Source organism: Citrobacter sp. Cf136, assembly GCF_030333815.1.
Lineage (GTDB): Bacteria > Pseudomonadota > Gammaproteobacteria > Enterobacterales > Enterobacteriaceae > Citrobacter > Citrobacter freundii.
Genome location: NZ_JAOWFE010000032.1, coordinates 860507 through 975849, shown reverse-complemented (window position 1 = coordinate 975849; position 115343 = coordinate 860507). Strand labels below are relative to the sequence as shown.

The following is a 115343-nucleotide window of genomic DNA, read 5'->3' as shown; positions in this document are numbered from 1 at the left end:
GCATTACCAGCAATGCCACAACGTTGGTGACCGGCACATCCCGTGGACGGCCCAATTGATTGAGCAGCCACAGAGGAAGTGTTCTTTCATGTCCGGCGGTGAACGTTGTCACGATGATTTCATCAAACGACAAGGCAAACGCCAGCATCCCGCCCGCCAGTAGTGCCGATGCCAGATTGGGCAGCACGACGTAACGAAAGGTTTGCCAGCCGTTGGCGCCAAGATCCATAGACGCTTCAACCAGACTCCATGAGGTACGGCGAAAACGCGCCACAACGTTGTTAAACACCACCACCACGCAAAACGTCGCATGGCCCACTACGATCGTGAGAAAACCCGGTTCCAGGTTGATGGTTTTAAACGCCGTCAACAGTGCAAGGCCGGTAATAATGCCCGGCAGCGCGATCGGCAACAGTAGCAACAGCGATATTGCACTTTTGCCAAAAAAGTCCCTACGCCACAGCGCGGCCGCGGCCAGCGTCCCCAGAACAAGGGCAATAGCGGTCGACAACGCAGCGATTTTAAGTGACAACGTCACAGACTCCAGGATATCGCTACGCTGCGCCGCAACGCTAAACCACTTCAGCGTTAATCCCTGCGGTGGAAAACTAAAAGCAGCCTCCTCAGTATTAAAAGCATAGGTGGCGATGATGAGGATGGGAAAGTGCAGGAAAATAACCCCGCCCCATGCCGCCAGTTTGAGTAACCAGGGCGCGCGTTCAGAGTGCATCGAAAGCTCCCAGACGCTTCACGAACGCCAGATACAGTGCGATTAACACAATCGGCACCAGAGTAAATGCCGCCGCCATCGGCATATTGCCGATCGCCCCTTGTTGCGAATACACCATGTTGCCGATGAAATAGCCTGGTGGTCCCACCAACTGTGGCACGATAAAGTCGCCCAACGTCAGAGAGAAGGTAAAGATAGATCCCGCAGCGATACCGGGTATTGCCAGCGGAAGGACCACATAGCGGAAGGTTTGACGCGGACGCGCGCCCAAATCAGCGGAGGCCTGTAACAGTGACGGCGGAAGTCTCTCCAGCGCGGCCTGTACCGGCAGGATCATAAACGGCAGCCAGATGTAGACGAACACAAGAAAGCGCCCTAAACCTGAAGTCGACAACGTATTGCCGCCTACCGCAGGCAGCGTCAGGAACGAAAGCAGTAACGGCTCCAGCCCAAGATGGGTTAAAAACCACTGCGCCACACCGTCTTTAGCTAACAGCAGCGTCCACGCATAGGCTTTAACGATGTAGCTGGCCCACATTGGCAACATTACGGCAATGTAAAAAAAGGCTTTCATTTTGCCGCTGGTATAGCGCGCCATATACCACGCCATCGGAAACGCCAGAATCGCGCTGGCAATGGTGACCGCCACCGCCATCGTCAGGGTACGCAAAATGATGTCGTAGTTAGCAGGATTAAACAGCGCCTGCAAATTCGCCAGCGTCAGGTCCGGCGTGACCGACATAGTGAAATCGTCGAAGGTATAAAAACCTTGCCACAACAGCGTCAGTAATGAGCCGAAGTAGACAATGCCAAACCACATCAGTGGTCCAAGGAGCAGCAAAAACAGCCCCATCCCCGGATTACGCCAGAAGTAACCTGAGATCCGGTTCAGGCTTGTCGACTGAGGAGGCGAATGTAAGACGTTCATAGCCATTCACCTCTCCTCAACCAGCGGTACCATCACGTCGCGGGACCATGATGCCATCACCTGCTGACCCGGCGACAACGTTGACGGTAGCATTTCTCCCGTCAGGTTCGCCTGGCTAACCAGCAGTTTTTCCCCTCCGGCCAGTTTCAGCTCAAACCGCGTCGCCGCCCCCTGATACTGCACCGCCTGAATAACACCCCGGGCCTGGACTTCTCCTCCGGCATCATTCAAGCGAATGTGTTCGGGACGTAGGGAGAACATACCCTGTAGCCCACAAACGTTCGCCGACATCGTCGCATCAAAGACATTTGACGTTCCGACGAAACTTGCCACAAACGGCGTCCGCGGACGCATGTACAGTTCACGCGGAGAATCCACCTGTTCGATGCGACCGTTATTAAACACCGCCACCCGATCGGACATCGACAGGGCTTCACCCTGATCGTGGGTGACAAAGATGAAGGTGATGCCAAGGGATTGCTGTAATTTTTTCAGCTCCAGCTGCATCTGCTCACGCAGTTTGAGATCCAATGCCCCGAGCGGTTCATCCAACAGCAGGACGCGCGGTTCATTGACCAGCGCCCGGGCAATAGCCACACGCTGACGTTGCCCACCGGAAAGCTGCGACGGTTTACGTTCATAAACAAAACCGAGTGCGACCTTATCCAGTGCTTCACGTGCTTTCGCGTGGCGTTGTTTTTTATCAATGCCTTTAACCATCAGCCCATAGGCGACGTTGTCGAGGATCGACATGTGCGGGAATAACGCGTAATCCTGAAATACCGTATTGACGTCCCGTTCCCAGGGCGGCAATTCACTGGCCTGTTTACCAAAAATAGTGATTGCACCGCCTGACAGTTGCTCAAACCCGGCAATCAGGCGCAGACAGGTGGTCTTGCCGGAGCCGGATGGCCCCAGCATAGAGAAAAACTCACCGTCGTTAATCGCAATACTCACCCCATCCACTGCACGAACATCCCCATACAAACGCGAGACGTTATGAAACTCCACTGCGTACGTCATAAAACCCCCAGCGGAATTAACGACCACCCATAATGGCGATGTAATCCTGCGTCCAGCGACTGTAAGGAACGAATTTTCCACCTTCGGCAATTGGCGTTTTCCAGAAGGCAATTTTGTCGAAATAGCTATAGCCGTTGGTTTCACAGCCTTTTTCACCCAGTAACGGGCTGGCTTTACAACCTTCAGGTACCACTGGCAGAGAACCAAACCAGGCCGCTACGTCGCCCTGTACTTTCGGGGTTAATGACCAGTTCATCCATTTGTAAGCGCAAACCGGGTGTTTCGCTTCACTGTGCAGCATGGTGGTATCAGCCCATCCGGTAACCCCCTCTTTTGGGAAGACCGTGGCAATTGGCTGACCTTCGCCTTTCAAGGCGTTAGCCTGATAAGGCCAGGCGCTTGACGCCACTACGCCTTCGTTTTTGAAATCGCTCATTTGCACGGTGGTATCGTGCCAATAGCGATGGATCAACGCGTGCTGATCGCTCAGGACTTTGATCACCGCCTGATACTGTTTTTCAGTGAGCTGATAGGGGTCGGTAATACCCAACTGCGGCTGGGTGGCTTTAACGAATAATGCGGCGTCGGCAATATAGATCGGGCCATCGTAAGCCTGAACGCGACCTTTATTGCTTTTCCCGTCAGGCAGATTTTGTTCAACGAATACCACGTTCCAGCTGTCCGGCGGCGTTGGGAAGGTTTTGGTGTTATACATCAGCAGGTTTGGTCCCCACTGGTATGGCGTACCGTAAACTTTACCGCCAACGTTAAACCACTCCCCTTTTACCACTCGCGGATCAAGGGTTTTCCAGTTAGGGATCAGCGCAGTATTAATCGGCTGAACGCGTTTTCCCATTATCAGGCGCAGTGAGGCATCACCAGAAGCGGTTACCAGGTCGTAACCGCCTTTAGCCATCAGGCTGACCATCTCATCAGAGGTGGCCGCCGTTTTTACATTGACCGCACAGCCGGTATCTTTCTCAAACTGCGAGACCCAGTCATATTGTTTATCGGTTTGCCCACGTTCGATATAACCCGGCCAGGCAATAATATCCAGGCGGCCTTCCGGTTTATCTAATGATGTGGGGGGTTCGGCTGCCTGCGCAGTCATCAGCGTCATGCTGAAGGCACACAGGCTACTGAGGGCAAGTTGCTTGCTCATAACGTCTTACTCCTGTCGAAAAAATATTGAGCGGCAGCCTTGCCGTAAATATATGTCCTTTTCTAAAAATAGTCGGGGTGTTGTAAGCGTTCCTGCTGGTGCAAGGAAATTTAATCAGGTTGTGAGCTAACGCTCATTACGCTACAGACTCTGACCTGGGGGGTAATCTTCTGGAGTATAGACAAGGAGTTAGACGCAGAGGTGGCAATAGTATTAACTATTGATATTTTGTATGGCCGCACCCGATATAAATAATACCGTGGTTCAGCATTCACTATTTCGAAAATAAGAATGCGCTATTCATTTATATTGAATAGCGCGTTATGGTTTATTTCATCATTTCACGAATTAATTTGCCAAGCTGTTTTACGGCCAGCTCTTCGCGCTCTCCCCAGTGCCACGCAGTATTAAAACGAAAAAAACGTGTCCAGCTTCCCGAGGTTGAGAACATTTTCCCCGGCGCAATGCTGATGTGGTGTGCCAGCGCATGGGTACTGAGCACACCAGCATCAAGCGGTTCCGGCAGCTCCAGCCACAGAAAATAACCGCTGTCGTTGTGGTGAATTTTGACTTCCGCCGGAAGATGACGCAGCAGCGTTTGCCAGGCCTGTTGTTTACGTTCCGCCAACTGCCGACGCAAGCGTCGCAAATGCGCGTCATAGCGCCGGGTTGAAAGATAATCAACAAGTGCAAGCTGCATGGGCGAACTGGTAGATAAAGTACTCATTAGCTGGAGTCGCTGAATACGCCGGGCATGTTTCCCTGCTGCCACCCAGCCAATACGAAATCCTGGCACCAGACACTTCGAGAAAGACGAACAATGCAGAACGCTGTCGGCGCGATCCCAGGCTTTGGCAGGTAGCGGTTTTTCGCGGCCAAAGTACAGCTCGCTGTAAACATCATCTTCAATCAGCATTACGTGGTATTTTTCCAACAAGGCAACCAGATGCGCCTTTTTCTCTGCGCTGAGCGTAAAACCCAGCGGATTTTGGCTGTTGGTCATTAGCCAGCAGGCTTTTACCGGATATTCCTGCAACGCCTGCTCCAACGCGGCAAGATCGATCCCCTCGTTAACGTCGGTGGCTACCGACAGCGCCTTCAGACGTAATCGCTCCAGGGCCTGCAACGCCCCGTAAAAACAGGGGTTTTCGACAATCACCCAGTCACCCGGTTCAGTGACAGCTTGCAGGCTCAGGTTGAGGGCTTCCAGCGCGCCGGTGGTGATGACGATTTCGTCCGGTGAAATGGTCATCCCCTGTTGAGCATAGCGACGGGCAATGGCATGACGCAACTCAGCATTCCCCGGCGGCAGGTTTTCAATCACACTCATGGCGGTGGCGGTTTTACTCACCTGCGCCAACGAGCGGTTCAACTGTTGAAGTGGAAACAGACGCGGGTCGGGGAATGCTGAGGCAAAGGGCATCACTGACGCATCCCGGCTGGCCTGCAACATATCAAAAATATAGGTATTGATATCCACCGCTTCGTCGCGCATGACCTGCACCTGCGGCGCTGCCAGTTCACGTTCGGGGCGCGCGGCGACATAATAACCAGACTGCGGCCGGGCGATAATCCGCCCCTGGCTTTCCAGCAACTGGTATGCGTGTCCGACGGTCATAAAACTCATTCCGCTGCTGACCACTTGCTCACGCAAGGAAGGCAAGCGATCGCCTGGCTGCCATACGCCAGACGCAATTTGATCGCGAATTTGCTCTGCCAGTCGCTGGTACTTTTTCATTTTTGATCCTGATTACCGGTGTCGGTGACAATCACTGTGTATATCAGTTTACATAATCAGGGTGTTTTTTATAACTGTTATAGTTAACAGTTTTACAACATCGTTAACGCCAGCTCTTTGCCTAAGGCGCGCGCAGCAATCTGCACGGCATCAATTTTTGTCGTGTGCTTTAAATCAAATAAACGGGTGATCTCCTGCTTAGGTCTGCCGATCCTGTTCGCCAGCTCCTGCTGGGTGATTTTTAATTCAAGGAAGGCATTCAGCAGAAGAACCTTTATACACACAAAGTAAACATTTATGATTACCTTTTAATTACCTTGCTATTAATATCGCAAAATCACTAACGTGGGGAGGACGCTATTTAATAACAGGAATCCAGCTTCCAGATTTCATATCAGCGTGTACAACCTATAACAGCACTGCAACTGTTATGGTTAAAAAGAACTGTTCTGTTTCTGCCCCGCATTGCTTCTCAGGCTTAGAATTGCGCCAAATCAATTTTGCCTGCGGAGTTAAGCATGTTCGGTCTTGACGCGTTTCACCTGGCGAGGATCCAGTTCGCGTTTACGGTATCCTTTCACATCATCTTTCCGGCCATTACCATCGGCCTCGCCAGTTATCTGGCAGTACTTGAGGGGTTATGGCTAAAGACGAAAAATCCCACCTGGCGTTCGCTATACCATTTCTGGTCGAAAATATTCGCCGTAAACTTTGGTATGGGTGTAGTTTCCGGGCTGGTGATGGCTTATCAGTTCGGTACCAACTGGAGTGGTTTTTCCGAGTTCGCCGGTAGCATCACCGGACCGCTGCTGACCTATGAGGTGTTAACCGCCTTCTTCCTTGAAGCTGGTTTTCTCGGGGTAATGCTGTTTGGCTGGAACCGGGTTGGCCCAGGGCTTCACTTCTTTGCCACCTGCATGGTCGCACTGGGTACCATTATTTCAACCTTCTGGATCCTCGCCTCTAACAGCTGGATGCAGACACCGCAAGGCTATGAAATAGTTAACGGCCAGGTCGTTCCCGTTGACTGGTTCGCCGTTATTTTCAATCCTTCATTCCCTTATCGTTTACTGCATATGTCCGTTGCCGCTTTCCTCAGCAGCGCGTTGTTTGTTGCAGCGTCAGGTGCATGGCATTTATTGCGCGGGAATAACACCCCGGCTATTCGCGCAATGTTCTCAATGGCGCTATGGATGACGTTAATCGTCGCCCCGCTGCAGGCTTTGATTGGCGATATGCACGGTTTGAATACGCTGAAGCATCAGCCGGCAAAAATTGCGGCGATTGAAGGGCACTGGGAAAATCCGCCCGGCGAACCAACCCCGCTACTACTTTTCGGCTGGCCGGATATGGAGCAGGAACGCACCCGCTATGGGCTGGAAATTCCTGCCCTGGGTAGTCTGATCCTGACCCATAGCCTGGACAAACAGGTCCCGGCACTAAAAGAGTTTCCTAAAGAAGACAGGCCTAACTCAACTATGGTGTTCTGGTCGTTTCGCATAATGGCCGGGCTAGGCATGCTGATGATCCTGCTGGGCGCTTTTGCCCTGTGGCTGCGCTATAAGCAGCGTTTATACACCTCGCGCCCTTTCCTGCGCTTTGCCTTGTGGATGGGCCCCTCAGGTCTGATTGCCATCCTTGCCGGTTGGGTGACCACTGAAGTTGGCCGTCAACCGTGGGTGGTTTACGGTCTGCAACGTACGGCGGATGCGGTTTCCGCACATGGTGATTTACATATGAGCATCAGCCTGCTGTCCTTCTTTGTGGTGTACAGCTCAGTGTTTGGTGTGGGTTACAGCTACATGATACGCCTGATCCGCAAGGGGCCACATGAAGATGACCCAACAATTCCGCCAACCGGCACGCCTGCCCGGCCGCTTTCGGCTGCCGTCCTTGATTCTCAACCGGAGGCTCATCGCTAATGGGTATCGATTTATCAGTTATCTGGTTTGTGATTATCGTGTTCGCCACGCTGATGTATATCGTGATGGACGGTTTTGATCTCGGGATTGGCATTTTATTCCCCGCGATTCAGGACGCTGATGACCGCGATGTGATGGTTAACAGCGTCGCTCCCGTATGGGATGGGAATGAAACCTGGCTGGTGTTGGGCGGGGCCGGGTTATTTGGCGCGTTCCCGCTGGCCTATGCGGTGATTGTCGATGCGCTGACGATCCCGTTGACCCTGATGCTAATCGGCCTGATTTTTCGCGGCGTCGCGTTTGAGTTTCGCTTCAAGGCCACGCCGGCGCATCGACCATTCTGGGATAAAGCCTTTCTCAGCGGTTCAATCCTGGCGACATTCACCCAGGGCGTGGTGGTGGGTGCCGTACTCAACGGATTTTCCGTTACCGGCCGCAGCTACAGCGGCGGTCCTTTCGACTGGTTGACCCCGTTCACGTTGTTCTGCGGCGTTGGCCTGGTTGTAGCCTATGCCCTGCTGGGGGCGACATGGCTGGTGATGAAAAGTGAAAATCCGTTGCAGGATAAAATGCGTCGCGTGGCCAAAAAACTGCTGCTGGCAATGTTGATTGTGATTGCCATTATCAGCCTGTGGACACCACTGGCGCATAGCGCGATTGCCGAGCGTTGGTTTAGTCTGCCCAACCTGTGGTTCCTGATGCCGGTTCCGCTGCTGGTTGCGCTTATCAGCATCTGGCTGTGGCGTTCGCTGGGGCAACATAACTGCCATACGCTGCCTTTTGTATTGACACTGGGGCTGATTTTCCTCGGGTTTAGCGGGCTGGGGATCAGTATCTGGCCACACATCATTCCGCCGTCCATTACGCTCTGGCAAGCGGCGGCTCCGGCGCAAAGTCAGGGCTTTATGTTGGTTGGCGCACTGCTGATTATCCCGATAATCCTGGTGTACACCTTCTGGAGCTACTACGTTTTCCGCGGCAAAGTTCAACATGGTGAGGGGTATCATTGATGCAACAAACAATCTGGAAACGCCTGATGTGGCTGGTGATCCTCTGGGGCGGCAGCGTGCTGGTCCTCGCCGCTGTTGGCATGTTCTTTCGTCTCCTGATGACGGCCGCCGGATTTAAGTCCTGAATCTCTCCCTGATAACACCCGGGCAGCGCTGCACTGCCCGGGTGTTACAAATCCCAACATCGACTAAACAAAAATGTAAAAAACATCAAAATGACAAAACAGAGATTGTCATTATCCCGATTAAAATATTGAATAGTCACAAGGCGAAATTATCGCCAATTCCGCAGCTAACGTACCAGAGGGTGCATGATGTTTAAGAAAGGGTTAACAGTGTTATTGCTGGCCAGCGCGCTTTTTTCCGGTCAACTTTTCGCTACTAATCAGGGACATGAATATCTTCAGGTGCAGGATGCCGATCATTTACTACGACACACGGCCGACAGCGATGAGCTGCGAGTGACGGCGGAAGAATCCGCCGCCGATCTTCGTGAACACCATCACTGGCAAAAATCACGCAAACCCGATACGCATCTGAGCTAACGATTAACCTTTACGCTTCGGCAGTGTCTTCATCAGTTCTTCCGGCCTGACCGAAGCCACAACGCTACCCGGCAACGGCATCTTCAGAATGTGATGTTTCATCTTGCCGATCACGTGCATTTCGCACGGTCGGCAATCAAATTTCAGCGTCAGGACTTCATCGCCGTTAACCAGTTGCATCGGTGTCGCTTTCCAGCTCTTGATGTTCCCTTTCGCCTGTTTCGGACACAGGTTAAAGGCGAAACGCAGGCAATGTTTGGTGATCATCACCGGTACTTCGCCCTTTTCTTCATGCGCTTCATAGGCTGCATCAATCAACTGAACGCCATAACGGTGATAAAACTCACGCGCTTTTTGGTTGTAGACGTTAGCCAGGAAACTCAAGTGCGTTTGCGGATAAACCGGCGCTGGCTGGGATACTGGTTTGCGGCTACCGCGCTTATAGCTTTGCAGGCGCGCTGCATCCAGCATATCAACGGCTTCACGTCTTAACTGATTTAGTTGACCGTTTGGCACGAACAGCGCGCCCGGCAGATTCACCTGAATATTGCGGGCGTAGTACATCGTCTGCCCAAGTTTTGCCAGTCCGTCCTGCAGGTTACTCAACGCTTTTTCCGCATTGTTCGCTTCCTCAAACTGGCCATCCAGCGTATGGGTGATGCTCACGCCCTCTTCACTGGTGAGCGTCAGAATCAACTGCTCCTGCCAGCCGCCGAGCTCAATATCAATCGCAACACGGCGTTCGCTGGAGGTTTTGGTTAACGCTTGCTGCCAGTTATGATCGAGGTTGCGATTCAGCGGATGATGCGGACGCACTTTGTGCAGATCGGCAGGCATTTCATTCGGCCATACCCGATAACGATTGTTCCCCGTTTTTTCCACGGTGTTGGCGCGGAATCCAACAACCTCACGTTTGATTAACACGTTCAGGCCATCCCCGTTAGCCAGCGGTTCTGTCACCTCAACATCGAGATGATCTTTCGCCACCTTCAGGACTTCGCCGACCGGCAAACCGATAAACTTTGGTGAGTCGAATGCGCCGATATCCCCTTTACGGGCATTCACAAAATAATCGGTGCTGCCGCGATGGAAGGTTTTCTCCGTGGATGGGGTAAAGAAATGTTCGGTGCGTCCCGCTGATGAACGGGCCAGGTCGCCGCGCTCTTCAATGATGGCATCGAGCATCTGGCGATAATGCGCGGTAATATTCTTGACATAACTCATGTCCTTATAGCGCCCTTCAATTTTGAAGGAACGCACACCTGCGTCAATCAATGCGCCGAGGTTGGCGGTCTGATCGTTGTCTTTCATCGACAGCAGGTGTTTTTCATAGGACACCACGCGTCCCTGATCGTCTTTCAGGGTATACGGCAGACGGCAAGCCTGGGAACAGTCGCCACGGTTAGCACTGCGTCCGGTTTGCGCATGTGAAATATAACACTGACCTGAATAGGCAACGCACAGCGCGCCGTGAATGAAAAACTCAATGGTCGCATCGGTAGCCTGATGGATGGCGTTAATTTGCTCAAGGCTCAGTTCGCGCGCAAGGACAATCTGGGTGAATCCGACATCAGCAAGAAATTTCGCCTTCTCAACGCTGCGAATATCACATTGGGTGCTGGCATGCAGTTCAATCGGGGGAATATCCAGTTCCAGGATCCCCATATCCTGTACGATCAGAGCATCAACACCGGTCTGATACAAATCGGTAATTAACCGCTGCGCGGGTTCCAGTTCATCATCGTGCAAGATAGTATTTAGCGTCACAAAGATTTTCGCCCCATAGCGATGGGCGAAAGGCACCAGTTCGGCGATATCTTTCAGGCTATTACTGGCGTTATGACGCGCGCCAAAACCCGGTCCACCAATGTAAACGGCGTCTGCGCCGTGCAAAATGGCTTCGCGCGCAATGGCGGTATCCCGAGCCGGGCTTAACAATTCAAGGTGATGAGGCTGCTGGCGCATACAGTTGTTACCATCCACAAGCGGTAAAAATGGCGGCTATTGTAGTCACAAGCGCAGCTTTTCGGAATAGTTTTCCCGATTAACTGCGCGGGTAATGGATCAGCGAATGAAAGTGCACCGTTTGTTCGCTGCTGTTACGGTAACTGTGTGCCATATCTCCGGCGAAACGGACACCCTCACCAGATTTAAGGGTGCGCCACTGCCCCTCAATACACATATCCAGCAGACCATTAATCACCACCACGTGCTCTATTACGCCGGTCTCATGCGGAGTAGATTCACTGAGCGCGCCGGGCGCCAATAGTATCGAAAAATGATCGAAGCACAGTTGGGGATCCCACGGGAACAACGGCGTGACGACCATTGCCTGCTGCTGGGGATCGAATGTTAGCGTGCCGTCTGACTCTGGTGGTGAAATAAACGTTGAAAACGGGACGTTCAGCCCAGTGGCAATTTTCCACAATATCGCCACCGTTGGACTGGATTCATTACGTTCAATCTGCCCCAGCATCGCTTTTGAGACGCCAGTTTCCTCCGCCAGACGCGAAAGACTCCATTCCCGCTGGTGACGTAATGTCCTGAGCGTTGTGGCCAGATAGTGGGTTAAGTTGTCCATTTTCTCCTTCGTCGCTCTCCTTACTCGGGGCTACAGTTTAGCACTTGTACGCTATAACGCACAGTGCTACAGTGATTGACCGTTATAACGCACACGGAGTGAATATGCGTGCATTCTCCATCCCCCTGCCCACTGTATTATCGGGTTTTGTGGCGGTCCTGGTTGGCTATGCCAGTTCGGCGGCCATTATCTGGCAAGCGGCACTCGCCGCAGGTGCGACTACCGGGCAAATTGCAGGCTGGATGACCGCACTGGGGTTAGCAATGGGGGTCAGTACGCTGGTGCTGACATTGTGGTATCGCGCTCCTGTACTTACCGCATGGTCAACGCCCGGTGCCGCGCTGCTGGTGACGGGCCTGCACGGTGTATCTATTCAGGATGCCATCGGCGTTTTTATCGTGGCTAACGCGCTGATTGTGCTGTGCGGCGTAACCGGACTGTTTGCCCGCCTGATGAAAATCATTCCCCATTCGCTGGCATCAGCCATGTTGGCTGGGATCTTACTGCGTTTTGGTTTGCAGGCATTTAATAGCCTGAACAGTGAGCTTATTTTGTGCGGTAGTATGCTGGTGGCATGGCTGGTGCTAAAAGTTATTGCCCCAAGATATGCCGTTATCGCTGCGATGTTAGTGGGTATTGCCATCGCCTTGATGAAAGGTGACATTGTCACTAATGATGTTAATCTGTCACCGGTTATCCCAGCGTTTATTACCCCGCACTTTTCATTAGCCCACAGTATCAGCATTGCACTACCGTTATTTCTGGTCACTATGGCTTCGCAAAATGCCCCCGGTATTGCGACCATGAAAGCATCAGGATATTCGTTACCCGTTTCCCCTCTGATTGTTTTTACGGGTCTACTGGCGCTGCTATTTTCACCTTTTGGCGTCTATTCCATCTGCATCGCCGCCATAACCGCCGCAATTTGCCAAAGTCCTGAAGCGCATCCGGATGCAAATCGGCGCTGGCTCGCCGCAGCGGCAGCAGGCGTCTTCTATCTTCTGGCTGGGGTGTTTGGCGGTTCGGTTACAGGACTGATGGCAGCCCTGCCCGTAAGCTGGATCCAGATGCTTGCTGGTCTTGCATTACTCGGCACGATTAGCGGTAGTTTATATCAAGCCTTACATAATGAAGCTGAACGCGATGCCGCCATCGTGACTTTTCTGGTTACGGCCAGTGGTCTGACGGTATTTGGCATTGGGTCTGCATTCTGGGGGCTGGTTGTCGGCGGTATTTGCTACGCAGTGTTGACGTTATTTCGCCGCGCGTAGCTGCGTTGGTGTTTTACCTGTCACTTGTTTAAACCGGTTACTGAAATGACTCGCCGAGCTAAATCCGCAGGCCATTGCAATATCCGACAGGCTGCGTGATGAATAACAGACCAGTTGCTGCGCCAGCGCCATACGGCGTTGCATGACGTACTGATGCGGCGCCATATTCATCGACTGGCGAAACATTCTGGCAAAATGGAATTCGCTTAGCGCTGCCTCACCAGCCAGATCGCTCAACGTTATGGGATACGCCAGATGTGCTTCAATATAGGCCAGCACGTTGCGCAAGGTGGCAGGCGCAAGTCCTCCGGTGACAACGGGAAGTCGCCATTGAACGTTGCTGTAATGCTGGATCAGATGCGTTAACAGTAGTGAAGATGCCGCGCTAAGTGTGAGGTGATTAGCGGGTTGCAGCCAGTCGTTACCAAGCAAAAACTGACGGTAAACCGCCGTGATCCCCGGGTCGCTGCCAAAAGTATGCTCGTCCAGCGTGAAGCTATAAGGGCTTTTGTCCCAGACTTTTTCACCCACTTCGCGCAGGTGAGCGTCGGTACAATAGAGATGAACAAAGGAAAGATCGTCGCGAATATCCCAACTGGATTCACTCTCTTTTGGCATCAGGCAAAAACGATCCGGTCCGCCGCCATTCTTCCAGCCTCCCGCCGTTTTGTGATAACTCTCGTAGCCATCCGCGATGTATAAACTGAGCGTGTGGTGATCGCAATACTGGGTAATGGTGTCGCGCTTGTTTGACCAGGCAGCCAGTTGGATCCCCGAATGTAACGCAACTGATTCATGCAGCACGGCATTGTGTTTGCGTAAGTTTTCAAAGGCACCGTAGGGCTGAGACATACCATCACATTCAAAATAAGTTAGCAGGCTTTCAGTCTATATCAGCTACATATCGTTAACAGCTTCCTTTTCACCTTTACACTAAAAAAAGCGCAAGATTTTGCAAGTCCACCGCAAGCCGATGAAAGCCCCCTGCTACCCGACGTGGCACAGTGTGCGCCTGAAGACCAAAAAGAGAGAGTTGTATGAACGGACTGTTGTACTGCCTGGTGGTGGTGATTTGGGGAACGACATGGATTGCGATTTACCTGCAACAAGGCCCGGTTGCGGCGCCAGTTTCCATCTTCTGGCGCTTTGCCATCGCCAGCACCGTGATGATAGCCATCCTGCTGATCAGCGGGAAATTGCGTAAGCTTTCCGGACGCGACCATCTGTTTTGTCTGTTACAAGGTGGATGCGTTTTTTGCTTTAACTTCTGGTGTTTTTACACTGCCGCTGCGTGGATCAATACCGGTCTTGAATCCGTCATTTTCTCGATGGCGGTCCTGTTCAATGCGGTTAATAGCTACCTGTTTTTTGGTCAAAAACCACCAGGACGCTTTTATGTTGCCGCCGGGCTGGGGCTGACAGGTATCGTCACCTTGTTCTGGCAGGATTTGGTCAACAGCGGGTTGAATCACTCGCTGCTGCTGGGGATTGGTTTAAGCGCCCTCGGCACTTTTGGTTTCTCACTGGGCAATATGATAAGTCTGCGTCATCAGAAAAAAGGTCTCGAGGTGATGACCACCAACAGTTGGGCGATGCTGTACGGCACCGTGTTGATTGCTACCATTGCGCTGGTGCGCGGCGACAGCTTCACGCCACATTGGACCTTCAGTTATCTCAGTGCGCTGTTGTATCTGGCTATTTTTGGTTCGGTAATCGCCTTCGGCGCCTATTTCACGCTGGTCGGACGCATTGGTCCCAGTAAAGCGGCATACAGTACACTGCTTTTTCCACTGGTGGCGCTAACGCTGTCTACGTTGTATGAAGGGTATGTCTGGCAGGTTAATGCGATTGTGGGATTAGTATTGATTTTGCTGGGGAATCTGGTGATGTTTGCCCGACCAGAAACGCTGATGGGTAAACTCGTATATCGTCGCCGGGCGGCATAAAAAAACGCACCATCCAGGGATGGTGCGTTCTTCGTTATTATTGTTTTTTATTTACGTCAAACATGGAAGCATCAGTCGCCATGTCATCAACAACTTTCTTCAACGTTTCGAACGCCATCGGCGTACTTTCGTTGTTCAGGTCTTTGCCTTCACCCTGACGTACAACTTTAATGACAGGTTTATTGGTTGCCGCATCAATCAACTCACCTTCGAAAAAGAGGTGCGTGTCCATGGTACGGTGCCCCGTCGCCATTTGCGTACCCGCAACGAGCAGTGCAACCGGGACCACTTCATAGAACTGCAGCCCTTCTTTGCTGGTAGCAACACCGGTGATTGCCCCGCGGAAAATCAGACTGCGCGAGCCTGGCGTCGTAACCAGCGGTTTACGTTTTGCCAGGGCAGTTTTCATTTGGGTATTGGTATAGCTCAACAGCTTATCAAGAACCTGCTGACCGACCTGGGTGGTTGGTTTAGGAACCGGATAATACGTGATCGGGTTATAAACGATGTTATCGTATTTAGACTCATTAAAGTTGGGATCAACCCAACGCAGCACCGGCTGTCCGGTTGCAGATTTTGTTTCCTTCAGGCCGGAGTAATCTTTTAAAAAACCTGAATATTTATCAGGCTGCGTTATTTTTGAAGCACAGCCTGATAACGCCAGTAAACCCGTAAGCACTGCAACTTTAAATAAAGTTTGAGCACGCATGGAACGATCCCTTAGTATTTGCAGATATGCATCTGAAATAATAGCAAAAGGAAATCATTTTGGATGAACTAAAAATGGTAAGGCCCGCACAATTTTATCTTAACGTTTTCTTAATATTCAGCACGAAAAAAATGCTGAACGTAGAAAGAGTTATCACAAATGGGCAGGTCAGACCGTTTTACGCGCCAGCATTGTTGCAAAGCGTAGTTTAATTCGGTTGCCGTGCTCATCCGTACGATGAAGCTCACCTACGTCTTCGTTATATTTCAGCAGATCCCAACCTGTGTAGTAACGGCGTAACTCCCCTGTTTTAAACGCAAACGGGAACCCAACGGTGCACGGAAAATCATCGGTATCCATTGCCGCGACGATCAGGTTATACCCACCTGGGTTGGTGCAGCGCTGCATATTTTCAATCAGGCCCGGGATGGTTTTCGCGTCCAGGAACATCATCACCACGGTAGAAAGAATAAAATCGTATTCACCGTCAAAGTTTAGCGCATTGAGATCCGCCACCTCAGCGTGCAGATTAGTCAGCCCTTCCGCGTTTTTAATGCGTTCCAGATTGGCGATGCTCATCGGATTCTTGTCCCATGCGGTAACGTCATAACCGTTGGCCGCCAGGTACAGACTGTTACGGCCATTCCCGCAGCCCAGATCTAACGTTTTGCCTGGGGCAACAATTTTTGCCGCGTCGACAACATCGGAATGCGTGCGGGTCAAATCATATTTCTCAGTAAAGTAGTTTTCGTCACAACGGATCATTATTTATCCTCAGATTTCAGTAATGCAGCACGTTCGGTGCGAATAAGCAGTTTTCCCTGCATCAGCAATGCAAACGTACGTATCAGTAATAGCGCAATGATAAAATTGGTAAAAATAAACAGCGGGATCGCCAGCGTATGAAAAAAACCTGACTCGCTGCCGTGCCCTAAATGCAGCCCCGTAGTCGCCAGTGCCGACACGCCGAACGAGAAGCTCCAGAAAGACGCATTAAACGGCTGTGACAAATACCACGGCATCAGGCGTAGCATAAACAGAAGTTGCAGCAGACCATAGCCGAACAGCATTTTGGCTAACGTATCTCCCTCGCCACCGTTCACACTAAGCCACGCGCTACAGGCGACCAGCGCGGGTGCCAACTGTATACCAAGTGAAGTCCGTAAAACCGTCGGCAACTCGCCGCAGCTTCGTAAACGCTGCAGAATAACCGGCTCGAGGCTGAGCCAGGAAAATACCCCTGCGCCCAAAAACACCAACCCGGCATCGTTGAAGCCAAGCGCACCACAGGCCATGGCGCTGATAAAGTTATTGGCAACGGTTGGCAGATACAGACCCGGTGTGGTGGCCTCTTCCGGGTGCTCGCCACGCCATAATCCAGCCGTTTGCCAGGCTGCGTACGCCAGCTGTATCACCACGCCGATGGTGAACAACACAATCGCCAGCGGTCGATACCACGGGACAAAACCAATCGCGACCAGCATCGTTGTAGCCGGAAACAGACTGACAAAACTGCTCATCACCGGATGACGAATTTCCGCCAGTACGCTATGAGGAAAACGCAGTAAACGACTAATAAAGGCCAGCGTCAACAATCCCCAGATGACCATCGCAAGGATCACTAAACCGTCGCCAATCCAGTGGCTTACAGGCCATACCTGGCTGGCATATCGCCACGCGAACCCCATCCCGATGATGCCCAGTACCATGCCAAAATAACCGGCCGGAAGATTGAGGACTCGCTCACTTTGCTTGCTCTTGCTCATTTTGTTTATTTTTTAAAGTATATTTGAAATGCATTTTATGGAATTTCCACGAATTTAGCCAGTACGGAAAACTTTGCTACGTTTAACTAAGGTGCGCAACATGGAAATGAGCTATGACCAAATATCGTCTGGGCGATGAACCTCGCGCCTTTAGTTACCAGGATAATGGCAATAAAAAGAGCGTATTACTACGCCAGATAATTGCGCTCATTGATTTTAATGATGTCAAAGCCGGTACGCCCGGTGGCTGGATTGATGATGAAAGCGTGCTATCGCAAAGTGGCGATTGCTGGATTTACGATGAGAATGCGCTCGCGTTTTCCGGCGCGACGATATCCGGAAATGCCCGTATTACACAGGCAAGCGTGGTCAGAGATGGCGCGCAGATTGGCGATGCCGCCTGGATTGACCGAGCAGAAATCAGCCAAAACGCGCAAATACGTGACAACGTCACCATTCAGGATTCAGTTGTTCGCGGTGAGTGCCTTCTCTGCGGTGATGCGCGCATTGTGTGTGACTCTGAAATTATCGCCGCCAAAGGACTTACTCGTGAAAACGACCAGCTCCTGCAAATTTACGATCGAGCGATAGTCAGCAATTCACGCGTGGTGCATCAGGTGCAGATCTATGGTGATGCGATTATCAACTATGCCTTTATAGAACATCGGGCTGAAGTTTTTGATTTTGCACGGGTAGAAGGTAACGAAGAGAATAATGTCTGGATCTGCGATTGCGCTAAAGTCTATGGACATGCGCGTGTCATCGCCGGAACTGATGAAGACGCCATTCCTACCCTGCGCTATAGCTCGCAGGTGGCGGAACACGCGGAGGTTGAAGGTAATTGTGTGCTGAAGCACCATGTGCTGGTCGGTGGGCATGCAAAATTACGCGGCGGCCCAATTCTGCTGGATGGGCACATCCTGATTGAAGGCCACGCCTGTATTCTGGGTGAAGTGCTGATCGAGCATCATATTGAGATAACCGGTCAGGCCCAAGTTGAAGCCTTTGATGGCGATGCGATCCATCTGCGCGGGCCAAAAGTGATCAACGGCGAACAACGTATTACGCGCACCCCTATCGCCGGTTTATTCTGAGGAGTCATCAATGATGCGGGCATAGAGATTCACATCATAGTAATCGCCATTGAGGAACTCCGCTTGTCGTAAGCATCCTTCCAGTTGGAAGCCATTGCGCAACGCCACCTGGTTGCTCTTGACGTTATCTACACGACATTTAATCACGAAGCGGCGAATCTCCTGGCGCTGCGCATAATGCTGAATCAATGCCTGTAACGCCTGAGACAGAATACCTTTGCCCTGGTGATCTTCGTCCAGCCAATAACCTATATAAGCGGCTCTGTTCAGAGGCTCTATCTGGTTAAACGAGATAACGCCAGCCACCTCCCCTTGTTCGAAAATAAGGAACATTTTGGCGTAGCCGCGCTGATGCAACATCATATTGCCCTGCACATTCTTGCGGGTGTCCTCCACAGAAGTCACAAACTGCGGCCAGTTCAGCGACTGCTGGAGCCAGACTTTATTTTTAAGCACCAACTGATGCAGAGGGGTGACGTGTTGTTCTTCGACGGCACGCAGTTCCAGCGCGTCACTAACGATAATTATTTCTGACATGTTTATCTCCTTTACAATCGTAAACGGGGCATTTCTGACTGGCAGTAGCCGATATTACTCTGTTTAGAGTCGGGGAGGTCTTATTTTTATGCTGTAACAGCAATCACTTAGAAAGAATCTCTGGCGTGGAACCCGTTACTCTGGTGATCCGGGTATCCCCTCATGGATAGACCGTAATGATGACAATAACACTTTCACTTTATTGCTAAGGAGCAAGCATGGCAGCACCTTTGGGTCGTTTAGCACTTATTCCGCTTTTACTGATTACCGCCTGTCACCAACCCGTTTCCTCCACTCAAGCAGGCCCCGTTCCCTTTGCAGTCAATCAGCAACAGGTCGTGGATAATACCACGCTGGAAATTTCCCGTAGCGCACTGGAATATAACATTCATAAAGTTCAGCAACTGCTGGCAGATAAAACCCGGATGTGCGCCATTCTTAAAGGAGACGCGTATGGCCACGATCTCTCACTGGTAACACCGGTGATGATGCAAAACGGCGTGCAATGTATTGGCATCGCCAGCAATGAGGAGATTAGAACCGTTCGCCAGTCAGGCTATACATCACAGCTCATGCGCGTTCGCAACGCGACGGAAAAAGAGATGCGCCAGGCAGCGGACTTCGATACCGAAGAGCTGATCGGTAATCTGGATATGGCTAAGCGTCTGAGTGCCATTGCTCAGGAGAAAGGTAAAATCATTCGTATTCATCTGGCACTGAACTCTGGCGGTATGTCGCGTAACGGTCTGGAAGTCAGTACCGCTGCAGGTCTGGAAGAAGCCCGCGCCATTTCCGCATTACCCGGCCTGAAAATTGTTGGCATCATGTCGCATTTCCCGGAAGAAGATGCTGCGGTGGTTAGACGCGATCTGGCCCGTTTCAACACGCAATCGGCCCAGGTACTGAAAATTACCGGGCTTAAGCGCGAAGATGTCACCCTGCATGTCGCGAATACGTTCGCCACCCTGACCGTTCCAGAATCCTGGCTCGACATGGTTCGTGTTGGCGGTATTTTTTATGGCGATACCATCGCCAGCACCGAATACAAACGCGTCATGACATTTAAATCCGCCATCGCGTCGGTAAACCATTACCCCAAAGGAAACACCGTCGGATATGACAGAACCTATACCCTTAAACGTGATTCCGTTCTGGCCAATATCCCGACAGGTTATGCCGATGGTTATCGCCGTGTATTCAGTAACGCGGGACACGTGCTGATCCGCGGCCAGCGGGTTCCGGTACTGGGTAAAACATCCATGAATACCGTGATCGTCGATGTGACCGATTTACCGCAGGTTGCATCTGGCGATGAAGTGGTGCTGTTCGGTAAACAGGGAAATGCGCAGGTTAGCGCAGAAGAAGTCGAAGAAATTAGCGGCGCGCTGTTCACTGAAATGTCGATCCTCTGGGGGGCGACGAACAAACGCGTGATGGTCGATTAACACCTAAAACAGGAAGGGCTTCCTTTTCTCGCTGGAAGCCCTTTTACACAGCAAGCGCCATTCTACTTAGCTCTCACTGACACTCTCTCTTTGCAAAATTTTGAGCAAATCTTCCTTCAGGTGGAGTTTCTGTTTCTTAAGACGAACAATGTCCAAGCTATACCCCCGACCATCCGAACCTTCCAGTCTGGAGATCTCATGATCAAGGCTGTTGTGTTTTTCGAATAAGGACAGAAAGCGAGGGTTCTCGGATTTCAGTCGGGAAATAAGGTCTCTGTATTCTGGAAACATACTTTCTCCCTGTTAGTGGACAAGAACGTGTATAAGAAATACACACTCACAGAGTACCCATTTGCCATACAGAAAAATGCGAACAGGATCGAGTAAATTGTGTACAGAGTCGTTATGAGGATGAATGCAGATACGGCTCCCCATCAGGAGAGCCGTAAAGAGAGTGATTAACGCATCTCGCGGTCGTCAACGTACTGACGTTTATCCGGCGCTGGTGGGAAGTACTGATACAGCCAGGTTTCGCTGATGGCGTCACCCTGACAACGCAGGAACATACGCATATCTACCGGATCGGTTGAGTCAGAGGTCGGATACCAGTCAAACTGTATGCGATAACCGTCGATTGGTTCCACGTAGAGGATCTCAATCTGTTTCGCTTCACCGCTTGAGAGCGTAATCACCGGTTCAATGCCTTTCGGCGCAGCAGCTTTTAGATCGCCACCAACAAAATCAACGGCAAAACGGCGCGCCCATTTTTCCGGGTAGTGCTCGCCCGGTGCCCATCCTTCCGGAAAACCGCCCATGCCTGTCCGGGTCGCCATCACACGAGCCAGCGGTGAACGCACCGGTGGCTGAGCGCTCCAGTACAGGCGATATTTGAATTCCAGCTCATCGCCGGCTTTGATCTTCTTCTCAGGCTGCCAGAAGCAGACAACGTTATCCAGCGTTTCGCCGGTCGTCGGGATCTCCATCAGGCCGATGGTCCCCTTGCCCCACTGGTTGCGCGGTTCGACCCACAGGCTTGGACGCTTGTTATACCAGCCCATGATGTCCTGGTAATGGGAGAAGTCGCGATCGAGTTGCAGCAAGCCAAACCCTTTCGGGTTGTTATCGGTATAGGCGTTGAACTGCAGCTTTTGCGGGTTATTCAGCGGGCGGCAGATCCACTCGCCATTGCCCCGCCACATCGCCAGACGATCGGAGTCATGAATTTGCGGGTGAATAGTGTCGCACATCCGACGCTCATTGTTACCGCAGCTGAACATGCTGGTCATCGGCGCAATGCCGAGCTGCTTGATGTCTTTGCGCGCATAGATGTGGTTTTGCACATCCATAATCACCTGCGTTTTCTCGCAGTGGATCACGAACTTGAATGCACCGGTTACGCTTGGGCTGTCGAGAAGTGCATACACGGTAAAGGAGGTTGCGCCCGGTTTAACCGTCTCGAACCAGAAAGAGGTGAAATCAGGAAATTCTTCTTTGCTGTCGGTGTAGGTATCTACCGCCAGACCGCGGGCCGATAAACCGTACTGATAGGTGTCATCCACGGCGCGGAAATAGCTGGCACCCAAGAAAGAAACGACATCGCGGCGGGCCAGTTCTGGCGCTTTAAAAACACGGAACCCGGCAAATCCGAGGTCAGTCTGCCCTTCCAGCTGTTTGGTATCCACGCCCGCATCGTTATATTTAAACAGTTCCGGACGGAAGTGAATTTCACGCGCCATATGCGTACTGCCATCAACCGAGAACATGCGTACACGGCGACGAAAACCCATTCCCACGTGGAAGAACTGCGCATCAAGCTGACGATTTTCAACGTTGTTCCACAGAGACTGCTCTGCGTCATATTGAATGCTGTTATAGGCCTGCGGCGTCAGTTTCGCCAGCGTGTCCGGTAACGCGCGCGGTGCGCCGCCCCAGGGTTTCTGTGCTAAGTCATGGGCCATCGATTGCAGAACGGAAAAATCAAAACGTACGGTTTTTCCGTCTGCAATGTCAGACTCTGCCGCAAAGGCGGCGCGGGAAAAGAGTGATGCAATACCACTGGTTCCGCACACGGCGGCCATTGCCATTGAACCTTTAATAAATCGTCTGCGATTCATGCCTGAAAGTGAGTCCTTCTGGTCGTGTAAATGGTCCCGCGCCGGTCAAAATCAGCGGCAAGAGAGTGCACATTTCTGACCGCTCACTCTAGACAAAATTCATTAATAATCCAATTGTTGGTCGCCGATTATCTGTACAAAATCGAAAATATTTTATGTCGATGGGAACAGACCGAATCCCATGTAAATTCCATTAAAGTAAACCACACCGACGTTTACTTCGCTCCTGCGCTTCCTGATACAGCGCAAACTCATCATAAACCGCGCAACCCAGCGCCTGTTCAAACGCGTCGCGGCTGGAATTCCCGTGGCTGCGAGCCTGCGTTTCATTCCCCAGATTGGACTGGAAAATCCCTGCGGCGCTCACCGGTAAAAAATCTTCGTAGGTGATGGGTTGCGCAACCAGCCACCCTCGCTCAATGAGCGGTTGCGGGTCGTCATCCGGACGGATTGCCTGGCGATGCGCTTCGCCTGATGGCGTCAGCCGATAACGAAACCAGGCGAGTCCCTGCTGGCGCAGCAGAAACTCACTGTCCGGGAACGCCTTGAACACCTCCTGAAGATGTAACTGGTGCGTCAGATTGTCTTTCCCCGTTCCCGCTTTATTCAGCAATTCGTCGTATAACGCTCTGCCTTTCGGCGTCAGGGCCACACCGCGCTGTTCGATTTCACCGAAACGTGCCGTGTGAGTGCCGCGCATTTCACCGGCAAACAACACCGGTTCTTCCAGCGCTTTGAAACTCGTCTGACGTAATAAAATGGGCACCTCGCGGCGTGGCGGCCCTTCAATCAGTATTTTCGGTTCAATGCCGCATTCCGGCATCATCGACTGCACCCGGTCGATATCCAGCGTACGCGGCGTCAGGTGGTTGATATGGCAACCGGGGAAACACACTACATCAGCAATCAGCCGGTGTTCGTTATGCAATGCGTGATAGGTCTCTTCATCGACCGTGGCGTGCTGATGCCAGCGGAATGTTTCCAGCGCTTCATGCACAAACTCTTGCGCCTGTTCAGATGTAAAACTGCCCTGCGCATCAAATTCATCCAGCAGCTCGTGACAACGGCGAGTGAAAATATCGCGTTTCGCGAGGATCTCAGCGGCTTTTTGCCGCAGCGCGGCGTTTTCGATTAGTTCGAGCCGTAATAACGAGGTGAATACCCGAAACGGGTTGCGCGATAGCGAGGCATCGTCGATGGGACGAAAGGCTGTGGAATGTACGGGGACGCCTGCCTGGGAGAGATCGTAATAACTCACCGGATACATGCCCATAACGGCAAACATTCGGCGCAGCGTAGAAAGCTCCTGCGCGGTCCCCACTCGAATAGCGCCATGGCGCTCAACGTTTAGCCGGGCCAGTTCATCCGCATTCGCCAGTTTTTCATGCAGCGTCGGATTATTTTCCAGTACCGCCAGATTCACATCAGCGACAAGTTCCAGCAACGTGCCGTATTGCGGGACTTCCTGCTGGTACATTGCTGACATTGCCTGCGAAAATTGTTCCCGAATCTCATCTGCCGTGATGGTGTTCGCCATAATGTCATGCCTCCAGTGAATATTACCTGGAGTGTAGAAAACACCGCTGACTCCGGTGGGAAGAATTTACAAAGTGTGACCCCGCGTAAACTTCCCACCCATATAAACGATGAACAGTACCTACTGACGGGGTTTCAAATGACTTTCCAGCCAGGGGAGCATCTGTTTTTTACGGCTAAGCATACCTTCTACCTTGCAGGGTTGCGGGATGTCTGAAAGTTCTGCTCCAGCAAACCACAGGCTGGTGTCACCCTGATTGATGTCGGTGAGCATCAGCACGACCAACGCAGCATTCTTTTCCTCTGCATAGCGCGCCATTTCCTGACGGAGATCGTCCAGCACCGCATCCACCTGTTGCAGCGCATACAGTTCAAGCTGAGCTACACAGACTGAATGTCCATGGATGGTGAAGGTTTTAATGTCTTTCTGCAAAAGTTCGCGGGCGCTCATCCCTTCCACGCTTGTTTTGGCTGACAGCAGGTCGCGACTGAAAGCGTCAAGATCCACTCCGGTTTTTTGGGCCAGCGCATCAACCGCCAGGCGATCGTCAGTGGTGGTCGTTGGTGAACGAAGCGTTACAGTGTCACTCAATACGGCGCCGAACAGTAAAATAGCCTCAGCGGAAGATAACTGGTTGCGTTCATCTTCCGTCATCAGTTGCCACAGCAGGGTTGCGCTACTGCCGACGGGCTTCACCCACACTTCCGGTGGCAGACGGGTGACTAACCCACCAAGTCGGTGATGATCGATAATTCCCACCACGTTACTTTCTGTCAACGATTCCGGCCCCTGGGCAGGCTCGGTGAAATCGACCAGCCAGACATCACGATCGGTCAGTTCAAACGTCAACCGTTCAGGCATCGTCAGCCCCGCATGCTCAAAGATAAACTGCGTTTCGCGGTTAGGCTCGCCCAAACGCCATGCCGTCGCCTGCTGGCCACGTAAGCTAAGCCAACGAGCCGTCATTGCGGCGGTGCAGATGGCATCGCTATCGGGATTAAGGTGCCCTATTACATGTATCATTCATCAGTGCCTTGTGAAGAGAAATCGTTCAAAAGTAAACAATAACCAAAGTATAACGACTGAACATACTCCCTTCCATGATCCCACCACCCAGCAACGCTGTACAAAACATAAGCAAAATAAATCAGTTGTAAGTAAAACATGATAAATGTTAATAATATTTTGCTATCAGGTTATCAAAAACAAACAACTTTACTTGTCACCGATACGGCTCTGTTTTTAACATCGCTTATGGAAAAAAATGTTCTGTTCAATCAGCGCATTCGCTTGCGCCATCTTCATACTTTTGTCGCCGTTGCACAGCAGGGAACGTTGGGGCGCGCGGCTGAGACCCTTAACCTGAGTCAACCGGCTCTCTCCAAAACGCTAAATGAACTGGAGCAACTGACCGGGACCCGGCTCTTTGAGCGTGGCCGCCTTGGCGCGCAGTTAACGCTGCCAGGAGAGCAGTTTCTTACCCACGCGGTAAGAGTGCTGGATGCGCTCAACACTGCCGGGCAAGCGTTAAATCAGCGCGAAGAATCGCAGACTGATGTCGTACGGATTGGGGCCTTACCCACCGCGGCACTGGGCATTCTGCCTGCGGTAATTGGTCCTTTCCACAAGCAGCAAATGGAGACCACGCTGCAGGTTGCCACCATGAGTAACCCAATGATCCTGGCGGGTTTAAAGTCCGGAGAAATTGATCTCGGCATTGGTCGCATGGCCGATCCGGAATTAATGGTCGGTCTGAATTATGAATTGTTGTTTCTGGAATCACTTAAACTGGTCGTGCGCCCTAACCACCCGTTGTTGCAGGAAACCATCACGTTAAGTCGGGTAATGGAGTGGCCGGTGGTGGTTTCGCCAAAAGGAACCGCGCCTCGCCAGCACGCAGAAGCATTGTTGCAAAGTCAGGGCTGTAAAATGCCGCCAGGCTGCATTGAAACACTTTCAGCATCGCTTTCCCGCCAACTGACGGTTGATTACGACTATGTATGGTTTGTCCCTTCAGGTGCGGTTAGAGAGGATTTACGCCAGGCGACGCTGGTATCGTTGCCGATACCTACCCACGGGGCGGGTGAACCCATCGGGATTCTTACTCGTGTCGATGTGCAACTCTCTCAGGCCGCGCAGATCCTTATCGCCGCAATACGCAAAACCGTACCATTTTGATGCCAAAAATAAAGGGACCAGATGGTCCCTTTATTGATGATTAAAACGTTTCCCAATTATCGCCGCTGGCCGTTGCCGCCTGCGGATGTGAATGACCCGGCGTAGTAGTTACCGGAACGCGTTTAATTGCGCTTGTCCCGGTTAAACGGAATGTGCCGACGGCTTCCGTTAAGCGTGCGGCCTGCTCTTCAAGAGAGGCCGCAGCAGCCGATGCTTCTTCAACCAATGAGGCGTTTTGCTGTGTGACCTTATCCATCTCTGAAATCGCCTGGCTTACCTGGACGATGCCCCGGCTTTGTTCATCAGAGGCCGCCGCAATTTCCAACATAATGTCGGTCACGCGTTTTACCGCATCGACAATATCTGTCATCGTATTGCCCGCAGCGACCACTTCTCCGGAACCCTGGTCAATCAGTCGGACTGATTCGCTGATCAATCCTTCTATCTCTTTTGCCGCCTGGGCGCTGCGGCTTGCCAGCGTACGCACCTCACTAGCCACCACTGCAAACCCACGCCCCTGCTCTCCTGCCCGCGCCGCCTCAACCGCCGCGTTCAGCGCCAGGATATTGGTCTGGAAGGCAATGCTGTTAATAACGGCGGTAATTTCAGAGATTTTCTTCGAGCTGGTTGAGATATTGCCCATGGTTTTCACCACACCAGAGACCATCTGACCGCCCCGGCTGGCCTTGCCGGACGCATCTTCCGCCAGCGTACTCGCATGATGCGCGTTGTCGGCGTTTTGCTTCACCGTAGCCGTCAGCTCTTCCATGCTGGCCGCCGTTTGTTCAATCGCCGCGGCCTGTTGTTCGGTACGTGAAGACAGATCGGTATTACCCGCCGAAATCTCACTGGTACCGCGGTAGATTTCTTCCGCGCCCTGACGTACCGTGCCCACTGTTTTCGCCAGCGACCGTTGCATTGTCTGCAGATGACGGCTCAGGCGCCCAATTTCGCTGCGCCCGGTTGGTTCCTCTGGCATTGTCAGGTCCCCTTCTGAAATTTGCTCAATGCGCTGGGCCGCACGTAACAGAGGATGAATAACGGTACGGCGCAGAACAATAAACGTCATCACGGTCAGTGCCAGCGCAAGAACGAATGCCCCCAGCATAAACGCCATGCCAAGCTGTGTACGTTGGTGCGCCTGTTCGCTTAAATGATTCGCCCTGGCGGTACGAATATCGATCGCCTTTAACAATACCTTGTTGTAAGCAGAGTCCAGCGGTCTGGCCTGTTCATTTTCATGGTTGATGATTGCTTCGAACATGCCGTTTTTAGCGTACTTGAGCATAGGCTGTAAGCCATCAATATAGGCTTTGAAATTGGCGCTCAGTTCAGCGTCTAACGCCTCTCCGGCAGTAGTTTTCACCGCACGAGCCATATAAGTATTGAAACCGTCCTGCGATTGCTTAATACGTTTTTCTGCCTCGGCAATATTGGCCTTCATGTCATCCATTTCAGCAATACGGCTCGCCGCACCAGCATGGATCATGTTGATGCGCGCGGTGCGTAAGTGGTTAGAGCTGTTAGATAACCCCATCCGGACCTGAATCTCATCGGTTACATCGCGCTGATCGCGATCGGCCTGCATAAGAAAATAACCTGCCAGCCCGGAACTTAAGGCGAATAGCAGAAGGATGCCACCGAGAATGGAGGAAAACAGCGGAACCAGCCGGATTTGATGCAGAAAGCCCAGTTTATGCAGGGCTTGCATCGATGTAGTGTTGTCCATGACCGTCGACTCTCTTGTAGGGTTTATGCGTGAAAACACGCCCGTTAGATAGTCATCGGCAATCCGGGAAGTTTACTTACCGTGAAAAGCGCCGGATTCGTCACACTTTCACAACATAATTCTAAAAAATTCAGGAAAGTGCCAGCGGTGAAATCCGCTGGCCAATGAATCAGTTATCACCAAAATGGATAACGGTACGGATGGATTTACCCTGATGCATTAAATCGAACGCTTCGTTAATCTGCTCCAGAGGCAGGCGATGCGTAATAAACGGATCTAACTGAATTTTTCCGCTCATTGCTTCTTCGACCATACCCGGCAACTGAGTGCGCCCTTTTACGCCGCCAAACGCGGAACCGCGCCACACGCGACCGGTTACTAACTGGAACGGACGTGTTTTGATCTCCTGACCGGCACCCGCCACCCCAATGATGATGCTTTCGCCCCACCCTTTATGGCAACACTCCAGCGCCGCACGCATCACGTTAACGTTGCCGATACACTCAAAGCTAAAGTCCACGCCACCGTCGGTGAGCTCAACAATCACGTCCTGCACCGGCTTATCGTAATCGTTCGGGTTGATGAAATCGGTCGCGCCCATTTCACCAGCCAATTTGAATTTCTCCGGATTGGTATCAACAGCCAGAATACGCCCGGCTTTTGCCTGCACCGCGCCCTGAATCACCGCCAGGCCAATACCGCCCAGACCAAATACGGCTACGGTATCGCCTTCCTTCACTTTCGCGGTGTTATGGACCGCTCCGATACCGGTGGTCACGCCACATCCCAGCAGACACACTTTATCCAGCGGAGCCTGCGCGTTAACCTTCGCCAGCGAGATCTCTGCGCAAACGGTATATTCGCTGAAGGTACTGGTGCCCATATAGTGATAAATCGGCTCGCCGTTATACGAGAAGCGCGTTGTGCCATCAGGCATCAGACCTTTGCCCTGTGTCGCCCGCACGGCCTGACACAAGTTAGTTTTACCCGATTTACAGAACTTGCACTCGCCGCACTCTGCGGTGTACAGCGGGATCACATGATCGCCCGGTTTCAGGCTGGTGACGCCTTCCCCCACTTCAACCACAATGCCGCCGCCTTCATGGCCCAGTACCGCCGGGAACACGCCTTCCGGATCGTCGCCTGAGAGGGTAAAAGCATCAGTATGGCACACGCCGGTGTGGGTAATTTTAACCAGCACTTCACCTTTCTTTGGTGGTGCGACGTCAATTTCAACAATTTTTAACGGTTGGCCGGGGCCAAATGCAACTGCTGCACGTGATTTCATTTGTCTCTTCCCATTATTGCAAGGTGATGGTGTTATTTTAGATAAGCACGCAGAAGATGGCCGATCTCAGCCATGCGCACAGCTCGCTGGTCTGGTGTTGTCTCCCCACTGACCAGTTCATCTTTCAGGTGGATCTCAACCATTTCGCCCATCAGACCATTGGATGCGCCGCGTACGGCGGCAATTTGTTGCAGGATCGACAGGCATGGTTCGCCAGATTCCAGTGCGCGCTCAAGCGCATCAACCTGACCGCGAATACGGCGTACACGAGTGAGAATGCGTTTTTTATCTTCGGGTGAATGCGGCATACGCCCTCCATATACTATAGGGGGGTATACTATCAGAATTTTTATGTAATTGTAAAAAACTAACAGCTATTTAATGAGGGGGTGACGACCAGGCCTCGTCAGATGAGCCCTGGTCGCCAGGTCACTGAATGGCTTTCTGAACTAATTTTTCCAGATTTTTTAAGGGTTGAATTGCCGCAGTATCTGGTCCATAAGTCTGTAATATCTCAACCGGATGATATCCAACGACTACACGTCCATCCGACTCTTCCCGAATCAATACTCTAAAGGGAAGATCGAGCGCCATATCAGGATATGCCTGCATTAATGATGTGCCACCTTTAGGATTGCCAAAAATAATGACGGTTGTGGGTAACATGGTTAGTCCAGCATTTTTAGCCTCTTTCGCATGATCAAATTCTCCAAAAAAAACAAGATTATTACTCTCAATGGCAGCAATGAGATGCTCTCTGGTCTGCTGGTAATTATAAGTACTATACGTTTTGATCATAGTATTCCCGGTGTTGGCAGCATGACTGGTTACCGTCATAAGCAGATACAGTGCAGCTGTAATAAATATATTTTTTAGAGACCGAAGCATCACAACATCCTTAATTTAACGATAGTCTGGAAAGCTATCTAAGACCAGCGGATACTTTGCCGGTATAATCTCTCTCGTGCTGATTCTGTGCAAGGATACATTTGGCAGAATGCACCATCGCAATAAGACCCGCAGCCATCATTATCGTGTCTTTTAAGACCAGTCGCCCGGCGCCAGAAAGATAGGGAAACCCAGTGTGAGAATCCTGGCCACTTACCCATGTTTCTGGTGTAAATATCAGGAATGTCAAAGTGACAAAAGGAGTTAAGAAGGCAAGTGTTGCCCCCCAAAAGCCGATTTTTGGTGACACATAATGAGCAAGAATTAATAATGAAAAAATGACTTCAACAATACCAAGTCCGGTAGAGTACCCATAAGTATTATTCGCATGATGCCATGCGCGGTTAGCCTCTATTAATTCGCCCTCATGGTTCATAAACTGAGTATAATTACTCGGATCGTTATAAAAGAAAGACATAAATGGGCTATTAGCTACAAAAGGAACGATGCTATCTGCTTCATAGGGAATGAACTTCAACAATCCTATCCACATAAATACAATGGCAATAGAAATGCGACAAAGATTTATTCCCACGTTTTCTTTCGTTGAAACATATTGGTATAGTTTATCCATCATATCCAGAGGTCCTGTGTTGTAGAAATCACGACCTTTATAACCTTGTTATTTATATGCCTATATGTTCAGGAATCTATAATTTTTGTTTGATCGTCTGGATAGGTCAAAATATAGACTATGGATAAGTTCGGTTGAGTGGAATGAACTCCTTGTTTTTCAGTTTGGCTATCAAACTACTTGCAGCAACTCATTGTATAACGTGGTGAAAGCATGTCTCTCTTCATCGCCCACGGTTGCTGTATCCCTTGTCCGGCAAAGTAGAGCGTTCCTTTACCCTTTTCCCAGATACCTCCATCAGTTTATCGCTGTTACGCCGCGGCGTTAGGTTGTCGTCAAAAAGATTCAGTTCACCGTACGTATCGGCAACCAACCTAACATGATCAATTTTTACCAATCCATACCCCAGGCTTACAGCATTAATATGCTCCCACGTCAATAACCACTAAAAGTTAATGGTTTATAAAACAATTTAACCTTACAATAACCATACTTTTTCATGTCTTAAGTTTAAGCTGGAGAAAAAAATGGAGCTCAGCCGGAGGCAGTTCTTTCGAATCTGCGCGGGCGGTATGGCAGGAACAACTGTTGCATCTCTCGGATTCTTATCATCTTTTTCCGTTCACGCGGAAACCCGTCAATACAAACTCTTAAAAGCAAAAGAGACACGTAATAACTGTACGTACTGCTCAGTAGGCTGCGGCATGCTGATGTACAGCCTTGGCGATACAGCCAAAAACGTCAAAGAAAGTATCTACCATATTGAGGGCGATCCGGATCATCCGGTGAGCCGTGGATCGTTGTGCCCTAAAGGCGCTGGCGTGCTGGATTATATTCATAGTGAAACCCGTCTGCAGTATCCCGAATATCGCGCACCGGGTTCGGATAAATGGCAGCGTATTAGCTGGGATGATGCGATTAATCGTATTGCCCGACTTATGAAAGATGACCGCGATGCCAACTTTATTGAGAAAAATGCCCAGGGCGTTACCGTCAACCGATGGTCCACCACGGGCATGCTATGCTCCTCAGCGGCAAGTAATGAAACCGGGATCCTCGACGGTAAATTTGCTCGCGGACTAGGTATGGTCGCTATCGACTGTCAAGCACGGTTATGTCATGGCCCCACCGTTGCTGCTCTTGCACCAACGTTTGGACGTGGTGCGATGACCAACAACTGGGTCGATATTAAAAATGCCAACGTAGTGCTTATTATGGGCGGTAATGCCGCTGAGGCACATCCGGTAGGCTTTAAATGGGTAGTCGAAGCGCAAACTAAAAACGACGCCACCGTGGTGGTAGTCGACCCGCGTTTTAACCGTAGCGCCGCCGTCGCCGATCTGTATGCGCCAATACGCGCGGGTTCCGACACCGCATTCCTGCTCGGTGTAATCCGTTATCTGCTCGAAAACAACCAGGTGCAGCACGACTATGTGCGCCATTACACCAACGCCAGCCTGATTATCCGTGATGACTATCAGTTCGACGACGGCTTGTTCAGTGGCTATGACGATAAAAAGCGCCAGTACGATAAATCGAGCTGGTTCTATCAGCTTGACGAACAGGGTAATGCCCTGCGTGATGAAACATTGTCTCATCCACGCTGCGTGTGGAATTTGCTGAAAGCCCACGTCGACCGCTATACGCCAGAAATGGTTAACCGGTTGTGTGGGACCTCAGTGGCAGATTTCAATCGTATCTGCGAAATTCTCGCCAGCGCCAGCGTGCCTGACCGCACCGCTACTATTCTGTATGCGTTGGGTTGGACACACCACTCCGCCGGGGCACAGATTATCCGCGCCGCCGCTATGCTCCAGTTGCTACTGGGCAATATAGGCATGGCGGGCGGTGGCGTTAACGCCTTACGTGGCCACTCCAATATTCAGGGCTATACCGATCTTGGCTTGTTGTCGACGAACCTGCCGGGCTATATGCCGCTGCCGTCGGAAAAACAGCCAGACTACCAGACCTATATTTCGCAAATCACGCCGCCTGCGCTAGGCGTGAATGAGGTCAATTACTGGCAAAATACGCCGAAGTTCTTTGTTAGCATGATGAAAAGTTTCTGGGGCGACAATGCAACAGTGGAAAATAACTGGGGCTACGACTGGCTACCTAAATGGGATCGCCTGTATGACGTAATGACCCAGGCTGAATTGATGCTCGAAGGGAAGATTAATGGTTACATCGTTCAGGGCTTCAATCCGCTGGCGGCGTTTCCAGATAAAAACAAATCAACTCGCGCGCTTTCAAAACTGAAATATATGGTGGTTATCGATCCGCTGGTCACTGAGTCGTCCAATTTTTGGCAAAATCATGGCGAGATGAACGATGTAAACCCGGCAGATATTCAGACCGAAGTTTTCCGTCTGCCCTCTTCCTGCTTTGCTGAAGAAAATGGTTCAATCGCTAACTCCGGGCGTTGGTTGCAGTGGCACTGGGCTGCGGCAGAACCACCAGGTGAAGCCTTACATGACGGGAAGATCCTCGGTCGCCTGTTTATGCGGCTGCGCGAGTTGTATCAACAGGAAGGTGGAGCGAATCCGCAACCCTTGTTGAATATTGCCTGGAATTATAAAGATCCCTACGACCCACACCCAGAAGAGATTGCGCGTGAAGCAAATGGCCAGGCGCTTGAAGACCTTTATGATGACAAAGGCCAGCTTATAGCCAAAAAAGGCCAGCAGCTCAGCAGCTTTGCACAGTTGCGCGATGACGGCTCGACCAGCAGTTTCTGCTGGGTCTACTGCGGAAGCTGGACAGAACAAGGCAACCAGATGGCCAATCGCGACAACAGCGATCCGTATGGTCTGGGCTGCACACCGGGCTGGGCGTGGTCATGGCCTGCCAACCGCCGTATTCTCTACAATCGCGCTTCGGCCGATCCATCAGGAAAACCGTGGGATCCCAAACGAACCCTGCTGCATTGGAATGGCAAAAAATGGGCCGGTATGGACGTAGCCGACTACGGCCAGGCCGCACCGGGCAGCAACGTTGGTCCGTTTATCATGAATCCGGAAGGCGTAGCGCGTCTGTTCTCCATCGACAAAATGAACGACGGGCCATTCCCGGAACATTACGAACCCATTGAGTCGCCTATTGGTACCAACCCGCTGCACCCGGATGTTGTATCCAGCCCAGTTGCGCGTATCTACCATGACGATATCGCCAATATGGGTAAAGCGGATGCCTTCCCGTACGTCGCCACAACTTACTCCATTACCGAACTGTTCCGCCACTGGACCAAACATGCGCTGCTCAACGCCATTGCTCAACCCGATCAATTCATCGAAATCGGTGAGGCGCTGGCGAGCAAAAAAGGCATTGCGGCAGGTGATACGGTGAAAGTGATGTCGAAACGCGGCTTTATCAAAGCGAAGGCGGTGGTCACCAAACGTCTGCAAACGCTGACGATCGATGGTAAGCAGGTCGATACTATCGGTATCCCTTGTCACTGGGGCTTTGAAGGCGCCACACGCAAAGGGTTCCTCGCCAATACGTTAACGCCATCGGTGGGTGACGCGAACTCGCAAACACCGGAGTATAAAGCGTTTCTGGTCAACATCGAGCGAGCGTAAGGAAGGGAACTCATGGCTATGCAATCACAAGATATTATTAAACGCTCGGCGACGAACAGCATCACGCCGCCGCCCCAGGCGCGGGATTACCGTGCAGAAGTGGCAAAATTAATTGATGTCACTACCTGTATTGGCTGTAAAGGCTGTCAGGTCGCCTGCTCAGAGTGGAACGATATTCGCGATGAAGTGGGCTACTGCAACGGCGTCTACGACAACCCGACCGATCTCAGCGCTAAGTCCTGGACGGTGATGCGCTTTAGCGAAACCACCCAGAACGACAAGCTGGAATGGCTGATCCGCAAAGACGGCTGCATGCACTGCGCCGATCCCGGCTGTTTGAAAGCCTGTCCATCCGCTGGAGCAATCATTCAGTATGCCAACGGGATTGTCGACTTTCAGTCCGAGCACTGTATTGGCTGTGGCTACTGCATTGCTGGCTGCCCGTTCAATATTCCGCGACTTAATCCCGAAGATAACCGGGTCTACAAATGTACGCTGTGCGTTGACCGGGTCAGCGTGGGCCAGGAACCGGCCTGCGTGAAAACTTGTCCGACCGGCGCTATCCAGTTTGGCACCAAAAAAGAGATGCTCAATGTAGCGGAAACTCGCGTGGCGCAGTTGAAAAAACGCGGCTATGCCAATGCGGGCATCTACAACCCACAAGGGGTCGGCGGCACCCACGTGATGTATGTACTTCATCACGCGGATCAACCATCGCTGTACCACAATCTGCCGGATGAGCCAAAAATCGCCGCACCAGTGAACCTCTGGAAGGGGATTTTAAAACCACTCTCCGCCGCCGGATTTATCGCCACCTTTGCCGGGCTGATTTACCACTACGTGGGAGTCGGCCCAAACAAAGAGACGGATGATGATGAAGAGGAGAACGGTCATGAGTAAAAGCAAAATGATTCTGCGCACCAAATTCATCGACCGTGCTTGTCACTGGACGGTGGTAATAAGCTTCTTCCTGGTGTCGCTTTCCGGTATTGCGCTGTTCTTCCCGACGTTGCAATGGCTCACCGAAACTTTCGGTACACCGCAAATGGGGCGAATTCTACATCCGTTTTTCGGGGTGATGATTTTCATCGTGCTGATGTTTATGTTCGTCCGTTTTGTACACCACAACATTCCCGATAAACAGGACCTTCCCTGGATTAAAGGGATCGTTGAGGTACTTAAAGGCAATGAGCATAAAGTCGCTGATGTGGGGAAATACAACGCAGGGCAGAAAATGATGTTCTGGAGCATCATGAGTCTAATTCTGGTATTACTGATTACCGGCGTTATTATCTGGAGGCCCTACTTTGCCCATTATTTCTCAATTAACATTGTTCGTTGGAGTTTGTTAATCCACGCGACAGCAGCCATTGTGCTGATCCACGCCATTCTGATCCATATGTACATGGCGTTTTGGGTAAAAGGTTCAATTAAAGGTATGATCGAAGGGAAAGTGAGTCGACGCTGGGCGAAGAAACACCATCCTCGCTGGTATCGTGAGGTTGAACTTACTGAAGAAAAAGCATCGGAATTAGAGTCTAAATAAAAGCAATAAGGCCGCTGTTATTCAGCGGTCTTATTCTCTCAATGGCCCAGTGATATGCTGCGGTGCTGCGAGACCTGATTATCAGGCGAATAAAAGGCCCTCCCAGACCCTATCCAACCCGCAGCAAATCACTGTATCTCGTGGTATAACGCGGTGAGAGCATATCTCGCTTCATCGCCCACGGTTGTTGTATACCTTGTCCGGCAAAATAGAGCGTTCCTTTACCCTTTTCAGCATTGAGCGTATCCAGAACGGCCATCAGCTTATCGCTGTTATGCCGTGGAGCGTTGTCATCAAAAAGATTCAACTGTGCAACACCTGAGCTAAAAAAATCGCCCAGCATGACCCCTGCTTTTTGATAACGTAGCCCCTCTCGCCATATTGCGTCCAGGCTACATGTGGCCGCCTTTATAATTTCCCGACTATCCTGGGTTGGTGTCAGCAGTTTTATCGATGCGCTGTTACCGTAATACGGTTCATTCAGGGAAAATGGGCTGGTTTTGATAAACGTAGAGATAAACCGGCAGAACTGGTGCTCTCTGCGCAGCTTTTCCGCAGCACGTGAAGCATAGGTACAAATTGCCTCTCGCATCGCGTTGTAATCCGTGAGTTTTTCACCAAACGATCTTGAGCAGATAATTTCCTGCTTAACTGGTGCAAACTCCTCCAGCTCCAGGCAAGGTTCACCGCGCAATTCCCGCACAGTGCGCTCAAGCACAACGTTGAAATGTTTGCGGATAAAGCGAATATCGGTATCTGCCAGGTCGCAGACCGTTTTAATGCCCATAGCGTCAAGTTTTTTACTGATACGGCGTCCAACACCCCAGACTTCATCAACCGGGAGCGCAGTCATCAGCTTACGCTGGCGCTCAATATTCGAGAGATCCACCACCCCGCCAGTCTGTTCCTGCCACTTTTTGGCCGCATGGTTAGCCAGCTTGGCCAGGGTTTTGGTCTGGGCGATACCGACCCCAACCTTGAGGCGTGTTTTTTGTAAAATGGTTGCTCTGATTTCCCGACCAAAATCCGTCAGATCCCGGCAGTTTCGCACGCCCGTTAAATCGCAAAAGGCTTCATCAATACTGTACATCTCCACGCGCGGCGACAGCTCCTCCAGAATCGACATCACCCTGCTGCTCATATCCGCATACAATTCGTAGTTCGAACTAAAACAGAACACGCCATAGCGCCTGAACAGATCTTTCTGTTTGAAATATGGTGCGCCCATATTAACGCCAAGCGCTTTTGCCTCCGCGCTACTGGCAATGACACAGCCATCGTTATTTGAAAGAACGACAACGGGTTTACCCTTCAGATCGGGCCGGAATGCCGACTCACAGCTGGCATAAAATGAATTAACATCCACCAGCGCAAACATAATCAGCCCGCAGATTTAATGATGAATGTCACTACGCCAAATATATCCAGCGTGTCCTCGCTGCCGATCATGATCGGCGCGTAGGCGCTGTTCTCTGGCTTCAACATCACCACCGGATGCAATTGCAGGCGCTTAACGGTGAATTCGCCTTCAATAGCAGCAACCACAATGTCTCCGTGGGCCGCTTTTCTGGCACTGTCGACTACCAGCAAGTCGCCAGCACCGATCCCTGCCCCCATCATGGAGTCGCCAGACGATTTAACAAAATAGGTTGCGCTGGGATGCTGCACCAACAGATCGTTGAGATCGATACGTTTCTCAACGTAATCCTGCGCAGGAGAGGGAAAACCGCAAGGCACGAGATCGCTAAATAGCGGGAAGTGTTTGATTTCGCGGTGTTCAACTGGCTGGAAAAACAACATAATAATCTGCCTCTCATATAACTGTGTTTATATACAGTAGTTTTAATGAAGACAGTGATCAAGTGACAAGTGTGGCGAATTGAGCGTTGTTTAACCATCTTGTCGATAAGCTTTTATGATGTCTGGAAAAATAATCGGCTAAAAAAATGCCCCACATTTGCGGGGCATTACCTCAGGAGCGTTTTCGCGGCATCATGCGCAACAACGTATTGTCCTTCCAGAAATAGTGATGCATCAGGGCAGCACCAGCATGCAGAGCAATAACAAAATAACCCAGATTTGCCAGCGTCACGTGCCAGGACTTCAGCATATCCACTAAATCAAAGTTCGCCTCTGGCGCATGCGGCATAACGATGCCGAATGCAATCCACGGGTTACCCCGGTTGTACATCATCACCAGCCCAATAATCGGCAGGACAATAAACAACAGATAGATAACCAGATGCCCCAGATGCGCCATTCCGGTCATCATCGGCTTCGGTTTTGGCACAATCGGCGGAGCCGGGTATTTCAGCCTGACCAGCAGACGCGCCACCATCAGCGTTAAAATAGTGATACCGCAGGAGACGTGCACCATGTTGAACAAGGGGCGATAGCTGCGCGGGAAAAATCCGCGAAACTCCATGGCGCTGTACGCCACAATAACCAACAAAAAGACCAGCCAGTGAATACCGATTTGCAGGCCAGAATACTTATTCCCCATAACACTTCCTGAATAAAAACAATAATGCGTCAACATAACGGGCTTTTGTTAAAAATTCATTAACTTTTGTTCACCCATTTTCAGTCGCTTACGCTTAACCGCAAGAACCGCTATTGCCGAGGATGCCTGTCTGGACTAAGCCTGGTAGGGAAAATATGTCGTACCGCCTCATCCTGACAGGAGAAAACCATGAGTAAAATTGGCATTAACGGTTTTGGTCGTATCGGTCGTCTGGTATTGCGTCGACTACTGGAAGTCAAAAGCAACGTGGAGGTTGTGGCCATTAATGACCTCACCTCGCCCAAAATTCTCGCCTATCTGTTAAAGCACGATTCAAACTACGGCCCGTTTCCCTGGAGCATCGACTTTACCGAAGACGCGCTGATTGTCGACGGTAAAAAAATCGCGGTTTACGCAGAAAAAGAGGCCAAAAATATTCCGTGGAAAACCACTGGCGCTGAGATAATCATCGAATGCACCGGTTTTTATACCTCGACAGAAAAAACCAACGCGCACCTGGATGCAGGGGCCAAAAAAGTGCTGATATCCGCCCCGGCTGGCGATATGAAAACCATCGTCTTTAACGTCAACGACGATACAATGGATGCGAACGATCGGATTATCTCGGTCGCATCGTGCACCACTAACTGCCTCGCACCGATGGCGAAAGCCCTGCACGACAGCTTCGGTATTCAGCTTGGCACCATGACCACCATCCACGCCTACACGGGAACGCAGTCGCTGGTTGATGGGCCTCGCGGGAAAGATCTGCGCGCCTCACGGGCAGCAGCGGAGAATATCATTCCCCATACCACCGGAGCCGCCAAAGCCATTGGTCTGGTCATTCCGGCATTGAGCGGAAAATTAAAAGGCCACGCCCAGCGTGTTCCGGTGAAAACAGGATCCGTCACGGAACTGGTATCGGTATTGGGGAAAAAAGTCACTGCTGAAGAGGTCAACAACGCGCTGAAAAAAGCCACGCAAGACAATGAGTCATTTGGTTATACCGATGAGGAAATCGTCTCGTCAGATGTCATTGGCTCGCATTTCGGTTCGGTATTTGATGCGACACAAACCGAAATTACCGAAGTGGGCGATCTGCAACTGGTAAAAACAGTCGCCTGGTACGATAACGAATACGGTTTTGTCACCCAACTTATTCGTACACTGGATAAATTTATCAAGCTCTAATGTTCTGGCGGAGGCTCGCCTCCGCCCTCTTTCATTTCCCGCGAATTCAATACGTTGTGAGTCTCTCCCCGTTTTCGATTCACTGACTGTGCTATAGCTAACCTTTGCCACTGAGGGAGCATAGTAATGGAAGCACTGAGTCGTGAAACGTTAGAAAACATAATGGAGCAAGCCGTTGCTAAGGCCACCACCGTCTCATTCTGGCCGCAGGGTGAAGCCCCCGGAGCAAAAAACAGCGATGCGGTGTTTACGCCTGAACCCCGACATACAGGAACATCTCAGTATGATCGTGCGGTCACCGGTATTCGCGCCCCGGAAATTACCGTTTATGCCCCCGCAAAACCTAACGGCATAGGGATCCTTGTCACGCCAGGCGGCTCTTATCGTCGCGTGGTGGTGGATAAAGAAGGCAGCGTACTGGCACCGTTCTTTAACGCTCGCGGTTATACCCTGTTTGTGATGACCTACCGCATGCCGGGTGATGGCCATGAGGAAGGCGCAAACGCGCCGCTGGCCGATGCCCAGCGCGCCATGCGCTACATTCGCGCCAACGCCCATGAATGGAAAATTAACCCTGATCGTATCGGTGTGTTGGGCTTCTCTTCCGGTGGTCACGTGGCCGCCAGTCTGGGAACCCGGTTTGCCGAAACGGTTTATATGCCGATAGATAACGTAGACGAGCAACCTGCGCGCCCTGCGTTTATGGCACTGGTGTACCCGGTTGTCACTCTGCGCGAAGACATCGGTCACCCGGGATCTCGTCTTGAGCTGGTTGGCGCTAAGCCCGAAAAGGAAGATCTGCGCCACTATTCTCTGGAAGAACGCGTGGATAGCACAACGCCGCCGACATTCCTGCTACACGCCATTGACGATCCGGCGGTGAAGGTAGAAAACAGCCTGGTTTTCTTTAATGCGCTACGTGAGCAGGGCGTTCCGGTCGAAATGCATCTGTTTGAACGCGGTAAGCACGGATTTGGTATTCGTGATGCGCAAGGGTTACCGCTGGCAATCTGGCCGGAAATGATGATGAACTGGGTAGCCACTAAAGTGTGAAGATTGCGCCGGGTGGCGTACAGACTCACCCGGCGAAAAACTTAGGACTGCAGATACACCACTTGCGTTTGCAGGTATTCGTTCAGACCATGTTTACCATCAGCCCCGCCAATCCCGGACTTACGCCAGCCAGCGTGGAAGCCCTGCATCGCCTCGAAGTTTTCACGGTTAATATAGGTTTCGCCAAACTTCAGCCCCTTAATCGCCTTCATTGCCGTATTCAGATTCTGCGTATAGATCGATGAGGTCAGACCGTAGTCGCTGTCATTGGCCATTGTCAACGCCTGTTCCAGCGTATCAAACGCCACCACCGGCAGCACCGGACCAAACGTCTCCTCGTGCATAATCGCCATCTCCTGGCGCACGTCTAGCAGTAACGTCGGCGGGTAGTAATAACCTTTGCCGATAACAGCCTTACCGCCCAGCACCACTCTGGCCCCTTCCTGCACCGCTCGTGCGACTTTCTGCTCCACACGATCCAGCGCAGCGGCGTTAATCAGCGGCCCCATCGCAATGTCATTGCGTTCGGCCGGATTGCCAAACTGCACGGCTTTCATCGCCTCACCCAAACGATTAACGAACTGGTCATAGATACCTTTCTGAACGTATACGCGCTCAGCACAGTTGCATACCTGTCCGGTATTGATCACCCGCGAGTCAACAATGGCCTTCACCGCCAGCTCAAGATCAGCATCGTTCATCACGATAGCCGGAGCTTTACCACCCAACTCCAGACAAACTTTAGTGATGTTTTTGGCCGCTGCGGCCATAATTTTCTCGCCCGCACCGACGCTGCCGGTCATACTCACCATCGCCACCTTGGGGTTTCCAGCCAGCTCCTGACCGACCGTTTCACCGCGTCCCAGCACCAGATTAAAGACCCCGCGCGGTAAACCAATGTCATCAACAATTTTGGCAAAGGCGATGGCGTTATTCGGTGTGAATTCACTCGGCTTAATGACAATGGTATTCCCCGTCAGCAAGGCGGGAGCCAGTTTGCGGGCAATCAGGAAAAACGGGAAGTTCCACGGCAGAATGCCCGTCGTCACGCCCAGTGCACGCTTAAACAGCAGGATATTCTCACCCGGGCGATCGCTTTGCAGGATCTCACCTTCATAGCGACGCGCCCACTCCGCCATGTAATCGATATAGTCGGCGGTAAACGCGACTTCAACGTCAGCCAGTTGTCGAATTTTTCCACCTTCCGCCACAATCAACGCGCTGATTTCATCGGCTCGCTGGCGGATACCCGCAGAAATTTTGCGTAACCAGTTTGCCCGTTCAATGGCAGGCAACGCTTCCCATTGCGGCTGAGCGCGATCCGCGGCATCGATCGCTTTACGCGCGTCTTCGGCACGCCCATCGGGAATACGCGAGATAATCTCTTCCGTGGCCGGATTGACGACATCAATCCAGGCGTCATCGTGCCAGGTCACAAACTGCCCATCGATATACATAGGATGTTGTACGGGTACTGACATGCGGCTCTCCTGTGATTGATTTGTTTTTAACAAGTAAAACTATTGTTAATTAATATCAATTTGCATGGCGCATTATCGCTGGAGTGGCGGTTCTGTGAACTGCTTCATAAAAGCGCCTGGCAAAGTGATGATTAAGAGAAAAAACGGGTGGGCTTTCTGCCCGTTTGCCGTAAAACGCCGACAAACGGGCAGAAGGGATTACAGAGAACGGCTCTCAAGTAAGTCGGTCAGCGCGGTATCATTTTTTAGCTGCTGCCAGGCTTGCTCAACGTCCTGAGGAATATCAACATGGGCGATAAAATCGCGGCCGCAAGGCCCGTAGCCGGTTGCATCATCACGCAGGCGCGGAAGCTCACCGGTAATGAGAGACAGGTAACGATCCACCGACCACAGACCTTCGGCGGTCGGGGCAAAATCCACGCCGTCGCCCTGCTCAATCAACTCGGGGACAAAACCGGGGAAACTGATCCAGCGTGGGGCCTGAGGGTCGTCACGCGTGACGCGTTCAAATGTCGCCATGGTGCGGCGCTGCATGGTAGGGTCTTGCACCACAATGACGGTCCCCATGGTTTGGGTCGCCTGACGCAGTAACGCACAGCTAAACCGGGCGTTCTCCCCACAGTTGGTGGACTGATCCTCTACCCAAATCTTCTCACCAGGAATGTGCCAGAACTGGTGCGCGATATCGGCAAGGATCGCCGCTTCCGCGCGACCAGTGGTACGAATCGTGTGGTAGCGTGGATGCTCTGCGATGGCAGCATACAGAAAGGTCGTTGAGTGACCGATACCACCGCTAATCAGTAGGGGAACCTGTTGCTCTTTCGCTATCCGACAGGCTGCATCGATGGTCGGGATCACTGCGTTCCCGGCCAGAATCACGCAATCTGTCTGCACCGTAATATTTTCAGCGAAATCATTTTGCGCCAGCCATTGCCCCACGGTGTTAATCGCCGCAAGGGTGCTAGCGGAAAGTGGCGGAAACTGTCTCATGTTCATGACTCCTGGAATTTATGCTTTACCGGATACAGATGCCGGATGGCGACTACGCCTTATCCGGCCTACGGTCCAGCACTGCGTTAACCCGTAATCTGATCCATTGCCTGCAGGATACGCTTATCCGAAATCGGATACGGCGTGCCAAGCTGCTGGGCAAAGTAGCTGACGCGTAGCTCTTCTATCATCCAGCGGATCTCTTTGACATCGTCATCTTCGCGGCGCGCAGGCGGCAGTTTATTGAACCACTGCTGCCAGGACTGCTGCACGCTGTCCACTTTCAGCATCTGCGCGCGATCGCGGTGTGGATCGATGGCCAGTTTCTCCAACCGTTTTTCAATCGCCTGCAAATAACGCAACGTATCGCCCAGACGTTTGAAACCGTTGCCGGTAACAAATCCTCGATACACCAGTCCGCCCATTTGCGCTTTGATATCCGCAAGCCCCAGCGCCATGGTCATATCTACGCGACCTTTCAGACGTTTGTTGATATTAAACACTGCGGTCAGGATCTGTTCGACCTGCTTCGCAATCTCCACCACCGTATCGTTCAGTTCAGCCCGCACTTTTTCATGCAACGCCGTAAAGCCTTCTTCGGTCCACACCGGACCACCGTTGGCGTCAATTAGCTGATCCACACCGCAGGAGATACAGTCGTCAATCAAATCCAGCACTTTACCGTACGGGTTAAAGTACAGCCCCAGCTTGGCTTTATTGGGCAGCTTCTCGTGCAAATATTTGATTGGCGAAGGAATATTCAGCAGCAACAGGCGGCGTAAACCGCACCACATCGCCTGCTGTTGTTCCAGCGGATTATCAAACAGTTTGATGGCAACGCTGTCACGCTCATCGACCAACGCCGGCCACGCTTTCACCTTATAGTTACCGCGTTTTTGTTCGTAACTTTCCGGAAGCCGGCCGAAGCTCCAGATGTGCAATCCACTCTGTTCGATACCGTCATCGGCCACCGCAGACAATGTTTCCTGAACTTTGCCCTTCAGCGCATCTTTCAAATCCTGTAGCGAACGCCCTTCCTGCAGCTTCTTGTTCTTATCATCCACCACCCGGAAGGTGATTTTTAGGTGATCGGGCACCTGATCCCAGTGCCAGTCTTCACGGTCAACGGTGACGCCGGTCATGCGGCGCAGTTCACGCTCCAGCGAGTCCAGCAGCGGCAGTTCCAGCGGCGTCACTCGGCCTAAAAACGCTTCCGCATAGTTCGGTGCGGGTACAAAGTTGCGTCGTACCGGTTTTGGTAACGACTTAATCAGGGCGATCACCAGTTCGCGGCGCAGCCCTGGAATTTGCCATTCAAAACCGCTCTCGTCGATCTGGTTGAGCAGCGGGAGTGGAATATGTACGGTCACACCGTCCGCATCGGCTCCGGGTTCGAACTGGTAGCTCAGGCGCAGCTTAAGGTTACCCTGATGCCAGAAGTTCGGATAATCCAGCTTACTGATTTTCTCCGCGCCCTCTTTGATGAGCATGCTCTTTTCAAAGTTGAGCAGATCCGGCGTCTCGCGGCTGACCTTTTTCCACCAGTTATCAAAATGGCGGGCAGAAACCACCTCATGGCTGATACGTTGGTCGTAGAACTCAAACATCGTTTCGTCATCGACGAGAATGTCACGGCGGCGTGATTTGTGCTCTAACTCTTCCACCTCCGCTCGTAGTTTCAGGTTATCGCGGAAAAACGCATGGCGCGTTTGCCAGTCACCTTCCACCAGCGCATGACGAATGAACAGTTCACGCGATAACGCAGGATCGATCTGACTGTAATTCACCTTACGGGCCGCAACAATCGGTAAGCCGTAGACAGTGACTTTTTCTGTCGCCATCACAGCACCCTGCGCGCGTTCCCAGTGCGGCTCACTGTATGAACGTTTGATCAGATGCTGGGCTACCGGCTCCACCCATTCAGGATCGATACGCGCGGCAATGCGTCCCCACAAGCGGCTGGTTTCCACCAACTCCGCTACCATCGTCCACTTCGGCGGTTTTTTGAATAAACCTGACCCCGGGAAGATCGAGAAGCGAGCGTTACGCGCCCCGGTAAACTCCTGTTTATCGGTATCTTTCATCCCGATATGAGACAGTAAACCGGTCAGCAACGCGACGTGGATCTCCCGATATTCAGCAGGTTCGCTGTTAACCGGAATACCCAACTCTTTCACCACCTGGCGCAGTTGTGTGTAGATATCCTGCCACTCTCGCACGCGCAGATAGTTCAGAAAGTCAACTTTGCACTGGCGACGAAACTGGTTTGACGACAACGCTTTTTGCTGCTCGCCGAGATAGTTCCACAGGTTCACAAACGCGAGGAAATCAGACTCTTTGTCGTGGAAACGGCGGTGCTTCTCGTCGGAAGCCTGCTGCTTGTCCATTGGACGCTCGCGCGGATCCTGAATGGACAGCGCCGAGGTAATGATCATCGCCTCACGTACGCAGCCATGTTTTTGCGCTTCCAGCACCATGCGCGCCAGACGCGGATCCACCGGCAGTTGCGACAGCTGACGGCCCAACGGCGTTAACTTGTAAGCGGTTGCCTGTTCGTCGGTGGTTATCGCCCCCAGCTCTTCGAGCAGGCGTACACCGTCCTGAATATTGCGCTTATCCGGCGCTTCAACAAACGGGAACGCCGCGATATCGCCCAGCCCCAACGCGGTCATCTGCAAAATAACGGATGCCAGGTTGGTACGCAGGATCTCCGGGTCGGTAAACTCCGGACGCGACAGGAAATCGTCTTCGGAATACAGACGAATACAGATCCCTTCCGAAACACGACCGCAGCGGCCTTTACGCTGGTTGGCAGAAGCCTGCGACACCGGTTCAATCGGCAAGCGCTGAACTTTGGTGCGGTAACTGTAGCGACTGATACGCGCGGTGCCTGGATCAATGACGTATTTGATTCCCGGAACGGTCAGCGACGTTTCTGCCACGTTGGTCGCCAGCACGATACGGCGACCACTGTGCGACTGGAATACACGGTTCTGCTCACTGTTTGAAAGACGCGCATACAGCGGCAACACTTCGGTATGGCGTAAATCCAGCTTATTCAGGGCATCGGCGGTATCACGGATTTCACGTTCGCCGCTCATGAAGATCAGAATGTCGCCCTGACTTTCACGGCCTAACTCATCTACGGCATCAAAAATCGCCTGAAGTTGGTCACGCTCGGTGTCATCTGCATCTTCAACAATCGGGCGATAGCGCACTTCCACCGGATACGTTCGGCCGGAGACTTCGATAATCGGCGCGTTATTGAAATGCTTTGAAAAACGTTCAGGATCGATGGTCGCCGAAGTGATGATAATTTTTAGATCCGGGCGACGCGGCAGAAGTTCTTTCAGATAGCCGAGCAGAAAGTCGATATTCAGACTGCGTTCATGCGCTTCATCGATGATGATGGTGTCGTACTGCATCAGCAGTCGATCCTGCTGGATTTCCGCCAGCAGGATACCGTCCGTCATCAGCTTGACCATGGTGTTATCACTGACATGATCGCTGAAACGAACTTTATAACCAATACAGCCGCCCGGCTCGGTCTGCAGCTCTTCCGCAATACGGTTCGCCACGGTGCGCGCCGCCAGACGACGCGGTTGGGTATGGCCGATCAGCCCTTTTACCCCGCGCCCCAGTTCCATACAGATTTTGGGTAACTGGGTGGTTTTCCCCGAGCCGGTCTCGCCAGCAACAATCACCACCTGATGATCGCGAATTGCGTCCAGAATATCCTGTTTTTTCTGGCTGACGGGCAGGTTTTCCGGATAGCTGATTTCCGGACGCGCCGCTTCACGCAGCACAACTTTACCGGCTGCCTGCTCAATCTCTTTCGCCATCTCCTGGTAAATGGCCTGTTGTGCATCAGGATTTTTAACCTTCTTCACGCCGTGCAGGCGGCGGGCAAAACGCTGTCTGTCACGCAGCATCAATGAATCCAGCTGTTGCTGCAACATGTTGAAGGTTAATTTTTGTTGTTCTGTCATAGCGTTAAAAGGCAGTGCTCTGCCGGGTTAAATCTCTTTTAGATGATAGGTATAGAGTACCACATCGGCGCTTTTCATGTGTTGTTCAATAATTTCGAACATAGGATTCGATATATTGCACTATCACTGCGACAGGATTGTGAATAAAGTGTCAACAAGCAACGGGGCTCACCCCCTTCAAACACATAAAAGGAAACACCCATGAGCAAGGTATTAGTTCTTAAATCCAGTATTCTGGCAGGGTACTCTCAGTCTGGTCAGTTGTCTGATTATTTTGTTGAACAGTGGCGTGAAAAGCACTCTGCTGATGAAATCACTGTCCGTGACCTGGCAGCAAATCCTGTACCGGTACTGGATGGCGAACTGGTGGGTGCGATGCGCCCGAGCGATGCACCGCTGACGCCGCGTCAGCAGGAAGCGCTGGCGCTGTCCGATGAGCTGATTGCTGAGCTGAAAGCGCATGATGTGATTGTTATCGCCGCGCCGATGTACAACTTCAACATCCCAACTCAGTTGAAAAACTACTTTGACCTGATTGCCCGCGCTGGTGTGACTTTCCGTTATACCGAGAAAGGCCCGGAAGGTCTGGTGACGGGTAAACGCGCTGTGGTGCTGACCAGCCGTGGTGGTATCCACAAAGATACACCAACCGACCTGATCACGCCGTACCTGAACGTATTCCTGGGCTTTATCGGCATCACCGACGTGAATGTCGTCTTTGCTGAAGGTATTGCTTACGGCCCGGAAGTGGCGTCTAAAGCACAATCCGACGCGAAAGCCGCTATCGACAGCGTAGTTGCTGCCTGATAATTCCCCCTCTCACCGTCCGGTGAGAGGGTTTCTCCGGCACTTACTTCTTTACCTGTACCCGTATCTGTTTGCCGTGAATGCGATTAATATCACGCCAGATGGTTGCATAATCCCTGCATTTCGCCAGATTCTCTTCCCAGCAATGAAGCAAAAATTGTTCAGGCTCCGCGACATCCCGGCTTAACAGTTTGAATACCCAACGATTCCAGACATACCACTTGAGAAGCCACATGATTTCACCCCACAACGCGACCGGTGTTGGACTATATCAGCATCCATTTTATGCCGTGTGGCAACTATTGCGATGTCGATGAGTAATTTAGATGGATGCTACACAAGCAGTACCAGCCAGACAGCCCACAGAACAATAACCAAACGAAGCGTGTACCGACACTGTTGCAATGCGCCTGACTGCCGGTCGGCCAGCGTTAACGTTTTCAGTCGCTCACGACGCCAGATAAAGCACAGAGCATCACCTGCCTGCACATTGTTATGTGCAGTGATCAGCGAAAAATAGCGCTCGTCGAGCCATAATCGCCAACAGCCAAACCAGACAATGGCGCACAGCAGCGCGATAATGGCACGCAGGATACCTGGCGGTGCGGCAAAGAGCACCCACACCATCGGAGCGAGGGAAAAAAGCAGGATGAAGCGCCAGCTTGCCAGCGTGTGCCGCAGCAAACCATGCCGAAGCATCTCATCTTCTGTTACGTTGTCACTTTCCGTTGCCATTGTTGCAGCATCTCCAGATGTTTATCAGTCAGCACCACCTGCGGTCGACACGCACGGATCTGTGCCACGGCCTGCTCTACCGTGGTTGCATGGCCATGGCGTAACAGCCACGCCGCAATCACCATCGCACTACGCGATAGTCCTAAAGCACAATGCACCAGCACCGTACCCTGCGTCTCACGCAGGGTCTCCAGACTGCTCACCGCCTGCTGAAGTTCAGCTTCATTCGGGATCACTAAATCCAGCATTGGTACGCAGTGATACGTTCGTGAGGCCGTCGCCCGTCCACGAGGAAACTCAAAGGTCACGTCCAGTACCGCATGTTGTGCTGGCTCCTGGCGCGGAAAACTACCGAGATACACTCCGGGTACCACCGAACTTACCGCAGGCAAACGGCGGGTAAACCAACGCATCGACAGCCACATTCCTGCTCGCCATGGCAATGACAGCCAGTAAACAGCAGGAGGGAGTCGGCCCTGCGAATCTTTCGCCGTCGTTGCCGCACCGAATCCAGCGTAGCCGCACCCGGCGATCAATAACGCCAGCGCAGGCCATAACAACCATGGCGTCAGCAACACTGCGGCAATGAAACATACGACCGCCCCCATCAGGTATCGCCGCAGCAACCTCACGCGCGCTGCATCCGGTTTACACCAGCGCCAGCGGCGTCGTTCCGGTACCATCCAGTCAATCAACATTCCTGCCGCCAGTCCGGTAATAATATCGATAAAATGATGTTGCCAGGTGGTAAGAACGGATATGGCGATCAGCAAAAACCAGCTATCACAGAGTCTGCGCCAACCGCCTGACAGGTAGCGACTGAAATGCCGCCACAACAGCCAGCAGAGAATAATATGCAGTGATGGCGACTGGTTATATGGCAGATCGAACTGCTCCAGTTGTGCAAACAGCCAACCCGCCGCCCCCGTCACTTCGGGACGCGTAAAGCTAAACTGCAACGGAAACAGTAAAAAACCACCGCAAGCAATCACCGATGCCAGTACCAGCCGGAGCACCAGTCGACGCTGCTCGAAACGCGTGGTGCAAATAAACAGGGATAATCCGTAAAACAGATCCAGACTCCAGTAAGGAAGAATGGTCCATGGAATAAAAGGAATGGCCGACTCCCAGTTAAAAACGATACTTCCAACGTTCTGATATTGCGCGTCTTGCCAGGCGGTAAACTGATTTACCTTGCCATACGTAAGGAAAAAAAAGGGCGCCAGCAGCAGTAACCAACCGACTGCCTGCACCATGACTTTACGCTGCTCAGGAAGCACGACGCACCGCCATGGAAACGGTGAAAATTCCCCACTCATCAATCAGTTGTGTACACTTTTCAAAACCCGCGTCACGAACCAGTGCATCCATTTCCCCCTGCGTACGCACACGCATCACCCACGCTTTACCGTCTTTATGGCTGGTCAGCGACCAGGCGATCGTTTTTAGCTGTGGATGCCAGGGCTGCCCGGTATAGATCAACACGCCCCCCGGCTCTATCGCCTCAGCCAGCCCGGCCAAAGAGTTTTTGACCAGCGTGTTTTCAGGAAACAACTCGTATAAACCGGAGACAATCCCTAATGTGGGACGAGGCTCCAGCGCTGCCAATTGTTCGCGGTTGAAGGCATCACCTTGTTCAAAGTGCGCAATGTCAGTCATGCCTCTGCTTGCGATCATTTCGCGACCTTTATTCACGTTCAGCTCACTGTAATCGCGCAATAAAATTGAACTTACCGCAGGTTCGCCTTCCAGCGCATCGAGTACATAGCGTCCATGTCCGGCAGCAATATCCACCACATGCACTGACGTGCCCTGCTCCGCCAACTGTGCGACTGCCTGGCTAATCAGCCTCTGCAAATGAACCTTACGCTGGCGGATCCCCTGCCAGCCGACATTGTTCAGGTAGTTTTTGTCAATTAAACGCCCCAACGCACTGCTGCCCTGAGGCTGGTTGCGATAGACATAATCCAGCGTACTACCGGAATCAAAACCGGTGTCAAATCCCAGACGTACGCCCGTAGATTGCGTCCCCAGAAGCTTCATGCCATAGCGCAAACCGCGGTACGCTAGATCTTCAAGAGAATACGGCTCAGGTCCGCCATTGAGCATCCGCCAGGTATCCGCTCCCGGGCTCCAGCGGTCTTCGTTACTGTAATCAAAACGCTGCGCCGGCGTAGCATAGAGCGTCGTAATAAAATCGCGCATTTTATCGAACGCCAGGTGCCGATCTTTTTCGCCCAGCGTGTCGTGGTAAAAACCCGGCAGCACGTGCAATTCTTTAAGTGGGTTTCTCAGACGCTGATAAAAATCAATCTGCGGCTGGCGATGCACAACGAAATCATCCGCGGACACCAGCAACTGTACAGGTAACGTAATGGCAGCGGCATCGCTGACAATTCGCTCTGCCGTTTTGTAGAGATCCAACAGGATGTTTACCGCAATGGCCCGGGTGATCTGAGTATCAAGGTTAAAGCTGGCCACGCGATCAACATCGTGCGTCAGGTATTTGCCTTTAACATAAGAATTAACGAAGAACAGGCCACGCAGCCGGTGCAGCAACGTTAACCCCTGGCGGGCAAACGGCACATACAATTTCACTTTGAAAGCCGGTGACGCCAGCACCAGTCCACGAATATCAGGCGCATAGTCATGTGCCCAGGTTGCAGCCAGTACCGCGCCTACGCTTTGGGCTACGACGACCACATCTTCCATTGCGGCCTGGCTGTCTGCTGCGGCGAAACGTACGAATTCTTCAACATCCTGCACCGAGCGCGCCAGCGAGGGGCTATAACCACGCTGGCCCGGCGAGTGTCCGTGACCACGTGCATCCCAGGCATAGAATACGGTGTCCGGCATCGCCAGTTCGTCCACAATATGCTGCAGCCGCCCGGAATGTTCGTGTCCACGATGGAACAGAACAATCACTTTGGGTGTCATGCCCGGCGCAGGCGCAGGCCAGTGACGATAAAACAGCACGGTGTTATCGCTGGTCAAAAAATTTCGCTCGTCTGGCACTCGTGTATTATTCATGTGGCTGCATTCCTGTGGTTTGTTGCTGTAGCAGCAACAACTGCTGCCTGAGTTCGTCCATGAAGCGGTGTTTATCATCATGAAAACGCAATGCTCTGCCAATATTGACGTCAATAAACAGCGGCAGCGGTATCCGATTCCCTTTCGCCATTACGTGTTCCGTCCCACGTAGCCAGACGGGAATAATCGGCACGTCCGACACTCGCTGGCTCAGATGCCATAACCCAGATTTAAGTGGTGACAGTTTTCCCGGCTCGCCGCGCGTGCCTTCCGGGAAGAGGATCAGGATCTTGCCGTCGCGTAATGCCTGTTCACACTGCGCCAGTAGATTGGTTTCTCCGCCCTTACGCGAAATGGGAATAATGTTGAGAATATTCAGCGCAAACCAGGCCATCACCTTATTACGCAGGAAATAATCAGCAGCAGCCACAGGATGAATAGACGCCTGGCGGCGTAGCGGAAAGAGCGAAAGGAGTGCAAACACGTCCATATGACTGTTGTGATTGGCGACAATAATCGCCGGGCCACGAGTGGGTAGACGCTCCCGATGCCTGATACGCAACCCAAGCCACAGCCATATCACTGGCCAGACAATGCAAAGCGTAAACAGCGTTCGCAGAATTGAGCTCATCATAAGTTAGTAGCAAAAGTAGCGGATGAAATGGAAAAAAACAGGAGCGGTGAAGATCAGAGAATCCAGTCGATCAAGAATGCCACCATGGCCTGGCAGCAGTGTTCCGCTATCCTTCACGCCGATATCACGTTTTATTGCCGACATCACCACATCGCCACAAAAACCGCTGAGGCCGATAATAAAACCTGCCAGCAGCGACAACGGTAAGTTTAATGGTGTCATGACTGGCCCAAGCACCGCCGCCATCAGCGTAGTCGTTGCCACGCCGCCGACCAGTCCCGCCAGCGTCTTGTTAGGGCTGACCTTAGGCATAACCTTGATACGCCCAATCGATTTGCCCCACAGGTACTGCGCAATATCGTTGAATTCCGTTAATCCCACCAGGAAGAGCACCAGTAATGCGCCAGTTTGTTTGCCATCATCAGGTAGCACCAGCAAAAATGCGACATGGCTGAACGCAAATACGGTGGTCATCAGGCTCCAGTGATGCTGCGAGACAAAACGTAAGAAGCCCTGCGTATCACCCGCAATCACCATACGAACCGGTAAGAATAAGAATGCATAGACCGGGATAAAGACGACAAACATGCCGTACCAGTTGATGCCAATCAACCAGTAGTTAATCGGAATAGCAATGAACATCCACAGCAGCGGCATGCGATCGGTTTGACGCGACGGTGCCAGCGTCAAAAACTCCTTTAGCGCCATAAAACTCACTAACGCAAAAAAGGTTAACGCTAGCCAGTGTGGACTTAAAATAGCCAAAGAAAACAAGACGATGATTACCCACCAGGTGCGAATGCGTAACGTCAGTTCCCGCCAGTCTTTGCCTGGTCGTCGCCACACCAGTAATCCATTCACCACCGTTGCAATCAACAGCAGCGCAAAAATGACCGCGAGTGACTTCTCTAACAGCATCATTTCACGACCTCGTTACGCAATGCACTTTTACAGCGATTAATTACCGTCCATAGCAGTAAGAGCGTAGCAATACCCCAAAGCACATTGTTCCACTGCACAACCTGTGGCCACAGCGCCAGTGCCAAACCCCACGCGCCAAATACCAACGCTCTGTCGCTTTTACCCAGCGGTCCGGCATAGCTGCGGACGCCATTAATCGTTTGTGCCAGGACGCCGCAAAACTCCGTCATCACCGCACAGAACAGCATCATCATAACCAGTAATACGTTACTGTCGGGGAGCAGCATAAACGGCAGGTAAAGCGCAATGTCGGAAAGAATGTCTCCGCTTTCATTGAGAATGGCCCCAAGTCGCGATTGTTGGTTGCATTCCCGCGCCAGCATGCCGTCCAGCGCATTGAGCGCCATCCGTATAAACAACACGATGGGCAGGAGAACAAAACACTCAGGTTGGGGGAAAATAACCAGCACTGCACCAGTCACAAAAGAAAGCGCCATCGCGGTAAGGGTAACGTGATTTGCCGTGACGCCTTTTTTATGTAACCAGAACATGACAGGCCGCAAAAGCGCCTGAAAGGCGGGCTTTATCTGATAAAGCGTCATCATCACTCCTTGATAATTTGTTGATTTAAATATAGTGGATTAATTAACCGTTGCCGCCTATTACTTTTTATGGGAGTAACTGAATAAATTGAGTTAATAAAAATACGCTATTGTTTTTTCAACCACTTACCATTTATACCCTGAACGTACTCACCCGGTTTAGCGCGAGCAACCAGCTTTTGCCCGGCCATTTTTGCTACTTCATCTGGCGGAATATTATTGCTCTCTGCCACTTGCTGATAGCTGGCGTTGCGCGCTTTATTAATCTCACTCACCAGTGCCTGCGTTTCGGCATCGGTTTGCAATGCAACCAGATAGCCATTGAGCGTTTCCCCTACTCGACCCTGAGTTCTGGCTTCATTCAGGGTCAATGCCCACGCATTGCTACTGAGTAAACTCAGGACGACCAGCGCCACTGCAAACTGTTTTCTCATCATGACCTCAGAACAAATCGCTGCGCGATTTCAATAAGCTTTCGACGTCTTTATCAACTTTGATATGGATCTCATGCTCGATTTTGACGTTCATATTAATAGTGATGGGCTCTTTTGGCGCAGCCACTTCGATTCTGGGAGTGCACCCTACCAGCAGAGATGAAGCCAGCAGACCCAGCATGGCAGCTATCGTTTTCATTGTTGTTCCTCACATTCCTTGCCTTCCGGGCAATGGGTTTCCGGCAGCGCTGCATTTTGTTCAAGCCATGCCTGTAAATTGTCGCCAAAACGCAAGCTGCGCCATAGCGTAAAGACGTTTTCCTCGTGGGTATAATTCAAATTAACTGTACCTACTTTGCCATCCACCCGACTATTGCCAGTCACGGTTGACTGCATGGTTAAGACACCGAGGTTATCCAGATTTATTTTCGTCCACGAATGGCTTATTTCCATATAACGCAGCCAGTTAATGGCCGCCCCCGCCGCCATGTTATCTTTGACGACCGCATCCGCGGTATCCTTATCAATACGCAACGTCATCGGCCCTGGATTAGTCAACCAGCCGTCTTTAATGATCCATTTTTCATTATCCAGCCATAATGGCAACGCGCCACTGACCGGGCCAGACATGGCGAACTGTTTGGGGTTAACCGCACTGATAAGCTCGCTGGAAGAGATATTCTGCACTCGCAATAAGGCCGGATCGTGCTGCGGCATCCGCAGTTGCTGCATGATGATTTTGCCCCCCAGCAGGTCAGCGCTGACATCGCTCAACAGTAACGGGTTGTTTTCACTCCAGGGGTACGCCCCCTGCAGATCGGCGGCGATATTTTTCACCGTCACCTGATTCACCACTTCCGCAATACGCAGTGAAATAGGCCCACGCGTACCCAGTTGCCATGCACCTTCACTAAACCGGAAAGGCAATACAAAATCGACACCGTTGATTTTGTTATCGGGCATCCAGGCGCTACCGCCTTTTAACACTCCATGACCGCCCGCTTCAAAGCCCTGCTCCGGGGCTGCCGAAAACGCGACCTGCGCATACAGCTCACCTTCTCGTAGCTTCATTTTCCAGTCAGGTGGGATCAGCGGTTGGAATACGGTGAGCGATTGTTTTGGCCACCAGGCCTGTCCGCGCAGGCGGATACCGTCCCAACGACCATTCAACTGTACGGGCCCAATCGCCCCAGCGTGAAGCTGGCCTTTGAACTGGAAGATTGTCGGATCGCTACCATCGATGCTGAACTTCAGCGTCGATGGTGGTAACACGCTTCCCCCGGTGAAGGTGGTGTTCCCTGCGTCCAGCGACAGCGCGCCGCTAAATGTCGGTTTGGTTGCATCCCGCACCCAGACTATCGGTTCGTCCATCACCAGACGTGGGTTTTCCACCTTCATCGTGCCGTATTGCAGATGATCAAATCCGGTGGAAAGATCAAATAGCTTCAGGGTGTTGTCATGCCATTCCCCCTTACCCGCTACGTCCCAACGGGCATGCATCGGCGTAAAGCTGCCTTCACCCCAATATCGCCACTGCCAACGACCAGCATCAGGAAGAAAATCATTTGCCAGGCCATCCAGATGCAGTTCAAAGCCCCCCATCTGGTTTTCATGCGCACGTAAAATAGCCTGCAGACGCCCATCCACACCGCGTTGCGTGACTTTTACCCCTGCCAGCGGCCAGCGAATCTCGTCAATATCCAGCGAATCAATCACCCGCCCACGTGAGCGCAGCAGCGCCCCTGGCTCGAAAGCCAATTGCGGATCGTTCAGACTTCCGGTGAGTCTCGCGGGTAATTTCGCGTAGAAGATCAGATCGCCCTGTTTCGCTTCACCGGTCAACTGTAGCGGCATCTCGCTACTATCCATGCCAAGCTTACCCGGCCCCAGCGTTAATACGGCATTTCCTTTACCGGCGTCGCCATGCGTCAGAACGTTCAGACGCCCACTCACCACCGCGTTTTCCAGTCCTGCCTGCCAGTTTTCAACTTTCATGCCCAGCCGGCCACTTAACGGGAATCCCTGATAAGGCCAGTTCCAGCGTCCGTCGCTGATGGTCAGTTGCTGGCGTGTTATTTCCCACGGAAGGTCAAGCAGCGGATCGGCATTATCCCGCGCCATGACGATCAGTTGTCCGCTGTTTTGTTGCCACTCCAGTTCGGCGTCCACAAGCGTAGGTTCTTGCGGCAAACTTAACGTCGCAACCGCATGACCGCTTACCGGCAGTCCATCGGGCACCAGTGGCATAGTAAATTCACCGACCAGTCTTACCGGCGGCTGGCCTTCAAATGCCGCAACATCCAGCTCAGTTACTGTGAGGTTTTGCCCGTGCAAACGCCCCTGGAATTTAACTTTTTCCCCCTGGTAACGCAGCTGTTGAGTGGAGGGAGTGAGCGAGAGTGACAGTTTTCCCTGCCATTCCTGCCATGGAGAGAGAATAAGTTTGTCGATGTTAATCCAGGTATTAGGCAGCATTGACTGCCATTCAGCCAGCGTTTTGGGCGCTACTGGCGACGGCTCTGTCTGTGGCAATTTGGCCAGGCAAGCTGAGTCCAGCTCGATGGTCCCGACATTCAGCAACCAGCGGCTGGGGTGAGACAGATCCGCCTGAGTAATACGCGCTAGCGGACAATCTTCAACCAGATAGCGGAGTTCAGGTATATGTAACCCATGCCGTGTCAGCCGCGGGCTCTCGTCCAGCGCGATGCGTGTTCCAACGGGTAACCAGATACCCACCAACGTAGGCACCCACAGGCCAAGCGTCATCACTAGCGTCAGCGGCACGAGAATCAATAATAAGAGGAGTGCCAGAACGGCTTTATATTTACCCTTCATGGGTAGTTAATATCCTGATTTAGCAAAAATTTAAGCCGGTTTAGGCCTGTATTGTGGCATGTTTAACTGGATATGCCCACATTAAGGATAGATAACCGTTTTATAGGCACGCTGTTACACGTGCCGTCGGGGATATTAAGATTCAGACTCAATGGGGCCTCAGTTGTCCATCGCTATGTTTAGGTCCTATACGACCAGCTTCTATCAGAATTTCTTCAATGAGTTCTTCGAGGCACTCCCTACCATGATGATCGCAGACCAGATGTACCTGCCGGGAAATCTCATCAGGTTTCATACCATCACATAATGCCGCCTTCAGCATTAAGGTGGCCCATCGTTTTGCTTCAGAGTGAGTTAGCATGACTCCTCCCGATATTTGCTACCTGTATAAGCGTAGCTGTCAGGATGTGATTCGGCTGGCTTTTTAACCACGTTGTCTTTACCGGCATGAGCTGGATGAAAATTCTCCAGTTGTTGAAAACGCGTAATCTGCCCACACTAACCAGATATACGTTGGAATTATTCATTACGTCTATGACTATCAATAACTTTTTATATTTTGTAAAATAATTTGAATTGGATTAATGTGACGTCAAAATCACTGGAGAAAGTCTTATGAAACTCGCCATCTATAGTACAAAACAGTACGACAAGAAGTATCTGCAGCAGGTTAACGAGGCTTTTGGTTTTGAACTTGAATTCTTTGACTTTCTGCTGACGGAAAAAACAGCCAAAACCGCCCATGGCTGCGAAGCCGTGTGCATTTTCGTCAACGACGATGGTAGCCGCCCTGTTCTGGAAGAGCTGAAAAAGCATGGCGTGAAATATATCGCGCTACGTTGCGCCGGGTTCAACAACGTCGATCTCGACGCTGCAAAAGAGCTGGGTATGCAGGTCGTACGTGTGCCAGCCTATTCACCGGAAGCCGTCGCTGAGCATGCGATTGGCATGATGATGACGCTGAATCGCCGCATTCACCGCGCTTATCAGCGTACCCGTGATGCCAACTTCTCTCTTGAAGGGCTGACCGGCTTTACCATGTATGGCAAAACAGCTGGGGTGATCGGTACCGGTAAAATCGGTATTGCGGCCCTGCGGATCCTGAAAGGTTTTGGTATGCGCCTGCTGGCGTTTGATCCCTACCCAAGCGCTGCTGCGCTGGAGTTAGGTGTTGAATATGTCGATCTTAAAACGCTATTTGCCGAGTCCGATGTCATCTCTCTGCACTGCCCGTTAACACCGGAGAATTATCATCTGCTCAATCACGAAGCCTTTGAGCAAATGAAAAACGGCGTGATGGTGATTAACACCAGCCGCGGGGCGTTGATCGATTCACAAGCCGCTATCGATGCGCTGAAAAACCAGAAAATTGGTTCTCTGGGTATGGACGTGTATGAAAACGAACGCGATCTGTTCTTTGAAGATAAATCCAATGACGTGATTCAGGATGATGTGTTCCGTCGCCTGTCGGCCTGTCATAACGTGCTGTTTACCGGGCATCAGGCGTTCCTGACCGCCGAAGCGTTAACCAGCATTTCTGAGACTACGCTACAGAATCTGGCACAAATCTCCAAAGGCGAAACCTGTCCAAACGCCCTCTTCTGATTTCCGTGCTCCCCTGGATTCAGGGGAGCATTTTCAGACAATCACCGATGATAAAACACTCAGTATCATTATTATATTGAATGTATTCCCGTCACAAACCCAGAGAAATAGAATGAAGAAAGTTGTCACGTTGATTGCGCTCAGCATGCTCATGGCTGGCTGTGTGAGCAATGGAAAAGTGTCCGTCAATCGCGAACAGTTGCAGCATCACCGCTTCGTTTTGCAGAGCGTCAATGGCAAGCCGGTAACCGTCGCCAATAACCCACCTGAATTAAGTTTCGGTGAAAATATGACGGTGTCGGGAAAAATGTGTAATCAGTTCCATGGTCAGGGCAAGCTGTCCGACGGTGAATTAAAAGTGAAAGACATGGCAATGACGCGCATGATGTGCGCCGATCCACAGCTTAACGCGCTCGACGGCATCGTCAGCGAGATGTTTAAGCAAGGCGCACAAGTTGATCTGACTGCTGACCAGTTAACACTGGCTACAGCAGAACAAACGTTGACGTTTAAACTGGCAGATTTAATGTAATAAAAGCAGTGGCTCAATAATTCCCACAGCTTCCGGCGGCAAGCGACTGCTCACTACAGCGTTTGCCGTTAGGTAATGCACACATGCCGATGGCAGAACCATCCAGTTGGCGTGCCACGGAGAGCGAACCTCCAATCATGGCGCAATTTGCCTCTCCAGAACTGGACATTGCGGCCTTCATCCCCGGTGCGACATGAGCGGCTGTTGCCTGCTGAACAGGTTCACTGCTGCACGCCGATAATAATAACGCGGCACACCCTACCCAAAACGCTGCGCGCATCTTACTCCCCTCTGAATATTAACCAAACGACACAGCCATAAATAATAGGCAGCGGAAACACTGCCGTCGAGAGGCAAAATGCGCATTTATGCGTGCTGTTTACATTTTCTGGCAATTTTTTGGCTACTCCTTTGATCAAACCATTCATTCTGATTATTCCCAGGACACAAAAGCGAAAATCTGTCTTTAGCGCTTTTGCTAAAATAGAAAGATAACTACAGGATCCGCCGCGGTTACGCGGGTCCCTCTTTTTGCGCAATGTAAGGGTGTCAGTATGATCACAATTGACGGTAATGGTGCGGTTGCTTCAGTCGCATTTCGTACCAGCGAAGTTATCGCCATCTACCCGATTACGCCCAGTTCGACGATGGCTGAACAGGCAGATGCCTGGGCCGGAAACGGGCTTAAAAACGTCTGGGGAGATACCCCTCGCGTCGTAGAAATGCAGTCAGAAGGCGGCGCAATCGCGACCGTTCACGGTGCATTGCAGACCGGTGCGCTCTCTACGTCGTTTACCTCATCGCAGGGCCTGTTGCTGATGATCCCAACGCTGTACAAACTGGCCGGTCAGTTGACGCCATTTGTGCTGCACGTTGCCGCGCGTACCATTGCTACTCATGCGCTGTCTATCTTCGGTGACCATTCCGACGTAATGGCAGTGCGCCAGACAGGGTGCGCGATGCTGTGTGCCAGCAGCGTGCAGGAAGCACAGGACTTTGCGCTCATTTCACAAATGGCCACTCTGAAAAGTCGGGTTCCGTTTATTCATTTCTTTGATGGTTTCCGCACATCGCATGAAATCAATAAAATTGTGCCGCTGGCCGATGACACGATCCTCAGCCTGATGCCGCAAGCTGAAATTGATGCGCATCGTGCCCGCGCGCTGAACCCTGAACATCCCGTTATTCGCGGGACATCTGCGAACCCGGATACCTACTTCCAGTCGCGTGAAGCGACAAACCCCTGGTACAACGCGGTTTACGAAAACGTCGAACAGGCGATGAACGACTTCGCCGCGGCGACGGGCCGCCAGTATCAACCCTTTGAGTATTACGGTCATCCACAGGCGGAACGTGTCATTATCTTGATGGGTTCTGCAATTGGTACCTGCGAAGAAGTCGTCGAAGAGTTACTTGCTCGTGGAGAGAAAGTTGGCGTCCTGAAAGTTCGGCTGTTCCGCCCATTCTCTGCCAAACATTTACTGCGCGCCCTGCCGGAAACCGTACGCAGCATCGCCGTTCTGGATCGCACTAAAGAGCCGGGTGCCCAGGCAGAACCGCTGTATCTGGATGTAATGACCGCGCTGGCGGAAGCCTTTAACTGCGGCGAGCGGGAAACCCTACCGCGCGTAATTGGCGGGCGTTATGGCCTTTCTTCCAAAGAGTTTGGCCCGGACTGCGTCATGGCGGTCTTTACTGAGCTGAGTAGCGCGAAGCCGAAACCTCGCTTTACGGTTGGTATCTATGATGATGTCACCAACCTGTCACTACCGCTACCGGAAAACACCCTGCCCGGTACCGCGAAGCTCGAAGCGCTGTTCTACGGTCTGGGCAGTGACGGCAGCGTGTCGGCCACCAAAAATAATATCAAGATTATCGGTAACTCGACGCCGTGGTATGCGCAGGGTTATTTCGTGTATGACTCGAAAAAAGCAGGCGGTCTGACGGTTTCTCACCTGCGCGTCAGCGAGCAGCCTATTCGATCAGCGTATCTGGTTTCACAAGCCGATTTTGTTGGCTGTCACCAACTGCAATTTATCGATAAGTATCAGATGGCCGAGCGCCTGAAACCAGGCGGGATCTTCCTGCTTAATACTCCTTACAACGTGGATGAAGTCTGGGCGCGTTTGCCGCAGGAAGTTCAGGCAGTACTGAATCAGAAGAAGGCCCGTTTCTACGTGATTAATGCGGCCAAAATCGCTCGCGAATGCGGTCTGGCAGCGCGTATTAACACCGTTATGCAAATGGCATTCTTCCATTTGACGCAAATCTTACCCGGCGACAGCGCGTTGGTTGAATTGCAGGGTGCTATTGCGAAAAGCTATAGCAGTAAAGGTCAGGATCTGGTTGAACGTAACTGGCAGGCGCTGGCTCTGGCGCGTGAATCCGTCGCCGAAGTGGCACTCCAGCCAGTTGACCCGCACAGCGCTAACCGCCCACCGGTGGTTTCTGATGCCGCGCCGGATTTCGTGAAAACCGTTACCGCGGCAATGCTCGCCGGTCTGGGTGATGCTCTTCCCGTATCCGCGCTGCCGCCAGACGGCACCTGGCCAATGGGCACCACGCGTTGGGAAAAACGCAATATCGCCGAAGAGATCCCCATCTGGAAGGAAGAGCTGTGTACCCAGTGTAACCACTGCGTTGCCGCTTGCCCGCACTCGGCAATCCGCGCCAAAGTGGTTTCACCAGAAGCGATGGAAAACGCCCCTGCCAGCCTGCATTCTCTGGATGTGAAATCACGCGATATGCGCGGTCAGAAATATGTCCTGCAGGTTGCGCCTGAGGATTGCACCGGTTGTAATCTGTGCGTCGAAGTGTGCCCGGCGAAAGACAGGCAGAATCCGGAGATCAAGGCCATCAATATGATGTCGCGCCTTGAGCATGTTGAAGAAGAAAAAGTTAACTACGACTTCTTCCTCAATCTGCCGGAAATAGACCGCACTAAACTGGAACGCATTGATATTCGTACCTCACAGTTGATAACGCCGCTGTTTGAATATTCCGGCGCCTGCTCGGGCTGTGGTGAAACGCCGTATATCAAACTGCTTACGCAACTGTACGGCGACCGCATGCTGATCGCCAATGCGACCGGCTGTTCATCGATTTATGGCGGTAACCTGCCCTCAACGCCGTATACCACCGACGCTAACGGTCGTGGGCCCGCGTGGGCAAACTCACTGTTTGAGGATAACGCCGAGTTCGGTCTGGGCTTCCGTCTGACGGTAGATCAGCACCGTGTGCGCGTTATGCGTTTATTGGAACAGTTTGCCGATAACATTCCGGCTGAACTGAATGACGCCCTGCACGCTGAAGCGACGCCAGAAGTACGCCGTGAACAAGTTGCCGCGCTGCGCCAGCACCTGAAAGATGTCGAAGGCGCACAGCAGCTGTTAACCGATGCCGACGCGTTGGTCGAGAAATCCATCTGGCTGATTGGCGGCGACGGCTGGGCTTACGATATTGGTTTTGGCGGTCTGGATCACGTCCTGAGTCTGACCGAGAACGTCAATATTCTGGTGCTGGATACTCAATGTTACTCCAACACGGGTGGACAAGCGTCGAAAGCCACACCGCTCGGGGCTGTCACCAAATTTGGCGAACACGGCAAGCGCAAGGCGCGTAAAGATCTTGGCGTCAGTATGATGATGTACGGGCACGTGTATGTTGCACAGATCTCTCTGGGCGCACAGTTGAACCAGACGGTGAAAGCGATTCAGGAAGCAGAAGCCTATCCGGGTCCGTCGCTGATTATCGCCTATAGCCCATGTGAGGAGCACGGTTACGATCTCGCGCTAAGCCACGATCAGATGCGCCAGCTGACGGCGACCGGATTCTGGCCGCTGTACCGCTTTGATCCGCGTCGTGCAGATGAAGGTAAATTGCCGCTGGCGCTGGACTCTCGCCCACCGTCAGACGCGCTGGCCGAAACATTGCTTAACGAGCAGCGCTTCCGCCGCCTGAATGCCCAACAGCCAGAAGTTGCTGAGCAGCTGTGGAAAGACGCCGCCGCCGATCTGCAAAAACGCTACGACTTCCTGGCCCAACTGGCAGGTAAAGCAGAAAAGAGCGGTGCCGAGTAATACATTTATCTCAATATTTGCCTGGAACCAAAAAAAAAGCCCGAACAGTTGTTCGGGCTTGTCAATTTATTCGCTGGCTAATTAATAATTACCATCAATATACCAACGAAAAATAAAACGTGACAATAAAGGCATATAACACGCGCAGAATAGCCCAACAAAATTCAATTGTATAATTTTTATTTTATATATTTTCACGCAACACATTCATCGCAATTATCATCATTTCCGTAGAATTATTTATTTAAGGTTTTACTTAAGGCGTAACAATTCATATTTATCTCTTTACGGAACTTCTCCTTTAGCATGCTTTTACTCCCTACATGGGTAGTCACAGGTTAATAAAAAAACTAAAGGATTATTTCAATGAACAGAAAAGTACTGGCTCTCGTAATTCCTGCCCTGCTGGCTGCAGGCGCTGCTCACGCGGCTGAAGTTTATAATAAAGACGGCAACAAATTAGATCTCTACGGTAAAGTAGACGGCCTGCGTTATTTCTCTGATGATGCCAACAAAGATGGCGATCAGACTTATGTTCGTGGCGGCTTCAAAGGTGAAACTCAGATCAACGATATGCTCACCGGTTACGGTCAGTGGGAATATCAGGTCAATGCCAACACCACTGAAGGCAACCGCAACAATAATTTCACTCGTCTGGCCTTTGCCGGTCTGAAATTCGGCGACTACGGCTCATTCGACTACGGCCGTAACTACGGCGTACTGTACGACGTAGAAGGCTGGACCGATATGCTGCCTGAGTTCGGCGGTGACTCCTACACCTATGCTGATAACTTTATGACCGGCCGTGCTAACGGCGTAGCAACTTACCGTAACACCGATTTCTTCGGTCTGGTAAACGGTCTGAACTTTGCACTGCAGTATCAGGGCGCAAACGAACAAGCGGGTGATGAGCAGGAAGGTACCGGTAACGGTAACGGCGGCGACCGTAACGTTCAGAACTCTAACGGCGACGGCTTCGGTATCTCCTCTACCTACGATCTGGGTATGGGCGTGAGCTTCGGTGCGGCATACTCTACTTCTGACCGTACTAACGAGCAGGTTAACGCAGGTAAAGCTGGCGGCAACGTTGCTGGCGGTGATACCGCTGACGCATGGACTACCGGCCTGAAATACGATGCCAACAACATCTATCTGGCAACCATGTACTCCGAAACCCGTAACATGACTCCGTACGGCGACAGCGGCGTAGCCAACAAAACCCAGAACTTCGAAGTCACTGCACAGTACCAGTTCGACTTCGGTCTGCGTCCGGCTGTGTCTTTCCTGATGTCTAAAGGTAAAGACCTGAACGCTACCGACGGTGACAAAGACCTGGTTAAATATGCTGATATCGGCGCTACCTACTACTTCAACAAAAACATGTCCACCTATGTTGATTACAAAATCAACCTGCTGGACGAAGACGACAGCTTCTACACTCGTAACAACATCTCTACTGATGACGTAGTTGCATTAGGTCTGGTTTACCAGTTCTAATCCGTCAGCCCGCTGGCAACAGCGGGCTCTCTTTATGTTCTAACAATTCTGTTTTATCCAGATCAAAACATTATATCTGTTGCGTTAAAACATCTCTCTGATAGATGATATCTTGCATTAAGACCTGTAGTAGAGGATACCTGCAATGAATCATCATCCTGTAAAATCATCCCGTATTGCATCCGTCGGCTATGACGAATCCTCTCACACGCTGGAAATTCGCTTTCACCAATTGGCTACCCTGCAATATCAGCCTGTCCCTGCCCGTATTTTTCGTGATTTCCTGAGCGTGGTCTCGAAAGGTCGATTTTACGACGGCGTAATAAAAGGCAAGTTTCCTGAAATCAAAATAAAGTGATGCCAAAATGTGATCTTTGTCATTGTACATAAAGTGCCATTACGCGGTAAGCTTTAGGTGGATACTTAAACAGGAGGTTTTATGAACAGAACGATTCTTGTACCCATCGATATTTCAGACTCAGAATTAACTCAACGCGTTATTGCCCATGTTGAAGCAGAGGCCAAAATTGACGATGCGCAGGTCCATTTTCTGACCGTAATTCCGTCACTGCCCTACTACGCTTCTCTGGGACTGGCCTACTCGGCAGAGTTACCGGCCATGGACGATCTGAAAGCCGAAGCAAAATCTCAACTGGAAGAGATTATCAAGAAGTTCAATATCCCAACGGACAGAGTGCACATTCATGTCGCAGAAGGTGCGCCGAAAGATAAGATTCTGGAGATCGCCAAAAAATTACCGGCTGATATGGTCATTATTGCCTCACACCGACCTGACATCACCACCTACCTGCTGGGCTCTAACGCCGCAGCAGTAGTGCGTCATGCGGAGTGTTCGGTACTGGTAGTCCGCTAAGCTTTCAGGCCCGCACATCGCTGCGGGCTTTTTGTTTCTACCACTTATACCCCACGATTCCTGTCCTAAATGTGCTGACATTTTTCCCGCTTATCCGTACCATACACGCCACAGTTTTTATATCAGACTTCTTTTGCCGGACTATCCGGCGTGATGCATACTCTTCTGATGCCACACTATGAATTGAGCCTCTATTAAATGTCGCAAAATCAAGATATTAGCAAGAAAGAACAATACAACCTGAACAAATTGCAAAAACGTCTGCGTCGTAACGTGGGCGAAGCCATTGCCGACTTCAATATGATCGAAGACGGCGATCGCATTATGGTGTGTCTTTCCGGCGGGAAAGACAGCTATACCATGCTGGAGATCCTGCGTAATTTGCAGCAAAGCGCCCCGATCAGTTTTTCCTTGGTTGCGGTTAACCTCGATCAAAAACAACCTGGCTTCCCAGAGCACATTCTGCCGGAGTATCTGGAACAGCTGGGCGTTGAGTACAAGATTGTTGAAGAAAACACTTACGGGATCGTCAAAGACAAAATCCCTGAAGGCAAAACGACCTGCTCGCTCTGCTCTCGCCTGCGTCGCGGCATTCTGTACCGTACGGCAACCGAGTTAGGTGCCACCAAGATTGCGCTCGGCCACCATCGCGACGACATCCTGCAAACGCTGTTTTTAAACATGTTCTACGGCGGAAAAATGAAAGGTATGCCGCCGAAGCTGATGAGTGATGACGGTAAGCACATCGTGATCCGCCCGCTGGCTTACTGTCGTGAGAAAGATATCGAGCGCTTCTCCGAAGCGAAAGGTTTCCCGATTATTCCGTGCAATCTGTGCGGCTCACAGCCTAACCTGCAGCGTCAGGTCATTGCTGACATGCTGCGTGACTGGGACAAACGCTATCCAGGTCGGATTGAAACCATGTTCAGTGCGATGCAGAACGTTGTGCCTTCACATCTGAGCGATATCAATCTGTTCGATTTTAAAGGCATTAAGCACGGTTCAGAGGTTGTGGACGGCGGTGATTTAGCGTTCGATCGTGAAGAGATCCCGCTGCAGCCTGCGGGCTGGCAGCCAGAAGAAGATGATGCTCAACTGGATGAGTTACGCCTGAACGTGGTGGAAGTGAAGTAAGGCGATTATGTAAACGTCTTATCAGGCCTACAACGAGCATATACCCGTTGTAGGCCTGGTAAGCGGAGCACCATCAGGCACTCCAATGGGTATTTATTTCAATAAACGAACTCGGCAAGTCTTGCCTTTAATCTTACCGTTTTGCAATTGTTTCCACGCCTTGTGCGCTATGTTCTGGCGAACGGCGACATAGACGTGTGTCGGATGAACGGCAATTTTGCCGATATCGGCGCCATCCAGGCCAATATCACCGGTCAGAGCCCCCAGAACATCACCAGGACGCATTTTAGCCTTTTTGCCACCATCAATGCATAACGTCGCCATCTCTGCTTCCAGCGGCAGGATTGACACGTTAGCTGGCGCTGGCAGCCAGTTCAGCTTCAATTGCAGCATTTCAGAAAGAATATTGGCACGCTGTGCTTCTTCCGGCGCACAGAAACTAATCGCCAGACCGCTGTTACCGGCTCGCGCGGTACGTCCGATACGATGGACATGAACCTCCGGATCCCACGCCAGCTCGAAGTTAACCACCAGTTCGAGTGATTTAATATCCAGGCCACGTGCGGCCACATCGGTGGCAACCAGAACGCGTGCGCTGCCGTTGGCAAAACGCACCAGCGTCTGGTCGCGATCGCGCTGTTCCAGATCTCCATGCAGTGAAAGTGCGCTTTGCCCCGCCTCATTCAATGCGTCACACACGGCCTGACAGTCTTTTTTGGTGTTGCAAAAAACGACGCATGAAGCAGGCTGATGCTGGCTGAGCAATTTTTGCAGCAGCGGAATTTTTCCGTGGCTGGAGGTTTCGAAAAACTGCTGTTCAATCGCCGGTAACGCATCGACCGTATCAATTTCAATGGTTAATGGATTTTGTTGCACCCGGCCACTGATGGCGGCAATGGCTTCCGGCCAGGTCGCAGAAAACAGCAAGGTCTGGCGAGAAGCTGGTGCAAAGCGAATGACATCATCAATCGCATCGCTAAAGCCCATATCCAGCATACGGTCGGCTTCATCCATAACCAGCGTATTCAGGGCTTCCAGAGAAACGGTGCCTTTTTGCAGGTGGTCGAGTAAACGCCCCGGCGTGGCGACAATAATATGAGGTGCATGCTGCAGAGAGTCACGCTGTGCACCAAAGGGCTGCCCACCGCATAGCGTTAAGATCTTGGTGTTTGGCAGAAAGCGCGCTAAACGACGCAGTTCACCCGCCACCTGGTCGGCAAGCTCTCGGGTTGGGCACAGCACCAGAGACTGCGTCTGAAACAGCGCGGCATCAATATGCTGTAATAGCCCAAGACCAAAAGCAGCCGTTTTGCCACTGCCGGTTTTAGCCTGCACGCGAACATCTTTCCCCGCCAGGATTGCCGGTAATGCAGCAGCCTGAACAGGCGTCATTTCAAGATAACCCAGCTCGTTAAGGTTCTCGAGTTGAGCAGCAGGTAAAACATTCAGGGTTGAAAAAGCGGTCACAATTTAATCTCGCGGTAAAAACTCACATTCAGCAGGCGCGTATCCTCGCAGATCTACGCCCACGATGCGACAATTTAATAGGTTCTTCATCCGGCGGCGGATCCGGCATTGGCTGCGGACGAGGAATGGGATCGGGAATGGGAACCGGGTCAGTCGGGAGCGAATCCGTGTGCGCAGTTGCAATCAGACAGGTCATATACTCCTCCAGTCATTCAGGTTGACTCTTTTAGGGTAGACGCTGATTTCCTGCAGGCAAAAAAAAGCCGACTAATCTAAGTCGGCGTCGTACGAATCAATTGTGCTATGCAGTAATTCAAAAAAGGAAGTAAGACAATATGGAGCGCAACGCCCATCGCTTGACGTTGCATTCACCTGCGAGAGAGATATTGCCCCGAATAGGTAGATGGTTTATTGACCTCGCTCAAAATTCAGGACGTTTTCATGCGCAAAAGTCACTAAAAAACGTTGTTGTTACAACCATTTACTACGATGCAACCATAAAGTAACACCACCAATCAGGACCACTAACAGAATACAAAAAAGTGAGAAACCGAACTGCCAACCACCGCCAGGGATACCGCCGAGGTTAACGCCGAAAAGCCCGGTTAAGAATGTGCTGGGAAGAAAAACCATTGCCATCAATGACATTGTATACGTTCGGCGAGCCAGAGACTCCTGCATCACCTGCGCAATTTCATCCGCCATGATACCGGTCCTGGCAATACAGGCATCGATTTCATCCAGTCCTCTCCCCAACCTGTCAGCGATATCCTGCATCCGTCGCCGATGGTCGTCAGTCATCCAGGACAACCGTTCGCTCGCCAGGCGGGCATAGACATCACGCTGTGGCGCCATATAACGGCGCATCACAATTAACTGCTTACGCAGTAATGCCAGGAAGCCACGCGGCGGGATCTGCTGATCGAGCAGGTTATCTTCCAGATCGATAATTTTGTCGTGCAACTGTTCGATAAATTCGCTGGCATGATCGGTCAGCGCATCACAAACATCCACCAGCCAACCGCCACAATCAGCTGGCCCTGTACCTTCCTGGAGGTCGCTGACCACGTCATCCAGTGCCAGCACTTTGCGCTGACGCGTTGAGACAATCAGACGCTCATCCATATATAAACGCATCGCTACCAGTTGGTCAGGCCGCTCGTCGGTGCTGCCGTTGATACAGCGCAGCGTAATTAACGTACCTTCTCCTACCCTGCTGACACGCGGGCGCGTGCTTTCACCCGCCAGCGCATCACGCACGTTATTGGGGAGTAAGGGCGTTGTCGCCAGCCATTGCGCACTTTCAGGATGAGTATAATTAAGATGCAGCCAGCAGGGATGCTGAGTGTCGATAACATCGTTATCTTCCAGTGGTTTCACCCCACCACGCCCATCCAACAGCCAGGCAAACACGGCATCCGGCACATTAACATCCGTTCCCTTAATGGCTTCCACAGCGCCTCCACAAACATTCAGCTTTTTTCGTTAGTCTAGCCGTCAGAATATGTTAAGCAATATCTCATTGTCCCATTGTGCTGAAATGACTCATAAAAGTATCTGATAACAAAAAAAGCGCCGACAAATGTGGCGCTTGTTGCGAGGCCCCCTGTTAAGCCCGCTGGCGTCTCTCAGATTCAAAAGCGTGACTTAAACGAAACTTGTGCGTTCGCGACTGGAGGTCAGTCACTTGATTTTTCAGAATATCCGAAGAGTCAGACAGTTCATCCACCATAATGGCGTTACTCTGGGTAACGTTTTCCAGTTCCGCGAGCGCATGAGTAATACTGATGATCCCTTTCTCCTGCTCCTGCGTAGTGGTTAATATCTCGCCCATCAGTTGGTTTAATTGCCCGGCGCCACCAACAATATCCTGCATATTTTTTTCAGCTTCACGCACAATAGCCGCGCCTTGTTGAACGTTTTCATGAGTTTGGGCAATCAGATGTTTAATATTCTTAGCGGCATCTGCGCTACGGTGCGCGAGCATTCGTACCTCTCCGGCCACCACGGAAAAACCTTTGCCATGTTCTCCCGCTCTCGCCGCTTCTACGGCGGCATTCAATGCCAGAATATTTGTCTGGAATGCAATACCATCTATCAGGGTAATAATTTCTGTCATCTGCTGGGCGCACTCGGTGATCGACTGCATATTGGTTGCGACCTGCACCATTAAATCACCGCCCTGCCGGGCAGATAGTGTTGCAATATTGGCCTTAGCACTCGCCATTTGCGTATTCTCTGCATTGTTACGCGTGCTGACCGCTATTTCATCCATGTTGGCAGCCGTTTGCATTAATGCTCCGGATTGCTGCTCTGTTTTTACTGATAACTCAGCGCTGCGTTCCGCGAGCTGCTCAGAGAGCGCCATCGCCGTTTGCGAAGATGTTCTGATCTCATTAACGAGTGTTGAAATATTACTTGATAAACTATTAATGCCCGGTATTAATCTCCCCGCACAGTTATTGCCAAACTCTGGAATACTAATCGCCAGATTCCCGGAGGTTACCTCCTCAATGCTTCTTTTAACCGTATTAATTGGCACGACTAAATATTTCGTCATGTACCACCACAAACATAATATAGAAGTAAAACTGACCAAATTAGTTCCAATGATAATTACCGGGGGAGCGGAAAATATTATTTCAAAAACATTGAGAGCGACCGCCGTAATGAGCAGAAATAAAATAATAAAGGTTCTGACGCTAATATCATTTAACATTTTAGTCCTGTGCGCTAAGAAATAACGTGGATATTATTTTTTATAGCATCTGCAATGCAAATTTCCATAACGCGGAGACGAAAGACGAACTTTCAATGAGAGTCTGCAATCCTTTCACTTAAGACAGGTAATCACACTATTAATTTACATTAACCAGGTGTTTTATCCTACAAAGGATGAGACTGTCGCTTGTCGTTAGATTATTGTGATGACAAGCACGTCGTGTGCATAAAATGCACAGAATTATAAATCTTATGAATATTTGTATAAGTAAAGGTCTATCATTTTCGATGTTTGCCCCTTCCCTCTAATAGTCATTGTAAAAACACAAGAACATCCCAGGTTTTATCAGGTTAACTGGACAAAACCTGCTAAATTTATCATCACGTCTTTTTTTTGATAGGTAGTAAGATGTTGCACGTGTCGTGGGACCCTGTATTGATTGGGATTTCCTTTATTGTCGCGTTTATTGCCTCCTTTATTGCCCTCGACAGTGCGGGCAAAGTGGCAATTTCCAGCAGACGTGAATCTACCTTCTGGCGACTCTCTGGCGGCGCTACGCTGGGTATGGGGATCTGGTCGATGCATTTTATCGGTATGCTGGCCATGAAAATGAGTATGCCAATAAATTACCATTTATCCCTCACCGCGTTTTCGTTCTTTATTGCGCTCATTTCTGCGACAGTCGCCATCAATATCGCCATTTCTGGTAATACGCTATCAACAAAACGCCTGCTCATTGCTACCAGCATATTAAGTGCCGGTGTTGTTACAATGCACTACGTTGGTATGTATGCCGTTATCGAACATGTGGCTATAACCTGGGATCGCTCGCTGATCCTGCTCTCCGTGATTATTGCCGTCGCTGCGTCTGGCGTGGGTTTGTGGCTGGCCTTTCACTTACGCCAAAATAGCCGTCGAGCGCTAATAAATCGGCTTATTGCTGCCTTTATTATGGCGCTGGCAATAGCCTCTATGCATTACACCGGTATGGGAGCAGCTACGTTCACCCATTTTGGACACACTGCGCACGATGGTCTCAGCACGCTGGAACTTTCTATCTGGGTCTGCGCCGTCACGCTTGTTATTTTGGGGATCATGCTGGTGGTTTCGATGGTGGATTCGCAACTCCGTACCTCCCGACTGGCTGACAATCTGCATCAGTTGAACTGCCAGCTTGAGCATCAGGTTCACTTCGACGCGCTGACCGGTCTCGCTAATCGTACGCAAATAGACACCTGCTTACTGGCCTGCCTGCGGCATTCTAAACTGCATCAGCAGCATTTCGCGTTGGTATTTATCGACCTCGATCGTTTTAAAGTCGTTAACGATACCTGGGGACATCACATTGGCGATCAGCTACTGATAGCCAGTACACAGCGAATCTTCACTTGCCTTGATGACTCAATGACGCTGGCAAGACTGGGGGGCGATGAATTTATCCTGCTGATTCCAGACTGCAACCAACAGGATATCTCCGCCCTGCTGACGCGGATTGCCGATGTGATCGGTGAACCCTTTACCTTGTTCGGACATACCATTCGGGTTTCGTTAAGTGCGGGGAGCAGTATTTACCCTGAGCATGGCTCAACGCTGCATGAGCTAAAAGTGAAGGCCGATATGGCGATGTATCATGTCAAACAGGCGGGCAGAAACGGCTGGGCTATTTATCATCCGGAAATGGAAGCTATCGCGGATACACCGCCGACATTTTTACAAGAATTGTCGCAAGCACTTGAACGCAACCAGTTTGAGCTATGGTATCAGCCTAAATATACCGCTGGAGATCATTCCCTGACCGGTTTTGAAGCATTATTACGCTGGCATCATCCGGAACGCGGCATGCTGCTGCCAGCCGAATTTCTTTCTGCGTTGGAAGGTACGGGCCTGATTATTCCCGTTGGGAAATGGGTTATCCAGCAGGCATGCCTGCAGTTGCATCAATGGAAATTACAGGGAAATACAGAATGGACGCTCGCCGTTAACCTCTCACCCGCCCAGTTTGAACAGCATGATATTATTGATGTTGTTTGTAACGCCCTGGCGCAGTATCAACTGTCACCTGCTTGCCTCACGCTGGAACTCACTGAAAGCACCGCCCTTAAAAATTTGAAACGCAGTGTGGAAGTCCTGAATGCTTTTTCTGCTTTGGGGATCACCGTATCTATTGATGATTTCGGTACAGGTTATTCAAATATATTGATGCTGAAGTCTCTTCCGGCGCGCGAATTAAAAATTGACAGGATATTTGTCAAAGATATCAGCGAGAACAGCAAAAACACAAAAATTGTGTCTACCATTATTGACATAGCTCACTCCATGAATATGCGTGTGGTGGCAGAAGGAATAGAAACCCAGGAACAGGAAATACTCCTTACTCAGATGGGGTGTAGCATGCTGCAAGGTTTCTTGTTTGCAAAACCGCTGCCAGCACATAAGATTCATGAACTGATACAACAAGAAAACAGTATCAAGCAAAAGCCAGTTGTACACCCCTTGTCTCACCGACAATCAATAACATTGTGAGACGTAATATCTAAAAATATTCGCCATTTAACAGGCAACACAGCAGATAAAGATAACGGGATTATCGATGAGCACAACCGAGCTGCATTCACTGGATTTATTAACCTTTCCGGTGTGGATTGTTTTGCCACATACCGAAGAGCTGGTGTTCGCTAATAACGTTGCACGGGAGCTAATGCAGGGTCTCTGTTTTTCCCCGCTCCGCAAGGGAACATTTTCAACGCATGCTCAAAATGACTTAACCATGTATCTCAGCGACTTGCGAAATCATCACCATGTAGTGGAAATTCTCACGGTTTACCGCGACGGTGAAGAGATTGCGATGGCAAGTCGCCTTTCCATTAAACCCCTGCCTGGCATGGGTGAAGTCATCCTTTTCGAAGGCATTGAGACGCCTGCTGCACAGGGTCTGAAAGCGAGCCGTTCAGCAACCTATCAGCGGAAAAAACAGGGATTTTATGCGCGCTTCTTCCAGACTAATTCCGCGCCAATGTTACTTATTGATCCGTCCCGCGATGGGTTGATCGTGGATGCAAACCTCAGTGCGCTCAATTTTTATGGATACACTCATGATGTGATGTGTCAGAAACATACATGGGAAATCAATATGCTGGGCCGCCATATACTTCCGGTGATGCATGAAATCGCCCATCTGCCCGGCGGCCATAAACCTTTGCATTTTGTCCATAAACTGGCTGATGGGACTTCCCGTCATGTGCAAACCTACGCCGGACCGATCGAAATTTACGGTAATAAACTGATGTTGTGCATTATTCATGACATTACCGAACAAAAGCGGCTGGAACAGGAGCTGGAGCGTGCGGCCCTGCGAGATGTTTTAACGGGATTACTTAACCGCCGACATTTTTATCAGGTAACCGAGCCGGAACAGACGCATGCGATATCATTGACGCAGGACTACAGCCTGTTGTTGATCGATACGGATCGCTTTAAAAGCATTAACGATCTGTTTGGCCATTTAAAAGGCGACGAAGTGCTTTGTGCTCTGGCACGCACCCTGGAATCCTGTGCGCGAAAAGACGATCTTATTTTTCGCTGGGGTGGTGAAGAATTTGTGCTGCTCCTGCCGCGAACGTCGCTGGATGTCGCTCTCAACCTAGCAGAAGTGATCCGTGCGACAGTGGCAAAGGTGACTCTCCCTGGCCTTCCCCGCTTTACCGTCAGCATTGGTGTAGCACGGCACGAAACAAATGAAAGTATCGATGAGTTATTCAAACGTGTTGACGACGCGTTGTACAAAGCCAAGAACGAAGGCAGGAACAGAGTGCTGGCCGCCTGATGTTTACGTCGTTCAGCGACTACGTTTAGCGTGACGCTCCCAGTTATCCTGTTTTGCCTGCGCGGTTTTACGCAATGCCACATAGCATGCCCCGCTGCCGCCGTGATGCGGCAGTGCGGCGCAGTATGCTTGCACGTCGTCAAATTCCGTCAACCAGCGCGCTACGTAGCTGCGAATAATATTGGCATGAGAATTATCGTCACGTCCCTTGCCGTGTATCACCAGCACGTTACGCAACCCTTCTTGCTGCGCCTGCAGAATAAAGCTAAAGAGCATCTGACGACATGTTTCAACAGGTTGGCGAATAAGATTAAGACTCGCCTGCTGCGGGTATTTTCCGTTTCGCAGCTTGTCTGTCACACCGTTCTGTAAACCTTCGCGACGAAACTCGAGCGGCACACTTAACGGGACAATATCGAGAAATCCCGTCGAGAGAAAATTATCCAGTTGAAGCGTATCGATACGCGCCGGAGTGCGAAGATTGCGCATGGGCTGCCAGTGTACATCGGTATGGCTTTTCAGCGGTTGAACATCCCCCATAGCGTCAAGAAACAACGATGCATCATCAAGGTTCATGTTTCATCCTCCAGCGTATTGCGATGGGCATTATCATAACCGCGCACTATTATACCGACAACTATACCGGTAACGGTTTACGGTTATTTCCAATAATTAACCGGATCCGTCGCGCTGAACCGATCTACTCACGACAAGTTGATATCCATTTTTAGAGGTATAGCTGCGACGGTCACTGGCGTGATAATGTGTAGCCTCGCCTGAATGCTGTAATGAGAGAAACGGATGCTTAACTTACTGGAAGACACCATCGACACGCCGCTGGGCCCGCTGTGGGTTATTTGTGATGAGCAATTTCGCCTGCGCGCAGTGGAATGGGATCAGCACAGCGATCGCATGGAACAATTGCTTGATATTCATTACCGCACAGAAGGTTATCAGCGCATTACCGCCAAAAACCCAGGTGGATTAAGCGACAAACTCGCTGAGTATTTTGCCGGAAACCTCAGCATCATTGACACGCTTGAAACGGCAACCGCAGGGACGCCTTTCCAGCGTGAAGTCTGGCAAGCGTTACGCACTATCCCCTGCGGGCAGGTCATGCATTATGGTCAACTGGCCGAAAAGTTGGGTCGCCCCGGTGCTGCAAGAGCCGTCGGCGCAGCTAATGGCTCCAATCCAGTAAGCATTGTGGTCCCCTGTCATCGCGTCATTGGACGTAACGGCACCATGACCGGATATGCCGGTGGCGTACAACGAAAAGAGTGGTTATTGCGCCACGAAGGTTATTTGCTACTCTAGACTCCAGGCAATTAATGCCTTATCCATCACACTTCCGCATAATGCGACCCCAAATTAATTGTGGCTAATCAAGCAGATACAAATATTCACTCCAGTTATGCCTGAATTATTCTCTCTTGGGAGTAGCTCAGGCTTACGTGCTCACCAAAAAGATGTTAAAATTGACAAATATCAATTACGGCTTGAGCAGACCTATGATCCCGGAAAAGCGAATTATACGGCGCATTCAGTCTGGCGGTTGTGCTATCCATTGCCAGGATTGCAGCATCAGCCAGCTTTGCATCCCGTTCACACTTAACGAGCATGAGCTTGACCAGCTCGATAACATCATCGAGCGCAAAAAGCCTATCCAAAAGGGGCAGACGCTCTTTAAAGCAGGTGATGAGCTTAAATCACTCTATGCTATCCGCTCCGGAACGATTAAAAGCTATACCATTACCGAACAAGGCGATGAGCAGATTACTGGCTTCCATCTGGCGGGCGATCTGGTCGGTTTTGACGCGATTGGCAGCGGACATCACCCGAGCTTTGCTCAGGCGCTGGAAACCTCGATGGTATGCGAAATTCCTTTCGAAACCCTTGATGACCTGTCCGGCAAAATGCCAAATCTGCGTCAGCAGATGATGCGTCTGATGAGTGGCGAAATCAAAGGCGACCAGGATATGATCCTGTTGTTGTCGAAGAAAAACGCTGAAGAGCGCCTGGCGGCCTTTATCTACAATTTGTCTCGTCGCTTTGCCCAGCGTGGATTCTCGCCTCGTGAATTCCGCCTGACCATGACCCGTGGCGACATCGGTAACTACCTCGGTCTGACGGTTGAAACCATCAGCCGCCTGCTGGGTCGTTTCCAGAAAAGCGGTATGCTGGCGGTGAAAGGCAAATACATCACTATTGAGAATAGCGACGCGCTGGCAGTTCTTGCTGGCCATACGCGTAACGTTGCGTAATCTTTCCGCAAGCATCTCTGTTATCCTTCTGTCAAATCGCTAAATTATCCCGATTTATTGATCTGGCAGGAGGTTATTCCCTGTTTCAAACCACATTATTGGGTTACTCTTTTAGTTACAAACTGCGATGACAGTTGTAAGGAGACCCTGTATGGCTATGTATAAAAATATGCTGGTCGTCATCGACCCGAACCAGGACGATCAACCAGCATTACGGCGAGCTGTTTATTTGCATCAACGGATTGGTGGCAAAATTAAAGCCTTTTTGCCGATCTATGACTTTTCCTATGAGATGACTACCCTGCTGTCGCCCGATGAGCGTACGGCAATGCGTCAGGGGGTTATCAGCCAGCGAACTGCATGGATACGTGAACAAGCGAAATACTATATCGAAGCAGGGATCCCTCTGGAGATTAAAGTGGTCTGGCATAACCGACCCTTTGAAGCCATTATCCAGGAAGTCATCAGCGCCAAGCATGACCTGGTCCTCAAGATGGCGCACCAACACGACCGCCTCGAAGCCGTAATATTTACGCCAACCGACTGGCATTTATTGCGTAAATGTCCAAGTCCGGTATGGATGGTGAAAGACCAGCCATGGCCTGAAGGGGGTAAAGCACTGGTTGCAGTAAACCTCGCCAGTGAAGAGGCTTATCACAACGCGCTCAATGAAAAACTGGTCAAAGAGACGCTACAGCTTGCAGAACAGGTTAACCATACCGAAGTGCATCTGGTAGGCGCCTACCCTGTTACGCCAATCAACATCGCGATTGAACTGCCTGAATTTGATCCCAGCGTTTATAACGACGCAATCCGTGGACAGCATCTGCTGGCCATGAAGGCGCTACGCCAGAAATTCAGTATTGATGAGAAAGTGACGCACGTTGAAAAAGGCTTACCTGAAGAGGTCATTCCTGATTTAGCCGAGCACCTACAGGCAGGTATTGTGGTATTGGGGACCGTCGGACGTACCGGTATTTCTGCCGCGTTCCTTGGTAATACCGCGGAACAGGTTATCGATCATCTACGCTGTGACCTGCTGGTCATCAAGCCAGATGAATATCAGACGCCAGTTGAACTGGACGACGAAGAAGACGATTAACCACATAATAAAATGCCGGATGGCGATATCATCCGGCATTTTAAACGCCTAGTGTTGCTCCTCGCCGCCGAGAAAATAGATACCAAGCGGGATAGCCAACAGAATCGTAAACACCATGCTGTAGACACAAATCATTGCAGATTGAATGGCATACATTGAAGCGGTCCAGTCGGATAGCGGAATGTCATACTGTTCAATAACGCCGCCGATCGTCGCGCGCGTCACGACCGACGCTGCGATAATAAACACTCCAAGCAGGCACAACAAAAATTTCCGTCCCTTCGCTGTTTTCAGCTTAGCCATGATCATAGTACTGTCCTTTTGCAGATGAAAACCTTGTTACTTTGCGCTAACAATACCATGACATCAACTGACTGTCTGCTACATAAACCGCATACAGGGTTGACGTCAGCACTATTTCGCTGAAAATAATGCTGATTGCATTATTTATCTCTCCTTTTGATTAATGATCTGACCGCCCTAACTGAGTAAAATATCCGGGGATTAAGATGTCAGATGATATTTAGATAACATGGAGTTGCCAGGAAGAATCATGATCGCTGAACTGTTTATGAATAATGCGTTTAATTTGACGGTAATTCTCAGCTGCTGTGCCGCGCTGGTCCTGATGAGTGTCTGGTATCATCGTGGAGAGCGTCGCTGCAAAGGATTCATATTTCATGCCGCACAATTTTTTGTCTATGCCATTATCATTGGGACGTTTGGCAGCATTGCTAATAACGTTATCGAAAGTTACAGCCTGAAATTTATCTCCCCCAACGTGGTCGACTTTATCTGCACCTCGTTGATTGCATTGATCCTGACCATCAAACTTTTTCTGGTGATTAATCAGTTTGAAAAGACGCAGATTAATAAAGGCAGAGATATCACCAGCGCGAGGATCCTGTCGCGTATCATCAAGATTACCATCGTGGTTGCCATCATTTTACTGTATGGCGAACACTTCGGTATGAGCTTATCCGGCCTGTTAACCTTTGGCGGCATTGGCGGTATCGCTGTGGGTATGGCGGGGAAAGATATTCTGAGCAACTTCTTCTCAGGCATTATGCTCTATTTCGACAGACCGTTTAGCATCGGCGACTGGATCCGCTCCCCGGACCGCAATATTGAAGGCACAGTGGCCGAAATTGGCTGGCGAATGACTAAAATAAACACCTTCGACCATCGTCCGTTGTATGTGCCAAACTCGATTTTCTCCTCCATCAGCGTAGAAAACCCAGGGCGCATGACCAACCGGCGTATTAAAACGGTGATCGGGTTACGATATGAGGATGCCGATAAAGTCGGTGCTGTTGTCGAGTCGGTCAGAGAAATGCTGCAAAACCATCCAGGAATAGACCAGAAACAAACTCTGTTGGTCTATTTTAATGAATTTGCCGATTCATCGTTGAATATCATGGTGTATTGCTTCACGAAAACCACCGTCTGGAAGGAATGGCTCGCGGTACAGCAAGACGTTTATTTAAAGATTATCACGATAGTCCAGGCAAATGGCGCCGACTTTGCGTTCCCCAGCCAGACGCTGTATATGGATAATCCTGAAGCATCGCCGTCGACACACTAACAAAAAAAGACGCGGAAATCCGCGTCTTTTTTGTACTTATTTCAATGAGGCAATATCAATTACAAAGCGGTATTTCACATCGTTTTTCAACATCCGCTGCCAGGCATGATTAATATCCTGAATATTGATCACTTCAACATCGGCGGTAATACCATGCTGACCGCAAAAATCGAGCATCTCTTGCGTTTCGGCAATACCGCCGATAACTGAACCCGCCACAGACCTACGTCCAAGGATCAGGGGAACCGTATTCAGAAACGTATCCAACGCACCGAGATAACCAACCAGCACCAGCGTACCGCTTAGTGCCAGGGTTGGGATATACGGGTTCAGGTCATGAACGTAGGGCACAGTATCGATAATCAGATCAAACTGATTCGCTGTCGCTTTCATCTGCTCACTGTCAGTGGAAAGCACAACATGACTGGCACCCAAACGTCTGGCATCAGCTTCTTTGCCCGGTGAACGCGTAAACAGCGTAACTTCCGCGCCCAGTGCATTTGCAAGTTTGATTGCCATATGCCCAAGTCCACCCAGACCGACAACCGCGACTTTACTGCCCTCGCCTACCTGCCAGTGGCGCAGAGGCGACCATGTCGTGATCCCGGCGCAGAGCAGCGGTGCCGCACCGCGTAAATCGATCCCTTCAGGGACCTTCACCACAAACTTTTCAGTAACGACAATTTTGTCAGAATAGCCGCCGAAAGTGGGCAAACCGTCATGACGGTCGATATCGTTATACGTTAGCGTGTTGCCTTCTTCGCAATATTGTTCCAGCCCTTGTTCACAGGCGCTACAGTGTTGACATGAATCAACCATGCAGCCTACCCCTGCGAGATCGCCCACGTTGAATTTCGTTACCGATTTACCAACATGCACCACGCGGCCAATGATTTCATGCCCTGGTACCATCGGATATTTAGCACCGCCCCAATCGTTGTATGCGTTGTGGATATCCGAGTGGCAAACACCGCTGTATAAAATATCGATAACCACATCATCTTCACGCGGGTCACGACGAACAAAACTATGGGGGACTAAATCTTCTTTCACAGCCAGAGCAGCATAACCCTTCACGTTCATGACCATTGAGATCTCCTCAGGGATTAGGTGTTACCAGAACCAGCATAGTTCAGGGCAGCAGGTTGTACTCAGCGTCGCTAACCGGTTCCAGCCATTCGTTCGACGCGCCAGGGGCCGGGATTTCCACGGCGATATGGGCAAACCAACTATCACGCGCAGCGCCGTGCCAATGTTTCATTCCCGCGGGAATATGCACGACATCACCGGTTTCCAGCTCGCGCGCCGGTTGATTCCATTCCTGATACCAGCCTCTACCACCGGTCACCAGCAATATTTGTCCGCCCTCATGATGAACATGCCAGAAGTTACGACAACCCGGTTCAAATGCGACATTGCCAATTACCACACCTTCCATGGAGAGCATGGTCAGATAGCTATCACCAGTGAAATACTTCGCATAAGCTTCATTTTTCTCGCCTCGCGGAAAGACGCTGTTACCATCAAATTGTTCGTTCATAGTGACTCCAGTATGAATAATGTCTGCGGTGTTCGTGCAAGACATTCATCAAAAACCGTACGGGTATAGCAGGACCGGCCGTTCAGACTGCGAGGGAAACCGCAGTATGCATAGAGCTGTGCTTCATTGAGCGTGAGTCCCGCATCCAGTTGGTATTGCATATTCGACTCTCCAGAGCGGTGGCAACATTGCACCACCGGGGGCTGAAAACAGTAAAATTATAGAGACTCGACGTGTCGGTGATTAGAGAGGAAAAGAAGGACAAACTTATGAGCTGAGCTCATCAATAATAAGCAGCAGGTACTCTTTATTTGCAGGTTACTAATTGATGACTTACGCCACAATCTCGATTAAATTGCCGTCAGGATCTTTTATCACCGCTTCGTAATAACCATCGCCCGTAGTGCGCGGACCTGAGACTAATATCCCCTGTTTCTGCGCTTGCATTGCAACGGCATCAACATTTTCATTGCCGCCAACAGAAATGGCGAGGTGTACCCATCCGCAACAATTATTGTCAGGTTGCTGCCCGACAAGACCCGGTTTGGTCATTAACTCAATTGCAATATCCTCGCCAATTTTGACAAAATAAGATTCAAACCCAGGGTTGGTTTTACTGCAGTATTTCTCGTTGATCTTACCGTCAAAAAATGAGACCCAGAAGCGAGCTTGCTGCTCGAGATTCTGTGTCCATAACGCCATATGCGCAATTTTCATAGCTTACCTCTTTCCGTTGTATCCAGAATAGTACGGTCTCTGTAAGGGATGTTGACATCGTTAATCATAATGCACGATCATGCACTTTATTGCTCGATGTTTATTTTACCTGGAGTATCTATGCTCGATTACGCCGCATTCCCGGAACAGCGCCAGGCGCTTATCTATCAGATCCTGCAAGAAAACGGCAGAGTCATTTGTTCTGAACTCGCGAACCGATTAGGCGTTTCTGAACATACAATTCGTCGTGACTTGCATGAATTGAGCAAAGATGGCGTGTGCAAGAAGGTCTATGGTGGCGCGGTAATTGCACTCCCTGAATCCGAAGACATTGCCGTGCGCAAGGGTATTAATGTGGCCAAAAAGAGCAACATCGCGCAGCGATGTGCCAGACTGGTCAAATCCGGAAGCTGTATTTTTATCGACACGGGTAGCACCAATCTGGCGATGGCAGAAGCTCTGCCCGCCGAACTGGCGTTAACCGTGGTGACAAATTCACCGGAGATTGCCGCCGTTTTGCTAAAAAAACCGCTGTTTGAGGTCATTATTCTGGGCGGCGCGGTACAGAGATCTTCTGGCGGGTGTGTGGGAGCTTCCGCCATCGCACAAGTGCAGGACATTTTATTCGATCAGGGATTTATTGGCGGCTGTGCGATGTCGCCTGAATCCGGCTTAACGGGGTTTGATTATGCGGATTGTGAGTTCAAAAAAGCGGTGATCAAACAATGTAATGAAACTATCGTCGCGCTAACCGCTGAAAAAATCCCAGCCATCGCCCGATATGTCGTTACCGAAAGCAGCAATATTGATGTAATTGTTGTAGAGGACAACATCAGCAAAGAGTACGCCACAGCATTCCAGGCGCACGACATTCGGATTTATACCGTCTAACCGTGTCAGGCTCTCTGAAAACTTACTGTGCTAAACGTCGCTCCTGGCGTCAGCGCGGTGATAGCTGACAGACAATCCAGACGGATTTTTTGCTGATTTTCAGATTGCCCCACTACCAGAAATTCTTCTTTTTCCACAGTGGTACACGTCGTCAACGCTTTAGCATCAAAACATGTGCCATCCGTTAGTTCAATGCGCAACCAATAGTGGTATATGCAGGCGATTTCCAGATAATCATGAAGATCGCAATCTATCGGGTGATACTCTTCGGTCGTTTTCATCGCGTTACATTCCCCAACGTCTTGTATATTCGGGAAATCGCCAACGCAACTTCCCGAACTATCCAGCTATTTCAACGCTTCAATGGGAGCGCCAAAATTAATATGCAGCACATTGCCGTCAATCACCAGCGCCGGAACAGATTTCACGCCAGCCACTTCAGCCTCGGTAACCCGATCAGGATGCTCTCCCAGATGAACCACATCGATTTCAACATCCGCAGACAAGTGCTGCAGAAGAGCTTGTTCTGCGGAAACACAAACCGGGCAACCTGCATGATAGAAACGAGCTTTAGTCATGATACATCTCCTATAAATTATAGTATCGATTCGATACTATAATTTATAGTACGTTGCTTTTATTCTTTGTCAATATAGTTTTCAATCGATACTATATGCCGAGGAGGATTTGTTATGCCCGACATGTCACTTTTCGACGTACTTGACCGGCTTTCCAGCCTGACACGGATGTGGTTTCGCCAGCATCCTTTACTGGTGGATCTCCAGCCAGTACAACTTAGTGCGTTAATGTATCTGGCCCGTTGTAACCGTTATTCCAATACGCCGCTTGGCGTGACAGACTACCTTGGTCTCACCAAAGGTACCGTGTCGCAATCGCTGAAGCTGTTGGAAAACAAAGGGTTGATTGTTCGCAAACCGGATGACCGTGATAAACGTAGCGTCCATCTACACTTAAGTGAGTCGGCCAATACCTTATTGGAAGCCCTGCTGCCCCCCACGTTTTTAGTGGAGGGTGAATCGGCAATGGGTGAACGGGCGAGCGTACTCAGAGAGCTGCTGTTAGAACTGTTACGCGGGATCCAGAGGACCAACAATGTGCCTGGCTTTGGTCTTTGCCATAGCTGTCGGTTCCACCAAAAAATTGATGGTCAGGGATTTTGTAATCTGACGAAAGAGAGATTAAGTGAAGAAGATTCGTTGCTGATTTGCCGTGAGCATCAACCGCCGGAAACGTAATGCGGTTAACAAAGGTTAACGAGAGGTGCTGGCGCTGAAATCCGCGCCAGCTCTGGTTTTAGATGAGGTTAACGAAGGTTATCAGGAGAGTGTATCCAACTAGTGCTTAACGATATACATTGTGCGGCTATAGGCCACATCTTCAGGGTTAGTAATCGGATACCCTTTCAGCCACGGTTTAATTAAACGCCCATTAGTGTACTGATAGATCGGCGCAATAGGCGCCTGTTCCATCAGAATTTTCTCCGCAGCGTTATAATCAGCATTCCGCGCTTTTTCTGTATTCTCCAGAGTAGCCTGGGTCAACACTTTATCGTATGCCGGATTATTAAAGCGGGAGATATTGCCCGTATGGGTCGATGTTAATAGCGACAAGAACGTAGAAGGTTCATTGTAGTCACCCACCCAGGAGGCACGGATCACATCAAAGTTGCCGGTATTACGACTATCAATATAGGTTTTCCACTCCTGGTTTTGCAATTTCACGTCAACACCAAGGTTTTTCTTCCACATAGAAGCCACTGCGATAGCAATCTTCTGATGATTTTCTGAGGTGTTGTACAGCAGCGTCAGTTTAAGCGGTTTCTGTGGACCATAGCCCGCCGCACGCAGCAGCGTTTTCGCCTGCGCATTCAATTCTTCCTGACTCATTTGCTCAAACGGTGAAGGTTCAGGCACAAATCCTGCCGTTACATCCGGCGTAAAATGCCATGCAGGCTTCTCACCGGTACCCAGCACCTTCTCCGCCATCAGGCGACGATCGATAGTCATGCTGAGCGCCAGACGCACGCGTGAATCGGCAGTCGGTCCCTTCTGGGTATTAAAGGCATAATAATAAGTACCAAGCTGCGGCGGGGTGTAAACCTGACCCGGGATATCCTTCAACAGTTTCTGGTACATATTTTTCGGGAAGGATTCCGTGATATCAATATCACCAGCAAGATAGCGCTTGGTCGCTGCCGATTCCTGGTTAATTGGCAGGAAGGTTACTTTTTGCAGCACTGTTTTGGCGTTGTCCCAATAATGCGTGTTCGGGACAACTTCCAGTTTTTCGTTCACGACGCGATTTTTTAGCACATAGGCGCCGTTACCAATCAGGTTACCCGGTTTGGTCCACTCTTTGCCGCTCTCAACGTTGGCTTTTTGTACCGGATAAAATGCAAAACTCGCCGTCAGATTGGCAAACCAGGGCAGCGGTTTATCCAGTTGAACTTTCAATGTCCGCGCATCGACAGCACTAACGCCAAGTTTATCAGGCGTGGCTTTGCCATCGATAATAGCCTGAGCATTATTAATACCCGCCAGCGCAGCAAACCAGGCAAACGGCGACAGCGTTTTTGGATCAACCAGACGCTGCCAGCTGTAGACAAAATCCTGCGCCGTTACGGGCGTACCATCCGCCCATTGCGCATTGTCGCGCAGCGTAAACGTCCAGATGCGGTTATCGTTACTCTTCCACTGGGTAGCGACGCCAGGTACGATCTCACCCTTCTCATTCTGGTTGACCAGCCCTTCAAATAAATCACGAATTACCTGAATCTCAGGGAGCCCGACGGCCTTTGCCGGATCAAGCGACGCCGGTTCGTCTTTTATATGACGCACCAGTTCTTGTTTCTCTGCCAGTACCGTTCCGCTGGGAACATCAGCAGCCCAGGATAAAGAAATGCTGCTAACCAACAACGCACAACAGGTTACTGAAACAGAATGCTGCATAAGATACCCTCGATTCCGGCTACTAAGTGAATGTGTAATTATTTGTATCGCCAGCAGGAAATGCAATTAACTTCCGACAAGAAAGTGATATTACACCTGAAAAGATAAGTGTGTGAAAACGATTTGATTATCCATACATTTTGCACAACACTGCGAGTAACAATCCAAGCATTCAGAGATGACTATGACCGTTACCCGTCCCCGTGCCGAGCGCGGCGCATTCCCACCTGGAACCGAACATTACGGACGTTCATTGTTAGGCGCACCGCTAATCTGGTTTCCTGCACTGGCAGCCGATCGTGAAAGCGGCCTGATACTGGCGGGAACGCACGGCGACGAAAACTCCTCGGTCGTTACCCTTTCCTGCGCATTGCGTACGCTTAACCCTTCCCTGCGTCGCCATCATGTGGTGCTAGCCGTAAACCCTGACGGTTGCCAGCTTGGGCTGCGCGCAAATGCGAACGGCGTCGATCTTAACCGTAACTTTCCCGCCGCAAACTGGAAAGCAGGCGAAACGGTGTATCGCTGGAACAGTAGCGCAGAAGAGCGTGATGTGGTGTTGTTGACCGGCGATCATCCGGGCTCGGAACCAGAAACCCAGGCATTGTGTCAGCTTATTCACCGAATTCATCCCGCCTGGGTAGTCTCTTTTCACGATCCACTGGCCTGTATTGAAGATCCCAGAAGCAGCGAGCTGGGCGCGTGGCTGGCACAATCGTTTGAATTGCCTCTGGTCACCAGTGTAGGTTATGAAACGCCCGGCTCTTTTGGTAGCTGGTGCGCAGACCTAAACTTACACTGTATAACCGCCGAATTTCCGCCCATTTCATCGGATGAAGCGAGCGAAAAATACCTGCTGGCCATGTCCAATCTCCTGCGCTGGCACCCTAGAGATGGAGCTGCCCGGTCGTAAAATGCAGGGCTGGCACCGCATCGGTGGCAAGCCACGTTGGGCCATCAAGATCGGCAAAGCTAACCAGTGGCGTAAGGGGTAATGCCGCGCCGATCGCCCGGGAGGTACACAGCATGCAGCCCAGCATCAGCGCAAATCCCTGCTCGCGTGCTTCGGTTGCCAGCGCGAGCGCTTCCGTCAGGCCGCCTGTTTTGTCCAGTTTGATATTGACCATTTCATAGCGTCCGTGCAGCGCTTTCAGACTGCTACGGGTGTGGCAGCTTTCATCTGCGCAGATGGGCAGCGGATGTACAAAATTCTCCAGCGCGGCATCATCCTGCGCCGGCAGCGGCTGCTCCAGCATCGCAACCCCTAAATCAGCCAGCAGCTGACAGCGTGCCGCAAGGCCTTCTGCCCGCCAGGATTCGTTGGCGTCGACAATAATCGTGGCGTCAGGAACAGCTGCACGAATGGCAACCATTCGCTCACTAATCAAGCGAGCATCCAGTTTAACTTTCAGCAATTTCGCGCCATTTTCCCACAGCGCAGCCGCGCTCGCAGCCATTTGTTCCGGCGAGCCAATCACTACGGTTTGCGCCGTAGTCACCACTTCCGCCAGTTCACTTCCCACTAATTCCGCCAGCGACTGCTGCTGTTGACGCGCGCTTAGATCCCACAACGCGCAATCCACGGCATTACGCGCTGCCCCCGCTGGCAGCTGCTTTTGCAGTTCTTCACGCGTCATTCCGTTTTCCAGTTGTGGCGCAATGCTCATAATTTGCGCCAGCACTGAGGCATCGCTTTCACCGTAGCGCGGGTACGGTGTGCACTCGCCTATACCTGTGACGCCGTTTTCTTCCACTTCGACAACCACCACATGCGCTTCGGTCCGGCTCCCACGGGCAATGACAAAGGGAGTGTGCAGCGGCCAGGCTTCCTCATATACCTTAACTGTTCTCATTTGTTTTCCTTAATGCAGTCCCTGAAGCGGATATCCGCAAATAGCGTTTGCCGTGTTAACTGCTGATGGCATAAACTAGCCTCGACGTTAACTATATGTAAACAGGAAGATAACCATGTCACAAACCGTTCATTTCCAGGGCAACCCGGTTGCAGTTGCCGGCTCTATTCCTCAGGCTGGAAGCAAAGCTCAGGCTTTTACCCTTGTGGCTAAAGACCTGTCTGACGTTACGCTGGGCCAGTTCGCAGGCAAGCGCAAAGTGCTGAATATTTTCCCAAGCATTGATACCGGCGTTTGCGCGGCATCGGTACGTAAGTTTAACCAACTGGCGACAGAAATCGACAATACCGTCGTACTGTGCATCTCAGCCGACCTGCCATTTGCCCACTCTCGTTTTTGCGGCGCGGAAGGTCTGAGCAACGTTATCACGCTGTCCACCCTGCGCAACGCTGAATTCCTGAAAAACTACGGTGTTGAAATCGCTGAAGGCCCGCTGAAAGGCCTGGCCGCACGTGCCGTGGTCGTTATTGATGAAAATGATAACGTTGTTTTCAGCCAGCTGGTCAATGAAATCACCAACGAACCAGACTACACCGCTGCGCTGGACGTACTGAAAGCGTAAGCTGCGTCTGCATACAAAAATGCCTCCGCATGGAGGCATTTTCATTTACGGCATTACTCTTCGCTTTTTTTCTGCTGGCTCAGTCCATACTCACGCAATTTGTTAGCAATCGCAGTATGCGAAACACCTAGGCGCTTGGCCAGCTTGCGCGTGCTGGGATAATTCATATACAGCTGCGTCAACACGGAGCGTTCAAAGCGGCTGGTGATTTCATCCAGCGACCCTTCCATCACCTCTTCTCCGACAGCAACCGTTGCCGCATCGTAATCCGGCAGCAAAATATCCTGTGGTCGCAGCTCATAGCCTTCTAGCTGGGTCAGAGCCCGGTAGATCGCATTTTTAAGCTGACGCACGTTGCCCGGCCAACCATAACGAGTTAGTACCGTGCTGAGATCTGCGGACAGTTTCGGACGCGGCACGCCCTGCTCGTCGGCAAAACGCGCCACAAACAGTTCGGTAAGCGGCATAATATCTTGTGGGCAATCGCGCAGCGGCGGCAGGTTTAGCGTTAGTACATTCAGACGATAATAGAGGTCTTCACGGAAAAGTCCTTTCTGCACCAGTTCCACAAGGTTCTTTTGCGTTGCGCAAATCACGCGAACATCAACATGAACTTCGTGATCTTCTCCCACACGACGGAACGTGCCGTCATTGAGAAAACGCAGCAATTTGGTCTGCATACGCGGCGACATTTCGCCAATTTCATCTAACAGAACCGAACCGCCATTCGCCTGCTCAAAGAAGCCTTTTTTACCTTCCGGCGCATGGCCAAACAGCTCGCTTTCAACCGCATCTTCAGGAATTGACGCGCAGTTCAGCGCCAGATACGGTTTTGACGCACGCGGACTTGCCAGGTGGCAGGCATGAGCAAAGAGATCTTTGCCGGTGCCGGTATTACCGGTAATCAGCAGCGGCGCGCTCAACGTCGCCAGCTTGCGCGCCTGTTCCACCACGTGTTTCATTTTGGCGCTGACGGCAATAATCTGGCTAAACGCGCTGAGATCCTGCGTAGTCATATTTTGCAGCTGGCGTCCCATTCGGATAGTGGAGCGCAACATCACCACCGCACCGGTCAGCATCTGCTCCTGATTTTCGCCCTGCAAATGGACAGGCGTAATTTCCATCAGGAAATTCTGTCCGTTAATCACGACATGTTCGCTATGGGAATCCTGCGGATTGCTTTCCAGCCAGCGCTGGAAGTTAAACCCATTGATTAACTGGGCAGCGGTATGATTGCGCATCCGTTCCTGACTGTGGGCGAAAAGCTGACAGCTCGCAGGATTCGCCATCTCGATTTTGCTTTTCATATCCAGAGAAAGGACCGGTTCTGGTAGCGCCTCAAGCAGCGCGCTCAGCGCAAGATGTTCACGCTCTGAAGGCATCCAGGGTACAGTACGCACATCCGTAACGCCTGATATACGGCGGATTTCAGCCATCAGACTGCTGAAGTTGGTGAACTCCAGCTCAGCAAAATTAAGGTAAATTCGCCCGATGGGGTCAATCTCGATACCGCGTAAATCAATGCTTCTCAGCACCAGTAAATCGAGCAGTTCGCGGGTCAGACCAAGACGGTCTTCACAAAAGACTTCCAAACGCATAGGAACCTTCACCTGGACAAGGGATTATGTGTTAAATGATAAGCCAGTATTTGGTTTGCAGGAAGAACTCTGTCAACAAATATTGACAGCGAGCTGGAAAATTGGGCGCCGGGGCGTAAAGTTAAACGATCGGCGCCTGTTTTATAGTTAACTTTCGCGCGGAGATTTATTCTTTTGTAAGGTCTCTTTCACCTGACCAATCAGTTGGCGGCGGAAATCGCCCAGCCGTGGCTTATCATCATCGATCCACGGCAATGGTCGGCAAAGTTCCATAGCTTTAATGCCCAGACGCGCCGTTAATAACCCCGCGCCAATGCCCTGAGCTGCACGCGTTGATAAGCGGGCGGCTAAATCCTGCGACATCCAGTCCATTCCTACTTCCCGCACCAGTTCACTGGCCCCGGCAAAAGCGATATTCAACAGCACCAGACGGAACAAACGCAGGCGGCTGTAATAACCCAGCTCAATGCCATACAGCGAAGCAATACGATTAATCAGCCGCAGATTGCGCCAGGCGATAAACGCCATATCCACCAGCGCCAGCGGACTGACGGCAATCATCAGTGTGGATTCTGCCGCTGAACGGCTAATCTCGCGCCGGGCTTGCGCATCCAGCACCGGCTGCACCAGATGGGCGTACAGACTAACCACTTCACGATCGTTCTGCGTTTCATGAATTGAGGCATACCAGCGCTGCAATGCCAGATGAGACTGATCGATGCCCGCCTGCTGCGCCAGCTTTTCACAAAATACACGGCCTTTTCCGGTTCCATGGCTGTGGAGCAGATCTCGCGCTTCATCGCGCTCGTGCGCGCGCTGACGCAATCGCCATAGCCGACGCCATTCTGTCGCCACCGATCCAACCCCTGCACCGATAATCAATGCGCCTGCGGCACATCCTCCCAGCGCGACCCAGTCCTGAGTCTGCCAGGCATTCATGGTCCACTGCACACCCTGAGCGACAACGCTCACGCCAAACAGCGCCAGGCCACCCATCACCATCTTACGCCACAGACTACGTTTAGGGCGAAGGGCCGCATCAATAACGGCTTCTGCCTGACCTTCGTCTTCCAGTGGTTCATCCACTGTCGCCGGAGAAAAAGTCTGCGCCTCCGTTTCGTTAAACATCTGCTGCGCTTTAAACGCCGCATTTTGTTCCTCGTCCAGCGGACCTGAGAAATCGATACGCGGTTTTAACGGCTCGCTCATCGCAATTTATCTCCTATTAAAAACTCCAGCGCGGCATCAAGACGGATATGCGGTAAGGGCTTATCGACATCCATCACCTGCGGGCGAAACGCCTCAAACTGAAAGCCCTGGTTGTCCCAAAATGCCTGTCCAGGTAAACGCGCGGGCACTTCCCCCGGATAAACGGTTAGCGGTTCGCCATCGCTCAGACGATTACCACGCAGCGCGGGGATCTTTTCACCTTTCACATCGATAAGGCCGCTGGTGGTTGCCTGCACCGATGCCAGGCCCAGACAATCCATGCTGATACCTTCGAACGCAGCGTTTTGCCAGGCATCCTGGATCAACTGCTGTAAAAGCGACACCATATTGGCGTGCTGATCGACCGTGACATGGTCAGCTTTGGTGGCGGCAAACAGCAGTTTGTCGATCACCGGAGAAAACAGCCGACGAAACAGCGTGCGCTGTCCATAATGGAAACTTTGCATCAGTTGGGTCAGCGCCAGACGCATGTCGTTAAACGCCTGTGGCCCGCTGTTGAGCGGTTGCAGGCAATCGACCAGCACAATCTGACGATCAAAGCGCAGGAAGTGATTCTTATAAAATCCCTTCACGACTTTTTCACAGTAGTAATTAAACCTGTCGCGCAGCATGCCCGCATTGGTGTGTTTATCTGCCTGCGCCAGCTTCGATTCTCCCCAGGCATCGACGTCCGGCCACGGGAAGAATTGCAACGCAGGCGCGCCCGCCATATCTCCTGGCAGAACAAAACGGCCCGGCTGAATAAAGTGCAGTCCCTGCTGCTTGCATTGATGCAGATACTCCGTCCAGGCAGCAGCAATTTCCGCCAGACGGTTTTCGTCAGCAGGTGCCAGTGGATCCAGCCCGTGGCTTAACTGCCGCCATTTTGCCGACCATTCGCCACGCTGGCCCTGTAATAATCCGGTCATTTGCCGCGACCAGCTCAAATAATCCTGGGCCAGCATCGGTAAATCGAGCAGCCACTCCCCCGGATAATCGACGATTTCCAGGTACAGCGTGGAGGTGTCTTTAAAGTGGCGCAGTAATGAGTCATTAGACTTGTAACGCAGTGCCAGACGAATTTCACTCACACCGCGCGTTGGTGTCGGCCAGGTCGGCGGAGAGCCATACAGCTGCGCCAGTCCTTCATCATAGGTAAAGCGCGGAATACCAAAATCGCGTTGTGGAACCCGTTTCACGCCAAGCAGACGCTCTTCGCGCACGCAACTGAGCAACGGCAAACGCGCACCGGCATGAATATTGAGTAACTGATTTACCATTGCGGTGATAAACGCCGTCTTACCACTCCGGCTAAGTCCGGTGACAGCCAGGCGCAAATGCCGGTCTACGCCACGATTAACCAGCGAATTGAATTCATTTTTAAGTCGCTTCATCGCCATCCCGTTTTGCTGAAGGAACCGAAGAAATTATAACAAACAGGAAGTAAAGATAGGGGGCAATTCTTACTTATCAACTACCTGAGCTGTATCAGGCGGCATTATTCTTACCGCCTGTAGCAGAATGAATGTGGGCGGTTTATTTATTCTCTACTTTAGGAAGCGCTATCTGATTGATGCCACCTTCGTTGGTCACCTGCGTGTAGCCCATTTCAGTCAGCATATCTTTCGCCTGCCCTGATTGACGCCCGGAGTTGCAATAGAGCTTCACGGTATCGTTCTTATCTGGAACTTCAGTTACGATACGCGCCTTGATCTCTTTTAACGGGATGTTGACAGCCCCCTGAATATGCTGCTGTTGGTACTGTTCAGGAACGCGAACATCAATCCAGTGCTCGGCAGCATAAACCGGCATGCCAATAACCAGTGCCAACGCTAATACGCTTTTCTTCAACATAATATCTTCCTGACTGATAGTTGGATTTAACCCTTACACTATACGCCAGTTCTTAAGAAAATATTGCGACCGCATTATCACCGTCCGCACCCGTGGACGATTGTTCCTCAGCACGCACATAGTGCGGTTAGCCTTTTGATTTTCCTACTCGCATTCCGAGATTGTTGTCATTCGCCACTTAACTCCATAATATGTCCGCCATTGACTCTCGGACGGAGCTTGGGATCTATGTCTCCTACCATTTATGATATTGCACGAGCCGCTGGTGTATCAAAATCCACGGTATCGCGCGTGCTTAACAAGCAAACCAACATCTCGCCGGAGGCGCTTGAAAAGGTGCTGCGCGCAATTGATGAGTTACAGTATCAGCCTAATAAACTAGCTCGCGCGCTTACCTCTTCCGGATTTGATGCAATAATGGTGATATCTACCCGTTCTGCAAAAACAACTGCCGGTAATCCGTTTTTCTCTGAAGTATTGCATGCAATTACTGCCAAGGCTGAAGAAGTCGGTTTTGATGTCATATTGCAGACGTCGCGAAGCACCGAAGATGATTTACAAAAATGTGAGAGCAAAATTAAGCAGAAGTTGATCAAAGGGATCATTATGCTGAGCTCTCCTGCCGATGAATCATTTTTTGCTCGGTTGGATAAATACAACGTCCCGGTTGTGGTTATCGGGAAGGTTGAAGGTGACTACACTAATGTCTATTCTGTAGACACCGATAATTATCGCGACAGTATTACGCTGACAAATGCACTGATTGAGAGTGGCCACCGTAATATAGCCTGTTTGCATGCACCGCTTGACGTTCATGTTTCTATCGATCGCGTTAACGGTTATAAAGCCAGCCTGCAGGCACATAACATTAAAATGCGCGATGAGTGGGTTATTGACGGGGGGTATACTCATGAAACCGCCCTACTTGCTTCTCGAAAATTACTGAGTCAGCAACCGTTACCCGATGCCGTATTTGCGACAGACAGCTTAAAGTTAATGAGTTTATATCGCGTAGCGGCCGAGAAAAACATTTCCATCCCAAAACAACTTGCCGTTGTAGGCTATAGTAATGAGCTACTTTCTTTTATGCTCACACCAGTTCCTGGTGGAATTGATGTACCTACTCAGCAGTTGGGTGAGCAAAGTTGTAATTTATTATTTAATCTGATTGCAGGTGAAAAAGGATTACAGAATATCACGGTGAGCACGCAAATATCGTTGGCGGACTCACTGGTGTAAAAACAGGGGCATAATAATGCCCCTGTTCATTTTTAGAATGCGTAGTTCACGCCTATGCCAGCATAATGGAACCTGTCGCTTTCACCTTCGTCATGATCTTCCCATTCATAAGCATACTCCAGAGACATTGATAAACCGTTCTGGAAATCATACGCATACAATAAACCGAGGCGATTGAAATCATGGCCTTCGCGTTCAGGATCATCCTGCCAGTCCCAGTTTGACCAGCGATCAAGCCCGATACGGGTATACGGCGTCAGGGTTGTATTGCCGAAGGACAGAGGCAGATAAGCCCGAATTTCCTGGGTTGAGAACTCACCATTATTACGCGAATCTGCCAGATTAAAGCCACGTTCAAGGTAATAGTTGACCGTTAACCCTACTGTTTCGTTAAACGTATAATTCAACCCGCTCTCACTTTCGACGCGGCTATCAGAGTAGCCAGTGGTGCTCAAATCATTAACGAATTGATACATCGCAAACCAGCCGCTAAAGCGCAGATCATCGGTAAGTTTAACATCCCAATCTGGCTGCACTTTCCAGCGCTGCATATTAGCTGTGTCTTTTCCGGGTTCATTGACATAGTGATAACCGTAATTACGGAAGCCACCGGTCAGGCCGAAATTAACATTCTCGCTTTCAAGGAATTGATAGCGGACTTCCAGTTCAGGGCGGTCAAACCACGTACCGCGCTTACCCTCGCTGTAATCAACCGGTCCTTCCTGGTAATAGGCCAGTGATATTTTCCACGGTCCATTGGACGCATTAAAATAGACGGACGGCTCAGCCAGTCCATCCATATCTTCGCCCTGACCTTCAACGTTTTCTATTTCGTACATAGCTCCGATATTAAAGTGCCAGTCATTCTTTTCAGCAGCCTGCGCGCAGGCCATTCCTGCGCTCATAATCAGCGCAGTCGCGGACAGTAGGGTTTTCATTATTATTCCTTGTTAAAATACTCGCAAAAATGCCCCAAGGCTTGGGGGGGATATCCCCCCGAAATTTTATTGAATAGCCACTTCAGTTTCAGCATCAAAGAAATGGCATTTCGCCATATCAAAATGAATAGTGATATTTTCTCCTGCGTGATAATCATTCACTGCACCGGCACGGACCACCAACTCATGCCCCCCAACAATGGTATAAAGCATAAATTCAGCGCCAGTGAGTTCTGCAACGCTAATTTTTGCCGATACACTATTTTCATTATTAAGCTGCGGATGGATATCCTCAGGGCGAATACCCAGCGTGATCGCCTGATGTTCATAACCCTGCGTTTTTAATTGTGCTAATTTATTCTCTGGAATCGTTAATTTTAGTGTTTCAGTAACAAACTTATCACCGTCAATCGCGCCACGAATAAAGTTCATGGCCGGTGAGCCAATAAATCCTGCGACAAACATATTTGCTGGGTGGTTATAAACTGTTTTCGGCGCACCGACCTGCTGAACAATACCATCCTTCATAATCACAATACGCGTCGCCATCGTCATGGCTTCTGTTTGATCGTGGGTAACATATATCATGGTGGTATTGAGTTTCTGATGCAGCTTGCTTATTTCTGCCCGCATCTGTACGCGAAGTTTGGCATCGAGATTCGATAAGGGTTCATCCATCAGGAAGACCCCTGCCTCACGAACAATCGCACGCCCAAGTGCCACACGTTGACGCTGACCACCGGATAACGCACCCGGTTTACGTTGCAGATAATCGCGCAGGCCAAGGATTTGCGCCGCCCAGTTGACACGTTCCTCAATCACTGCAGGGGCAATTTTCTGCATTTTCAGGCCAAACGCCATGTTGTCATAGACTGTCATGTGCGGGTACAACGCATAGTTCTGAAAGACCATCGCAATGTTGCGCGATTTCGCCGGCACATCGTTCATCCGTTTACCGTCAATCAGCAGATCGCCACCGCTGATCTCCTCCAGACCGGCGATCATGCGCAACGTCGTTGACTTCCCACAGCCTGAAGGGCCAACAAAAACAATAAACTCTTTATCTTCAATTTCCAGATTGAAGTCTTTAACGACGTGTACCTGGTTGTCGTAAATTTTTTGAATGTGTTGCAACGAAAGCTGTGCCATGTTGAATCCTTTACTTGTCGTGTTGCCAGAGAGCCGATAAGCACGGCCACGTCAGAAATTCGGTTGAAGGAAGTTGCAAGCTTGCTCCGTTCAGCCCCGTACCAATGCCAACAGAGAGCATGCCGCAGGCGTTGATCGCATCAATACCCGCCTGAGCATCTTCTATGCCAATGCACTGCTGCGGGTCAGCGCCAAGGCCCGCACAGGCTGCCAGAAAAATCTCCGGATCCGGTTTCGAGCGAGAAATTAACGCGGCATCCGCACAGAAATCAAAATAAGATTTAAGATCAAGCGCTTGTAAAATCGCAGGGGCATTGAGCGACACAGAGGCCAGCCCCACCGGAATCCGTTCTTCCCGCAACGTCATCAGCAGCTCACGTATTCCCGGCAATACCGAGTTCACCGTCAACTGGCGCAAAGAATGGACATATAGTCTGTTTTTTCTCTCGGCCAATTGTGCGCAAACCTCAGGTGTAAACTCCCCCGCTTTCCCGCCATATTGCAAAATACGCTGTAGCGATTCGCCGCGACTAATCCCTTTCAGGCTGTCATTAAATGCCTCGTCAATCGCAATCCCTATTTCACCGGCTACCTGCAGCCAGGCGAGAAAATGCAGATGTGCAGTGTCGGTAATCACGCCATCTAAATCAAAAATGATGGCCTGTGGTTTGAGGATCATTCATCACCCCTTTCTGTGGTAGCGGTCCCATAAGTGGGCGAAATAATGGCGTCATTGCAGATAACTATCTCCCCCTGAAAAGAGATCTTTTCCCCTTTTACCCAAAGAGTAATCTGCTCGGCGCTGTTAATGCGGATTTCAGTTGCATTGATGGTTACCTGCAAATCGATACCCTGCCAGCGCAGTGGGAAAGACAGTGTTTGCCAATGTTCCGGTAATGCAGGGGCAAGATGTAACTCCCCATGGCGAACATTCACTCCGGCAAATCCCTGGATAGCGCCCAACCAGATTGCGCCCGTTGCCGCCGCATGAATACCATCATCGCAGCTGTGCGGGTCATCCCCGAGATCGATTAGCGAACCTTCGCGCCAAAACCGATACCCCTGAGCCGAATCACCACAACGCGCAGCCACAATCCCGTGAATCGCCTTACTCAAAGAGGAGTCGTGAATCGTACGTGGCTCGTAATAACGCAGGTTAGCCAGACAGGTTTGCGGGCTAAATTGCTCCGGCAACATGTAGGTCAGCATCACGACATCAGCCTGTTTGAGAATTTGCATCTCATTGACTTCTGCACGGGAGTAATCGAGCAAAATGGTCTGCTTGCCCGCTTTGGCTTTGTACTGCGACAGATCGATAACCGGTTTGTTCAGGAAGGTATCATCCTGAGGAAGCACGCCATCGGGCTGCACTTCCGGTCGCCAGAGATACTGTAAAAAATGCTCTGCGCGATGAATAAACGTGTCATCGCCACAGCCCAACCGACGGGCAAAACCCAGCGCCTGCTCTACGTTGTACCTAGCCATGTAGTTGGTGAACGCATTGTTGTTCACATGCTCAGTGTATTCATCCGGGCCAATCACATCGTGGATCTCTAAACGATCGTTGACCATGACAGCCCTGCTAATCCAGAACTTCGCCGTTTCCAGCAGTAGCGTCATGCCCTCACGGGTCATGAAGTTTAGATCCCCTGTGGCATGCCAGTAATTGATTACCGCCCAGGCAACATCCGCCACGAGGTGATGTTCAGCCTGTGCGGAGGCCACTTTTTGCCGCAGCCCGGTACGGATGTTGATCGCCGCGAATTCAGGCGTTTCCTCATCACCGCTGCGAGCGCTTTCCCACGGGAACAACGCGCCCTGCCAACCGTTACGGCGGGCTTTCTCACGCGCGCCCGGCAAATTATGCCAGCGGTAACGCAATAGACCTCTCGCGGTTTTCGGTTCGGTAAACAAGTGAAACGGTAACAAAAAGACCTCAGTATCCCAGAAGATGTGGCCTTTATACCCTTCCCCCGTCAGACCTTTGGCCGCAATACTGCTGCGCTCATCATGGACTGGGGTCATCACACGCAGATGATAGAGCGCATAGTCCAGCGCACGCTGATCGCTAATATCAGAGCTGGTAACCTGAACGCGACGAGTTTGCCACCAGGCATGCCAGTTGGCGCTCGACTCAGCCAACAGAGCGTCATATCCCTGTTGCGCGCATGCTTCAATGTTACGCAGCGACTGGCGTCCCCAGGTCTCAAGCGACAGGTTGCGTTCGCTCGTCCAGTCAACCCAACTCATTTTCGTCAGCGTGACGCGCTGCCCGGCTTGCGCCTGCACGGTGTTGTGTTGTAACAACCGACGTTCTTTCGCGGTGAAGCAGCGCTGCGCTGCGCCGTCGACGTCACAATATGAGGTGATCGCGATATCGTTGCGATTGTCCTGGGTTGTGTAAATGCCCTGCAGAAGATGCTGACCAAATACTCTAATCTGTGTTTCATCCAGATGCTGACGACCATGATTGGTGATCGTGGCATCAATACCGGTTGAGATACCAATGCTGGCATCGGCATCCAGTGGCGTTACGACCACTTCCATAGCAAACAGCGGCAGCTTCTGTGCTGAGACAAACCGCCGACTCTCAATAGCGAAACGCGCCCCGCCAGGCGCATGCCAGATAAGCGCACGGCGCAATTCCCCGCTGGCAAAATCCAGTTCGCGATGCCAGCTTTCAATCACGCCGCTGGTTAGCGAGAAAATCTCGCCATTAAGCGTGATCTCCACTCCGACTACATCGGGTAGATTAACCAGTTCATTAATTTCGCCTTTACCCGCACGGTGATACAACCCAGCCAGATACATGCCACGAGTCTGTAAGGTGTAAGCTTCCTCGTGGCTGGCGCGAATTCCCATATACCCGTTACCGGTCGTCATGAGTGACGCATATTTATTCAGGCTGTGTGGGCAAAAAGCCGGTTCAGTTAGCATTACTGGCTTCGTCATAAGTCTACGTAGGTCCCTGTTTCAGCCGATTGGTACAGTGCGGCAACCAGTTGTTGAATAACGACGCCCTGCTCTGCGTCAGCAATAGTGACAGGCTCGCCCTGGACATGGTTAACGAAGGCTTCCATGCTGCGATAATGACGGTTGTCATCAGCCATCTCGCGCGCAAGCAGCACGTCAAGCGTACCATCACGGTCGGTGTAAACCTGGGCCGGGAATAACGTCGCCCCCGCCAAATCGCCGCAGAAATTAACGTTCATAATCGATTGTTCAGGAATATTCAGCGCGAAAGAGGTTTCCAGGCGCAGGATACCGCCGTTATGAAATTCAATCGTGCCGAACAAAGAATCCTCCACGGTATATGTAGTGGGATCCCATTTCCCAAACTGACCGCTGTTTTTAATCGTGCCAATGCGTTGATAGCTGTGCGCGTTAACACGCTTTACCGCCGGGAACCCCAGCACATACATGGCGGCGTCAAGCATATGAATACCGAGATCAATCAGCGGCCCGCCGCCCTGCAGTTCTTTGTTGGTAAACACTCCCCAGCCGGGCACGCCGCAGCGGCGCAAAGCGCGGACATTGGTGACATAGATTTCACCCAGAATACCGGCCATCACCTGCTCACGAAGTAGTTGCGTATCCAGCGCAAAACGATGATGAAAATCATAAGCCAGTACTTTTCCCACCCGACGCGCCGTTTTACACATTTCCAACGCCTCGTCTGGCGTCATTGCCGGAGGTTTCTCGCACATCACATGGCATCCAGCGTTCAATGCCAACATGGTGTGTTCATAATGAAAGCGATTGGGCGAGCAGATGCTGACGATATCTGGCTTAGCTTCGCGTAACATCGTTTGCGGATCGTCCCAAACCTGCGGATTACCGTATTTTTCTGCAAACAACCGCGCCTGTGACAGGCGGCTGTCGCAGACAGCCACCAGTTCCAGATCGTTGCGGGTGCAGTAGTACGAAGCATGAACTTTATCCGCCACCTGCCCGGCACCAATAATGGCGACACGTAACGGAGCGCTTGTCAGTGCACTTTTCACGGAAATCCTCTTAGCAAGTACGCAGCCAGGCCAGTGACTGACGATACGCTTCCGGCAGATTCTCTGCTCGTACGCGCCCTTCGTACACAACGTAGCCCTGATAATTATCTTCACGTAACTGGTCAAACAGTGCAGTGAAATCCAGCGTACCGCTTCCCGGCTGATAACGATGGTTATCCGCAATATGGACGTGACCCAGCAGATCGCGATTGTCGTGCAGCGCCTGTGCCATATCGTCTTCTTCGATATTCATATGGTAAAAATCACCAATGATTTGCACATGCTTCAGATTATTTTCCACGATATAGCGACGGGCATCCGCCAGGGTGTTGATCATATGATCCTGATAGCGGTTGAGCGGTTCCAGATACACCACCGTACCCGTACGCTGGGCAACTTTATCAAGATAAATCAATGAATCACTGATAGCTTTACGATCGCCTTCCTGGCTACGCGGAGAGGTCATCGGCGGTAGGCGGAATGTAAACATGCCCCATGCAGCAGGTACAATAATGCCTTGTCCGCCAACTTCGGCCAGCGCTTCGAGAATGCGGGTAATCTGCCGCAACCCGTTTAAACGACGCTCTTCGATAAAATCACCGATCCAACCGTCATATCCTCCACAGGCAGTGGTAACAGGCAAACCTGTTTCTTTGATCGCCGCTTTTACTTCATCAAGGTTATTGACCAGCAACTTACCGTCAATTTCAAAACCGTCGAATCCCATCTCTTTGATGTAACGGAATTTCTCGAGAATATTTTCCGGGAAAAAAGCCTGATTCTGTGTTCCAATTTTCATCTTCTGCATTCCTTAATTAAAACGTCACACCCATTTTGATGCTCTTTTCCGGATGGCGATCGACATACTGCATATAGCTTTCCGGGCTGCTGGCGAAAGTCACTACCGGGTCGATCAGTTCTTCACAGTTCAGGTAACCGTTCATCAACAGTTCCCAGCAGGTCTCCTCAATACGCTTGCGGCTCCAGCGCGGATAATCTGGATTCGGTTCACTGCAGGCGCGAGAGAAGACAATTTTGGCGTTGTTGAAGTGCGCTTCACGCCCCAGGTTGAAACCTTCAGCAAAAGGTTTCGCGAAAGCGACATAGGAAATGGTTCCACCATAGGCCAGACCGCGTAACGCCGACTGCAGCGCATCTGCATAGCCACTGGTTTCGATGATCACATCCGCACCCTGTTTGCCGGTAAGCTTTTTAATTTCCATGCCCACGTCGGTGCCAATCGGATTCAGACAAAAATCAGCGCCATGGCGACGCGCGATATCGCAGCGATGGGCAATCGGATCCACACCAATAACCACTGACGCACCCGCTTTCTTAGCAAGTTGTACGGCGATCTGGCCAATTGCCCCTAACCCGACGATGACAACAAAGTCGCCGACGCGCACATTGGCATCGCGCACACCGCTCATGGCGAACTGTGCCGGGTCATAGCACACGGCATTTTTCCACGAACTGCCTTCAGGCATTTTGCGCAGTTTGTAGTTGTTCACCGCATTAAAAATAACCGTTTCAGCCAGAGGACCGTAGCCGCAAACTGAATCGCCAACGGCGTATTCGGTCACATCGCTGCCACACTCAATAACATCGCCCACCACCATATTGCCAAGCTGGAATTTACCGAATTCGATCCCGCGCGGTGCCCCTTCCGGACGCGGCATAAACATTTGCCATTCACCGTTAAAATCTTCGTCAATAAACGGGCTGGCAGCGCGAAAATCGACCACTTCCGTGCCATGTTTCGGCGCGCCAAATTTAACGCGAACTTTAACTTCATTGGCGGATACCGCTCTGTCTTCATATTCCACCAGCGTTGCAACGCGCGGTTCTGTGGCAACTAACTTCTTCATTTACAACTCCTTAATTAAACTGGCCGCTTAGCCTTTCACGCCGCCAGCGGTCAAACCACTTTTAATAAAACGTTCGGAAAGCGCATACATAATGACCACCGGCAATGCAGTGACTAACGATGCAGCCATCATGCGTCCCCAGATATAGTCAGGTGTACTGAACAGCGCGTTCAGACCGACCGGTAAGGTAAAATTGCTGGCGCTGGAAAGGAAAATCGAAGCAAACAGATAGTCATTCCACGCCACCATAAAGCAGTACACAAAGACCGAAACCAGACCAGACATTGCCAACGGCACGGTAATACGAAAGATGATCTGCAGACGGTTCAACCCATCCATCATCGCAGCTTCTTCGATCTCATCCGGAATGGTGTCGAAATAGCTTTTCAACATGAACACTGCGGTCGGCAGCGTCTGGGTGACCATAGTGATAATCAACGCCATTTCGGTGTCGTAGATGCCGAGTGCCGTAATGATCTTGAATAACGGCACCACCAGCAGGATCCCCGAAAACATGTACACCGTGTAAAAACTGGCATTGATGGTCATTCGTCCCTTAAAACGCAGGCGGGAAAGCGCATACGCCCCGAGCACGCCCAGAAATACCGCCACCACCGAAGAAGTCACCGATACCACCAGGCTATTACGGAAGTAGTCAACAAAGGGGAAAATCATCGGGTTGAAGATGTCGATGTAATGTTCCAGCGTCCATTGCTGCGGTAACAGCGTCGGATGCAGCGAAATCGCCTCTTTTGCGCTTTTAAATGAGGTCATCAGCATCACAAAAAATGGAAATAACGTGATGCCCAGGAAGACAATTAATCCACAGTAAAAGCCAATGCGGCCAAGCGTGCGCTTATTTGTTGCCATTGAGGTTCACCCGTTTTCTGGTCAGCAGGATAACAGCGAAAATGATGACGAAGAGGACAACAGAAATCGCGGCCGCTTTACCTAAGTCATTAAATGCAAACGCTGTTTTATAGAGATAGACCCCGAGAATATCGACTTTAGTGGTCAGCAGATAAACATCGGCGAACATATAAAACATCCAGATCGTACGCAGCGTGACTACGGTCGCCAGCACCGGCATGATCGCTGGCAGCGTGACGATGCGAAACCGTTGCCAGGCGTTCGCGCCATCCATTTCTGCCGCCTCATACAACGATTTATCAATAGTCTGTAAAATCGCCAGAAACGAGATAAAGGCATACGGGAAGTAGCGCCAGATGGCGAACAACACGACCAGCGCGAAGCTGCTACCGGGATTGTCGAACCACAGCGGAGCCTGATCGTAGAGATGCAACAGATCCACGCCGAGGTAGTTCACAATGCCGTAGCCGTTGTTGAACATGTATTTCCAGGCAAACACCAGCGAAATTGATGGCGTTACGTAAGAGAGGATGACCAGTGAGCGCGCCGTTTTCCGCAGACGAAACTCACGGTTAAAAAACATCGCCACTCCCAGCCCCAGCACCGTGCTCCCTGCCACAACCAGCGCGGTATACCAGACCGTCATCCACAGCGAATGCCAGAATCCGGGATCGGATAAGATACGGATATAGTTGCTCAGCCCGACAAACGTAGACTCAATTTGCGGATTAAGCGGCAAACGCATAAAGCTGATTTCGATGTTAGATATCATTGGCCACGCCACTAAACCGCCCAATAACAGCAAGCTGGGCGCCAGCAGCAGCATGGCAAATGGCATATCAGATCGACCTGAAAAGAACTTATTCATCACGGCTTTCCATTTCCCCATTAGCGCTGTTCAACGAGGTCATCCAGTTTTGTCTGGCTTGCCTTGATGGTCGATGAAAGGTCAGCTTTTCCTACCGTGACGTTGTGCACCATGGTACTCACGATGCCGGAGCCGGTTACGTCGCCCATGCGGGTAAAGTTCTTATCACCGACGGCACCAAAGACCTGAATATTTGGCAGTTCGGCAATCAGTTGATCGGGTAATTCACCCAGCGCTTTGATAACAGCGTTATCTTTCCACGTCGAAGTATTCACCACCGCTTTGTTGACCGGCAGCGCCGCCCCTGGCGACATCATGACCCAGTCCGCAATGTTGTCTGCCTGCTCCATAAAGGTGACAAATTTCTCTGCCGCTTCTGTTTCTTCGGTTTTTTGACCTGCGGTAATGGTCAGCGACGTCAGCATGCCGTAAACAGCGGAATTTTTTTCCGTCGGCACCATAAAGCCAACATTTTTAGGATCGCCCTCTTTGATCACCGCCGGGAGGATATAGGTGGAATAAATCGCCATTGGCGCCGTGCCGTTCATGAAAGCATCTTTGACTTCCATGATGTCGTTCGAGCCAGGCATAGTGTTCATGGCAAGTTGGCGGTAATACTGCAACGCCTGCGCCATTTCAGGTGTGTCGAGCGTAATCTTTCCCTGCGCATCAAAAACGTTGGCCTGGTTAGAGAGCGCAAACTGGGAGAATGACTGTTCGGTCAAAACGCTTTCTGCCGTCGGTAGCGCAATGCCGTATTTCTTACTGCCAGGATTGTTGAGCTTCTGCGCCACGTTTAGCAATTGCTGCCAGTCTTTTGGCTCTTCCAGTCCGGCTTTTGCCAGCACATCTTTGCGGTACCAGATCCCGCCAATCCAGGCGCTGACCGGAACCCCGGTCCATGCACTACCGTCTTCAGTGCGTACAATACGCAGGACACCATCATAAAAAGTACCCTCACCTACACCGTTGATGACCTGCGCTACCGCTTTACGGTCGATGAGGGATTCTTTATCCATAACTTTCGCGTAGTCATGGCTGGTTTCAATGACTTCAGGTAGTGAACCGCTGCGCGCCAGGGTGATGACCTTGGTGTTGTAAGCATCTTCTTCCACAGGAACCTGTTTGACGCTAATGCCCGGGTTTTCTTTTTCAAAACGCTCAATCAGTTTTGCAATGACCGCCTGCCGCTCCTGCTCAACAGAAGAGTGCATAAATTCAATCGCGACAGAGGACTTTTTATCATCCTTACACCCGGAAACCAGGGCGCAGGAAACCAGTGCTGAAATCAGCACAATTTTAGCTTTAAGCATGAAATGTTCCTTTTTATTACTTAACCCACATGACCTGCCAGGCGTACAACGTTAATTCCTTACCGGAAATAGTTTTACCGCTAATCAAATCAACTCCATTTTCTATATCAATACGAATGGTTTGAGTATGACCGCTGACATTAAATAACCCGGTAATTTCCTCACCTGTTTCCGCAGTACGTTTAATTTGCATTACGGCCGGTGTAATACTGTTAATTTGAAAATCACTATCAGGATGAAATGCTTTATTATTACGACGTATTACAATTAGTCGGGATAACTCATGATAAATAGCGTGACGCAAACTGGTTTCATCTGCCAGCTCCGCTTCTATTTGTCTCACCTGATATTTTTTGCGGTTGATCGCGCGGTTATAACCGAACGTCTCAACACCTTTATAATCATTGCGTGATCCAAGTATGCTTTGAATGTAAACCGCCGGCACGCCTGGAAAACTCAGCAAAATGGCATGTGCGAGAATAAAGCGAGAAAACCGTTCGGCATCGCTACAATTACCAGAGGTTAGCGCATCCATATATGTCACGTTAATTTCATACGGGCTGCGACTGCCATCAGGGTTATTTTTCCAGTTAACCAGCGCACCTTCCTGTTGTAGTTCTGTCACCAGCCGCATGATCTCGTCTTCAGGCAACAAACCGCGTAATGGGTTGAGACCAATGCCATCATGTGATGCGAGAAAATTAAACCAGGTTGTCTCACCAGACGGCAGCTCCAGTGATTGCGCCCACTGGCACAATATCGACGTGTCCTGGCGTTGTACCGCATGCAGCACCAGCGGCGGCAGCGAGAACTGGTACACCATATGCGCTTCATCATGGCCATTACCGTAGTAGGACACGTTATCCTTATGCGGGACGTTGGTTTCGGTAATAATCGCCGTACCAGGCGCCGCACAGTCCGCAATAGCGCGGAATAGTTTGATAAGCTGATGCGTTTTTTCCAGATGAATACAGCTCGTTCCAGGCTCTTTCCACATAAAGCCAACCGCATCCAGGCGAACATAATCTGCGCCCTGCTCAAGATAGCTCAGCAGCACATCGACCATCGCCAGTAACACCACCGGGTTGGCATAATTGAGATCGATCTGGTCATCGCTGAACGTCGTCCATAAATGGCGCACGGTGTTATCTTTTAGCGTAAATGGTGTCAGTAACGGTAATGTGCGTGGACGTGTGACGTTGCTCAGGTCCGTATCAGGATCCATTGCAATAAAGAAATTTTCATAACCGTCAAGTTGTTGCAAATAATTATTAAACCACTCGCTTTTAGCTGACATATGGTTACAAACAAAATCAAACATCAGTCGACTGGACTCACCTAATTCCTTAATATCATTCCAGTCACCGGTTTCTTCGGCAACCTGATGGTAATTAATCACGGAAAAACCATCATCCGATGACCACGGATAAAATGGCAGAAGATGCACATGAGAAAATGTCGACTTAAGCCATTCATTATAAAACTGATTAAACGTCGGCAACGGTTTTTTACCAACCCCGTGGAATTGATCGGCGTAGGTAATAAGCACCACATCGCCCTCGTCCCAATGCGCTTTACGGATTTTTTTAATTAATCCCTGTGATTTCTCTAAACGTGCAAACAGCGCTTCATAGTGGCATGAAGTAAATGTATGACCATAAACTTCTGTCAGGCATTTTTGGATTTTTTGGTTCACTTTCGATTCTCGTGGTAGCGGTCCCATGAACCAAGAGACTACTCTGCGGAAAATAAGCTGTCAATTAGCAGAGGTGGTCTGGAGGGGGGTAAAAAAGAATTTTGGCAGCCAAAAAATCGTATTTGTGAGCTGCCGCAAATTAACTGAGGGAATGTTGATTAATTGTTGCTTGCTTTTACTAATTCAAATATCAGGTTCGATTACCGGAATATCGTTTCGACAATTTTGCCGCGGCCCGACTCAACACCGGTTCCAGAACCAACGCCAGCAGCATTTTTAGCGGGCGTCGGGCGACGGATTTCACCGCCCACCCTGCTACCCCCGCCGGGCCGTAGCGAAGCGCCGTTAAAAGCACCAGCTTACCTGCTATTTTAAAGCCCGGCTTAACCCTTTGCCCGGCACGTTGCCAGCGATTGTTCATTTCTAACCTCACAATTGGCGGAAACGACTACGTAAGGAAAAAGTATCGGACGTCACATAACGTTCCATTTCACGCAAACGCTTTTCACTAGCCGCCAACTCGCGATCGACGGCATCCAACAGCTCACCGCTTGATGGCTGCTGCTCGCCGGAAACCACATTGTCCGGCATCGGGTCCAACACAAATGTCAGCACGATATAGGCGACGAAGGTGAAAAAGGCCAGACCAAAAAAGACTGACAGCACCACCAGGATCCGTACCAGCTTCACAGGCACATCGAGATAATGCGCAATACCCGCACAAACCCCCTTCACCATGCCCTGCTGCGGAATACGCCACAGTTTTTTGTTCAGATTAAGGCCTCCCATTAGCGGTCCCTCCAGTTTGGATGTTCAGCATCAAGGATGTCTTCCAGCGCCTGAATGCGCTCGCGCATCCGCTGTGCGTCATCGTTGAGTTCGACCAGACGTTGCTGTTCACTTTGCGACAGTTCGCCACGACTGGAACGGTTGCTGTAATGCAGCCAGAGCCAAATCGGTAAAACAAACAACACAAAGATAGTTAACGGGATAGCCAGAAATAGCGCGCTCATGAGTACTCCTTACAGGTGATGAGCGGCGGCGCGTTCGGGCACCGCCAGATGTTATTATTGCTTGTCTTGCTGCATTTTGGCTTTAAGTTGCGCCAGCTGCTCGCTGATTTCATCATCTGCTTTCAGGTCAGCAAATTGCTGATCCAGGGACTTCTGTTTACCGAAATTATGGCTTTCAGCCTCAGCTTCCATCTGATCGATACGACGTTCGAAAGATTCAAAGCGCGCCATCGCTTCATCAAGTTTACCGCTGTCCAGTTGACGACGAACATCACGTGAAGAACTCGCTGCCTGATGACGTAACATCAGCGCCTGCTGACGAGCACGGGTTTCACTGAGTTTATTTTCCAGCTCACCAATCTCTTTTTTCATACGCGCCAGCGTATCGTCAACCAGCGTGACTTCATGCTCCAGAGAGGCAATCAGGTCAGTCAATTTCTGTTTTTCGATTAACGCAGAACGCGCCAAATCTTCTTTCTCTTTGCGCAGCGCCAGCTCAGCTTTTTCTTGCCACTCTGCCTGTTGCGCGCTGGCCTGTTCGATACGACGAGATAATTGTTTCTTTTCTGCCAGAGCGCGTGCGGAGTTTGAACGCACCTCAACCAGCGTATCTTCCATTTCCTGGATCATTAACCGCACCAGCTTCTGCGGATCTTCAGCCTTTTCCAGCAACGCATTAATGTTGGCGTTCACGATGTCGGCAAAACGAGAAAAAATACCCATAATGTAATCCTCACTTACTGTTCTGATATCGGGCTATGCCCTGCTGATTTCGTAATGCACTTGGCGTGCCAACTTTTTATCTAATTGATTTTAATAATTATATCTAATTTTACCTGGCGAGAGAATTAGGGTAAATTGGTGAATAACACTAACAAATGGTGAATTTCATCATGGCAGGATACAAAGATAATCTTCTGGGTGAAGCAAACAGCTTTATTGAAGTGCTGGAGCAGGTTTCTCATCTGGCGCCGCTGGATAAGCCTGTCCTGGTTATCGGTGAGCGAGGTACTGGGAAAGAGCTTATTGCCAACCGCCTGCACTATCTCTCCACCCGTTGGCAAGGCCCGTTTATTTCGCTTAACTGCGCAGCGCTCAACGAGAACTTGCTTGATTCCGAACTGTTTGGTCACGAAGCAGGTGCCTTTACCGGCGCTCAAAAACGCCATCCTGGACGTTTCGAACGCGCCGACGGCGGTACGCTGTTTCTCGATGAACTGGCAACCGCCCCGATGTTGGTGCAGGAAAAATTGCTGCGCGTTATTGAATATGGAGAGCTGGAACGTGTTGGCGGCAGCCAGCCGTTGCAAGTTAACGTACGACTTGTTTGTGCAACCAATGCCGACTTACCTCGTATGGTCAACGAAGGCACTTTTCGCGCGGACCTGCTGGATCGTCTGGCCTTTGACGTAGTGCAACTCCCACCGTTACGCGAACGCCAAAGCGACATAATGTTAATGGCCGAGCATTTTGCCATTCAGATGTGCCGCGAGATCGGGTTACCACTGTTTCCAGGGTTTAGTGCCGAAGCCAGAGAAACGCTCCTCCACTACCGTTGGCCGGGCAATATTCGTGAACTGAAAAACGTCGTGGAGCGATCCGTTTATCGACATGGGACCAGTGATTACCCGCTGGATGAGATAATCATTGACCCCTTCCGCCGCCATGTTGTGGAATCTCAGGTGCAGGAAGCAAAACCAGCATCTGTAGCATTACCGCTGGATCTGCGTGAATTCCAACAACAACAAGAGAAAGACTTTCTACAAACCAGCTTACTGCTGGCTAAATTTAACCAGAAAAAAGCCGCTGAATTACTGGGTCTCACTTATCATCAGCTACGAGCCTTGCTGAAGAAACACCAGATCTAGCACGCATTTGCAAGTGTCATACTGGCGGGTTTGACGCATAACCTCATCTAAGCTACGCCAATTTTTCGAAAGTCGTGTTGGAAAAGTGTGAGCTGCGGGAGAACCGCTGGATGGGGACTCAGGTACTGGGTGCGACATTCAGTGGCTCAGATCTCTCCGGCGGCAAGTTTTCTACTTTCGACTGGCAAGCAGCAAACTTCGCACATTGCGATCTGACCAATTCGGAGTTAGGTGACTTAGATATTCGGGGTGTTGATTTACAAGGCGTAAAGTTAGACAACTACCAGGCATCGTTGCTCATGGAACTGCTCGGTATCGCTGTGATTGGTTAGCCCAGCGTTTACACCGGGAGATGCGTTTGACGATTTACTTTTAACCAGTACGACTCCTGGCAAGCATTGTGAAACGTTTTCTCCAGTGGACGAATATCCTGACCTGCCGCATCAACGACATGCCATCTAATGCTGCATTCTGGACAGGCATTTGATGAATATTTAACCAATTCATTTTCGCGAGAACAACGAATAACCACTCCCGAATCATGAAGCCATGTCTTATTTATAATCTCAACTTCAGCCATGTCATCCCGTTTACTGACATCCTCAATACAAATAACATTTTTGCCTATTTTTATAGCATTGACATAATCCGCTAAGTTGCTCATTTATTAAATATTCCCGTTGATTCGTACACTAACGCATTGTAATCGCTTACGCATTTTGTCACAGCGAGGAAACCGTAACAAATTACGCCAACTGTCCACATCCTGCACCGCGTTTATAACAAGTCAGATGGGGCATGAAAATGCTAAGATAGTTAACAGAGTAGATTCAAAGTGGATAGCAGGTATGAATTTTGACCATGACGCGGTGTTGAACTCGCGCTTATCGAACCTGTTGCTCCCAAAAACAAACGGTAATGGCAAATGTCATTAAGTATTAGTAAGATAGCCTCTTTATATAATCCATTAAAATTATGCGCCTGGTTTTATCATCTCTGATCGTGATGGCTGGATTTCTGAGTGGTCAGGCTGCTGCTGCGCCTGAGCAAGCTTCGCACGCTGATATCCGTGACAGTGGGTTTGTCTATTGCGTCAGCGGGCAGGTCAATACGTTCAACCCGCAAAAAACGAGCAGTGGTCTCATCGTCGACACGTTAGCGGCCCAATTGTATGACCGACTGCTTGATGTAGATCCCTACACCTATCGACTGGTGCCTGAGCTGGCTGAAAGCTGGGAGGTGCTGGATAACGGCGCAACCTACCGCTTCCATCTGCGTCGTGACGTACAGTTTCAAAAGACCGCCTGGTTCACTCCCACCCGCAGACTGAATGCAGACGATGTGGTGTTTACCTTCGAGCGCATCTTTGATCGCCACCATCCATGGCACAATGTGAACGGCAGCAATTTCCCCTACTTCGACAGCCTGCAGTTCGCCGATAACGTCCAAAGTGTGCGCAAACTGGACAACAACACCGTTGAATTCCGCTTAACTCAACCTGATGCCTCCTTTATGTGGCATCTTGCCACACACTATGCCTCCGTAATGTCGGCGGAATATGCGGCTAACCTGGCAAAACAGGATCGTCAGGAACTGCTCGACAGACAACCTGTCGGCACAGGACCGTACCAACTTTCGGAGAATCGTGCCGGCCAATATATTCGGTTGCAGCGGCATGAAAAATTCTGGCGTGGCACTCCTCTGATGCCGCAGGTGGTAGTGGACCTCGGTTCTGGCGGAACCGGACGGTTATCAAAGTTACTGACCGGCGAATGTGACGTTTTAGCCTGGCCTGCCGCCAGCCAGCTCAGCATATTGCGTGATGACCCTCGCCTGCGTCTGACGCTGCGCCCGGGGATGAACATTGCCTACCTGGCGTTCAACACCAATAAACCGCCGTTGAATAACCCTGCCGTGCGGCATGCGCTGGCGCTAGCGATCAACAACCAACGGTTAATGCAGTCTATCTACTACGGGACGGCAGAAACCGCGGCATCTATTTTGCCTCGCGCCTCGTGGGCTTATGATAACGAAGCTAAAATTACAGAGTACAACCCGGCAAAATCGCGCGAGCAGCTAAAAGCGCTGGGGCTGGAGAATCTGACGTTACAACTTTGGGTTCCTACCAGCTCTCAGGCCTGGAACCCCAGTCCGCTGAAAACCGCAGAGCTGATTCAGGCAGATATGGCTCAGGTGGGTGTGAAAGTGAAGATCATCCCGGTAGAAGGCCGTTTTCAGGAGGCAAGATTAATGGATATGAACCATGATCTGACGTTATCCGGCTGGGCGACGGACAGTAACGATCCTGACAGTTTTTTCCGGCCGTTGCTCAGCTGTGCCGCCATCAATTCGCAGACCAACTTTGCCCACTGGTGTAATCCGCAGTTTGACAGCATTATGCGCAAAGCCCTCTCTTCGCAGCAGCTTTCATCGCGAATAGATGCCTATGACGAAGCGCAAAATATTCTAGCGCAAGAGTTACCGATCCTGCCGCTGGCCTCTTCACTGCGTCTACAGGCTTACCGCTACGACATCAAAGGGCTGGTGCTCAGTCCGTTCGGCAATTCCTCTTTTGCCGGGGTGTCCCGGGAAAAGAAAGATGAGGTGAAAAAACCATGATTATCTTCACCCTGCGTCGATTTTTGTTGCTGCTGGTCACCCTGTTCTTTCTGACCTTTATTGGATTCAGCCTGAGCTACTTCACACCTCATGCGCCGTTACAGGGCGCATCGTTGTGGAACGCCTGGGTATTCTGGTTCAATGGTCTCATTCACTGGGATTTCGGCGTATCCAGTATCAATGGTCAGTTGATCTCAGAACAGCTGAAAGAGGTGTTCCCGGCCACAATGGAACTGTGCATTCTTGCCTTTGGTTTTGCACTAATGGTCGGGATCCCCGTTGGGATGCTGGCAGGCATCACGCGCAACAAATGGCAGGATCGTTGCATCAGCGCATTGGCTCTGATGGGGTTTTCTATCCCCGTTTTTTGGCTGGCTCTGCTGCTGACATTGCTCTTCTCACTGACCCTCGGCTGGTTACCCGTTTCCGGGCGTTTTGATCTTCTCTACGAGGTGAAACCCGTTACCGGTTTTGCCATTATTGATGCGTGGATCTCCGATTCACCCTGGCGCGATGAAATGCTGGTCAGCGCTATCCGTCATATGGTGCTCCCGGTGCTAACGCTCTCCGTTGCGCCCACCACCGAAGTCATCCGCCTGATGCGTATCAGCACCATTGAGGTCTTTGATCAGAACTACGTCAAAGCGGCAGCCACACGCGGTTTGTCACGCTTAACGATTCTGCGCCGTCACGTTCTGCACAACGCCCTCCCGCCGGTGATCCCGCGTCTGGGCTTACAGTTTTCCACCATGCTGACGCTGGCGATGATCACCGAGATGGTCTTTAGCTGGCCTGGTCTTGGCCGTTGGTTGATTAACGCGATTCGCCAGCAGGATTACGCGGCGATTTCAGCGGGCGTTATGGTGATTGGCTCACTGGTTATCATCGTCAACGTTATCTCTGATATTTTGGGTGCTATGGCTAACCCTCTGAAACATAAGGAATGGTATGCCTTACGATAGCGTCTATAGCGAAAAACGCCCGCCAGGTACGTTGCGCACCGCATGGCGCAATTTCTATGGTGATGCAACTGCGATGATCGGCCTGTATGGCTGCGCGGGATTGGCTGTTTTGTGTATTTTTGGTGGTTGGTTTGCCCCTTACGGCATCGATCAGCAATTTCTCGGCTATCAGCTTTTACCACCATCATGGTCACGCTATGGCGAAGTCTCTTTCTTCCTCGGAACTGACGATCTGGGACGAGACGTTTTAAGTCGTCTGCTCAGCGGCGCGGCCCCGACCGTTGGAGGCGCGTTTGTCGTCACTCTTGCCGCCACACTGTGTGGCCTTGTATTGGGCGTAGTTGCCGGTGCGACGCACGGCTTGCGCTCCGCTGTGCTGAACCACATTCTGGACACCCTGCTGTCGATCCCTTCTTTGCTGCTGGCGATTATTGTGGTGGCCTTTGCCGGACCGCATCTGACACACGCCATGTTTGCGGTCTGGCTAGCGTTGCTGCCGCGCATGGTACGCTCCGTTTACAGCATGGTGCATGACGAGCTGGAGAAAGAATACGTCATTGCCGCTCGCCTGGATGGTGCAACCACACTGAATATTCTGTGGTTTGCCGTTCTGCCCAATATTACCGCCGGTCTGATTACTGAAATCACCCGCGCACTGTCGATGGCGATTCTGGATATCGCCGCGCTGGGTTTTCTCGACCTTGGCGCACAGCTGCCATCCCCGGAATGGGGGGCCATGCTCGGCGACGCGCTGGAGCTGATTTATGTCGCACCGTGGACGGTCATGCTGCCAGGCGCAGCAATTATGATAAGCGTGCTGCTGGTTAACCTACTGGGTGACGGCGTGCGCCGCGCAATTATTGCGGGGGTGGAATAATGCCATTACTGGATATCCGCAACCTGACGATTGAATTCAGAACCGGTGACGACTGGGTTAAGGCAGTTGATCGCGTCAGCATGACCCTCAACGAGGGTGAAATCCGCGGACTGGTCGGCGAGTCTGGTTCCGGCAAAAGTCTGATCGCTAAGGCCATTTGCGGCGTCGCTAAAGATAACTGGCGCGTAACCGCAGACCGTATGCGTTTTGATGATATCGATCTGCTACGTCTTTCCGCGCGTGAACGACGCAAACTGGTCGGTCATAACGTCTCTATGATCTTTCAGGAGCCACAGTCATGTCTCGATCCGTCTGAGCGGATCGGACGGCAGCTAATGCAAAATATTCCTGCCTGGACTTACAAGGGCCGCTGGTGGCAGCGCATCGGCTGGCGCAAACGCCGTGCGATTGAACTCTTACACCGCGTCGGGATAAAAGACCATAAAGATGCCATGCGCAGCTTCCCATATGAGCTAACCGACGGCGAATGCCAGAAGGTCATGATCGCTATCGCATTGGCGAATCAGCCGCGTTTGCTGATTGCCGATGAACCGACGAACGCGATGGAGCCAACCACCCAGGCGCAAATTTTCCGTCTGCTAACCCGTTTGAATCAAAACAGCAATACCACCATTTTGTTGATAAGCCATGACCTGCAAATGCTCAGCCAGTGGGCTGACAAAATCAACGTTATGTACTGCGGACAAACGGTGGAAACCGCGCCAAGTAAAGATTTGGTGACCATTCCGCATCATCCTTATACTCAAGCGTTGATTCGCGCTATTCCTGATTTTGGTAGCGCAATGCCGCACAAAAGCCGCCTGAATACCATGCCAGGAGCAATTCCATTGCTGGAACAATTACCCATCGGCTGTCGTCTGGGGCCGCGCTGCCCTTATGCACAACGCGAATGTATTGAAACCCCAAGACTGACCGGAGCAAAGAATCATCTCTACGCCTGTCATTTCCCGCTGAACATGGAGAGAGAGTGAGATGGTAGAAACCCTGCTCGAAGTTC

At 51.0% G+C, this 115343-nt stretch carries 110 protein-coding genes and 3 pseudogenes (2 of these 113 running past the window's edge); 40 read left to right on the top strand and 73 right to left on the bottom strand.

Annotated elements, in window-relative coordinates; all coding sequences use genetic code 11:
• The 6 genes and pseudogenes from OGV98_RS09080 to OGV98_RS09055 form a co-directional block, all read right to left on the bottom strand.
• A protein-coding gene (locus OGV98_RS09080; RefSeq protein WP_003020204.1) for an ABC transporter permease crosses the window boundary here: on the bottom strand, positions 1–730 show its 5' portion. It extends 77 nt beyond the left edge of the window; the window shows 730 of its 807 coding nt (coding positions 1–730); its start codon is at positions 728–730; its stop codon lies off the left edge, out of view.
• Complete coding sequence (locus OGV98_RS09075; RefSeq protein ID WP_003843727.1) at positions 720–1664, bottom strand: ABC transporter permease; 945 nt, start codon at positions 1662–1664, stop codon at positions 720–722. The genes OGV98_RS09080 and OGV98_RS09075 overlap by 11 nt, the downstream gene beginning before the upstream one ends.
• Positions 1665–2681: an ABC transporter ATP-binding protein gene (locus OGV98_RS09070; protein ID WP_003020210.1), complete on the bottom strand. Its 1017-nt coding sequence runs from the start codon at positions 2679–2681 to the stop codon at positions 1665–1667. It abuts the gene before it with no gap.
• Positions 2682–2697: 16 nt separating this feature from the next.
• Positions 2698–3843 carry a putative ABC transporter substrate-binding protein YdcS gene (gene ydcS, locus OGV98_RS09065; protein ID WP_003020212.1) on the bottom strand — a complete coding sequence of 382 codons (1146 nt, stop codon included), beginning with the start codon at positions 3841–3843 and terminating at the stop codon, positions 2698–2700.
• Positions 3844–4171: 328 nt separating this feature from the next.
• Positions 4172–5581: an aminotransferase-like domain-containing protein gene (locus OGV98_RS09060; protein WP_115455064.1), complete on the bottom strand. Its 1410-nt coding sequence runs from the start codon at positions 5579–5581 to the stop codon at positions 4172–4174.
• 92 nt (positions 5582–5673) lie between these two features.
• A pseudogene (locus OGV98_RS09055) lies at positions 5674–5865 on the bottom strand (helix-turn-helix domain-containing protein); the annotation flags it as partial.
• A gap of 234 nt (positions 5866–6099) precedes the next feature.
• Between OGV98_RS09055 and OGV98_RS09050 the strand changes: the two are divergent.
• The 4 genes from OGV98_RS09050 (at position 6100) to OGV98_RS09035 (ending at position 9058) form a co-directional block, all read left to right on the top strand.
• Positions 6100–7503, top strand: a complete 1404-nt coding sequence (locus OGV98_RS09050; protein ID WP_003020224.1) for a cytochrome ubiquinol oxidase subunit I — start codon at positions 6100–6102, stop codon at positions 7501–7503.
• Positions 7503–8513 carry a cytochrome d ubiquinol oxidase subunit II gene (gene cydB / locus OGV98_RS09045; protein WP_003020227.1) on the top strand — a complete coding sequence of 337 codons (1011 nt, stop codon included), beginning with the start codon at positions 7503–7505 and terminating at the stop codon, positions 8511–8513. The genes OGV98_RS09050 and cydB overlap by 1 nt, the downstream gene beginning before the upstream one ends.
• Positions 8513–8638, top strand: coding sequence for a DUF2474 domain-containing protein (locus OGV98_RS09040; RefSeq protein ID WP_200011337.1), 126 nt, complete (start codon positions 8513–8515; stop codon positions 8636–8638). Before cydB ends, OGV98_RS09040 begins: the two co-directional genes overlap by 1 nt.
• A gap of 189 nt (positions 8639–8827) precedes the next feature.
• Positions 8828–9058 (top strand): DUF2554 family protein, encoded by a 231-nt coding sequence (locus OGV98_RS09035; protein ID WP_003020233.1) that lies wholly within the window; start codon positions 8828–8830, stop codon positions 9056–9058.
• A gap of 3 nt (positions 9059–9061) precedes the next feature.
• Here the strand turns inward: OGV98_RS09035 and OGV98_RS09030 are convergent, their stop codons facing one another.
• Both OGV98_RS09030 and OGV98_RS09025 read right to left on the bottom strand, forming a co-directional pair.
• Positions 9062–11023, bottom strand: coding sequence for a peptidase U32 family protein (locus OGV98_RS09030; protein ID WP_202581298.1), 1962 nt, complete (start codon positions 11021–11023; stop codon positions 9062–9064).
• A 79-nt stretch (positions 11024–11102) separates the two neighbouring features.
• The gene (locus OGV98_RS09025) at positions 11103–11639 is read right to left on the bottom strand and encodes a helix-turn-helix domain-containing protein (RefSeq protein ID WP_196005524.1); all 537 of its coding nucleotides are present in this window, start codon (positions 11637–11639) and stop codon (positions 11103–11105) included.
• A 104-nt stretch (positions 11640–11743) separates the two neighbouring features.
• Between OGV98_RS09025 and OGV98_RS09020 the strand changes: the two genes are divergently transcribed.
• Positions 11744–12910 (top strand): benzoate/H(+) symporter BenE family transporter, encoded by a 1167-nt coding sequence (locus tag OGV98_RS09020; RefSeq protein ID WP_003020244.1) that lies wholly within the window; start codon positions 11744–11746, stop codon positions 12908–12910.
• Here OGV98_RS09020 and OGV98_RS09015 read toward each other — a convergent pair.
• On the bottom strand, positions 12893–13762 hold the full coding sequence (locus OGV98_RS09015; protein WP_003836123.1) for an AraC family transcriptional regulator: 870 nt from the start codon (positions 13760–13762) through the stop codon (positions 12893–12895). The two genes, OGV98_RS09020 and OGV98_RS09015, sit on opposite strands and share 18 nt — an antisense overlap.
• 185 nt (positions 13763–13947) lie before the next feature.
• On the opposite strand from OGV98_RS09015, the gene OGV98_RS09010 reads away from it, so the two are divergent.
• Complete coding sequence (locus OGV98_RS09010; protein ID WP_088902235.1) at positions 13948–14856, top strand: DMT family transporter; 909 nt, start codon at positions 13948–13950, stop codon at positions 14854–14856.
• Positions 14857–14893: 37 nt separating this feature from the next.
• On the opposite strand, the gene OGV98_RS09005 is transcribed toward OGV98_RS09010, so the two are convergent.
• The 3 genes from OGV98_RS09005 to tehA form a co-directional block, all read right to left on the bottom strand.
• Positions 14894–15565 carry a DUF3313 domain-containing protein gene (locus OGV98_RS09005; protein ID WP_003020253.1) on the bottom strand — a complete coding sequence of 224 codons (672 nt, stop codon included), beginning with the start codon at positions 15563–15565 and terminating at the stop codon, positions 14894–14896.
• A gap of 168 nt (positions 15566–15733) precedes the next feature.
• Positions 15734–16330: a tellurite resistance methyltransferase TehB gene (gene tehB / locus OGV98_RS09000; RefSeq protein ID WP_003836119.1), complete on the bottom strand. Its 597-nt coding sequence runs from the start codon at positions 16328–16330 to the stop codon at positions 15734–15736.
• The gene (gene tehA, locus OGV98_RS08995; RefSeq protein WP_139935436.1) at positions 16330–17331 is read right to left on the bottom strand and encodes a dicarboxylate transporter/tellurite-resistance protein TehA; all 1002 of its coding nucleotides are present in this window, start codon (positions 17329–17331) and stop codon (positions 16330–16332) included. Before tehA ends, tehB begins: the two co-directional genes overlap by 1 nt.
• Before the next feature lie 113 nt (positions 17332–17444).
• Between tehA and ydcK the strand changes: the two genes are divergently transcribed.
• Positions 17445–18425, top strand: coding sequence for a YdcK family protein (gene ydcK / locus OGV98_RS08990; protein WP_200014154.1), 981 nt, complete (start codon positions 17445–17447; stop codon positions 18423–18425).
• On the opposite strand, the gene rimL is transcribed toward ydcK, so the two are convergent.
• Complete coding sequence (gene rimL, locus OGV98_RS08985; RefSeq protein WP_003836113.1) at positions 18417–18962, bottom strand: 50S ribosomal protein L7/L12-serine acetyltransferase; 546 nt, start codon at positions 18960–18962, stop codon at positions 18417–18419. The two genes, ydcK and rimL, sit on opposite strands and share 9 nt — an antisense overlap.
• Before the next feature lie 218 nt (positions 18963–19180).
• On the opposite strand from rimL, the gene alr reads away from it, so the two are divergent.
• Entirely contained in the window at positions 19181–20407 is a 1227-nt protein-coding gene (gene alr / locus OGV98_RS08980) for an alanine racemase (protein WP_003020268.1), read from the top strand.
• A gap of 66 nt (positions 20408–20473) precedes the next feature.
• On the opposite strand, the gene OGV98_RS08975 is transcribed toward alr, so the two are convergent.
• The 4 genes from OGV98_RS08975 to OGV98_RS08960 all read right to left on the bottom strand — a co-directional run bounded on the left by OGV98_RS08975 (position 20474) and on the right by OGV98_RS08960 (position 25081).
• On the bottom strand, positions 20474–20698 hold the full coding sequence (locus tag OGV98_RS08975) for an HP1242/YdcH family protein (protein ID WP_003020276.1): 225 nt from the start codon (positions 20696–20698) through the stop codon (positions 20474–20476).
• 167 nt (positions 20699–20865) lie between these two features.
• The gene (locus tag OGV98_RS08970) at positions 20866–22521 is read right to left on the bottom strand and encodes a glucan biosynthesis protein D (RefSeq protein WP_003836107.1); all 1656 of its coding nucleotides are present in this window, start codon (positions 22519–22521) and stop codon (positions 20866–20868) included.
• A gap of 193 nt (positions 22522–22714) precedes the next feature.
• Positions 22715–24058: a 2-oxoadipate dioxygenase/decarboxylase HglS gene (gene hglS, locus OGV98_RS08965; RefSeq protein WP_003020282.1), complete on the bottom strand. Its 1344-nt coding sequence runs from the start codon at positions 24056–24058 to the stop codon at positions 22715–22717.
• Positions 24059–24178: 120 nt separating this feature from the next.
• The gene (locus OGV98_RS08960; protein WP_279279221.1) at positions 24179–25081 is read right to left on the bottom strand and encodes a manganese-dependent inorganic pyrophosphatase; all 903 of its coding nucleotides are present in this window, start codon (positions 25079–25081) and stop codon (positions 24179–24181) included.
• A gap of 231 nt (positions 25082–25312) precedes the next feature.
• Here OGV98_RS08960 and pcaQ point away from each other — a divergent pair, with 231 nt between their 5' ends.
• Complete coding sequence (gene pcaQ, locus OGV98_RS08955; protein ID WP_003020288.1) at positions 25313–26236, top strand: pca operon transcription factor PcaQ; 924 nt, start codon at positions 25313–25315, stop codon at positions 26234–26236.
• Positions 26237–26276: 40 nt separating this feature from the next.
• On the opposite strand, the gene OGV98_RS08950 is transcribed toward pcaQ, so the two are convergent.
• The 6 genes and pseudogenes from OGV98_RS08950 to OGV98_RS08925 all read right to left on the bottom strand — a co-directional run.
• Positions 26277–27965 (bottom strand): methyl-accepting chemotaxis protein, encoded by a 1689-nt coding sequence (locus tag OGV98_RS08950; RefSeq protein ID WP_049000740.1) that lies wholly within the window; start codon positions 27963–27965, stop codon positions 26277–26279.
• Between the two features lie 169 nt (positions 27966–28134).
• Positions 28135–29253, bottom strand: a complete 1119-nt coding sequence (locus tag OGV98_RS08945) for an S-(hydroxymethyl)glutathione dehydrogenase/class III alcohol dehydrogenase (RefSeq protein WP_003836086.1) — start codon at positions 29251–29253, stop codon at positions 28135–28137.
• Positions 29254–29285: 32 nt separating this feature from the next.
• Complete coding sequence (locus OGV98_RS08940; RefSeq protein WP_003020296.1) at positions 29286–29561, bottom strand: metal/formaldehyde-sensitive transcriptional repressor; 276 nt, start codon at positions 29559–29561, stop codon at positions 29286–29288.
• A gap of 121 nt (positions 29562–29682) precedes the next feature.
• A complete protein-coding gene (locus OGV98_RS08935; protein ID WP_008322331.1) occupies positions 29683–30141 on the bottom strand; it encodes a DUF302 domain-containing protein in 459 nt (152 codons plus the stop codon).
• A 34-nt stretch (positions 30142–30175) separates the two neighbouring features.
• Positions 30176–30775: a reactive chlorine resistance membrane protein RclC gene (gene rclC / locus OGV98_RS08930; RefSeq protein ID WP_032939118.1), complete on the bottom strand. Its 600-nt coding sequence runs from the start codon at positions 30773–30775 to the stop codon at positions 30176–30178.
• Positions 30776–30951: 176 nt separating this feature from the next.
• Positions 30952–31127, bottom strand: a pseudogene (locus OGV98_RS08925) (DUF4113 domain-containing protein); the annotation flags it as partial.
• Between the two features lie 175 nt (positions 31128–31302).
• Here OGV98_RS08925 and fdnG point away from each other — a divergent pair.
• Genes fdnG through fdnI form a run of 3 tightly spaced genes read left to right on the top strand, consistent with a single transcriptional unit; the run spans position 31303 to position 35899 of the window.
• Positions 31303–34353 (top strand): formate dehydrogenase-N subunit alpha, encoded by a 3051-nt coding sequence (gene fdnG / locus OGV98_RS08920; protein ID WP_210943539.1) that lies wholly within the window; start codon positions 31303–31305, stop codon positions 34351–34353.
• A gap of 12 nt (positions 34354–34365) precedes the next feature.
• Entirely contained in the window at positions 34366–35253 is an 888-nt protein-coding gene (gene fdxH, locus OGV98_RS08915) for a formate dehydrogenase subunit beta (RefSeq protein ID WP_003020306.1), read from the top strand.
• Entirely contained in the window at positions 35246–35899 is a 654-nt protein-coding gene (gene fdnI, locus OGV98_RS08910; RefSeq protein WP_046670732.1) for a formate dehydrogenase-N subunit gamma, read from the top strand. The genes fdxH and fdnI overlap by 8 nt, the downstream gene beginning before the upstream one ends.
• 109 nt (positions 35900–36008) lie before the next feature.
• Here the strand turns inward: fdnI and OGV98_RS08905 are convergent, their stop codons facing one another.
• The 3 genes from OGV98_RS08905 to cybB all read right to left on the bottom strand — a co-directional run bounded on the left by OGV98_RS08905 (position 36009) and on the right by cybB (position 38402).
• Positions 36009–37277 (bottom strand): Y-family DNA polymerase, encoded by a 1269-nt coding sequence (locus OGV98_RS08905; RefSeq protein WP_058842668.1) that lies wholly within the window; start codon positions 37275–37277, stop codon positions 36009–36011.
• 2 nt (positions 37278–37279) lie between these two features.
• Complete coding sequence (locus tag OGV98_RS08900; RefSeq protein ID WP_003020321.1) at positions 37280–37699, bottom strand: translesion error-prone DNA polymerase V autoproteolytic subunit; 420 nt, start codon at positions 37697–37699, stop codon at positions 37280–37282.
• A 172-nt stretch (positions 37700–37871) separates the two neighbouring features.
• Positions 37872–38402: a cytochrome b561 gene (gene cybB / locus OGV98_RS08895; RefSeq protein WP_044700084.1), complete on the bottom strand. Its 531-nt coding sequence runs from the start codon at positions 38400–38402 to the stop codon at positions 37872–37874.
• 189 nt (positions 38403–38591) lie between these two features.
• On the opposite strand from cybB, the gene gap reads away from it, so the two are divergent.
• The gene (gap, locus tag OGV98_RS08890; RefSeq protein ID WP_202581296.1) at positions 38592–39593 is read left to right on the top strand and encodes a type I glyceraldehyde-3-phosphate dehydrogenase; all 1002 of its coding nucleotides are present in this window, start codon (positions 38592–38594) and stop codon (positions 39591–39593) included.
• Between the two features lie 126 nt (positions 39594–39719).
• Complete coding sequence (locus OGV98_RS08885; protein ID WP_058842669.1) at positions 39720–40646, top strand: alpha/beta hydrolase; 927 nt, start codon at positions 39720–39722, stop codon at positions 40644–40646.
• 41 nt (positions 40647–40687) lie between these two features.
• Here the strand turns inward: OGV98_RS08885 and aldA are convergent, their stop codons facing one another.
• The 3 genes from aldA to hrpA all read right to left on the bottom strand — a co-directional run bounded on the left by aldA (position 40688) and on the right by hrpA (position 47106).
• A complete protein-coding gene (aldA, locus tag OGV98_RS08880) occupies positions 40688–42127 on the bottom strand; it encodes an aldehyde dehydrogenase (RefSeq protein ID WP_032949368.1) in 1440 nt (479 codons plus the stop codon).
• Positions 42128–42325: 198 nt separating this feature from the next.
• Positions 42326–43123, bottom strand: coding sequence for a YdcF family protein (locus OGV98_RS08875; protein ID WP_171820670.1), 798 nt, complete (start codon positions 43121–43123; stop codon positions 42326–42328).
• 80 nt (positions 43124–43203) lie between these two features.
• Entirely contained in the window at positions 43204–47106 is a 3903-nt protein-coding gene (hrpA, locus tag OGV98_RS08870) for an ATP-dependent RNA helicase HrpA (RefSeq protein ID WP_202581295.1), read from the bottom strand.
• Positions 47107–47307: 201 nt separating this feature from the next.
• Between hrpA and azoR the strand changes: the two genes are divergently transcribed.
• The gene (azoR, locus tag OGV98_RS08865) at positions 47308–47913 is read left to right on the top strand and encodes an FMN-dependent NADH-azoreductase (protein ID WP_003843763.1); all 606 of its coding nucleotides are present in this window, start codon (positions 47308–47310) and stop codon (positions 47911–47913) included.
• Between the two features lie 43 nt (positions 47914–47956).
• On the opposite strand, the gene OGV98_RS23535 is transcribed toward azoR, so the two are convergent.
• The 10 genes from OGV98_RS23535 to OGV98_RS08820 form a co-directional block, all read right to left on the bottom strand.
• Entirely contained in the window at positions 47957–48148 is a 192-nt protein-coding gene (locus tag OGV98_RS23535) for a hypothetical protein (RefSeq protein ID WP_003020344.1), read from the bottom strand.
• Positions 48149–48246: 98 nt separating this feature from the next.
• On the bottom strand, positions 48247–48648 hold the full coding sequence (locus OGV98_RS08860) for a hypothetical protein (protein ID WP_044710836.1): 402 nt from the start codon (positions 48646–48648) through the stop codon (positions 48247–48249).
• Positions 48624–49928: a phosphatase PAP2/dual specificity phosphatase family protein gene (locus OGV98_RS08855; protein ID WP_032935646.1), complete on the bottom strand. Its 1305-nt coding sequence runs from the start codon at positions 49926–49928 to the stop codon at positions 48624–48626. Before OGV98_RS08855 ends, OGV98_RS08860 begins: the two co-directional genes overlap by 25 nt.
• Entirely contained in the window at positions 49918–51678 is a 1761-nt protein-coding gene (locus tag OGV98_RS08850) for a bifunctional alpha/beta hydrolase/class I SAM-dependent methyltransferase (protein WP_210943541.1), read from the bottom strand. Before OGV98_RS08850 ends, OGV98_RS08855 begins: the two co-directional genes overlap by 11 nt.
• Positions 51671–52312 (bottom strand): lysophospholipid acyltransferase family protein, encoded by a 642-nt coding sequence (locus OGV98_RS08845; protein ID WP_202581294.1) that lies wholly within the window; start codon positions 52310–52312, stop codon positions 51671–51673. The genes OGV98_RS08850 and OGV98_RS08845 overlap by 8 nt, the downstream gene beginning before the upstream one ends.
• Positions 52313–52315: 3 nt before the next feature.
• The gene (locus OGV98_RS08840; protein ID WP_044710842.1) at positions 52316–53233 is read right to left on the bottom strand and encodes a phosphatidate cytidylyltransferase; all 918 of its coding nucleotides are present in this window, start codon (positions 53231–53233) and stop codon (positions 52316–52318) included.
• Complete coding sequence (locus OGV98_RS08835) at positions 53230–53835, bottom strand: CDP-alcohol phosphatidyltransferase family protein (RefSeq protein ID WP_032935638.1); 606 nt, start codon at positions 53833–53835, stop codon at positions 53230–53232. Before OGV98_RS08835 ends, OGV98_RS08840 begins: the two co-directional genes overlap by 4 nt.
• 107 nt (positions 53836–53942) lie before the next feature.
• Positions 53943–54269 carry a YdbL family probable chaperone protein gene (locus OGV98_RS08830; RefSeq protein WP_032935636.1) on the bottom strand — a complete coding sequence of 109 codons (327 nt, stop codon included), beginning with the start codon at positions 54267–54269 and terminating at the stop codon, positions 53943–53945.
• Positions 54270–54276: 7 nt separating this feature from the next.
• Positions 54277–54468, bottom strand: coding sequence for a YnbE family lipoprotein (locus OGV98_RS08825; protein ID WP_003020350.1), 192 nt, complete (start codon positions 54466–54468; stop codon positions 54277–54279).
• Complete coding sequence (locus tag OGV98_RS08820) at positions 54465–57104, bottom strand: YdbH family protein (RefSeq protein ID WP_202581293.1); 2640 nt, start codon at positions 57102–57104, stop codon at positions 54465–54467. Before OGV98_RS08820 ends, OGV98_RS08825 begins: the two co-directional genes overlap by 4 nt.
• Before the next feature lie 615 nt (positions 57105–57719).
• On the opposite strand from OGV98_RS08820, the gene OGV98_RS08815 reads away from it, so the two are divergent.
• Positions 57720–58709 carry a 2-hydroxyacid dehydrogenase gene (locus tag OGV98_RS08815; RefSeq protein ID WP_003020354.1) on the top strand — a complete coding sequence of 330 codons (990 nt, stop codon included), beginning with the start codon at positions 57720–57722 and terminating at the stop codon, positions 58707–58709.
• A 112-nt stretch (positions 58710–58821) separates the two neighbouring features.
• The gene (gene hslJ, locus OGV98_RS08810; RefSeq protein ID WP_003840829.1) at positions 58822–59241 is read left to right on the top strand and encodes a heat shock protein HslJ; all 420 of its coding nucleotides are present in this window, start codon (positions 58822–58824) and stop codon (positions 59239–59241) included.
• A gap of 13 nt (positions 59242–59254) precedes the next feature.
• Here the strand turns inward: hslJ and OGV98_RS08805 are convergent, their stop codons facing one another.
• Positions 59255–59521, bottom strand: a complete 267-nt coding sequence (locus OGV98_RS08805; RefSeq protein ID WP_003020360.1) for a putative hemolysin — start codon at positions 59519–59521, stop codon at positions 59255–59257.
• 274 nt (positions 59522–59795) lie between these two features.
• Here OGV98_RS08805 and nifJ point away from each other — a divergent pair, with 274 nt between their 5' ends.
• From nifJ to ttcA, 5 genes are all read left to right on the top strand, one after another.
• Positions 59796–63320: a pyruvate:ferredoxin (flavodoxin) oxidoreductase gene (gene nifJ, locus OGV98_RS08800; RefSeq protein ID WP_061550118.1), complete on the top strand. Its 3525-nt coding sequence runs from the start codon at positions 59796–59798 to the stop codon at positions 63318–63320.
• A gap of 366 nt (positions 63321–63686) precedes the next feature.
• Positions 63687–64817 (top strand): porin OmpC, encoded by a 1131-nt coding sequence (gene ompC, locus OGV98_RS08795; RefSeq protein ID WP_044710856.1) that lies wholly within the window; start codon positions 63687–63689, stop codon positions 64815–64817.
• Between the two features lie 145 nt (positions 64818–64962).
• A complete protein-coding gene (locus OGV98_RS08790; protein WP_003020366.1) occupies positions 64963–65175 on the top strand; it encodes a KTSC domain-containing protein in 213 nt (70 codons plus the stop codon).
• A gap of 81 nt (positions 65176–65256) precedes the next feature.
• Positions 65257–65691, top strand: coding sequence for a universal stress protein UspF (uspF, locus tag OGV98_RS08785; protein ID WP_003020369.1), 435 nt, complete (start codon positions 65257–65259; stop codon positions 65689–65691).
• A 198-nt stretch (positions 65692–65889) separates the two neighbouring features.
• On the top strand, positions 65890–66825 hold the full coding sequence (ttcA, locus tag OGV98_RS08780; RefSeq protein ID WP_003833209.1) for a tRNA 2-thiocytidine(32) synthetase TtcA: 936 nt from the start codon (positions 65890–65892) through the stop codon (positions 66823–66825).
• Between the two features lie 93 nt (positions 66826–66918).
• Here ttcA and dbpA read toward each other — a convergent pair whose 3' ends face one another.
• From dbpA to OGV98_RS08760, 4 genes are all read right to left on the bottom strand, one after another.
• Entirely contained in the window at positions 66919–68292 is a 1374-nt protein-coding gene (gene dbpA, locus OGV98_RS08775; protein ID WP_202581292.1) for an ATP-dependent RNA helicase DbpA, read from the bottom strand.
• Positions 68293–68320: 28 nt separating this feature from the next.
• Positions 68321–68488, bottom strand: a complete 168-nt coding sequence (gene ynaL, locus OGV98_RS08770; RefSeq protein ID WP_085951593.1) for a proline-rich small protein YnaL — start codon at positions 68486–68488, stop codon at positions 68321–68323.
• A 275-nt stretch (positions 68489–68763) separates the two neighbouring features.
• On the bottom strand, positions 68764–69747 hold the full coding sequence (gene zntB, locus OGV98_RS08765) for a zinc transporter ZntB (protein WP_003020379.1): 984 nt from the start codon (positions 69745–69747) through the stop codon (positions 68764–68766).
• 154 nt (positions 69748–69901) lie between these two features.
• On the bottom strand, positions 69902–71011 hold the full coding sequence (locus OGV98_RS08760) for a methyl-accepting chemotaxis protein (RefSeq protein ID WP_016150306.1): 1110 nt from the start codon (positions 71009–71011) through the stop codon (positions 69902–69904).
• A 411-nt stretch (positions 71012–71422) separates the two neighbouring features.
• Between OGV98_RS08760 and OGV98_RS08755 the strand changes: the two genes are divergently transcribed.
• Both OGV98_RS08755 and OGV98_RS08750 read left to right on the top strand, forming a co-directional pair.
• On the top strand, positions 71423–73537 hold the full coding sequence (locus OGV98_RS08755; RefSeq protein ID WP_279279219.1) for a putative bifunctional diguanylate cyclase/phosphodiesterase: 2115 nt from the start codon (positions 71423–71425) through the stop codon (positions 73535–73537).
• A gap of 67 nt (positions 73538–73604) precedes the next feature.
• Complete coding sequence (locus tag OGV98_RS08750; protein WP_003843938.1) at positions 73605–74837, top strand: GGDEF domain-containing protein; 1233 nt, start codon at positions 73605–73607, stop codon at positions 74835–74837.
• 12 nt (positions 74838–74849) lie between these two features.
• Here the strand turns inward: OGV98_RS08750 and smrA are convergent, their stop codons facing one another.
• On the bottom strand, positions 74850–75413 hold the full coding sequence (gene smrA / locus OGV98_RS08745; RefSeq protein WP_003843940.1) for a DNA endonuclease SmrA: 564 nt from the start codon (positions 75411–75413) through the stop codon (positions 74850–74852).
• 225 nt (positions 75414–75638) lie between these two features.
• Here smrA and ogt point away from each other — a divergent pair, with 225 nt between their 5' ends.
• From ogt to uspE, 3 genes are all read left to right on the top strand, one after another.
• On the top strand, positions 75639–76154 hold the full coding sequence (gene ogt, locus OGV98_RS08740; RefSeq protein ID WP_049003283.1) for a methylated-DNA--[protein]-cysteine S-methyltransferase: 516 nt from the start codon (positions 75639–75641) through the stop codon (positions 76152–76154).
• A 194-nt stretch (positions 76155–76348) separates the two neighbouring features.
• On the top strand, positions 76349–77101 hold the full coding sequence (fnr, locus tag OGV98_RS08735) for a fumarate/nitrate reduction transcriptional regulator Fnr (protein WP_003020397.1): 753 nt from the start codon (positions 76349–76351) through the stop codon (positions 77099–77101).
• A 151-nt stretch (positions 77102–77252) separates the two neighbouring features.
• Positions 77253–78203, top strand: a complete 951-nt coding sequence (gene uspE, locus OGV98_RS08730; RefSeq protein WP_003840808.1) for a universal stress protein UspE — start codon at positions 77253–77255, stop codon at positions 78201–78203.
• 48 nt (positions 78204–78251) lie between these two features.
• On the opposite strand, the gene OGV98_RS08725 is transcribed toward uspE, so the two are convergent.
• Positions 78252–78512 carry a DUF2534 family protein gene (locus tag OGV98_RS08725; protein WP_003020403.1) on the bottom strand — a complete coding sequence of 87 codons (261 nt, stop codon included), beginning with the start codon at positions 78510–78512 and terminating at the stop codon, positions 78252–78254.
• A gap of 244 nt (positions 78513–78756) precedes the next feature.
• Between OGV98_RS08725 and OGV98_RS08720 the strand changes: the two genes are divergently transcribed.
• The gene (locus OGV98_RS08720) at positions 78757–79788 is read left to right on the top strand and encodes a mechanosensitive ion channel family protein (RefSeq protein WP_044710863.1); all 1032 of its coding nucleotides are present in this window, start codon (positions 78757–78759) and stop codon (positions 79786–79788) included.
• Between the two features lie 36 nt (positions 79789–79824).
• Here OGV98_RS08720 and OGV98_RS08715 read toward each other — a convergent pair whose 3' ends face one another.
• The 3 genes from OGV98_RS08715 to OGV98_RS08705 all read right to left on the bottom strand — a co-directional run bounded on the left by OGV98_RS08715 (position 79825) and on the right by OGV98_RS08705 (position 82045).
• On the bottom strand, positions 79825–80877 hold the full coding sequence (locus OGV98_RS08715) for an NAD(P)-dependent alcohol dehydrogenase (protein WP_088902220.1): 1053 nt from the start codon (positions 80875–80877) through the stop codon (positions 79825–79827).
• 43 nt (positions 80878–80920) lie between these two features.
• Positions 80921–81328: a cupin domain-containing protein gene (locus tag OGV98_RS08710; RefSeq protein WP_044710869.1), complete on the bottom strand. Its 408-nt coding sequence runs from the start codon at positions 81326–81328 to the stop codon at positions 80921–80923.
• 333 nt (positions 81329–81661) lie between these two features.
• Positions 81662–82045 (bottom strand): VOC family protein, encoded by a 384-nt coding sequence (locus OGV98_RS08705; protein ID WP_003840800.1) that lies wholly within the window; start codon positions 82043–82045, stop codon positions 81662–81664.
• A gap of 120 nt (positions 82046–82165) precedes the next feature.
• Here OGV98_RS08705 and OGV98_RS08700 point away from each other — a divergent pair, with 120 nt between their 5' ends.
• The gene (locus OGV98_RS08700) at positions 82166–82936 is read left to right on the top strand and encodes a DeoR/GlpR family DNA-binding transcription regulator (protein WP_202581290.1); all 771 of its coding nucleotides are present in this window, start codon (positions 82166–82168) and stop codon (positions 82934–82936) included.
• Between the two features lie 5 nt (positions 82937–82941).
• On the opposite strand, the gene OGV98_RS08695 is transcribed toward OGV98_RS08700, so the two are convergent.
• Positions 82942–83217 carry a Rho-binding antiterminator gene (locus OGV98_RS08695; protein ID WP_061550115.1) on the bottom strand — a complete coding sequence of 92 codons (276 nt, stop codon included), beginning with the start codon at positions 83215–83217 and terminating at the stop codon, positions 82942–82944.
• Positions 83218–83283: 66 nt separating this feature from the next.
• Positions 83284–83514, bottom strand: coding sequence for a glutaredoxin family protein (locus OGV98_RS08690; protein WP_016150313.1), 231 nt, complete (start codon positions 83512–83514; stop codon positions 83284–83286).
• Positions 83515–83628: 114 nt separating this feature from the next.
• Here OGV98_RS08690 and OGV98_RS08685 point away from each other — a divergent pair, with 114 nt between their 5' ends.
• Positions 83629–84192, top strand: a complete 564-nt coding sequence (locus tag OGV98_RS08685) for a MarR family winged helix-turn-helix transcriptional regulator (protein ID WP_044700109.1) — start codon at positions 83629–83631, stop codon at positions 84190–84192.
• A gap of 99 nt (positions 84193–84291) precedes the next feature.
• On the opposite strand, the gene mppA is transcribed toward OGV98_RS08685, so the two are convergent.
• Positions 84292–85905: a murein tripeptide ABC transporter substrate-binding protein MppA gene (gene mppA / locus OGV98_RS08680; RefSeq protein WP_003840789.1), complete on the bottom strand. Its 1614-nt coding sequence runs from the start codon at positions 85903–85905 to the stop codon at positions 84292–84294.
• A 184-nt stretch (positions 85906–86089) separates the two neighbouring features.
• Here mppA and mpaA point away from each other — a divergent pair, with 184 nt between their 5' ends.
• Complete coding sequence (gene mpaA / locus OGV98_RS08675) at positions 86090–86818, top strand: murein tripeptide amidase MpaA (protein ID WP_003020433.1); 729 nt, start codon at positions 86090–86092, stop codon at positions 86816–86818.
• Here the strand turns inward: mpaA and ycjG are convergent.
• Positions 86793–87758, bottom strand: coding sequence for an L-Ala-D/L-Glu epimerase (ycjG, locus tag OGV98_RS08670; protein ID WP_003840784.1), 966 nt, complete (start codon positions 87756–87758; stop codon positions 86793–86795). The two genes, mpaA and ycjG, sit on opposite strands and share 26 nt — an antisense overlap.
• Before the next feature lie 115 nt (positions 87759–87873).
• Here ycjG and tpx point away from each other — a divergent pair, with 115 nt between their 5' ends.
• Positions 87874–88380, top strand: a complete 507-nt coding sequence (tpx, locus tag OGV98_RS08665) for a thiol peroxidase (protein WP_003020437.1) — start codon at positions 87874–87876, stop codon at positions 88378–88380.
• A gap of 53 nt (positions 88381–88433) precedes the next feature.
• Here tpx and tyrR read toward each other — a convergent pair whose 3' ends face one another.
• The 4 genes from tyrR to pspE all read right to left on the bottom strand — a co-directional run bounded on the left by tyrR (position 88434) and on the right by pspE (position 93041).
• Positions 88434–89978 carry a transcriptional regulator TyrR gene (gene tyrR, locus OGV98_RS08660; protein ID WP_032935606.1) on the bottom strand — a complete coding sequence of 515 codons (1545 nt, stop codon included), beginning with the start codon at positions 89976–89978 and terminating at the stop codon, positions 88434–88436.
• Positions 89979–90125: 147 nt separating this feature from the next.
• Positions 90126–91187: a YcjF family protein gene (locus OGV98_RS08655; RefSeq protein ID WP_286551249.1), complete on the bottom strand. Its 1062-nt coding sequence runs from the start codon at positions 91185–91187 to the stop codon at positions 90126–90128.
• Positions 91184–92581 (bottom strand): YcjX family GTP-binding protein, encoded by a 1398-nt coding sequence (locus tag OGV98_RS08650; protein WP_003020444.1) that lies wholly within the window; start codon positions 92579–92581, stop codon positions 91184–91186. The genes OGV98_RS08655 and OGV98_RS08650 overlap by 4 nt, the downstream gene beginning before the upstream one ends.
• 142 nt (positions 92582–92723) lie before the next feature.
• Positions 92724–93041, bottom strand: a complete 318-nt coding sequence (pspE, locus tag OGV98_RS08645) for a thiosulfate sulfurtransferase PspE (RefSeq protein ID WP_003020447.1) — start codon at positions 93039–93041, stop codon at positions 92724–92726.
• 228 nt (positions 93042–93269) lie between these two features.
• Here pspE and OGV98_RS08640 point away from each other — a divergent pair, with 228 nt between their 5' ends.
• Positions 93270–94280, top strand: a complete 1011-nt coding sequence (locus tag OGV98_RS08640; protein WP_003843961.1) for a LacI family DNA-binding transcriptional regulator — start codon at positions 93270–93272, stop codon at positions 94278–94280.
• Between the two features lie 32 nt (positions 94281–94312).
• On the opposite strand, the gene OGV98_RS08635 is transcribed toward OGV98_RS08640, so the two are convergent.
• From OGV98_RS08635 to pspA, 15 genes are all read right to left on the bottom strand, one after another.
• Positions 94313–95218 (bottom strand): OmpG family monomeric porin, encoded by a 906-nt coding sequence (locus OGV98_RS08635; protein WP_046670756.1) that lies wholly within the window; start codon positions 95216–95218, stop codon positions 94313–94315.
• A 66-nt stretch (positions 95219–95284) separates the two neighbouring features.
• Positions 95285–96367, bottom strand: coding sequence for an ABC transporter ATP-binding protein (locus OGV98_RS08630; RefSeq protein ID WP_044700116.1), 1083 nt, complete (start codon positions 96365–96367; stop codon positions 95285–95287).
• A 10-nt stretch (positions 96368–96377) separates the two neighbouring features.
• Positions 96378–97046 (bottom strand): beta-phosphoglucomutase, encoded by a 669-nt coding sequence (gene pgmB / locus OGV98_RS08625; protein ID WP_057101436.1) that lies wholly within the window; start codon positions 97044–97046, stop codon positions 96378–96380.
• Entirely contained in the window at positions 97043–99319 is a 2277-nt protein-coding gene (locus OGV98_RS08620; protein ID WP_121571780.1) for a glycoside hydrolase family 65 protein, read from the bottom strand. The genes pgmB and OGV98_RS08620 overlap by 4 nt, the downstream gene beginning before the upstream one ends.
• Positions 99316–100371 (bottom strand): D-glucoside 3-dehydrogenase, encoded by a 1056-nt coding sequence (ycjS, locus tag OGV98_RS08615; RefSeq protein ID WP_046670758.1) that lies wholly within the window; start codon positions 100369–100371, stop codon positions 99316–99318. The genes OGV98_RS08620 and ycjS overlap by 4 nt, the downstream gene beginning before the upstream one ends.
• A 10-nt stretch (positions 100372–100381) precedes the next feature.
• Positions 100382–101170 (bottom strand): 3-dehydro-D-guloside 4-epimerase, encoded by a 789-nt coding sequence (ycjR, locus tag OGV98_RS08610; protein ID WP_003843971.1) that lies wholly within the window; start codon positions 101168–101170, stop codon positions 100382–100384.
• A 16-nt stretch (positions 101171–101186) separates the two neighbouring features.
• Positions 101187–102239: a D-guloside 3-dehydrogenase gene (gene ycjQ / locus OGV98_RS08605; RefSeq protein ID WP_286551246.1), complete on the bottom strand. Its 1053-nt coding sequence runs from the start codon at positions 102237–102239 to the stop codon at positions 101187–101189.
• 27 nt (positions 102240–102266) lie between these two features.
• A complete protein-coding gene (locus OGV98_RS08600) occupies positions 102267–103109 on the bottom strand; it encodes a carbohydrate ABC transporter permease (protein WP_003020474.1) in 843 nt (280 codons plus the stop codon).
• The gene (locus OGV98_RS08595; RefSeq protein ID WP_003840754.1) at positions 103096–103977 is read right to left on the bottom strand and encodes a carbohydrate ABC transporter permease; all 882 of its coding nucleotides are present in this window, start codon (positions 103975–103977) and stop codon (positions 103096–103098) included. Before OGV98_RS08595 ends, OGV98_RS08600 begins: the two co-directional genes overlap by 14 nt.
• 20 nt (positions 103978–103997) lie before the next feature.
• Positions 103998–105290, bottom strand: a complete 1293-nt coding sequence (locus OGV98_RS08590) for an ABC transporter substrate-binding protein (RefSeq protein WP_003840753.1) — start codon at positions 105288–105290, stop codon at positions 103998–104000.
• A 16-nt stretch (positions 105291–105306) separates the two neighbouring features.
• Positions 105307–107013, bottom strand: coding sequence for a sugar phosphorylase (locus OGV98_RS08585; RefSeq protein WP_247608203.1), 1707 nt, complete (start codon positions 107011–107013; stop codon positions 105307–105309).
• A 163-nt stretch (positions 107014–107176) separates the two neighbouring features.
• Positions 107177–107407 carry a phage shock protein PspD gene (gene pspD / locus OGV98_RS08580; RefSeq protein WP_003020493.1) on the bottom strand — a complete coding sequence of 77 codons (231 nt, stop codon included), beginning with the start codon at positions 107405–107407 and terminating at the stop codon, positions 107177–107179.
• An 8-nt stretch (positions 107408–107415) separates the two neighbouring features.
• Positions 107416–107775 (bottom strand): envelope stress response membrane protein PspC, encoded by a 360-nt coding sequence (pspC, locus tag OGV98_RS08575; protein WP_202581286.1) that lies wholly within the window; start codon positions 107773–107775, stop codon positions 107416–107418.
• Complete coding sequence (gene pspB, locus OGV98_RS08570; RefSeq protein ID WP_003020509.1) at positions 107775–107999, bottom strand: envelope stress response membrane protein PspB; 225 nt, start codon at positions 107997–107999, stop codon at positions 107775–107777. The genes pspC and pspB overlap by 1 nt, the downstream gene beginning before the upstream one ends.
• Positions 108000–108053: 54 nt before the next feature.
• The gene (gene pspA, locus OGV98_RS08565) at positions 108054–108722 is read right to left on the bottom strand and encodes a phage shock protein PspA (RefSeq protein ID WP_003020532.1); all 669 of its coding nucleotides are present in this window, start codon (positions 108720–108722) and stop codon (positions 108054–108056) included.
• Between the two features lie 155 nt (positions 108723–108877).
• On the opposite strand from pspA, the gene pspF reads away from it, so the two are divergent.
• Both pspF and OGV98_RS08555 read left to right on the top strand, forming a co-directional pair.
• Positions 108878–109867 (top strand): phage shock protein operon transcriptional activator, encoded by a 990-nt coding sequence (gene pspF, locus OGV98_RS08560; RefSeq protein WP_176691736.1) that lies wholly within the window; start codon positions 108878–108880, stop codon positions 109865–109867.
• A gap of 44 nt (positions 109868–109911) precedes the next feature.
• Positions 109912–110199 (top strand): annotated as a pseudogene (locus OGV98_RS08555) (pentapeptide repeat-containing protein); the annotation flags it as partial.
• An 8-nt stretch (positions 110200–110207) separates the two neighbouring features.
• Here OGV98_RS08555 and OGV98_RS08550 read toward each other — a convergent pair.
• Entirely contained in the window at positions 110208–110531 is a 324-nt protein-coding gene (locus tag OGV98_RS08550; RefSeq protein ID WP_003840736.1) for a hypothetical protein, read from the bottom strand.
• A gap of 311 nt (positions 110532–110842) precedes the next feature.
• On the opposite strand from OGV98_RS08550, the gene sapA reads away from it, so the two are divergent.
• The 5 genes in view from sapA to sapF are tightly spaced (at most 1 nt apart) and all read left to right on the top strand, a layout consistent with a single transcriptional unit that may run on beyond the window.
• The gene (gene sapA / locus OGV98_RS08545) at positions 110843–112486 is read left to right on the top strand and encodes an ABC transporter substrate-binding protein SapA (protein WP_286551242.1); all 1644 of its coding nucleotides are present in this window, start codon (positions 110843–110845) and stop codon (positions 112484–112486) included.
• Entirely contained in the window at positions 112483–113448 is a 966-nt protein-coding gene (sapB, locus tag OGV98_RS08540) for a peptide ABC transporter permease SapB (protein ID WP_003020545.1), read from the top strand. The genes sapA and sapB overlap by 4 nt, the downstream gene beginning before the upstream one ends.
• Positions 113435–114325: a peptide ABC transporter permease SapC gene (gene sapC / locus OGV98_RS08535; protein WP_003020550.1), complete on the top strand. Its 891-nt coding sequence runs from the start codon at positions 113435–113437 to the stop codon at positions 114323–114325. Before sapB ends, sapC begins: the two co-directional genes overlap by 14 nt.
• Positions 114325–115317: a peptide ABC transporter ATP-binding protein SapD gene (gene sapD, locus OGV98_RS08530; RefSeq protein WP_003020556.1), complete on the top strand. Its 993-nt coding sequence runs from the start codon at positions 114325–114327 to the stop codon at positions 115315–115317. The genes sapC and sapD overlap by 1 nt, the downstream gene beginning before the upstream one ends.
• A gap of 1 nt (position 115318) precedes the next feature.
• Positions 115319–115343 carry the 5' portion of a peptide ABC transporter ATP-binding protein SapF gene (sapF, locus tag OGV98_RS08525; protein ID WP_003020558.1) on the top strand. Its footprint extends 782 nt past the window's final position, so only the first 25 of its 807 coding nucleotides appear in the window; the start codon lies at positions 115319–115321; its stop codon lies off the right edge, out of view.

Coding starts and splice junctions, on each gene's coding strand:
- OGV98_RS09075 (WP_003843727.1), bottom strand. CDS start 1,664: ATGGCTATGAACGTCTTACATTCGCCTCCTCAGTCGACAAGCCTGAAC.
- OGV98_RS09070 (WP_003020210.1), bottom strand. CDS start 2,681: ATGACGTACGCAGTGGAGTTTCATAACGTCTCGCGTTTGTATGGGGAT.
- ydcS (WP_003020212.1), bottom strand. CDS start 3,843: ATGAGCAAGCAACTTGCCCTCAGTAGCCTGTGTGCCTTCAGCATGACG.
- OGV98_RS09060 (WP_115455064.1), bottom strand. CDS start 5,581: ATGAAAAAGTACCAGCGACTGGCAGAGCAAATTCGCGATCAAATTGCG.
- OGV98_RS09050 (WP_003020224.1), top strand. CDS start 6,100: ATGTTCGGTCTTGACGCGTTTCACCTGGCGAGGATCCAGTTCGCGTTT.
- cydB (WP_003020227.1), top strand. CDS start 7,503: ATGGGTATCGATTTATCAGTTATCTGGTTTGTGATTATCGTGTTCGCC.
- OGV98_RS09040 (WP_200011337.1), top strand. CDS start 8,513: ATGCAACAAACAATCTGGAAACGCCTGATGTGGCTGGTGATCCTCTGG.
- OGV98_RS09035 (WP_003020233.1), top strand. CDS start 8,828: ATGTTTAAGAAAGGGTTAACAGTGTTATTGCTGGCCAGCGCGCTTTTT.
- OGV98_RS09030 (WP_202581298.1), bottom strand. CDS start 11,023: ATGCGCCAGCAGCCTCATCACCTTGAATTGTTAAGCCCGGCTCGGGAT.
- OGV98_RS09025 (WP_196005524.1), bottom strand. CDS start 11,639: ATGGACAACTTAACCCACTATCTGGCCACAACGCTCAGGACATTACGT.
- OGV98_RS09020 (WP_003020244.1), top strand. CDS start 11,744: ATGCGTGCATTCTCCATCCCCCTGCCCACTGTATTATCGGGTTTTGTG.
- OGV98_RS09015 (WP_003836123.1), bottom strand. CDS start 13,762: ATGTCTCAGCCCTACGGTGCCTTTGAAAACTTACGCAAACACAATGCC.
- OGV98_RS09010 (WP_088902235.1), top strand. CDS start 13,948: ATGAACGGACTGTTGTACTGCCTGGTGGTGGTGATTTGGGGAACGACA.
- OGV98_RS09005 (WP_003020253.1), bottom strand. CDS start 15,565: ATGCGTGCTCAAACTTTATTTAAAGTTGCAGTGCTTACGGGTTTACTG.
- tehB (WP_003836119.1), bottom strand. CDS start 16,330: ATGATCCGTTGTGACGAAAACTACTTTACTGAGAAATATGATTTGACC.
- tehA (WP_139935436.1), bottom strand. CDS start 17,331: ATGAGCAAGAGCAAGCAAAGTGAGCGAGTCCTCAATCTTCCGGCCGGT.
- ydcK (WP_200014154.1), top strand. CDS start 17,445: ATGACCAAATATCGTCTGGGCGATGAACCTCGCGCCTTTAGTTACCAG.
- rimL (WP_003836113.1), bottom strand. CDS start 18,962: ATGTCAGAAATAATTATCGTTAGTGACGCGCTGGAACTGCGTGCCGTC.
- alr (WP_003020268.1), top strand. CDS start 19,181: ATGGCAGCACCTTTGGGTCGTTTAGCACTTATTCCGCTTTTACTGATT.
- OGV98_RS08975 (WP_003020276.1), bottom strand. CDS start 20,698: ATGTTTCCAGAATACAGAGACCTTATTTCCCGACTGAAATCCGAGAAC.
- OGV98_RS08970 (WP_003836107.1), bottom strand. CDS start 22,521: ATGAATCGCAGACGATTTATTAAAGGTTCAATGGCAATGGCCGCCGTG.
- hglS (WP_003020282.1), bottom strand. CDS start 24,058: ATGGCGAACACCATCACGGCAGATGAGATTCGGGAACAATTTTCGCAG.
- OGV98_RS08960 (WP_279279221.1), bottom strand. CDS start 25,081: ATGATACATGTAATAGGGCACCTTAATCCCGATAGCGATGCCATCTGC.
- pcaQ (WP_003020288.1), top strand. CDS start 25,313: ATGGAAAAAAATGTTCTGTTCAATCAGCGCATTCGCTTGCGCCATCTT.
- OGV98_RS08950 (WP_049000740.1), bottom strand. CDS start 27,965: ATGGACAACACTACATCGATGCAAGCCCTGCATAAACTGGGCTTTCTG.
- OGV98_RS08945 (WP_003836086.1), bottom strand. CDS start 29,253: ATGAAATCACGTGCAGCAGTTGCATTTGGCCCCGGCCAACCGTTAAAA.
- OGV98_RS08940 (WP_003020296.1), bottom strand. CDS start 29,561: ATGCCGCATTCACCCGAAGATAAAAAACGCATTCTCACTCGTGTACGC.
- OGV98_RS08935 (WP_008322331.1), bottom strand. CDS start 30,141: ATGCTTCGGTCTCTAAAAAATATATTTATTACAGCTGCACTGTATCTG.
- rclC (WP_032939118.1), bottom strand. CDS start 30,775: ATGGATAAACTATACCAATATGTTTCAACGAAAGAAAACGTGGGAATA.
- fdnG (WP_210943539.1), top strand. CDS start 31,303: ATGGAGCTCAGCCGGAGGCAGTTCTTTCGAATCTGCGCGGGCGGTATG.
- fdxH (WP_003020306.1), top strand. CDS start 34,366: ATGGCTATGCAATCACAAGATATTATTAAACGCTCGGCGACGAACAGC.
- fdnI (WP_046670732.1), top strand. CDS start 35,246: ATGAGTAAAAGCAAAATGATTCTGCGCACCAAATTCATCGACCGTGCT.
- OGV98_RS08905 (WP_058842668.1), bottom strand. CDS start 37,277: ATGTTTGCGCTGGTGGATGTTAATTCATTTTATGCCAGCTGTGAGTCG.
- OGV98_RS08900 (WP_003020321.1), bottom strand. CDS start 37,699: ATGTTGTTTTTCCAGCCAGTTGAACACCGCGAAATCAAACACTTCCCG.
- cybB (WP_044700084.1), bottom strand. CDS start 38,402: ATGGGGAATAAGTATTCTGGCCTGCAAATCGGTATTCACTGGCTGGTC.
- gap (WP_202581296.1), top strand. CDS start 38,592: ATGAGTAAAATTGGCATTAACGGTTTTGGTCGTATCGGTCGTCTGGTA.
- OGV98_RS08885 (WP_058842669.1), top strand. CDS start 39,720: ATGGAAGCACTGAGTCGTGAAACGTTAGAAAACATAATGGAGCAAGCC.
- aldA (WP_032949368.1), bottom strand. CDS start 42,127: ATGTCAGTACCCGTACAACATCCTATGTATATCGATGGGCAGTTTGTG.
- OGV98_RS08875 (WP_171820670.1), bottom strand. CDS start 43,123: ATGAACATGAGACAGTTTCCGCCACTTTCCGCTAGCACCCTTGCGGCG.
- hrpA (WP_202581295.1), bottom strand. CDS start 47,106: ATGACAGAACAACAAAAATTAACCTTCAACATGTTGCAGCAACAGCTG.
- azoR (WP_003843763.1), top strand. CDS start 47,308: ATGAGCAAGGTATTAGTTCTTAAATCCAGTATTCTGGCAGGGTACTCT.
- OGV98_RS23535 (WP_003020344.1), bottom strand. CDS start 48,148: ATGTGGCTTCTCAAGTGGTATGTCTGGAATCGTTGGGTATTCAAACTG.
- OGV98_RS08860 (WP_044710836.1), bottom strand. CDS start 48,648: ATGGCAACGGAAAGTGACAACGTAACAGAAGATGAGATGCTTCGGCAT.
- OGV98_RS08850 (WP_210943541.1), bottom strand. CDS start 51,678: ATGAATAATACACGAGTGCCAGACGAGCGAAATTTTTTGACCAGCGAT.
- OGV98_RS08845 (WP_202581294.1), bottom strand. CDS start 52,312: ATGATGAGCTCAATTCTGCGAACGCTGTTTACGCTTTGCATTGTCTGG.
- OGV98_RS08840 (WP_044710842.1), bottom strand. CDS start 53,233: ATGATGCTGTTAGAGAAGTCACTCGCGGTCATTTTTGCGCTGCTGTTG.
- OGV98_RS08835 (WP_032935638.1), bottom strand. CDS start 53,835: ATGACGCTTTATCAGATAAAGCCCGCCTTTCAGGCGCTTTTGCGGCCT.
- OGV98_RS08830 (WP_032935636.1), bottom strand. CDS start 54,269: ATGAGAAAACAGTTTGCAGTGGCGCTGGTCGTCCTGAGTTTACTCAGT.
- OGV98_RS08825 (WP_003020350.1), bottom strand. CDS start 54,468: ATGAAAACGATAGCTGCCATGCTGGGTCTGCTGGCTTCATCTCTGCTG.
- OGV98_RS08820 (WP_202581293.1), bottom strand. CDS start 57,104: ATGAAGGGTAAATATAAAGCCGTTCTGGCACTCCTCTTATTATTGATT.
- OGV98_RS08815 (WP_003020354.1), top strand. CDS start 57,720: ATGAAACTCGCCATCTATAGTACAAAACAGTACGACAAGAAGTATCTG.
- hslJ (WP_003840829.1), top strand. CDS start 58,822: ATGAAGAAAGTTGTCACGTTGATTGCGCTCAGCATGCTCATGGCTGGC.
- OGV98_RS08805 (WP_003020360.1), bottom strand. CDS start 59,521: ATGCGCGCAGCGTTTTGGGTAGGGTGTGCCGCGTTATTATTATCGGCG.
- nifJ (WP_061550118.1), top strand. CDS start 59,796: ATGATCACAATTGACGGTAATGGTGCGGTTGCTTCAGTCGCATTTCGT.
- ompC (WP_044710856.1), top strand. CDS start 63,687: ATGAACAGAAAAGTACTGGCTCTCGTAATTCCTGCCCTGCTGGCTGCA.
- OGV98_RS08790 (WP_003020366.1), top strand. CDS start 64,963: ATGAATCATCATCCTGTAAAATCATCCCGTATTGCATCCGTCGGCTAT.
- uspF (WP_003020369.1), top strand. CDS start 65,257: ATGAACAGAACGATTCTTGTACCCATCGATATTTCAGACTCAGAATTA.
- ttcA (WP_003833209.1), top strand. CDS start 65,890: ATGTCGCAAAATCAAGATATTAGCAAGAAAGAACAATACAACCTGAAC.
- ynaL (WP_085951593.1), bottom strand. CDS start 68,488: ATGACCTGTCTGATTGCAACTGCGCACACGGATTCGCTCCCGACTGAC.
- OGV98_RS08760 (WP_016150306.1), bottom strand. CDS start 71,011: ATGTTAAATGATATTAGCGTCAGAACCTTTATTATTTTATTTCTGCTC.
- OGV98_RS08755 (WP_279279219.1), top strand. CDS start 71,423: ATGTTGCACGTGTCGTGGGACCCTGTATTGATTGGGATTTCCTTTATT.
- OGV98_RS08750 (WP_003843938.1), top strand. CDS start 73,605: ATGAGCACAACCGAGCTGCATTCACTGGATTTATTAACCTTTCCGGTG.
- smrA (WP_003843940.1), bottom strand. CDS start 75,413: ATGAACCTTGATGATGCATCGTTGTTTCTTGACGCTATGGGGGATGTT.
- ogt (WP_049003283.1), top strand. CDS start 75,639: ATGCTTAACTTACTGGAAGACACCATCGACACGCCGCTGGGCCCGCTG.
- fnr (WP_003020397.1), top strand. CDS start 76,349: ATGATCCCGGAAAAGCGAATTATACGGCGCATTCAGTCTGGCGGTTGT.
- uspE (WP_003840808.1), top strand. CDS start 77,253: ATGGCTATGTATAAAAATATGCTGGTCGTCATCGACCCGAACCAGGAC.
- OGV98_RS08725 (WP_003020403.1), bottom strand. CDS start 78,512: ATGATCATGGCTAAGCTGAAAACAGCGAAGGGACGGAAATTTTTGTTG.
- OGV98_RS08720 (WP_044710863.1), top strand. CDS start 78,757: ATGATCGCTGAACTGTTTATGAATAATGCGTTTAATTTGACGGTAATT.
- OGV98_RS08715 (WP_088902220.1), bottom strand. CDS start 80,877: ATGGTCATGAACGTGAAGGGTTATGCTGCTCTGGCTGTGAAAGAAGAT.
- OGV98_RS08710 (WP_044710869.1), bottom strand. CDS start 81,328: ATGAACGAACAATTTGATGGTAACAGCGTCTTTCCGCGAGGCGAGAAA.
- OGV98_RS08705 (WP_003840800.1), bottom strand. CDS start 82,045: ATGAAAATTGCGCATATGGCGTTATGGACACAGAATCTCGAGCAGCAA.
- OGV98_RS08700 (WP_202581290.1), top strand. CDS start 82,166: ATGCTCGATTACGCCGCATTCCCGGAACAGCGCCAGGCGCTTATCTAT.
- OGV98_RS08695 (WP_061550115.1), bottom strand. CDS start 83,217: ATGAAAACGACCGAAGAGTATCACCCGATAGATTGCGATCTTCATGAT.
- OGV98_RS08690 (WP_016150313.1), bottom strand. CDS start 83,514: ATGACTAAAGCTCGTTTCTATCATGCAGGTTGCCCGGTTTGTGTTTCC.
- OGV98_RS08685 (WP_044700109.1), top strand. CDS start 83,629: ATGCCCGACATGTCACTTTTCGACGTACTTGACCGGCTTTCCAGCCTG.
- mppA (WP_003840789.1), bottom strand. CDS start 85,905: ATGCAGCATTCTGTTTCAGTAACCTGTTGTGCGTTGTTGGTTAGCAGC.
- mpaA (WP_003020433.1), top strand. CDS start 86,090: ATGACCGTTACCCGTCCCCGTGCCGAGCGCGGCGCATTCCCACCTGGA.
- ycjG (WP_003840784.1), bottom strand. CDS start 87,758: ATGAGAACAGTTAAGGTATATGAGGAAGCCTGGCCGCTGCACACTCCC.
- tpx (WP_003020437.1), top strand. CDS start 87,874: ATGTCACAAACCGTTCATTTCCAGGGCAACCCGGTTGCAGTTGCCGGC.
- tyrR (WP_032935606.1), bottom strand. CDS start 89,978: ATGCGTTTGGAAGTCTTTTGTGAAGACCGTCTTGGTCTGACCCGCGAA.
- OGV98_RS08655 (WP_286551249.1), bottom strand. CDS start 91,187: ATGAGCGAGCCGTTAAAACCGCGTATCGATTTCTCAGGTCCGCTGGAC.
- OGV98_RS08650 (WP_003020444.1), bottom strand. CDS start 92,581: ATGAAGCGACTTAAAAATGAATTCAATTCGCTGGTTAATCGTGGCGTA.
- pspE (WP_003020447.1), bottom strand. CDS start 93,041: ATGTTGAAGAAAAGCGTATTAGCGTTGGCACTGGTTATTGGCATGCCG.
- OGV98_RS08640 (WP_003843961.1), top strand. CDS start 93,270: ATGTCTCCTACCATTTATGATATTGCACGAGCCGCTGGTGTATCAAAA.
- OGV98_RS08635 (WP_046670756.1), bottom strand. CDS start 95,218: ATGAAAACCCTACTGTCCGCGACTGCGCTGATTATGAGCGCAGGAATG.
- OGV98_RS08630 (WP_044700116.1), bottom strand. CDS start 96,367: ATGGCACAGCTTTCGTTGCAACACATTCAAAAAATTTACGACAACCAG.
- pgmB (WP_057101436.1), bottom strand. CDS start 97,046: ATGATCCTCAAACCACAGGCCATCATTTTTGATTTAGATGGCGTGATT.
- OGV98_RS08620 (WP_121571780.1), bottom strand. CDS start 99,319: ATGACGAAGCCAGTAATGCTAACTGAACCGGCTTTTTGCCCACACAGC.
- ycjR (WP_003843971.1), bottom strand. CDS start 101,170: ATGAAAATTGGAACACAGAATCAGGCTTTTTTCCCGGAAAATATTCTC.
- ycjQ (WP_286551246.1), bottom strand. CDS start 102,239: ATGAAGAAGTTAGTTGCCACAGAACCGCGCGTTGCAACGCTGGTGGAA.
- OGV98_RS08600 (WP_003020474.1), bottom strand. CDS start 103,109: ATGGCAACAAATAAGCGCACGCTTGGCCGCATTGGCTTTTACTGTGGA.
- OGV98_RS08595 (WP_003840754.1), bottom strand. CDS start 103,977: ATGAATAAGTTCTTTTCAGGTCGATCTGATATGCCATTTGCCATGCTG.
- OGV98_RS08590 (WP_003840753.1), bottom strand. CDS start 105,290: ATGCTTAAAGCTAAAATTGTGCTGATTTCAGCACTGGTTTCCTGCGCC.
- OGV98_RS08585 (WP_247608203.1), bottom strand. CDS start 107,013: ATGGGACCGCTACCACGAGAATCGAAAGTGAACCAAAAAATCCAAAAA.
- pspD (WP_003020493.1), bottom strand. CDS start 107,407: ATGAACAATCGCTGGCAACGTGCCGGGCAAAGGGTTAAGCCGGGCTTT.
- pspC (WP_202581286.1), bottom strand. CDS start 107,775: ATGGGAGGCCTTAATCTGAACAAAAAACTGTGGCGTATTCCGCAGCAG.
- pspB (WP_003020509.1), bottom strand. CDS start 107,999: ATGAGCGCGCTATTTCTGGCTATCCCGTTAACTATCTTTGTGTTGTTT.
- pspA (WP_003020532.1), bottom strand. CDS start 108,722: ATGGGTATTTTTTCTCGTTTTGCCGACATCGTGAACGCCAACATTAAT.
- pspF (WP_176691736.1), top strand. CDS start 108,878: ATGGTGAATTTCATCATGGCAGGATACAAAGATAATCTTCTGGGTGAA.
- OGV98_RS08550 (WP_003840736.1), bottom strand. CDS start 110,531: ATGAGCAACTTAGCGGATTATGTCAATGCTATAAAAATAGGCAAAAAT.
- sapA (WP_286551242.1), top strand. CDS start 110,843: ATGCGCCTGGTTTTATCATCTCTGATCGTGATGGCTGGATTTCTGAGT.
- sapB (WP_003020545.1), top strand. CDS start 112,483: ATGATTATCTTCACCCTGCGTCGATTTTTGTTGCTGCTGGTCACCCTG.
- sapC (WP_003020550.1), top strand. CDS start 113,435: ATGCCTTACGATAGCGTCTATAGCGAAAAACGCCCGCCAGGTACGTTG.
- sapD (WP_003020556.1), top strand. CDS start 114,325: ATGCCATTACTGGATATCCGCAACCTGACGATTGAATTCAGAACCGGT.